Here is a 115343-nt window from a genome sequence, read left to right as displayed (position 1 = left end):
GCGGCGCGAGCTCGACGCCGATGACGAAGAAGGCGAGACCGATCGCGGCGAGCGAGAAGGCGACCGGATAGCCGAGCAGCAGCACCACCACCAGGGTGGCGAACATGATCGGCGCGAGATTGTGGGCGATGAACTGGATCACCGGTGTGCCTCCCCGTTACCGCGGGAAGCGGTCTTGCCGGTCGGGACCTCGCTGCCGCCCTGCGGCGCGTCCGGCGCCAGCGCCGCGAGTTCGGAGGCTTCGGCCGCGTGGGCGACGCCCGCCGGCGTCTCGTCCGGATAGCCGGCAAACAGCACGGCGGCGCGCTTGATCAGCTCCGAGATCCCCTGGAACAGGAGGAGCAGGAAGCCGGCAAGCAGCAGCGCCTTGGCCGGCCAGATGATCAGCCCGCCGGCATTCGGCGAATATTCGCCGATCTCGAAGGAGTGCAGGACATAGGGGGCGAGCAGCCAGACCATGACGACCGTGAAGGGCAGGAGGATGACCAGGTGGCCGATCAGGTCGATCCAGTCGCGGGTGCGTTTCGACAGCATGTTGGAGACGATGTCGACGCGGATGTGCTCGTTGCGCTGCAGGGTCCAGGCGGCGGCGAGCATGAAGATCGCGCCGAACAGATACCACTGCAGTTCCAGCCAGGCGTTGGACGAGATGTCGAAGACCTTGCGGATCACCGCATTGCCGGCGCTGACCAGCACCACCACGAGGACCAGCCAGGCGACGCCGCGCCCGACGAAGGCGGTGACCCTGTCGATGCCGCGCGCAAAAGACATGAGTGCCGACATGCGGCGTTTTCCCCCAATCGCCGGGGATCGACGCTCGGCTGTGCTCGCACGCGCCCGCCGTCCTCCGATTCATCTTTGTCGAACCGGCCCGGGAAGGCTGGCTGTCAGGAGGGCGCTCGCGGCCTGCGCGTCGCGCCCGAAAGTCCGGTTGCGTTAAGCAAATTCACGAGGTTGTGCAAGTGCTCGGGCGGCCCGGCAAAGGTCAGGCGAGATGATCGTTGATGCTTGACAGCCGTTGCAGCTGACGTCGTGGCCGCGGCGCTTGCAGCGAGGGCGTCACTGCCAATTCTGTCCCGCGGTCGGATGCGCCGGCATGGATGTCCTGCCGCGTCCGCGTCGAATGGCGCGAAGACAGCTGCAAAAGTCTTTGACGATTGCCTTTGGAAGGCAGACAACCATCTGAAATCAGGAGCGAACCGGCAAACCGGTCGCGGCGCGGGGAGGCGCCGAGAGCTCCGAGGAGGAGAATGATGACCATTCGCCGCGTCGCGCTCGGCGACAGGTTCGACCTTTCCGTCGAAGACGTGCTTTTGTCCGGGCCCCAGGCGGTCGTCCGGCTGATGCTGATGCAGGCCGCCCGCGACCGGGCGGCGGGGCTTTCGACCGCAGGCTACGTCACCGGCTATCGCGGCTCGCCGCTCGGCGGCATCGATCAGCAGTTCATTCGCGCAGGTCGCGAGCTTTCGGCATGCCGCGTCGTCTTCGAGCCGGCGATCAACGAGGATCTGGCTGCGACCGCCCTCTGGGGCGCGCAGCAGGCAGAGATCCGCGGCGAGGGGCGCTACGACGGCGTCTTCGGCCTCTGGTACGCCAAGGGCCCGGGCGTCGATCGCTCGGGGGATGCCTTTCGCCACGCCAATCTCGCCGGCACGTCCCGCCATGGCGGGGTCATCGCGCTGCTCGGCGACGACCATACCTGCGAATCCTCGACCTCCGCCCATCAGTCGGAATTTGCCGCGATCGACGCGATGATGCCGGTCTTCCACCCGGCCGGCGTCCAGGAAATCCTCGATTTCGGCCTTGCTGCCTACGCGTTGTCGCGCTTTTCCGGGCTGTGGACGACGATGAAGCTGATCAAGGACACGGTGGAATCGACCGCGACGGTGAACGCCGCCTGCGATCGCCTCGGCTTCGTCCTTCCCGAGGATGAGGCTCCGCCCGCCTTCCGCAACATCCGCCGGACCGCCCACCCGCTCGAGCAGGAGGCGATGCTGCACGAGCACCGCCTGCCGGCGGCGCGCGCCTTCGTCGCGGCGAACGGTCTCGACCGGATCGTCCATTCCGGTGGCCGGTCGCCGCGGATCGGCATCCTGTCGCTCGGCAAGTCCTGGCTCGATGTCGAGCAGGCGCTGGCCGCCCTCGATATCGACGAGGTGGCGGCGGCCGGCTTCGGCCTCAGGCTCGGCAAGCTGGCGGTACCCTGGCCGCTGGAGCCCTCCTTCGTGCGCCGGTTTGCCGAGGGTCTCGAACTTCTGATCGTCGTCGAGGAAAAGCGCGGCGTCGTCGAGCCGCAGCTGAAGGACATCCTCTACGGCACAGCCGGTGCGCCCGCGATTGTGGGCAAGACCGACCTTGCCGGCGAGACGCTGTTCAAGGCGAAGGGGGCGCTCGATGCCAACGAGATCGCCCTCGTCATCGGCCGGGCGATCGCCGAGCGGCGGCCGAACGAGGCGCTCGGCGCCCGCATCGGCCGGATCGAGACCCTGCAGAAGCATCTTTCAGGTTCCCAAGAGATCGCCGCCCGCACGCCGTATTTCTGCGCCGGCTGTCCGCACAACTCGTCGACCCGGGTGCCGGAGGGCTCGCGGGCCTATGCCGGCATCGGCTGCCACTACATGGCCCAGTGGATGGACCGGGAGACCGAGGGCCACACCCAGATGGGCGGCGAGGGCGCCAACTGGCTCGGCGAGCGGCACTTCTCCACCCGCTCCCATGTCTTCCAGAATATCGGCGACGGCACCTACAACCATTCCGGCCTCCTGGCGCTGAGGGCGGCTGCCGCGTCCGGCGCCAACGTCACCTACAAGATCCTCTACAACGATGCGGTGGCGATGACCGGCGGCCAGGCTCACGAAGGCGGGCTGAGCGTGCCGATGATCGCTGCGCAGGTGGCGGCCGAGGGAGCCAGGCGGATCGTCGTCGTCTCGGACGAGCCGGACAAGCATCGCGGCGCTCCGCTGATGCCGGCCGGCACGCGCTTTCACCATCGCCGCGACCTCGACAGCGTGCAGCGCGAGCTGGCGGAAACGCCGGGGCTCACCGTCCTCATCTACGACCAGACCTGCGCCGCCGAGAAGCGCCGGCGCCGGAAGCGCGGGCAGTTTCCCGATCCCGATCGCCGCGTCGTCATCAACGAGCGGGTCTGCGAGGGCTGCGGCGACTGCGGGGTCCAGTCGAACTGCGTCGCCATCGCCGCGGTCGAGACGGAGTTCGGGCGCAAGCGGCAGATCGACCAGTCGGCCTGCAACAAGGACTTCTCCTGCCTCGACGGCTTCTGCCCGGCATTGGTGACCGTCCACGGCGCGGCGTTGAAGATGCCGCAGACCGGAAGGCTCGACGCGCCCGAGACGTCGGAACCCGAATTTCGCGGGCCGTCGGGCTCGGTCGGCATCGTCATCACCGGCGTCGGCGGCACCGGCGTCGTCACCATCGGTGCGCTGATCGCCATGGCGGCCCATGTCGACGGCCATGGTGCCGGCGTCATCGACATGGCAGGCCTTGCCCAGAAGGGCGGGCCGGTGACCAGCCATGTGCGCATCGCCCCCCGCCGGGAGGACGTCAAGGCGATCCGAGTCGCCGCCGGCGAGGCGCGGCTGGTGATCGGCTGCGACCTCGTCACCGCCGGCTCGGCGAAGGTGCGCGCCGCAATCCGCCGGGGCGAGACCGCGGTGGTGCTCGACTGCCACGAGACGTTGTCCGGCGAGTTCACCCGCAATGTCGACTTCTCCTTCCCCAACCGTCGGCTGGTCGAGGCGATCGAGGCCGCGGCCGGCCGCGACAGGGTGACGAGGATCGACGCCGAGGCTGCCGCCACTCGGCTCTTCGGCAACACCATCTTCGCCAATACGCTGATGCTCGGCATGGCCTTCCAGACCGGCGAGTTGCCGGTGTCGGGAACGGCGCTGCGCGAGGCGATCCGGCTGAACGGCGTCGACGTCGAGACCAATCTTATAGCCTTCGAGTGGGGGCGGGCGCTCCATGCCGATCCGGCCGCGCTGCCTGCGGAGAGGGAGCCGGCGCGGGCCCGGCTGGACCACCGCCGACGCTCGGAAACTCTCGACGAGGCGGTCGCCCGGCGCATCGACGACCTGACGGCCTATCAGAACGCCGCCTATGCGAGCGCCTACGAGGCGACGGTCGCGAAGGTCCGCGAAGCCGAGGGCCACGTGGCGCCGGGCCGTCAGGAGATCGCCTGGGTCGTCGCCCGCGAGCTCTACCGGCTGATGACGATCAAGGACGAATACGAGGTGGCCCGGCTCTATGCCGACGGCGGCTTCGAGGCGCAGCTCGCCGAAAGCTTCGACCGCCATCAGCGGCTGACCTTTCATCTCGCGCCGCCGGTCTTCGGCGAAGACGGCCCGGCGGGGCGGCCGAGGAAGCGAGCCTTCGGCGGCTGGATGATGACCGGCTTCCGGCTGCTCGGCGCGATGCGGCGGCTGCGGGGCACGGCGATCGATCCGTTCCGCTTCTCGTCCGAGCGCCGGGAGCAGCGGGCGCAGCTCGAAGCCTATCGGCAAAGCATCGAGACGATCGTCTCTCGCCTGACGGCGGACAATCATGCCGCCGCCCTGGATCTGGCGAAATGGCCGGAGGGGATCAACGGCTTCGGCCCGGTGCGGCGCCGGAAGGCCGAAGCGGCAGAGCGGCGCCGCCAGGCGGCTGAGGCTGCGTTGACCGCGTCAAGACCGATGGCCGAGGCGGCCGAATAGCACCTCCCATCCGCCGGGATGGACAATCGCCAGCGGCGCGGGCATGTCTTCGGCGATGTCCGAGGAAACCACCCCGCACTGGCCGCGCTTCATGTCCGACAAGGAGCTGCGCGCCTTTTTCGGCCTCTCCGAGCGGGCCCTTCGCCGCTACCGGGCGCTGAAGGAGTTTCCGCAGAAGGACATCGTCGCCAACAAGACGGATTCGGTCGCCGTCGCCCGGTTCTTCGACTGGGTGGCCGGCATTGCGGAGCATCCGCCGCGCGCCAACAGCCGCTATGTGCCGGCAGCGGAGAAGGATCGCCGCTGAGGTCGGTGTTTAGGGTGAGTGCAAGCGTCACGGCGGGTGGGTGCCGCGAGGAACACCTGGTCGGAGCGCCAGGTGAGCAGTCTGCACCCCGCCTGCCGTCCCAAAAGCAGATGCGCTCCGCCGTAAAGGCGAAGCGCATCGGGCATGCTGGCGATCGCCCGGCCGGGCCGGACGATCGGTCTGGGGAGGCGGCCGTTACTGGCTGAAGTCGGCACCCGAGCCCGGCACCAGGATCGACGGGCGCTGGTGAACGGTCGAATCCGACTCGGCCTTCTGCTGCTGGGCGGAGACCGGCAGCCGGCGCGTCGCGCCATAGGTGCGTGTCGAGCTGGTGGTCATGTTGTCGTCGGACCGCGCCTTGGTCACGGTTTCGACCTTCGGGGCGGGGGTGAAGTCGGCGCCGGATCCCGGGACGAGGCCGGCGGCGTTCGATGCGACCGGGGCGGCGGCAAGGCCGCCAAGGGCGACCGCGAGCGTCAAAAGCGTCTTCATTTCGATATTCCCACTCTTCCTACCAAATCGGGACCCGCGCCGACGTCACGATTCGACGCCGGCTGTCCTACCCTTGGTCTATGATTGGGACACGAACCGCTGTAGACATGCGTTTGGGACATCTCGTCCCATGAGTGGAACGCAAGATGCACGACCTCAATGATTTCCGCTATTTCGAAGCCGTCGTCAGAAATGGCGGTTTCAACGCTGCCGCGCGGGACATCGGCGTCGCGAAATCGACCCTGTCGCGGCGGATTCTGGCATTGGAACAAGATCTTGGCGTCAGGCTGATCGAGCGCACGACACACAGCTTCACGGTCACGGCCATCGGCCAGGATTTCTACGAAAAGTGTCGTACGGCTGTCATGGAATTGCAGTCCGCCGAGATGATGGCGACGTCGCTCAGCGCCGAGCCGCGCGGCATGGTGACGGTGAGTTCACTGCCTGGCGCCTGTGCCGCGACGCTCGGTGCCAACCTGCCGAGCTTCCTCGCCCAGTATCCGAAGGTGCAGGTGAGGCTGCTCATCGGCATGCGCCGGTTCGATCTCGCCGAGGAACATGTCGACGTGGCGATCCGCGGCGGCCGCCTCGATCAGCCGGGCGATTCCGATCTGGTGGTGAAGCGGATTGCCGAGATCGAATCCGGCCTCGTTGCCAGCCCCGGCTATCTCGCCTCGGCCGGCAAGCCGGTGACGCCCGACGATCTCACCCGGCTTCAGACCATCGGCCGTCTCGGCCAGGACGGCGAACAGTGGCGGCTGCTGCATCGCACCGGCGAAATGCGGACGGTGGAGATCGCCCCGCGAATCGTCTCGCCGTCCCTGTCCGTGCATGCCCAGGCGGCGAAGAACGACGGCGGCATCGCGCTGTTGCCGCAGCAGTTCACCGCGAGCATGATCCGCAGCGGCGATCTCGTCCGGGTGCTCCCCGACTGGGCGGGCGAGGAGGAGACGCTGCACATCGCCTTCACCTCGCGGCGGGCGATGCTCCCGGCCGTGCGGGTCTTCATCGACTTCGCCCATGCCCAGCTGCGACAGCTGTTGCGGGGCACCTGCGTCAGCCTCGCCGACTTCGTCGATGCTGCCTAGAAAGCTGCACTCGAAACAGAGATCGACCTGGTGGTCCTTTGATTCCGACATTTGCCGCGAGCCCGATCCAAGACGGACGTAAATGTCGGAATCGAACCACTCTGACAGCTCTTGGCCGGCGGGCGGCCGCGGCTTGCGCGGCCAAGGCGACCACAGGCCGCATTGCATGGCGCGTCGCGCAGGGCCTATGAGACGGGGATGACCAAGCGATCCGACCAGCCGAAACCGGTCACCGCCGAATGGCTGATGCGGGCCGCCGCGCACTATGTCGAGCGCTATGCCACCTCGACCGAGAACCTTCGCAAGGTCCTGAAGCGCAAGGTCTACCGGCGGGCGCAGGCGGCCGGCGACGAGCCGGAGCGCCACGCGGCGCTGGTCGAGGAGACGCTTGCCCGCTTCATCGAGCTCGGCCTCGTCGACGACCGGGCCTATGCCGAGGCGCGGCTGGCGAGCTTCAGGAGGCGCGGCGCCTCCCGGGCGGTCGCGACGGCCAAGCTGATCGAGAAGGGCGTTCCGCGCGACCTCGTCGAGGCGACGCTGGCGGCCGACGAAACCAGCGAGACGGAGGCCGCCGCGGCCTATGCCAGGCGGCGCCGCTTCGGGCCGCATCGCGGGCCGGGCCGGGAGCATCGCCGCGACAAGGAGATCGCCGCGATGGTGCGCGCCGGGTTTCCGCTGCGCCTCGCCGTGGCGGCGGTGGACGACGACAGCTGACATCTGCCGCCGGGCCGGCCGGAACGGCCGCCATCCTCCGCCGCGACGGAGCTAGCCTGCTCTAATTGAAAGCGGATTCGGCTCGGAACTTCGCCGCACCGCGGCCGTTGTCCGGTCAACAACACCAACAGAGATGAACGACGCGCCGACGGTTCTTCGCCGTCGGAAGGGTCGTCGCATCCGCAAGACAGGGACATCGATCATGCCGAATATCAAGGACGCCAAGATCGCCATTCTCGCCACCGACGGCTTCGAGGAATCCGAGCTGACCGAACCGCTGGCGAAGCTGCGCGAGGCGGGCGCCACCGTCCACGTCGTGTCGCCGAATAGCGGCGAGATCACCAGCTGGGACAAGGACCACTGGGGCAAGAAGGTCCCGGTCGACAAGCAGCTTTCCGAGGTCCGCACCGCCGACTATGACGGCCTCGTGCTGCCGGGCGGCCAGATCAACCCGGACAAGCTGCGCGCCGATCCGAAGGTGGTCAGCTTCGTGCGCGAGTTCTTCAATTCCAAGAAGCCGCTGGCGGCGATCTGCCACGCCCCCTGGCTGCTCATCGAGGCCGACGTCGTGCGCGGCCGGGACGTTACCTCCTACAAGTCGATCAGGACCGATGTCGTCAATGCCGGCGGCAACTGGCGCGACGAAGAGGTGGTCTGCCACGAGGCGCTGATTACTTCGCGCAATCCGGACGATCTTCCGGCCTTCATCTCGAAGATCATCGAGGAGGTCGAGGAGGGCCGTCACCCGGACCGCAAGGTCGCCTGACGGATGTAGGCTCCTTGTCGAAGGAGAGTGAGAGTGTGAGGAGATGAGCCCGGCTCATCATCCCGCGCTCCCCCCAGACCTCGCATGATCTCGGGATCATGCTTCAGGCCGGCGCAACCCCCGTGTTGCGCCGGCTTCTTGCGTCGGCAAGGTTCCGCTTCACCGCGAGGATGTCGTTCTGCAGCCGGGCGATGTCCTCGTTGTAGATGGCGTAGGCGGCCTCGTCCCCGTCCTGCTCGTCGAGGTGGGCTTCTTCGGCGATGGTCCGCAATTTCTCCCGCAGTGCCTCGCGTTCGGACTTCGAGCGCGGCGGCAGCGACGTGATTGCTTCGCGCCTGGTGAGGTCGGGCGCGGCGATGACCGCAGCCGGCGCTGGCGGCAGATGCGCGGCAAAGGCGGCCTCCGCCTCGGCGACGCGGCCGGCCATCGGATCGCGCGCACCTCTGGCCGACTCGCGGCGGGTCACCCGCTCCGGTGGCACATGCACCGTCGGGCGGACCTCGGCGGCGAGATCGTCGGCCCGGCTCGCCGCACGGGGCCGCAGCTCCCGCGCCTCGATGGCCGGGACGATCTCGGCTTCTGGCTCCCAGCGGACCGGGCTGCGGGTCTGGCGGAGCGAGCGCCGCAGCACCTTGATCAGCGCGATGGCGCCGGCAAGGCCGATGCCCGCGACGAAGCCGGCGATTGCGCTGGCGATGACGATCAGCTTGCGGCTGGTGCTCGAGGGATCGAGCGGCGGCGTCGCCGACGAGATCACATGGACGTTGGCGGTGCTCATCTGCTCCTGCTCGCCGGTTTCGCGGGCGCGCAGGAGGAAGGCCTCGTAGACGGCGCGCGAGGCGTCGACCTCGCGTTCGAGCTCGCGCAGCCGCACGAAGGAGGCGCTCGTGGTCAGCTGCTTGTCCTTGAGGTCGTTAACCTGGGCGGTCAGCTCCCGGTCGGTCTGTTCGGCGCGGGCAAGCTCGGTCTGGGCGCTCGAAACGATCCGCTCGAGTTCCCGGCGGATACCGTCGCGCACCGAATCCAGCGCGTCCCTGGCGGCGATCAGCCGCGGATGGCGGGGGCCGAGGGTGGCGGCGAGGGTGGCGACGCGCTGCGAAAGGTCGGAATAGCTGTCGCGCAGCCTAGCCAGCGAGTCGGAGGTCAGTTCTTCGGGGAGCGTTCCCTTGACGACGTCGTCGACGCTCGCCTTGCGCATCTGTTCGGCGCGGACGCGGAGTGCCGTTGTCTCGCCGCGAGCCTTGGCGAGCTGGTCGTTGATGCGCACGATGTAGTCGTCGTCGACCAGTCGGCCGCCGACGCCGACGAGCCGATTCTCGCGCTTGTAGGTCTCCACTGCGCGCTCCGCCTCGACCACGCGCTGGCGCAGCTCGGTGAGACGCGACGAGAGCGCATCGCTTGCCCGCTTGGCCGTGTCGGACTGGACCTTGGCGAGCTGATCGATGAAGGAATCGGCGACGAGATTGGCGATCTCTGCGGATTTGTCGGCATCGCGGGTGGTCACCGCGAGATTGATGACGAAGCTCTTGGCGTCGCGATTGACGTTGAGGGCCTCGCGCAGTGCCGCAAGGGTCATCAGCTGTCGGCGCCTCACGGTCGCCGGGTCTTCCTTGCCGGCGAAGGGCGCGAGAAGCTTTGAAAGCAGCCCGTCGGATTTGCCGCTGAAGTCCGGATCGTTGGCGAGATCGGCCTTGTCGATGACCCGCTGCAGGACGGTGTTGGAATAGATGACGGAGATCTGGCTCTGGATCAGCGCCAGCGTCGCGTCGCTCGGCAGGCCGTTCGGCGTCACCTCGTTCTGGACGAGCTTGATGTCGCGGGGATCGAGCAGGATCTCGGTGACGGCGGTGTATTTGTGCGGCGAGGCGAGCGCGATGAGCACGCCGGCGGCAATGCCGAGCAGCGTCAGGCCGATCACCAGCCAACGCAGCGACCACATCGCCAAGAGAACCTGCATCGGGTCGAACAGCGGCCCCGAGCCGGCCGTGACCGGGGCGGCGCGCATCGGCGCGCCCGGCGCCGACTGCCTACCGCTCTCCTGCAGGCCGGGTTTTGCAAACATGGACATCACCGATTGAAGACGCATCGCGATCGATCGCCGATAAAATCGGCAATTATGCTGAACAAAGTCTTAAACTTGCTCCTCCGCGACCGAAATTCCCCTTTGGCATGAGCGTGATCGCAGTCCGCGAAGGCGCCGCTCACACGGTCGCAAGGCGGTTTTCGATGAGCTCGAACCACGGCTTCGGCCTGAGCTTGCGGTCGAAGGGGAGCGGCCGGCTCGGAGCGCCGTCCGGCCGCGGCATGACATCGTTCACCCAGCTGTAGCGATCGGTCAGGCCCCAGGAGATGACGAGCTCCGGCGGCTTGAAGGAAAACAGCGCGTCGAGGAAGCGGGTGACCAGGGCCGCGGCCGTCCTGTCCTGGGAATGCGGCCCGGCGGGCGATTTCCAGTCGATGACGTCGAGCTCGGTGACCAGCAGCTTCACGCCGAGAGCGTCGAGGTCGCGGTGGAACCGGTCGAGCGCGTCGACGTCGATCTCCTTGTCGGCGTAGAGGTGCCCCTGCAGGCCGACGGCGTCGATCTTCACATTGGCGTCCTGCAGCTGGCGCACGATCGACAGGACGATCGTTCGGCGCTCGTCGTAATGCGGCCCCTTGAATTCGAGATCGTAGTCGTTGAGTGCCAGCTGCGCTGACGGATCGGCGCTCGCCGCCGCCTTGAAGGCGATCGGGATGTGGCGCGGCCCGAGCGTGCGCAGCCAGTAGGTGTCGCGCAGCGAGCGGTTCTCGTAGATCGGATCGTTGGCGACCACCTCGTTGACGACGTCCCAGCCGAGCAGCTTGCCCTTGTAGCGGTCGCCGACCCGCTCGATGTGCTCGACCAGCACCCGCTCGGCCTCCGAGGGGCTTTCGATCGCCTTCACCCATTGCGGCGTCGCCCCCCACCAGACATGGCAGGTGCCGCGGCTGGTCTTGCCATGTTCCAGCGCGAATGCGACGACCTTGTCGGCGGGGTCGAAGTCCCAGATCTCCCGGGTCGGCCGCAAGAGATCGAATTTCAGCGCGTTCATCGGCATCACCAGGTCGCAATGCTCGACGAAGAGCTGGCGATAGGCCGGATCGCCGTTCATCAGGTCGGACTGGATGGCCGCGCCGAACGGCACCTTCCGCGGCGCCGCGCGGGACGGCAGCGCCGGCAGGAGGCCTGCCGCAGCGGCGCCGGCAATGACGGAACGGCGTGTTAAGCTGGTCATGCTATTGCCGGAAGCGGTGCCCGACGCGGCCATGCCCGGCCGCAACGCCGGCAGGAACGGCGCTTTCGCGAGGTCATCGAAATCGTCGGCTTTCGGCATGGAAGGTCGTCTCTTCGCAGGAATTGGCGCATGTTCTCCCGAACATACCTCATCGGCAGGCTGAAGGATAACGTCGCTCTCTTGCGCGACTACGCGTCACTGCTCTCCGGCTCTGCCGGCCGGCTGGTTCTCTCGCTCGCCTATTTCGTCTCGGTGGCCAACGGCCTGACGGTCGGCGACTTCGGCCTCTTCGCCACCGCTTCGGCGACCGGCATCGTGCTGTCGCGGATCGCCGGCTTCGGCTTCGTCTCGCCGCTCTACCGTACGGCGACGCGGCGACCGCAGCTGATCGGCGCCTATACGGCCGGTTTCCTCGCGGCACTTCTCGCGTCGCTGCCGCTGATCGCCCTTGCCGGTGCCGGCTTCTTCCTCGTCTTCTTCAAGGGCGAGATGACGGCCGCCGCCTTCGTCGCGATCGTCGCCGCCGAGGTCCTCTGCTGGCGGCTCCTCGAAGTGGTGGTGATCGTCGCCAACGGCATGGGCCGCTTCTTCACCGGCGCCGTGATCGTCATCGCCGGCTCGGCGGTGCGGGCGGCCGCGGCGCTCGCCTTCGTCGGTCTCGGCGACGGCACGCTCGCCAGCTGGTCGCTGTTCTATCTCGCCGCCAACGCCGTCTCGGCCCTCGGCGCGATCGCCCTCTGCTATCCGCGCCGGCGGCTGAGATGGACGCCGCATCTCTATCGCGCCCGGCTGCGCGACAGCCTGTCGGTCGCCGGCGCCGAGATCGTCTTCTACCTGCAGTCAGAACTGGACAAGCTGCTGGTCCTGTCCTTCGGCGGGCCGCACACGGCCGGCATCTATGCAATCCTGATGCGGCTCGTCGATCTGACGGCGCTGCCTGTGCGCTCCTTCAACACGATGATCGTCCAGAAGCTGATGCGGACGCCGGATCTCTTGGCCAGCTGGCGGGTCCGCTGGGGCGTCGAGGCGGGCATAGCGGCGGTGTCGATCGCCGGCCTCGGCTTTCTCGGCGGGGTGCTGCACTTCTTCCCCCGCGCCCTCGGCAACAATGTCGCCGATGCCGCGCCGCTGGTGCTGATCCCGCTTCTCGTGCCGGCCTTCCGCAATCTCGTCGAATATCAGAGCGAACTGCTCTATGCCCGCGGCAAGACGGCGATCCGCGCCGTCATCATGGCGATGGTCGGGGCGATCAAGGCCACCCTCCTGATCGGCCTTCTCGGCATGTTCCTCGACGATCGCGCCTGGATCTTCGGCCTCAACGGGCTGTTCTTCGCGCTGTGGATCGTCTCGGCGCTGGCAAGCTATGCCGCGCTCGACCGCGAGGTGGCGCCACAGAGACGCTCGCCGCTCAGCCCAGCCCCGCAGCCTGGCGAATGAAGCCGGGATCGGTCGCGGTGAAGGACTGGATGCCGGCGGCGACCTGGCCCGGCGCGAGGCTGCCGACGAAGCGGGCGAGGGTGTCGCGGTCCATCGGCGCGCCGGACCAGTACATCTGGCAGAGCGAGGCGTCGGTCGGCTCATAGAGCTCCGGCCGACCCTCGACCTCGTCGACGAAGCGGCCGTAGATCGTGCATTCCGACAGCGCCCTCGTGGCGGCAAGGGCAGCCTCCCAGCTGCGGCCGGAGACGTCCGCGATGCGCTTCGTCATGGCGCGCACCGCCGCCGTCCTCCAGGGGATCAGCGTTGCCACATAGCCGGTGTCGGTGGTTTTCGGCGTCTCGATCCCGAGCAGGTCTCCGGCCTTCTTCGACCAGACGAGATGCTCGTCCCGGTGTTCGTCGAGGACGTCGCCCATGGCGTCCGGGCGGCGGAAGAACAGCGTCCGCCCCGCTGGCGAAAAGGTCGAGACGTCGAAGTCGCGCAGGAACACGACGTCGGAGTCGATCGACACCATCACTGCCTCGTCGAGCGTCGCGGCGAGCGCGATCCGCCGCAGCTGCTGCACGTGCCAGCCGCGCAGCGGCAGGCCGAAGGGCGACAGCCAGACGCGCCGGCGGCCGAAATTCGTCGGGTCCGGGAAGGCGCGCAGCCAGAACGGCAGGAGTTCGCGCTCGTCGACGATCTCGCGCTTCGGGCCGGCTAGCTGCCGGAACAGCGGGACGTCGGCCGACTCGACGAGGATGAGGTGGCGGGTTTGGCCCGTAACGCGCGCATCCATGCTCTCGCAGAGCAGCCGGCATCGTTCGAAGTCGCCGCGATAGCTGGCTGTGGCAATGGCCGTGGGCACCGTGGGCGCTCTCCCGCTGTTTTGCCCTGCAGCATAGCCCGAGCCGGCGCTCCCGTGTGTATCGAAGTGTCGCAGCATCAGGTCGCGCGACGCCCGCGCCGCAGCCTGTCGAGCATCACATCCTTCAGGAACAGCGGGTTGCCGAGGACATAGCGGCGAAACAGCCGCTTCGGCTCGAGCCCCAGCCGCCACACCCATTCGAGCCGCAGCCTGCGGACCGCCCGTGGCGCCCTTAAGACGTTGCCGGCGAGAAAGTCGAACAGCGCGCCGACGCCGATGAAGACGGTGCCGTGGCTGTCGGTCAGATGGCGGCGGATGAAGATCTCCTGGGCCGGGACGCCCATGGCGACGAGCACGATGTCGGGCCGTGAAGCGGCCAGCCGGTCGAGCACTTCCTGCCGGCCCTGGGCGCCGAAATAGCCGTCGGCGACGGCGAAGACCTCGTGCTGCGGCGCTACCGCAGAGAGCCCTGCCGCGGCGCGTTCGGCAATGCCCGGTGCCGCGCCGACGAGGGCGATGCGGCGCTGCCCGGGGAGCCCGGCGAGGAGCCGGGGGACGAAGTCGGTGCCGTTGAGATTCTCGGTGAAGTGCCGGCCGTAGAGAACGCTCGCCGCGATATCGACGCCGACGCCGTCCGGCAGCAGCAGAAACTCCGCCAGCGCGGCACGATAGGCGGCGTTGCGGCGGGCGACATTGACGCAGTGGGCGTTGACGAAACCGACATCGAGCCGGCGTCTGCGGGCAAGCGCCGCCTCGACGCGGCTGATCGCATCCGCGCCGGCAATGTCGGCGACGGCAACGCCGCCGATCGCCATCAGCATCGTGTCGGGCATCGCGCCATGCGTTCTCGAGAAGCCTGTCTCGGCCGTTTCCACCAGCATCAGATACGCTCCGGCCCGCTGTGCAGCGCGGATTTCGGCAAAGAACTTGCCGGTTTGGTTACCGCGCTCATGCGGCGCTGCTGCTCGAGGAGGGCAAGGCCCTGGCCGATGCCCGCGTCAAGCGCTGCCTTCTGCGCGGCGGCAAAGCGCGAGCCGTCGAGGCGCATCGGCTCGCCGGCCTTGTCCTTTTTGACGAGTTCGACGAGGGCCGCGGCGAAGGCGGCTGCTTCGTCCGCGACGCGGACATTTTCGGGCAGGGCGTCGATGCCACGCAGCGCGGCGGGGGTCGCCACCGCCGGCAGGCCTTCCTCAAAGGTCTCGATCGTCTTCAGCTGCACGCCGGTGCCGCCGCGGGTCGCCAGGGCGAGGACGCGAGACGAGCGCACGAAATCCTGTGCGTCGGCGACCCTGCCGACAAAGCGGATGTTTGCGGGCGCTGCCGGCGTCGGGCCGTCGATCCTCCCGGCGATCGCCACCGAGAGACCGTCCGGCAGGAGCGGCACGACGTGATCGAGAAACCAGTCGAGGCCGACGCGGTTCGGCGCCCAGCTCCAGGTGCCGATCAGCCCGACGTCGTGGCTTCGCCTGCCGTCGTCCGCAGCCTCGCAGGGCCGGCCGATCGATAGTGCCAGCGGCACCGCCCGCCGGTCGCCGGCAAGGCCGAGGCCGGTCCGGTCGTCCTCGCTCAGGGTGTGGATGACCGCCGCCTCGCGGCAGATCCGCGCTTCGCTGCGCCTGAGAATGCCGGCCTCGCGCCGATAGAGCAGCCGGGCGAGCCGCGTTCCGGCATTGTGGGCGTTCTCCTCGGCCGAGCGATGCTCGACATTGTGGGCGATGAAGATCGACGGCCTGTCGCCGGAAAGAAACGGATAGGCGATCGGCATCTGCACCGAATTCAAGACATAGCCGTCGACCGGGCCGGCCTCTGCCAGCCGCTCGCGCAGCGCCTTGCGGGAATGGCGTGCGAGCTTTTCCGCCGCCACCGGCCGGCCGGACAGGAACGCGCCCGCGAGCCAGAGCGCCTTCTGGCGGGGCGAGGCGGCGGCGTTTTCAAGGACGATCGTGCCGAGGTCGATCTCGCCGTCGCCTGCAGGCCGGGCACCCTCGCGGCGGAAACCGGCGATCGTCAGGCGCACGCCCTGGCGGCGATAGGCGGCCGCGATCGCCGCATTGGCGATCTCGAAACCGGTCGTCGCGAGGCCGTCGGGAAGCAGCGATGACAGGAACAACAGGTGCATTCGCCATGGGTCCGGTTGCGGCAATCGAACCGAACCATAGCCGCGACAGGTTTCGATCAGGCTAACTTCCTTACCGGCAATTTCGATATCGAGACATCGCGTCAACGTCTGGGCAACATTGTCGCAGACCCGAAGCCGGCGGGTTTTCGCGTCGGGGGCGAGACTTTCTTCACCAAGTACGTCTTATCGTCTTTGCCGATGCGAGCCGCGGGCGGAAAAGACATGATGTCGCAGACGATCACCGTTGAATGCGTTTCGCCCGGCCTCGACCCTTCCACCGTCGAAGCCGTGGTGACGCTGCCGACCTTCCGTCGGCCGGCGCATCTGCTTGCGACCCTTGCCAGCCTGAGAGCCCAGCGCGGCGCGCCGAACTTCGCCGTCGTGGTGATGGAAAACGACGCCGAGGGCCGCGCCGGCCTCAATGCGGCAAGGCCGCTCTTCGAAGGCGGCACGATCGCCGGGCTGGTTCTCGTCGCCCATGAGCGCGGCAACTGCTCGGCCTACAATGCCGGCTGGCAGACGGCGCTCGAACGCTTCCCCGCCATGCGTCACCTCCTCGTCATCGACGACGACGAGATCGCGGCGGAGGACTGGATCGCCCAGATGGTGGCGACTGCCGAGACCCTCGGCGTCGACATCGTCGGCGGCCCGCAGCTGCCGCGCTTCGAGGAGGGGGCGCGGACCTTCACCGAGCGCCATCCGGTGTTCCTGCCTCCCTATGTGACCACCGGGCGGGTGCCGATCCTCTATTCCTCCGGCAATGTCGTCATCGCCCGGCGCGTCCTCGACGCGATGGAGGCGCCGTTTCTCGACACCGCCTTCAACTTCATCGGCGGCGGCGATTCCGATTTCTACTCGCGCTGCCGCGAGCGCGGCTTCACCTTCGGCTGGTGCGCCGAGGCCCCGGTCTACGAGACCGTGCCGGCGCGCCGCACGGAATTTTCCTGGCTGAACGCGCGGGGGCTGCGCAACGGCGCGATTTCCGCGATCATCGAGCGCCGCCGCAGCGGCGGCCGGGGCGCCGCCCGGCGGACCGCCAAGAGTTTCGCGCTGCTCGCCGCCTCGCCCTTCCGGTCGCTGAAGCTCGGCCTCGGCACCGGCTCCGCGACGATCGGCCTTTATCACTGCCAGGTCGCAGTCGGGCGGCTTCTCGCCGAATTCGGACGGGTCAATGAGCAATACCGCCAGCCTGAACACAACTGACGCGGTCGCCGCGCCGGACTGGATCGGCTTTCTGCGGTTCCTGGTCGCGGCGGCGGTGCTGTCGGCCGTGCTCGTCACCTTCACGCCGTTCGTCGTCACCTTCGACGGCAACCAGAATTCCGGCGATCTCGCCAACCAGCTCGGCTATTCCGGCCTCGCGGCGGTGGTGCTCGCCGGCCATCTGGTGTTTTCCGACCGGCATGTCCTCCTGTCGCTGCTGCGGCCGACATGGTTGGCAATGGCGGCCTGGCTCTTTGCCAGCGCGCTCTGGGCACCGAGCCCGGAAAACGCCGTTCGCTCGGCGCTGTTCACGCTGCTGGCCATGGTCGCGGTCACCGGCGTCTTCACCTTCCCGAAGGATGCGACGTCGTTCCGCTGGGTGCTGGCGATCGGCGCCCTGGCGGTGCTCGGCCTCTCCTATTTCGGCATCGCCTTTCTACCGCATCTCGCCATTCACGACGCCTCGGGCTCAGAGCCCGAACATGCCGGGCTCTGGCGCGGCATCTATTCGCACAAGAACGTCGCCGGCGCGGTGATCGGCGCGCTGTTCTTCTTCGGCGTCTATCTGCTGCGCTCGCGGATGCTCTGGACGGGGCTGCTCGTCTGCGGCCTTGCCGGCAACTTCGTCCTCCACACCGGATCGAAGACGGCGACGGGGTTGCTGCCGATGGTGACGCTGATCGTCATCTTCGGCCGGCTGATCGGCGGTCGCAAACTCCTCGCCTTCGGCGTCTTCCTGGTGGTCGCCGCGATGGCGCTGCTGACCCTCGGCACAGTGCTGTCGCCGATGCTCGATTCCATCGTCCAGTGGGTTGCGCCCGGCACCACCTATACCGGCCGCATGGATCTCTGGCGCTTCGCCCTCGAGGTCTGGCACGGGCACGAATGGACCGGCTTCGGCCTCAACGCCTTCTGGCAGACCGAGGTCGTCGCGGGCACCGAGAAGAACTTTGAACTGTCCTGGGATCCGCGTGGCAGCCCCAATGCCCATAACGGCTATCTCGACATCGCCATTTCCATGGGTCTGCCGGGGCTTTTCATCGCCGTCCTGATGCTGGTGATCCTGCCGCTCTTCGACTATGCGCGGATCGGCCGCGATGCCGAGAGCACGCGGCTCGGCGATACGCTGCTGATGATCCTCACCTATCTCCTCTTGAACTCGTTCCTCGAGAGCTTTCTCTTCGAGCGCGCCAATCCGGTCTGGATGACGGTGTGGTTCGCCGTCGTCGGTCTGCGGCTTCTCGGCCGGCACCGGGTGGAGACCGCCGCGCCCTGAAACGGAGGAGGGACATACGTCCCGCCTCGAAGTCTCACCGCCCTTCCGGCAAATGACGGCGACCGCCGTCAGGCAGCGGCCCGCGCGCTGCCCGGCCTTGCCGCGGTGCCGCCCCTGGCGAGCAGCCGGCGGCCGAGCGCCATGCCCGGCTTTTCGACGAGCCGGTAGGTGATCCAGCTGAAGACGATCGTTCCTGCGACGATGACGACGAGGACGAGCGAGCCTTCCCAGCCCTGCGGGCCGATCAGTTCGCCGCGCCCTTGCGTCGATTCGACGAAGAGGTCGATGCCGGTGACCTTGCCGACCACGGTCGCGGCATTGTGGACGCGGTCGATGACGAAGGCGTGGGTCATGTAGAGCGAATAGGAGATCAGCCCGAGAAAGGCGACCGGCCGCGACTTCAGGAGCCGGCTGACGATGCCGCCCTCATGGGTGAAGACATAGAGGGCGAGGCCGAAGACCAGCGGGGCGGCGACGGAGAGGATGGTGCCGCCGAGCCGCACCACGAAGACGACGACGAGAAGCACCGCCGCGATCTCCGCAAGGCTCCAGGCGATCGGCTGGCCTTTGGCCTCGTCGGCCGCCTCCGGCCGCCAGACGGCCCGGCGCAGGATGACGCCGAAGGAAAAGCCGGCGAGGCATCGCAGCCAGCCGAGATGCGAGGCGGCGTCCATGTCGCCTCTCACCAGCGCGATGACGACGATGCCGGTGACGACCGCCACGGCAGAGAGCGGCAGGATCAGCCGCGGCACCGTCACCACCACGGCGGCGAAGGCGGCATAGGCGACGAGTTCCGCCGAGATCGACCAGCTCGGATAGTTCCAGGTCAAAGTGTCGAGAAAGCCGAAGGATTGCGCCATCAAGAGGCTGATTGCGAGCCCTTCGAGCGACGTGCCGCCGCGAAAGGCATCGCCCGGGCCGGCGACCGCCAGCCGGGCGGCCTCGAACGCCACGTAAAGCGCCAGCATGGCGAGATGCAGCGGATAGACCCGGAACAGTCGAAGCAGGAAGAACCGGCCGAATTCGCACTTTTCCCGCAACGGCTCGAAAAAGGCGTGGGTGATCACGTAGCCGGAAAGGACGAAGAAGAAGTCGACGAAGAGAAAGGCGTTGCGGATGAGGCCATTGGTCTCGGCAAAGCCGGTGACCGGCGCGTGAAAGCAGACGACGAGCAGCGCGCAGACGCCCCGCCAGCCGTCCAGGGCCAGAAAACGCCCGCCCTCGTCGCGGACCGCAGCGCGGCCTTCGATCATCGCAACAGCCTCCCATCCGGCCGAAGCCGGGAATTCGTCCTGCCGAGCAGCTCTGTCCCAAGCTGAGCCGAGCCAGGCCGGCCCGCGATCACGATCCGCCGCCGGGAACATCGTACGGCATCCTGCGCTGTTGCCGGTAAGGAAGCGTTAAAGCCGACGTTCAAAGCGGATGGGTCGGAAGGCCATGCCGGTTCCTTGCCGCGGGACCGTGGGCCGCGCGGTGCGCCGGCGGGGTTCCTTGCAGCTTTCGCGCTTGCACCTAATTGGGGCCCGAGGGGAGACCGCGCTCAGCCAAGGGAAACCAGTTTGTCCGTCAGTATGGATCAGTTGCGTCTGCTTGCCGTCGATGCGGAAGACCTTGCGATCGTCTCGGCGCATTGCCAGGACGCCGTGATCCGCGTCGAGGAACTCCATTACGCTCCGGGCGAGAAGAAGTTCGTCGTGGAGATGAACCGCTTCGTCTGGGAAAAGCTCGTCGCGCCCAAGCGCTTTTCGCTGTTCCGCCGGCCGGACTACGAGCGCCGCCGGGCGATCCTGCATTTCGACAGGGTGACCGCCGCGGCCCGCCTCGGCTTCGACAGGCTGGCCGAGGACGATGTGCTCGTTCTCCTCGCCATCCGTTTCGAAGAAGGCGAGGCACCCTCCGGCGCGGTCGAACTTGTGTTTGCCGGCGGCTCCGCGATAAGGCTGGAGGTCGAGGTCATCGAGGCGCAGCTCGCCGATGTCGGCGGCGCCTGGGGAACGCTCGCAAGGCCCGACCACCGCGCCTGAGGCGGCTGCCGGCGGGGTTCGCCGTGCCGCCCCGCGCCTCGAGACGCTGATCGGCCCGCCAAAGGGCAGGAAAGAGGACTCTGAGATTGCCCTGGCGCCTCAATTCGACGGATGTTGGTTTCGAGCCGGACTTTGCGGCGCTCCTCGGCGCAAAGCGCGAACAGTCTGCCGATGTCGACGCGGCGGTGCGGACGATCGTCGCGAGGGTTCGCAGCGAGGGCGATGCGGCGCTGATCGAGCTGACCCGCCAGTTCGACCAGCTGGATCTGACGCCGTCGACCATGCGGGTCGGCGAGGCTGAGATCGACGCCGCCTACGAGGCAACCCCGATCGAGACGCTGCGAGCGCTCGAATTTGCCCATGAGCGGATCGCTTCCCATCACCGCCGCCAGCTGCCGAAGGACGACCGCTATACCGACCAGATCGGCGTCGAGCTCGGCAGCCGCTGGACGGCGATCGAATCCGTCGGCCTCTATGTTCCGGGCGGCATGGCGAGCTACCCTTCCTCGGTGCTGATGAACGCCGTCCCGGCGAAGGTCGCTGGCGTCGGGCGCATCGCCATGGTGGTGCCGGCGATGCGCGGCGCGCTCAATCCGCTGGTGCTGGCTGCGGCGAAGATCGTCGGCGTCCGCGAAATCTACCGGATCGGCGGGGCACAGGCTGTGGCCGCGCTCGCCTACGGCACCGAGACGATCGCCCCCGTCGCCAAGATCGTTGGCCCCGGCAACGCCTTCGTCGCCGCCGCCAAGCGGCATGTCTTCGGCCATGTCGGCATCGACATGATCGCCGGACCGTCGGAGATCCTGGTGATCGCCGACGCCGGCAATGATCCCGACTGGATCGCCGCCGACCTCCTCAGCCAGGCCGAGCACGACACCGCCGCCCAGTCGATCCTGATCACCGACGATGCCGGTTTCGCCGATGCCGTCGAGGCGGCCGTCGAGCGCCAGCTCAAGAGCCTGTCGCGGGCCGAGACGGCGGCGAAGAGCTGGGCCGAGCACGGCGCGATCATCCTCGTGCCGACCCTGGATGATGCTGCGCCCCTGTCCGACCGTATCGCGCCGGAGCATCTGGAGCTCGCCGTCGAAGATCCCGAGGCGCTGTTTGCCAAGCTCCGCAATGCCGGCGCCGTCTTCCTCGGCCGCCACACGCCGGAAGTGATCGGCGACTATGTCGGCGGCTCCAACCACGTGCTGCCGACCGCCCGCTCGGCGCGCTTCTCCTCCGGGCTCTCGGTGCTCGACTTCGTCAAGCGCACCTCGATCCTGAAGCTTTCCGCTGAGCAGCTGCGTGAACTCGGCCCCGCGGCGATCGAGCTCGCGCGGGTCGAGGGGCTCGACGCCCACGGCCGCTCGGTCGCCATCAGGCTCAATCTCTGAGGGGCCCGGATGGCTGAGGCGCAAACGACCGGGAGCGGCCGCCTGATCGACGTCGAGCTCGACGAGACGATCGGCCGTGCCACGCCCGACGTCGAGCACGAGCGCAACGTCGCGATCTTCGATCTCGTCGAGGAGAACCTCTTCAATCCCGTCGGGGCACCGGAGGGCGCGAAGTTTCGGCTGAAGCTGTCGCTGGTCGACAAGCGCCTCGTCTTCGACATCCGCGACGAGGCCGGCGGGACGCTGGTCACCCACATCCTGTCGCTCACCCCCTTCCGAAAGGTCATCCGCGACTATTTCATGATCTGCGACAGCTATTACGAGGCGATCCGCTCGGCGACGCCGCAGCAGATCGAGGCGATCGACATGGGCCGGCGCGGCATCCACAATGACGGATCGCAGACGCTGATGGAGCGCCTGGAAGGCAAGATCGAGGTTGATCTCGATACCGCGCGCCGGCTGTTCACGCTGATCTGCGTTCTCAATTGGCGGAGCTGAGGCGGCGATGGCGGCCCGTCAGCCCACCGTCAGGCCGCTGAGCCGCAGGCTCGGGCCGCTGGCTCGGGGCATGGCAGGCCGCGTCTCGTCCGCTTTCCGTCGTCGCCTCAACCGGCCGGCCGGCTGTTCTCCAAGCCGCGGGGCCATCCGGTGAGCGGCGGGCAGGGGAGCGAAGCTGCGGCCGGTGCAGCCGGGCAGGGCGCTGCCGGCGACAAGATCTCTTCCGTCCTGTTTCTCTGCGGCATGAATGCCATCCGCTCGCCCATGGCCGAGGCGCTTGCCCGCACGATGCTGCCGGCGACGGTCTATATCGCCTCTGCGGGCGTCAGGCAGGGACGGCGCGATCCCTTCGTCGATGCGGTTCTCGCCGAGCGCGGGCTTACCCTCGGCGAGCGCCAGCCGCAGCGCTACGAGGACCTTGAAGACGGCTATTTCGACCTCATCGTCACCATGGCGCCCGAGGCCCACCACGTCGCCCTCGACGCGGCGGGGACATCATCCGTCGAGGTGGAGTTCTGGCCGATGCCCGACCCCTCCGTCGTCACCGGCTCGCGCGAGCAGATCCTCGACGCCTATCGCGACGTGCTGAAGCGGATCGAGACGCGAATCAGCGGCCGCTTCGGCAGGTAGGGCTCAAACGACTTCGAGCGCGCCTCTCGCTGGGCTCCGGCGTCAGGCCTCAGCCGCAGCGCACGGTGGTGATGCGGTTCTCTTCGTCGGTAATGAGGTTGAGCCGGTCGCCGACATATTCCTGGGTCACCGGCTGGTTCGGATAGAGGATGCGCACGCTGGCGGCGCCGGTCGCTTCCTTGGCCTGCTCCGAGGCGACGCTGGTGCCGAGTTGCCCGACGACGATGCTTGCGGCCGAAGCGTTGCAAATGCCGCCGCCGGCAGCGACAGTCCCCGACTGGCCGAAGCCTCCGGCGACCGGCCCCGGCTGTGCCGCCGGCGCGCTGGCGGCCGGCAGGGTCGAGGCGGGCAGCGGCGTCGGCCGCTGGCTGGTGCTGGAACAGGCACCCGCTGCAAGGCTCAGCGTGATGATGGCGGCGGTGGCAAGTCTCTGGGGCATCGTGTGCCTGTCTCCTGTCGTCGCGTCTGGTCGTTCGGTGTCTGCGGTCGCTTGGCAGCGCTTCTCAAGGGGCGTATCGGGTGAGTCAGTTTCGTCGCGCGTCCGGCGACAGCAGTATCTGCGGCGGCCGCGGCGCATCGCTCAGGCCCTCGGCGTCGTCCTCCTGCAGGGCGGGCGGGCGGCGGCGGAAGGCCGCCTGGCCGTTGACCATCCGCACCTCGCCGGTCAGCACCATCCGCAGCGCATGCGGATAGAGCCGGTGTTCGGCCCTCAGCAGCCGGTCGGCGAGGCTGTCGGCATTGTCCTCGGGCTCGATGGCGATCGCCGCCTGAGCGATGATCGGCCCCTCATCCATGCGCTCCGTGACGTAGTGCACCGTGCAGCCATGAACGCGCATGCCGGCGGCGAGCGCCCGGGCATGGGTGTCGAGGCCGGGAAACAGTGGCAGCAGCGACGGGTGGATGTTGATCATCCGGCCGTCGAAACGACGCACGAAGTCCGTCGTCAGGAGCCGCATGTAGCCGGCGAGGCAGATGACGTCCGGATTGACAGCCTCGAGGACGTCGAGCACCGCCCGCTCGTGCTCCTCGCGGCTCTGATAGGCCTTCTGGTCGACGGCATGGGCGGCGATGTCGTAGCGCCGCGCCGTCTCGAGGCCCGCAGCGTCCGGCCGGTTGGCGATCACCGCGCTCACCTCGCCGGGAAAGGCCGGATCCATGCAGGCGGCGATGATCGCTTTCATGTTGGTGCCGCGACCTGAAATCAGCACCGCGATGCGCTTGCGCTGCGCCGCCGTCATGAGAGCGCCAGCTCGCCGTTGAATGTTACGCCGGCGCCCTCACGCGGAGAGAGCCGGCCGAGCGGCACCACGGTTTCGCCTGCCTCGGCCAGCATCGCCGAAGCATTTGCCGCGTCTGCCGCGGAGGTCACGACGATCATGCCGATGCCGCAGTTGAAGGTGCGCAGCATCTCGGGCGCGGGGACGCCGCCGATCTTCGCCAGCCATGAAAACACCGGCGGGACGGGGACCGCGAAGAGGTCGATCTCGGCCGCGAGGTGATCGGGCAGGACGCGCGGAATGTTTTCCGTAAAGCCGCCGCCGGTGATGTGGGCGAGCGCCTTGATGCCGGCGCCGCCGCGGATCGCCTCGATCAGCGGCTTCACATAGATCCGCGTCGGCTCGAGCAGCGCGTCGCCGAGGCTGCGGCCGGCCTCGAAGGGCGCCGGCGCGTCGTAGGAAAGGCCGCTGCGCTCGACGATCCGGCGCACCAGCGAATAGCCGTTGGAATGCACCCCCGACGAGGCGAGGCCGAGGATCACGTCGCCGGCAACGAGCCTTTCCGTCTGCGGCAGCAACGTTCCGCGCTCGGCAGCTCCGACGGCGAAGCCTGCGAGGTCGTAGTCGCCCTTCGCGTAGAGCCCCGGCATTTCGGCGGTCTCGCCGCCGAGCAGCGCGCAGCCGGCCATGCGGCAGCCGGCGGCGATCCCCTCGACGATCGCGGCGCCTTCCTCCGGGTCGAGATGGCCGGTGGCGTAGTAATCGAGGAAGAGCAGCGGCTCGGCGCCCTGCACCACGAGATCGTTGACGCACATCGCGACGAGATCGATGCCGATCGTCGCGTGGCGGCCGGTCTCGATGGCGATCTTGACCTTGGTGCCGACGCCGTCATTGGCGGCGACGAGGATCGGATCGGCAAAGCCCGCGGCCTTGAGGTCGAACAGCCCGCCGAAACCGCCGATCTCGCCGTCGGCGCCCTTGCGCGTCGTCGAGCGCACATGCGGCTTGATCCGCCGGACCATCTCGTTGCCGGCATCGATGTCGACCCCGGCATCGCGGTAGGTCAATGAATCGCGTTGGTCTGCCATCGGCCCTTTGCCCCGTTTCTGCCGGAGTTGACATGATCGGGGGCCGCGAGCAAGACCCGCGGCATGGGTGTGTGTCTTCGAAGCGACGTCCGCATGGCCGCGAAACCGATGTCCGCGGCTTTCAATGCCGGCCCTTCGACACCACTTGGTCATGGGCCCGCGAACCGGCGTCAGTGGGTGGTCCGGAGGCCTTCATGACGATCCCCAACCTGATCTCCATCGCCAGGCTGCTCGCCGTTCCGCTGATGATCTGGGCGCTGATCGGCGGCAACTGGCCGCTCGCCTTCGCCACCTTCGTCGTCGCCGGGATCTCGGATGCCGTCGACGGCGCCATCGCCCGCCATTTCGACCAGCAGTCGACCCTTGGCCTCTATCTCGATCCGATCGCCGACAAGGCGCTTCTGTCCACCGTGTTCATCGGTCTCGGCCTGCTCGGCCGGCTGCCGGACTGGCTGGTGATCGCCGTGGTCAGCCGCGACGTCCTGATCGTCGCCGCCTTTCTCCTCGCCTATGTGATGGGGCTGCCGATGACGGTGCAGCCGCTCTTCGTCTCGAAGGCGACGACGGCGGCGCAGATCGTGCTCGCGGCGAGCGTCCTCGGCGAATCGGCCTTCGGTCTGAGCCTTGGCCCCGTCATCGATCTTCTCGTCGTCCTTACGGCGATCTTGACCGTCGCCTCGGCCGCCGCCTATCTCATCGACTGGCTACGGCATATGGCGTCGCCCCACGGAGCCGAACCGAAGGACGACGAGGGCCCATGACCGACCGCAGTGCGCTGATCAGGCGGCAGGTTCTGTTCTGGAGCATCACCGCATCCGTGGCGGTGCTGCTTTTGTGGTTGTTCTCCGGCATCCTCCTGCCCTTCGTCCTCGGCATGATGATCGCCTATTTCCTTGACCCGGTCGCCGACTGGCTCGAGCGGAACGGCGTCTCGCGGCTGTGGGCGACGATCCTGATCCTCGTCCTGTTTCTGATGATCTTCATCGGCGTCATCGTGCTGCTGGTACCGGTCATCGTCGAGCAGACCGCCGGCATCGCCGGCCGCATCCCAGACTATGTCGACAGGGTGCAGGCGATCATGAGCGACATCCGGTCGAGCTCGATCGGCTGGCTGCTGCCCCAGGGCGAGGCCAATCTGAAGCAGGACCTCGGCAAGCTGGTCAGCGAAGGCGCCGGCATCATCACCGCCTTCGTCGCCTCGCTGTGGTCCTCCTCGCTGGCGGTGGTCAATTTCGTCTCGCTCTTCGTCGTCACCCCCGTCGTCGCCTTCTACATGCTGCTCGACTGGGACCGCATGGTCGCGCGGATCGACGACTGCGTGCCGCGCCAGCACGTGACGACCATCAGGCGGCTTGCCCGCGACATCGACCGCTCCGTCGCCGGCTTCCTGCGCGGGCAGGGCAGCCTCTGCCTCATCCTCGGCACCTTCTACGGCGTCGCCCTGTCGGCGGTGGGGCTGAATTTCGGCCTGCTGATCGGGCTGTTCGCCGGCCTCGTCTCCTTCATCCCCTATATCGGCTCGATCAGCGGGCTGGTGCTGTCGGTGGGCGTCGCTCTGGTGCAGTTCTGGCCGGACTGGCCGTGGATCGTCGCGGTGGGCGCGATCTTCTTCGTCGGCCAGTTCCTCGAGGGCAACATCCTGCAGCCGAAGCTCGTCGGCGCCTCCGTCGGGCTGCATCCGGTCTGGCTGATGTTCGCGCTCCTCGCCTTCGGCGCGATGTTCGGCTTCGTCGGGCTCCTGATCGCGGTGCCCTCGGCGGCGGCCGTCGGCGTGCTGGTGCGCTTTGCCCTCTCGCAATATCTCCAGAGCGAGATGTATTTCGGCCGCGAGCCGACGCGCCAGGAAACCGAGATGATCGAGAACGACGTCGTTCCGCCGGCGCTGCCGCCGCGCCCCAAGGCCGGCGCCGATCCGGCGGTCTGAGGCGGCGATGGCAAGGCAGCTGCCGCTCGACCTTCCGCACCGCCCGTCCCATGCGCGCGACGATCTCGTCGTCTCGGCGGCGAACCGCCTTGCCGTCGAGGCGGTCGACGCCTTTCCGGACTGGCCGCATCCGGTGCTCCTCGTCACCGGGCCTGCCGGCTCCGGCAAGAGCCATCTTGCCGAGGTCTGGGCCGGCGAGGCGGGGGCCGTCGTCGCCGGTGGTCACGATCTCGGTGCGATCCTGCGGGCAGACGATTTCCGCGTCGTCGTCGACGACGTCGACCGCGCCGGGGTGGACGAGGCGGCGCTGTTCGCCCTCGTCAATGCGGCCCGGCTCGGCGGCGGCTCGCTGCTCCTGACCAGCCGTGTTCCCCCCGCGGCGCTCGACATCGCCATGCCGGACCTGCGCTCGCGGCTCGCCGCCGCCACCATCGCCGCGCTCGGTGCGCCGGACGACGCGCTTCTGACCGGCGTCCTCGCCAAGCTCTTCGCCGACCGGCAGATCGAGGTGGAGCCGGGGGCCCTGCGCTATCTGGTCGAGCGGATGGAACGCTCCCTCGACGACGCCCGCAGGATCGTCGCCGCGGTCGACCGGGAAGCGCTGGCGGAGAAGAAGAAGGTGACGCGCCCGCTGCTTCGCCGGGTTCTCGGCGAGGAGGGATGGCATTCAGCCTGAGCCGGGCCTGGTCATGTCATGTCATGAAAGCGTCGTTAGCAATGGCTAGTGGTCCGCTTCCGACATCGAGACCTGTTCGGTGGCAATCGCCGAGCCGATGTCGAAATCGCAAGGCCGCTGGTCAAGTCTATGTTTTTAGGGGATTTTTCAATTTGGCATAGGTTCCAGTGCTTGACCTCGACCGGGACCCGATTGTCAAATCCGATCCATCACGGCATCGGCCCGAAATTCGGGGCCGGTTTTCGCGAGGCGCGATGCGGTGATTGAATGAGTGAGAGCGTCCCGGCGCGTCGCATCAGACGCGCGGCGGTCTGGGTAAAGTGACAAGCAAGGGGATGGCACGATGAGCGACAGGGACGGCACCGAGACGCCGGCAGGCGAGACCGGAGCGAACTCCGCCGGAGGCGAGACGAGCCGGCCGCGCGCTCCCCGGCGCCCGCGCGCCGCTCCCGCCGCCGGCCGGGCCGCGCCGCGCAAGGCCCCCGGCGAAACCGCCAAGCCGCGCCAGGCGCCGCGCCGGCGCGCCGCTGCCGCGACGGCTGCCCGGGCGGCCTCCGCCAGCGAGACGGCCGATGCCGCCGAGGCGCTGGTGTCGGAAGCCGCGATGATCCTTGCCGACGTTCCCGAGCCGGAGCCGCAGCCGGCCCGGATCACCGCCGAGGCGGTGGAACTGCCGGCCGATCGCTACATCAACCGGGAACTCTCCTGGCTGCAGTTCAATCGCCGGGTGCTTGAGGAATCCCAGAACGAGAACCATCCGCTGCTCGAGCGGGTCCGTTTCCTGTCGATCTCGGCCGACAATCTCGACGAGTTCTTCATGGTCCGCGTTGCGGGCCTTGCCGGCCAGGTGCGCGAGAAGCTGCCTGTCCGCTCGATCGACGGCATGACACCGCAGGAGCAGCTCGACCGGATCCTTGCGGAGGTCAGCCAGCTGCAGAGCGAGCAGCAGGCCTCCCTCGCCGACCTGATGAAGGCGCTGCGGGCCGAAAAGATCATGATCGTCGGCGCCGGCGAATTGAAGGGCGAGGACCGGGCCTGGCTGCAGAGGGTCTTCGAGGAGCGGATCTTCCCGATCCTGACGCCGCTGTCGATCGATCCGGCTCATCCGTTTCCGTTCATTCCCAATCTCGGCTTCTCGATCGCCCTCTCCCTCGTCAGGGAACGCGATTCCAACGGCATGAACGCCCTTCTGCGCCTGCCGGTGGCGCTGCAGCGCTTCATCGAGATGCCGCTGACGGCCGACGGCGCGGCGCGGTTCGTGCCGCTCGAAAGCGTCGTCGCGCTGTTCATCGGCAAGCTCTTCCCCGGCTACCGCGTGAAGGGCTCGGGCACCTTCCGGATCATTCGCGACTCCGACATCGAGGTGGAGGAAGAGGCCGAGGACCTGGTGCGGCTGTTCGAAAGCGCGCTGAAGCGCCGGCGTCGCGGCTCGGTGATCCGCATCGAGTTCGATTCGGTGATGCCGGAAGGCCTGCGCAACTTCGTCGCCGCCGAGCTCGAAGTGCCGGAAGCGCGGATCTCGGTAATGGACGGCATGCTGGCGCTCGATTCCATGTCGCAGCTCTGCAAGCTCGATCGCGACGATCTGAAGTTTCAGCCCTACATCCCGCGCTTTCCCGAGCGGATTCGCGAGCATAACGGCGACTGCTTCGCGGCGATCCGCGAGAAGGACATCGTCGTCCACCACCCCTACGAATCCTTCGACGTGGTGGTCCAGTTCGTCCGCCAGGCGGCGATGGATCCCAACGTCATCGCCATCAAGCAGACGCTCTATCGCACCTCGAACGACTCGCCGATCGTCCGCGCGCTGATCGACGCGGCCGAGGCCGGCAAGTCGGTGACGGCGCTGATCGAACTGAAGGCGCGCTTCGACGAGGAGGCGAACATCCGCTGGGCCCGCGACATGGAGCGGGCCGGCGTGCAGGTGGTGTTCGGCTTCATCGAGAAGAAGACCCACGCCAAGCTGTCGCTGGTGATCCGGCGCGAGGAAGGCCGTTTTGTCAGCTTCTGCCACATCGGCACCGGCAACTATCACCCGATCACCGCGAAGATTTATACCGACCTCTCCTACTTCACTGCCGACCCCGACATCGCCCATGACGTCGGCCTCGTCTTCAACTACATCACCGGCTATGCCGAGCCCTCCGAGGTGAAGAAGCTCGCCGTCTCGCCGGTGACGATGCGCTCGAAGATCATCGGCCATATCGAGGACGAGATCGCCCATGTCAGGGCCGGACGGCCAGGGCAGATCTGGATGAAGATGAACTCGCTGGTCGACGGCGCGGTGATCGACGCGCTCTACCGGGCGAGCCAGGCCGGCGTCGAGATCGACCTGGTGGTGCGCGGCATCTGCTGCCTGAAGCCGCGGGTGTCGGGCCTGTCCGACAACATTCGCGTGAAGTCGATCGTCGGCCGCTTCCTCGAGCACAGCCGCATCTTCTGCTACGGCAACGGCCATGGCCTGCCCTCGGACCAGGCGATCGTCTATCTTGGCTCGGCCGACATGATGCCGCGCAATCTCGATCGGCGCGTCGAGGTGCTGGTGCCGGTCACCAACCCCACTGTTCACAGCCAGATTCTGTCCCAGATCATGCTGGGCAACATTCTTGACAACCAGCAGAGCTGGTCGGTAGCTGCGGACGGCTCGTCGCGTCGTATCGTGCCCTCGCCGGGCGAACAGCCGTTCAACGCCCAACGCTACTTCATGACCAACCCGAGCTTGTCGGGTCGCGGTAAAGCGCTGAAGACGGATGCTCCAAGACTCATCGCAAGACAAAAGGCCGAACACGGCCGCTTCGACTGACACACCCGCCCTCGGCCGCCTGCCGGGCATGCGGCCCGTCGGCGTCATCGACATCGGATCGAACTCGGTCCGCCTGGTCATCTACGAGGGCCTGGCGCGCTCGCTGACGGTGCTGTTCAACGAAAAGGTCCTGAGCGGGCTCGGCAAGGGGCTCGCCCAGACCAACCGGCTCGACGGCCAGGCGGTCGAGAGCGCCCTTGCGGCGCTCCGCCGCTTCGCGCTGATCGCAAGCCAGGCAGGCGTCGAGCAGCTCTATCCGATCGCCACCGCCGCCGCCCGCGAGGCGCAGAACGGCGCCGAGTTCATCGCCGCCGCCGAGGCGGTGCTCGGGCGACAGATCATCATCCTTTCCGGCGCCGACGAGGCGCGCGGCGCGGCAAACGGCGTCCTTGCCGGTTTCTACCGGCCGGACGGCATCGTCGGCGATCTCGGCGGCGGCAGCCTCGAACTCATCGACGTGACCCCTGACGGGCTCGGCGAGGGCATCACCACCCCGCTCGGCGGGCTGCGCCTGCGCGATCTTTCCGGCGGCGACCTTAACAAGGCGCAGAGCATCGCCGACAGCCACGTTTCGGCCTCGGCGCTGGCCGGCAAGGGTGAGGGCCGGGCGTTCTTCGCCGTCGGCGGTACCTGGCGCAACCTCGCCAAGCTGCACATGGAACAGCAGAACTATCCGCTGCATGTGATGCATGCCTATGAGCTTCCGGCGGCCGGGCTCGACGGCTTCCTCGATGCGGTGATCAAGTCGGATCCGGAAAAGCTCCCCGGCATCGCCGCGGTCTCGAAGTCGCGGCGGGCGCTTCTCGCCTATGGCGCCGTGGCGCTGAGAAGCGTCCTGCGCTTCGTCAAGCCGCAGAAGATCGTCATGTCGGCCCTCGGCGTCCGCGAGGGTTTCCTCTATGACCAGCTGCCGCAGGACGAGCAGGCCAAGGACCCGCTGCTCGAAAGCTCCTGGGAACTGGCGATGCTGCGCTCGCGCTCGCCGGACCATGCCCGTGAGCTGATCGACTGGTCGCGCCGCAGCTTCGAGGCGCTCGGCATCGACGAGACGCCGGAGGAGGAGCGCCTGCGTGTCGCCGCCTGCCTCCTCGCCGACATCGGCTGGCGCGCCCATCCCGACTATCGCGGCAAACAGGCGCTGTCGATCATCGCCCATGCGGCGATGCCGGCGGTCGACCACCGCGGCCGCGCCTTTCTCGGCCTCACCAATTTCTACCGGCACGAAGGCAGCCTCGAACAGCAGCACATTCCCGAGCTCGAGCGCCTGGTCGACGAGAGGCTGCTGAAGCGGGCGCAGATCCTCGCCTCGCTGTTCCGCGTCACCTACCTTCTCACCGCGTCGATGCCGGGCATCCTCGACCAGTTCAAATGGGCGCAGGACCCGCGCGGCGGCTTCACCCTGGCAATGCCGGCGCATCTCGCCGATCTCATCGGCGAGCGCCCGGAGGGACGGCTCCAGCAATTTGCCAGGATCGTCGACAAGACCCTGCGCATGGAAGCGCGCTGAGCCTGGTCGGGCTCTTGCGCAATTCCGGAGAGGAGATGGCGCTGGAAAATTTCGTCTTCGAACCCGACGAGACGATGCCCAACAGTCCTTTGCCGCTGATCGTCCTGCCCGGCGCCGTCCCGGCCGGCGAGGCGACGCCCGAGGCCGTGCAGATTCGTTTCGAGGAGAACGGCTGGCAGGGCACCTGGCTCTACACCGTCTTCGACTATTGGCATTATCACGTCGAAGGCCACGAGGTGCTCGGCTGCGTTTCGGGCGAGGCGACGATCGGCTTCGGCGGTGACGGCGGCGGGAAAGTCGCGATGACGCCCGGCGACGTGGTGGTCATTCCCGCCGGCGTCGGCCACAGGCGGCTCGCCGGCAGCTCCGGATTCCAGGTGGTTGGCGCCTATCCGCCCGGCCAGAACGGCGCGATCACCCGCGCCGGCAGCCTTCCGGTCGCGGCTGCGGCCGAACGGATCGCCGCACTCTGCCTGCCACGGACGGATCCCGTCAGCGGCCAGTTGCCCGGCGCGCTCGCGGTCTGGGGCGCGTGAGCTGCGCCGGCCCACCGAATCCGGCGAAAAATATGTCCATCGGCGTGCTTTTTTGCCGCACTGCCCTTCCGCTGGCCGGCGAAGGATGAAATAGAGAGGACCTCCCGCCAACCTGCCAGCCAAAGTCAGCCCGTACCCATGTCCGTCGTCAATCCGCCTGCATCTTCCGCTGCGACCGCCGCATCGGAGACGGAGGCGCCGCCGGAACGGGAAGTGACGCTGAAGATCATGCTGGTGCTGTCGCTGATCGTCGGCATCGTCGCCGGCATCGGCGCGATCTTCTTCAAATATCTGATCGCCTTCATCTATAATCTCGCCTTCTACGGCATCTTTTCCCTGCATCTCGATCCGAACGCCTATGGGCCCGCGAGCCCCTGGGGCGCGGGAATCATCCTCGTTCCGGTGATCGGCGGGCTGATCGTCGTCTGGCTGGTCAGGAGCTTTGCGCCGGAGGCCAAGGGGCACGGCGTGCCCGAGGTGATGTTCGCGATCTATCACCAGAACGGCAATGTCCGCGGCATCGTCGCCGCGGTGAAGTCGCTCGCCTCGGCGATCTCGATCGGCACCGGCGCTTCGGTCGGCCGCGAAGGGCCGATCATCCAGATCGGCTCGTCCTTCGGCTCGACCTTCGCCCGGGCGCTGAATCTCGTTCAGCACCAGAAGATCACGCTGCTTTCGGCGGGTGCCGGCGCCGGCATCGCCGCGACATTCAACACCCCGCTTGGCGGCGTGCTGTTCGCCTCGGAAGTGCTTCTGCCGGAGGTCTCGACCCGCACCTTCCTGCCGGTCGTCGTGGCGACGGCGACCTCCACCTATGTCTATCGCGCCGTGATGGGCGTCGAATCCGCCTTCGTCGTCCCCTTCGACGGTCTCGTCCAGGGTCATCTCGTCAATGGCGCCGAGCTTCTTCTCGCCGCCGCCCTCGGCGTCCTGATGGGGCTGGCCGCCTATGCCTTCGTCAAGGTGCTCGCCTGGTCGGAGGATCTCTTCGACGATTCCGGCATCAACCCCTATCTCCAGAACGTCATCGGCATGGTCTCCGTCGGCCTTCTCGGCTACGGATTCATGCTCGCCACCGGCCATTACCACGTCTACAGCGTCGGCTATTCGACGATCCAGGACGTGCTCAACGGCGGCATGACGACGGCCTGGCTGCTGCTCCTGCTGTTTGCCGGCAAGCTCGTCGCCACCTGCCTCAGTCTCGGCTCGGGCGCCTCCGGCGGCATCTTCTCGCCGAGCCTCTTCATGGGCGCGACGCTCGGCGGCGCGGTCGGCGTCATCGGCGAGGCGGTGCTTCCCGGCGCCGGCATCTCGCCGGAGACCTTCGCCATCATCGGCATGGGCGCGATGGTCGGCGGCGCCACCTCGGCCGCGATGACCGCCATCGTGATGATCTTCGAGATGACCCGCGACTACGAGATCATCCTGCCGCTGGTGCTCTCCGTGGCGCTGGCGATCGGCGTCAGACGGGCGCTGACGACCGCCGACATCTATACGATCAAGCTGCGCAACCGCGGCAAGCCGATCCCGACCGACCGCACCACCAACATGTTCCTGGTGCGCCAGGCGAGCGAGGTGATGTATCGCGATTTCGTGGTGCTGCCGGGCTCGATGACGGTGACCGAGGCGCTGAAGCAGGTCGAGGTCCACAAGACCCGCGTCATCACGACCGACGGAACGCGCATCACCGGCTATGTCCGGTTCGGCACGATCCCCTATCAGGCCGACCGCTTCGCAAGGCAGACCCTCGGCGACATCGCCTCGTCGGAATTCATCATCGCTTCAATCGGGAACAACCTGAATACGGTGGTCACCCGAATGAACCGGCGCAACCGCACCTATGCGATCGTCGTGCGCAACACCCGCGGCCTGCCGCGGCCGGAGGACATCGCCGGCATCATCGGCCGCGAGGAAATCGCCAACGCCCTGGTGCGCAACCACTACGGCTGAGGCGTCGGCCCCCGAGCGCTGCACGTTCCGAGCAACGCGAGACGGACGCTCCAGCATATCCGATCAAGACATCGGCCCGGAATCGCTGGTGATTCCGGGCCGATGTCGTTTGGACGTCGCCGCTTGAGCGAAGGTGAGCGCTGACGCGTCTCTCCTCGTTGGCCTATTTGCGGCGGAGCGTGCCGTAGACGATGTTGCGGTTGGTTCCGTACCAGACGTCGCAGTCGAAGGCGTTGCGGTCGACGCTGGCATTGATGATGTCCCACATGTCGTCGGCCGAGCGCAGGATCAGCGGCCAGTCCATGAAGGTTTCCATGTAGCCGTCGGAGGTGATCTCGTCGCTGAAATTGGCAAAGAGCAGCATGCCGCCGGGGCGAACGAACTCCACCATCCGCTGCATCAGCTTGATCGCCACTTTCCGCTGCAGATAGTCGTACAGGCCCGAGGCGTAGACGAGATCGAAATCGCCGAGGTGGCCGTAGGAGCGCTTCAGCAGCCCCATCACCGAACCTGTCATCGGCTGGACGACGGCGCCGCCGATGTCGCGGGTCATCACGCCGACGCTGACCGGATCCTGGTCGAGCGCCACCCAGCGTTTGATCTTGCCGGCCGGAAGGCTCTTGCAGATCTCGGCCTCGCGCAGATGGCCGGCGGCCACCGCGAAGATTTCCACGTCGCCGCCGGCGCGCTCCGCCGCTTCGTCGACGGTGCGGGCGAGAATCTGGCAACGCTCGCGGCCCGCCGCGCAGGCCGGCACGTTCACCGTATAGTCGTAGATCTCGCGGCCGCGCGGGGTCGCTTCGGCGACTTCCGACGCCATGCTCGGATGCTGGTAGTAGAGGTCGAGAAGGCTGGCATCGCCGGAATAGCCGCGTGGTTTGGTGAACGACCAGTTCGACAGCGGATCCTCCGCGAGGAACTCGGCAACCGGGTGATCCTGGGCGATGGCGACGAGCTTCTCCCAGACTGCCGTAGAGGAGGTTGCCCGCATTTGATGCAAATCGCCGGCAAGCCGCGCTACAATTTCCGCTGCCGGTCGCGCATTTTCGAAGCCTTGCTTCGCCAGTTCGAGAATGATCGACAGTTTTCCACTGTATTCGAGAATTTCTCCATCTGTATTGTCATCCGTCTGGACTACGGATTTGCCGCGGAAAAGCTCACTGGTGATAAGGCTTTGCTCATCGATGCTGATCGAAGGCTTGACTGTGGACATCGCATTTCTCCGTGGCAATGGCACTTTCTCGATTAAAGCTTAAACGGGCAAATTAAGGAAGCATTAATATTAACAGTGGTTAACGTTTGCGCCGGCCGCTGTCGCGCTGCCAGGTCGTTCAATGGCCGGTAAGGTTCTCTTGATAGTCTGGCGACCGTATTGAACGTCGTCGTGGGCGCAGTCGTGCTGCAGCAGGAGCTGACTTGCGGCGCTTACCCCGTCGTATGTCGGAGGCGAGCAGATGGCTGAGGCTGAGGACGAACTCCGCGATCGCGTCGAGCGCGCCCTCTCCGGTGAGCGCTGGCGGCCGGCCGATCCCGATCTCTACCGGATGTTCGAGGCGAGCACGGACCAGGTCGACAGGGCGTCGACCCGGGTCGGGGTGAGGGCGGCCGTCGCCTGCTTCGTGCTGTTCGGCAGCTTCGATCTCTGGCTGTTTCCCGATGTCGGCTGGATGTCGGTGGCGGTGCGTTTTGCCATCGGCGTCTTGTTCCTCGGCATCGTCGAATGGCAGGTGTCCCGCGGCCGCAGCATGGCCTCGATCAATGCCACCTGCGCCTTCGGGCTTGCGGTCGCGGCGCTCGGCTGGCTGCTCGTCGCCGCACGCACCGGCGCCCAGATGAGCTTTGCCGAGTTCATCATCTTCGGCACTGTGTTCGTCGTCAGTTCGAGCCTGTTCTTCCGGATTCGCTTCTGGGTCGGCGCCCTCAGTTCGACCAGCATCACGGTGCTGTTCGCCTGCGCGGCGATCGGCGCGGATGTCGATCTCGGCTTCAAGATCATCCTGGTGACGTTCTTCGTCTTCTTCCTCGGCCTTGCCCTCTATCTCTCCTGGCAGCTGGCGGCCGAGCGCTACGTGACCTTCCTCAATGCGACGCGGGCGCAGCTGAACGAGATGGATGTGCGCGAGAAGGGGGAGCAGCTCGCCCGCATCGCCAACACCGATCACCTGACCGGGCTGAAGAACCGCCGGGCGGTGGTCCAGGAATACGACGTGTTCCGCGAGCTCTGGCTGCGCGATGGCCGGCCGATCGGTGTCATCCTCATCGACGTCGACCACTTCAAGGCGTTCAACGACTATTACGGCCACCAGTCGGGCGACTATTGCCTCGTCGATGTCGGGCGAGCGTTGCAGGGTGCCGCGGCCGCGGCGGGCGGCGTCCTCGGCCGTTATGGCGGCGAGGAGTTCATCGCTTTTGCCCATGTCGCCGATCGCGACGCGCTCTACCAGTTCGCCGAGTCGGTCCGCCGCGCCGTCGAAGCGCTGGCGCTGCCCCATTCGCGTCGCCGGGACGGCACCTCGGTGGTCACCGTCAGCATCGGGGCGAGCATCACCCGGCCGGACGAGAGCTCCGACCTGGAACGCATGTGCAGCGAGGCCGACAACGCGCTCTATTCGGCCAAGGCGAACGGGCGCAACGGCACCCATCTCTTCGATCCGAAGGCGCCGCAGACCGACAACGAGGATCGCAACCTGGCGATCATCGTCGCCCAGGCGGTCGAGCGCGACCTTCTCTCGCTGGTCTACCAGCCGATCATCGATGTCAGTACCAACGAGGTCCATGCGGTCGAGGCGCTGATGCGGCTGCGCGACATCGACGGCATGACGATCGCGCCATCGGCCTTCATCCCCGTCGCCGAGCGCACCGGCGCCATCGTCCAGCTCGGGCGATGGGCGGTGCGCCGGGCGTGTTCGGAAATCCTCGCCAGGGGCCTGGCGCCGAAGGTGTCGGTCAACGTTTCGGCGTTCCAGCTGCGCGAGGCGAGTTTCCCGCTGTTCGTCGCCGGCGTCCTCGCCGAATTCGGGCTGGAGCCCTCGACGCTCGCCCTGGAGATCACCGAAGGCTTCGACATCGCCTCGGATTCGACCGTCATCCAAGCGGTGGTGGCGCTGCGCCGCGCCGGCGTCGAGGTCTGGCTGGACGATTTCGGAACCGGCTATGCCGGCCTCTCCTGGCTGCAGGCCGTCGACTTCACCCTGGTGAAGATCGATCAGCGCTTCTTGCAAGCCTGCGAGACCGAGGACGGCGCACGCTTCCTGCAGGACATTCTGACGCTGGTGAACAATCGCGGCCTGACGGTGGTTCTGGAAGGCGTCGAGACCGCGGCGCAGCTGGCGTTCCTGAAGAAGTTCGGCGTCCGCTTGGCCCAAGGCTATCACCTCGGCCGGCCCTGCGCGTCCGACATGCTGAGCGCAGTCAAAGCGCCCGCAAAGGCGGCACGGGCGCGCTGAGCGACGGCCGCCGGACGGCGGAACGGCCGGTTTCGCTGGCCGCTCTCGCTGCCTTTCTCGGCCAAAACCCTAGCCAGGCGCGGCAACAGACGATACCGATCCGTCCATCTGCAACGCAACGGACAGGATCATGGCAGAATACGACGTTCTCACCATCGGCAATGCCATCGTCGACGTCATTTCACGCGAGGATGACGGCTTTCTCGAACGCGAAACGATCCAGAAGGGCGGCATGACGCTCATCGACGCCGAGCGCGCCGAGCAGCTCTATGCCGCGATGGGGCCGGGCGTCGAGACCTCCGGCGGCAGCGCCGGCAACACGGTCGCCGGCTTCGTCAGCCTCGGCGGCACCGGCGCCTATATCGGCAAGGTCGCGAACGATCAGCTGGGCGGCATCTTCACCCACGACATCCGCTCGCTCGGCGTCAAGTACGAGACGAGGCCGCTCGAGGGCCATCCGCCGACGGCGCGCTGCATGGTCGTGGTGACGCCCGACGGCGAGCGCTCGATGAGCACCTATCTCGGCGCCTGCGTCGAACTCGGGCCGGAGGACATCGACGAGGCGATCGTGGCGAGCGCCAAGGTCACCTATTTCGAAGGCTATCTGTGGGATCCGCCGCGGGCCAAGGAGGCCATCGTCAAGGCCGCCAAGATCGCCAAGGCAAACGGCCGCTCGGTCGCCATGACGCTGTCGGATTCCTTCTGCGTCCACCGCTACCGCGCCGAATTCCTCGATCTTTTGCGCTCCGGCACCGTCGGCATCGTCTTTGCCAACGAGGCCGAGGCGCTGGCGCTCTACGAGACCGAGAATTTCGACGAGGCCTGCGCCGGGCTCGCCAGGGACGCCTCGCAGATCGCCGTGGTGACCCGCTCGGAAAAGGGCTGCGTGGTCCTGGAGGGCGACAAGCGCATCGACGTGCCGACCGAGACAGTCGACAAGCTGGTCGACACCACCGGTGCCGGCGATCTCTTTGCTGCCGGCTTCCTGCGCGGCTACACCGCCGGCCTCGACCGCGAGACCTCCGCCCGTCTCGGCAATCTGGCGGCGAGCCACATCATCCAGCAGATTGGCCCGCGGCCGCAGACGCCGCTCGCCGATCTGCCGAAGGTGAAGGCGCTCGTCTCCGCCGCCTGACCGGCAAAGGAGCGAAGAATGCCAAGGCCCTGCATCGAAAGGTGCGGGGCCTTTTGTTTGGCGTGATGGGAGCGGGTCGGTCGAATCGGCGGATACCGGAGCATTGGCCCGGCCCGACCTTTTCGCCCACTTCGCGCAGCACCCGTTTGCGGCGATCGGCAGCGATGTTGGACGGACCGGCGACGCGGCGAGTGCCGCGGCACTGTGATCGTGCCGATGGCCGGATATCTGGCCTGAATAGCGGTTTTGCCTGGGGGCAGGCGGCCTATTCGGCCGGGACCAGCCCCTCATGGGCGAAGATCTCGGCGTTGTCTTCGACCTGCATGCCGACGGGGGCACGCTTTTCGACGAGGCTCGGCGTCGTCAGTTCGAGAATGCGCTGGGACATGGCCGGGATCAGGATGGCCCGGGCCTCGCGCGTGTGAAAGCCGCCGTTCAGCTGGCAGGTCATCAGGAGGAAGTTGCGATAGGCGCGGATCATCGCGGGATCCGGCTTCTCGGCGCTCGACCAGAATTCCTCGAGCCCACCCTGGAAGGTCAGGCCGGCGACGTCGTAGACGGCCTTGCCGAGGCACTTCACCGGAACGCCGCTCATTACGCCCTGCAGGCCACCGGTGGAATTGATGGTCACCATGCAGTCGGTGCGCTCCATCAGGCCGGCAATGCCCGCCTTGCGCATGTAGACGGCGCGGCCCTTGAGGTCGAGCTTCTCGGCCAGCGCCTCGAAGGTCTTCTGCAGGCGCTCGATGCCGTAGTCGAGCGGGTGCTGCTTGACGACCAGGAAGGCGTCGTCGGGGGCGTGTCTGGCGAAGGAGGTCAGGACCTCCTCGAGAAACCGCCGGTTGGTTCCGAAGGGTGAGTGATAGCGGATCTGTCCGTCGCCGGGCTTCTGCATCAGGACGAGATAGATGCGCGAGCCGGGCTTCTGCTTGTGGGCGTCGACGGCCGCCAGTGCGGCGCTTTCGTCGTGCCACAGGCGCCAGGAATATTCGCCGAAATAGCCGATGCCCTGCCGCTCGACGGAATCGCCGTAGTAGCGGGAATTATAGGGCAGGATCGGCTTGAGCAGCATGCTCCAGAAGAAGTGCCGCATGGTGTTGACCACATGCGGGCGCATGTAGACCGGGAATTCGCGGCACTCGGACTGGGGCTTCGGCGCTTCGCTGATCACCGCCGGGTCGCAGCTGAGTTCGCTGTTGCCGTTCACGCCGTTCTGCGCGAGCGTCACGTGATGCGGGCGCAGATAGCCGTTCTCGAGCACCAGCCGGGTGAGACCCAGCCGCTTGGCGATGGCGAGAGCAATGCGGTTGCGCGGCAGGGTATCGTTATAGGTGACGACGGTCTGGATGCCGCGGCTGCGGATGACTTCCCGCAGGAAGCGCGCCCAGCTCATCGAGCGCTTGAGCATGATCCGATTGCGAGCGGGCGTTTCCGCCCAGTCCCCGCCCTCGAGGACGATCCGATAGACTTCGGCACCCTGGTTCTCGAGCGATTCAGCCAGTTCCCGAAAGAACTGTCCGAACGGCGCACCGATGAACAGGATGCGTTTCGTCGCCATTCTCTGCAACGCCCCCTAGCCCCCTGCCAGTGCCGGCTGCCAATCGTCTGCAACCGGTTTGATCATCGCAACAGCCGCAGTGGATACGCGGCCCATCCCCCGATGTAAACGATCGTGAAACTCTGCTGCTGATTTCTTGGCACTGGTGCGAGATCGCCACATACGTTGCGTCACCTGCGATCTCCGTGCTGATCGGCTGCAGTCTCTCCCCGAAACGCCTTACCCCGTACAAGCCTTCATTTGCGGCGATTTTGGGGTGGGCGCCCGATTGGCGGAAGGCTGCCGACGGGCCTGCAGTTAAGTCAGACTCGATATTTTCTAACATGATTTTCAGCTTATGCAACGGTAACGTTTTGCGATGCAGCAAAGCATTCCGTGAAGCGCATGTCATGCGTGCAGGAACGTTTGGAGTCGCCCTCAGCGAGAGTCGGGCAGGTGGACGCGAAGACCGCGGGAGATTGCCCTGAAGTCAGCGGATGACGGCATTTGCGCCGATCGCAGCCTGGTAGCGCGACACGGAACCTTCCGTTGCATGCATCTGGGGAGAAGCTCTTGCAGCTTGAAGATCGGACGCCGCGCGGAGCGAGTGTTCCGGGCGCTGCGCCGTGGTAAAGGACGGCGGGTCCGCCACGAAATTACAGCGATAATACTAATAATATTATCTGTAACGTCTTTGCCGGCGGTCAGATATCAAAGGCGAGAGAAGGGCTCTCCGGCCGTGCGATGACCGCATCGACGACGCGATTGCGGCCACGGCGCTTGGCCGCGTAGAGCGCCTTGTCGGCCGCCGCGACGAGCTCCGTCCCGTATTGCGACGGCCTCGCCGGGTCCGGCTCGATAGTGGCGCTGCCGATGCTGGTGGTCACTCTCTCCCAGCCGGTATTGCCGGGATGGGAGATCTTCAGCGCGGCGATTTCGCCGCGGATATCCTCGGCGACGGCGGCAGCCTGCGCCTGGTCCGCGGCAGGCAGGAGCACCGCGAATTCCTCCCCGCCATAGCGGCAGACGAGACTGTCCGGCCGGGGCTGCAGGGCGAGTTCGATGGCCTTGGCGATCACCCGCAGGCACAGATCGCCGATCTGGTGACCAAAGGTGTCGTTGAAGGCCTTGAAGTGGTCGATGTCGAGGATGAGGAGCGAGATCGGCTCCATCCGCGCGGCATAGTCGTTCGTCATCGTCGTGAGCGCGAGATCGAAGCCGCGGCGGTTGGAAACGCCGGTCAAGGGATCGAGGAGCGCAAGACGTTCGGATTCGGCGTTGCGCTGCCAGCGGTCGGTGATGTCGGTGGCGATCTTCATGACCGCGGTCGGGCGCCCCGATGCGTCGAGGATGGGGTTGTAGCTCGCCTGCAGCCAGATCGTCTTGCCGCAGCGGGCAATCCGCGGAAATTCGTCCTCGACATATTCGCCCGCCCGCAGCCGGTTCCAGAAGATCCGGTAGGCTTCGCTCTCGGCGACCTCGGGCGGCACGAATTCCCGGTGATTGCGTCCGAGGATTTCCTGCACCTCGTAGCCCATGATCGCCGCCAGCTTGGCGTTGGCCGCAAGAATCGTGCCGTTCATGGCGAATTCGATCATCGCCGTCGATCGCGAGATGGCGTTGAGCGTGCTCTCGTGATTGGCCGCGCGCTGTTTTTCGGCGGTGATGTCCGTCGCCAGCATCAGGATGCTGCGGATCTCGCCCTGTCTGCCGAGAATCGGATTATAGCTCGACTGCAGCCAGATCTCGCGGCCGCCATTGGCGACCATGCGCATTTCCCGCTGGACGAACTCACCGGCCTTCAGAAGCTCCCAGAAGGCGCGGTAGTGGGGCGTCTCGCGATCGTCGGCGCGGACGAACATGCAATGGTGCCGGCCGATCACCTCTTCGGGCCGATAGTGCATCAGCTGCAGGAAATTCTGGTTGGCCGAACGAACCTGGCCGTCGATGGAAAAATCCACGACCAGGTTCGAACGCGAAATCGCGTCGAGCAGATCGTCCGATTGCGGACCGGCCCCCTCCACCAGTGTCGTCGCGGTCATCATGCAATCGCACTTTCGGCATGGATCATATGAGCGATTTATAGAACGTCGAAATTGTATGTCTCGGCGCATCGTGCGCCGGACGGATGAAAGAGTTCTGAATGGCCGGGAAGGATTGACTGCAATTCCAGGTATTACAGAATGGCGCGGCAACGATATATCTGTCCGTCGACGCGGAAAGCGGCCGGAGAAAGCGAGGATCAGCTGGAATTGACAGTCAACTGGCAGATGTCATCAAAATCTGGTCTTGCGACCTGATATTCTGCGAAGAAAAGGATTGCCCGGCAGGACGGGCATCCTATTCGCCGACGGCAACGCCTTCGCGGCGCGGATCGGCCCCGCCTTCGAGCCCCCGCGGGGTGATGGCGATGGCGTGGATGCCGGAATTGAGGTCGCCCTCCTTCACCGCGAAGCCAAGGCCTTTCAGAGGTTCCGCAAGCTTCACGGCGTCGGTGCCGGCTTCGACGTCGAAGGTGCCGAACCGGTTGACGAGGTGGGGCAGGGCGGCGGCCTGCTGAACGTTCATGTTCCAGTCGAGAACGGCGATCAGCGCCTCGGCGACATAGCCGATGATCCGGCTGCCGCCGGGCGATCCGACCGCCAGCACCGGCTTGCCGTCGCGCATGACGATGGTCGGGGCCATCGACGAGCGCGGCCGTTTGCCCGGCGCGACGGCATTGGCGATCACCCGGCCGTCCGCGTCATGGGTCTCGAAGGAGAAGTCGGTGAGCTCGTTGTTGAGCAGAAAACCGCCGGTCATCAGCCGCGAACCGAAGCCGTTCTCGATCGTGGTGGTGATCGAGACGACGTTGCCGGCGCCGTCGACGATGGAAAAATGGCTGGTCGAGGGAAACTCGATGGCGGTGTCGTCGCCGAGAAGCATGGCATGGTCGAAGGGTGGCATGCCGGGCGCGACGTCGGCTTCGGCAAGCGCGCGCTCGCCCTCGAGAAGTTTCGAGCGGGAGGCGAGATAGGCCTCGTCGAGAAGTCCCTTCAGCGGCATCGGCACATAGTCGATGTCGGCCATGTAGCGACCACGATCGGCAAAGGCGAGACGCGAGGCATCGCCGATCAGCCGCCACGCCTTGACGCTTTCGGGGCCGAGGCCGGCAATGTCGAAGGGCGCGAGAAGGCCGAGGATCTGGCCGACGGTGAGTGCGCCTGACGACGGCGGCCCCATGCCGCAGACGTCGTAAACGCGATAGGTGAGGCAGACGGGCTCGCGCTCGACGACGCGGTAATTGGCAAGGTCGGAAAGCGCCAGGCGGCCGGGATTGCCCTCGGCGTTCTGGACGGTGGCGACGATCGCCTCGGCGACCGGCCCCTCGTAGAAACCCTCGGCGCCCTTTTCCGCGATGGTCGTGAGGGTCTCGGCGAAGGCCTCGTTTTTCAGGCGCATGCCGGCCTTCAGCGGCTCGCCCTCGCGATCGAAGAAGTAGTCCCTGGCGACGGAAAAGCGCTTCAGCCTGTCGCCGTCCTCGACGATGAGATCGTGGAGACGCGGCGAGACGTCGAAGCCGCCGCGGGCCAGATCGATCGCCGGCTGGACGACGGTCTTCCAGTCGAGCGCGCCGAAGCGCTCATGGGTCTCGAAGAGCAGGCGCAGCGTGCCGGGCGTGCCGACCGAACGCCCGCCGACGACGGCATCGTAGAATTCGAGCGGATCGCCCGCCTCGTCGAGGAAGAGTTTCGGATCCGCTCCGGCAGGTGCCGTTTCGCGGCCGTCGAAGGTGGTGAGCCGGCCGGCCTTGGCGTCGAAGAAGACCAGGAAGGCACCGCCGCCGATGCCGGAGGACTGCGGCTCGACGAGATTGAGGACGAGCTGGGTCGTCACCATCGCGTCGATGGCGTTGCCGCCTTTCTTGAGGATCGCCACGCCGGCCTCGGCTGCCAGCGGATTGGCCGCCGCGACCATGAATTTCTTCGCCCGCGCCGGCTCGGCCGAGGAGGCGCGCATGCTGCTCGCAGCTTCCGGCGCGACGCTGTCGGCCGCCTGCTGGCCGATCGCCGGTCCGGCAAAGAGAAAGCCGACAAGCACGGCGGCGATGATCGGGCGGAAGAACGTCACGGGCGTGGCTCCTTCAGGTTGTCTGGAAGGAAGCTAGGGCCGGAGAGCCGATGCGGAAGCGCTCAGCCGAGACAGTAGCGCCGGCGTCGTCATGGTGACCTTCGGATCTGCGGTGAACGCGATCGCAAGAGGAACCTTCGCAGAAGTGGCGATCGCAGTGGCCCACGAAAAAAAGGGCCATCTAGCTACCGGTGGTTTCGAGGCGGCCTTGCAACCCGGTCATTTAAATCTGGCGCCGCGACGATAAGTGGTATTGATCTTAGACTGCCGATGAGGCGATCGTGACGCTGGGGGGCATGGATGGCAGCCGCATACGGCCCTTTTTACCGCCGAGCGAGCCCGTCCCAGTCTCCAGCTGTCGCCAGAAAGCAGATGGCATCCAACGAAATCTGGGGCCGTGAGCCACGGAACGTTGCCCAATCCAACTTCCTTGTCGTCAAGGCCTATGTTGGAAGTCTACCCGATGCGCAGGACGGGATCGAGTTTTATACGGATGTGCAGCCACTTCCCGGTCATTCGACGGCAACTCTGGCTCATTGGTATCTTGGATACACGCCGGGCGTTCTTGCGAGACATAGCGATGGCGTCGACTATGCGGCCATCCCAGTGCAGATTACGAAGGTTCGGCCACTTCCTTGAAAGGCAGAAAGCCATGCAGATCGAGCTTGCGGATGCCGACCTGTTGTACGAAGCAACGTTTCCGCAGCTGCAGTTCATCGTTTCGAGCCAAAGCAAGACATGGCAGGAACTGCAACAGCTCAGCGGCGCCGATGATTTCGACAGCTTCAACGGTGCAGTCTACTGTGTCGACGGCACGACCAGAGTCGCCATAAAGCGGTATCGTGGTGAACCGCTCAATTATTACACGCTCTATACCCGAGAGGACATCGATTCAGCATTGAGCCTGGCGATCATGGAGATTCTTGGCGTGCCTCAAAGTGCTGTGATCTGGTCTCGCACAGAGGCGACAGAGGGGTCCGCAACACGACAGCTCCGTACGCATCCGTAGATCTGCCACAGGGTCCGCCGGAAATCACTCCGCCGGGGTCGCCGCCGCTTCGATCGCCGCAGGCCGCGGCTCGTCCTTCGGCAGGAGCTTGCCGAGCCAGCGGCCGAGCACCCGCTCGAGATCGTCGATGATCGTATAGACCACCGGCACATAGACGAGCGACAGAAGCGTCGAGGAGACCAGGCCGCCGATCACCGCGATCGCCATCGGGGCCCGCGTTTCGGCGTCGGCACCGAGGCTGAGGGCGAGCGGCGCCATGCCGGCGCCCATGGCGATCGACGTCATGACGATCGGCCGGGCGCGCTTCCTCGCCGCGTCCATCAGCGCACCGAACCGGTCCTGTCCCTCTCGCCGCGCGACGATGGCGTATTCGACCAGCAGGATCGAGTTCTTCGCGGCGATGCCCATCAAAAGCAGGACGCCGATCAGCACCGAGATCGCCACCGCCGAATCGGTCAGCCAGAGGAAGCCGAAGGCGCCACCGATCGACAGCGGCAGGGCGGTGAGGATGGTGATCGGCTGTAGGAAGGAGTTGAAGAGCAGCGCCAGCGTCGCGAACATCAACAGGACGCCGGTCGCCATCGCCATGGTGAAGCCCGAGAACATCTCGTTCATCCGCTTGGCGTCGCCTTGCGCCTTCTCACGGATGCCCTCCGGCAGGTTCTTCATCGCCGGCAGATTGGCGATCGCCTCGCGCGCCTCGCCGAGCGTCAGCCCCGAAAGCTCCGCCTCGACGCTCGCGGTCCGGTCGCCGTCATAATGGGTGATGGTCGTCGGGCCGGCGCCGAAGGAGAACGTCGCGATCGAGCCGAGCGGCACGGTCTGCGAGGTGCCGGCGATCTTCAGCGACTTGATCCGGGCGAGATCGCCCCTCGCGTCGTCGGTCAGCGTCGGCACGATATAGACCTGCCGGTCGCCGAGGCTGTATTTCGCCAGCGCCGACTGGTTGGCACCGATGGTGGCGACGGAGAGCAGCGTCGCGACGTCGCTGGCGGTGATGCCGAGGCGGGCCATGCGCTGCTTGTCCGGCGCAATCACGAGTTCGGGCTTGGCCGCCGCGGCATCCGAGATCGGATTGAGCAGGCCCGGCACGTCGCGCATCTCGGCGGCGAGTTCGTTGGCGGTTTCGGAGAGCTTGTCACTGTCCGGGCCGGCAAGCGTGATCTTCACCTTCGAGCCGGACTGGTTGTCGGCGCCGAACTGCACACGGGCACCGGCAATGTCGTCGAAGGCGCCGGCGAGGCGCTTTTCGAATTCCTGCTGGCTTACCGCGCGCTGGTCGCGGGGCAGGAGATTGGCGGTCACGGTGGCGGAATTGACGGCGGCGGTGGTGTGGCGCTGCGGACCGCCGCCGCCCTCCGAGGCCGTGCCGATCGAGGCGAAGACCGAGGCGACCTCCGGCTGCTTCTTCAGGATCGCGCTCACCGTCTTCACCACGGCGTCGGTCTCCTCCAGCGTCGAACCGGGAACGAGCTCGACGGAGGCGAGCGCGCGGCCGCGGTCCGAGGCGGGCATGAACTCGGTCGGAAGACCCAAGGCGACGATCACGGAGGCCGCGAAGAAGGCGATGCCGACGAGTGCCGTCAGCCAGCGGAATCGCAGCGCCTGGCGCAGCACCGCGAGATAACCCGGCACCCAGAAGGGCGTGTCCTCTTCCGAGCCGCCATGGCCCGCCTTGACGAGATAGGCGCCGAGGAGCGGCGTCAAAAGCCGCGCGACGATCAGCGAGAAGCTCACCGAAACGCAGACGGCGATGGCGAAGCTGACGAAAAGCTTGCCCGGGATGCCCGGCATGAAGGCGACGGGCAGGAAGACGGCGATGATCGTCGCGGTGGTCGCAACCACCGCGAGGCCGATCTCGTCGGCGGCCTCGATGGCGGCGTCGAAGGCGCTCTTGCCGCTTTCGCGCATGTGCCGGACGATGTTCTCGATCTCGACGATGGCGTCGTCGACGAGGATGCCGACCACCAGCGACAGCGCCAGGAGGGTAATGTTGTTGAGCGACAGGTCGAGCCAGGCCATCACCGCGAAGGTCGGGATCAGCGACAAAGGCAGCGCGGTTGCTGCGACGATCGTCGCGCGGATGTCGCGCAGGAACAGGAAGACCACGACGACGGCGAGCAGCGCGCCGATCCACAGGGCTTCCAGCGCGGCGTCGTAGCTCTCCTCGACGAAGTCCGAAGACGAGGTGACCTCGGTGAAGCTGACATCCTTGTTCTTCGCGTCGATCGCCTTGATCGCGGCGCGTGCGGCCTTGGTAACGCCGACCTGGCTGGAGCCCTTGGCGCTGTAGACGGAGAAGGCGACGACCTCCTTGCCGTCGAGGCGGGCGCGGCTGCGCGGCTCTTCCCAGCCGTCGACGATCTGGCCGAGATCGGACAGCCGCACCGACTTGCCGGGCGCGATGGTGATCGGCGTGTTGGCGAGTTCGGCGACCGAACCGGCGCTGCCGAGGGTGCGCACCGACTGCTCGGTGCCGCCGATGACGGTGCGCCCCCCCGCCTGGTTGATGTTCTGGGCGGCGAGCGTGCTGGTCACCGCACCGACGGTGGTGCCGAAGGCGTCGAGCCGCGCCGGGTCGAGCTTGACGAGGATGGCGCGATCGACGCCGCCCGAGCGCTCGATCTTCGAGACGCCGTCGACGGCGAGCAGCGCCTTGGAGACGTCCTCGTCGACATACCAGGAGAGCTCGTCCGGCTGCATGCCGGGCGCCTCGACCACATAGGTGAGGATGGAATTGTCGCCGGCCTCGACGCGGGCGACGATCGGCGTCTCGGCCGCGTCCGGCAGCTGGCTCTGGATGCCGTCGATGGCGTTTTGGACGTCGTCGGTCGCCTCGATGAGGTTGGTGTCGAGCTCGAACTGGATGGCGGTGACGGAGGAGCCCTCGCTGATCGTCGAGGTGACGTCCTCGACGCCGGCGATCGTCGCGACCGCGTTCTCGACGAGATCGGTCACCTGCGTCTCGATCTCGGTCGGCGAGGCGCCGGTCTGGGTCACGGTCACCCGCACCATCGGAAAATCGATGTCGGGCATGTTGTTGACGCGCAGCTGCATGAAGCCCCATGCGCCGGCGATCGCCAGAGCGAGGAACAGGACGATCGTCGGCAGCGGGTGGCGGATCGCCCAGGCGGAGATGTTCTTCACTGGGCGTCTCCGCCGGCCGAGGCCTGTTCGGTGACCAGCCGCACCTTGTTGCCGTCCTGCAGGAAGCCGGCGCCGCTCGTCACCACTCGGTCGCCGATGGCAAGGTCGCCGGAGACGGCGACGCGGCCGTCGCTGCGCTTGCCAACGGTGACCGGCACGGCCGCGACGATATCGTCGGCGGCCACCTTGAAGACGGCGGTCTTGCCATCCTGCCAGGTCAGCGCCTTGTCGGCGACCGTCAGGCTCTCGGCGCCGCCGGTCTCGATCCTGGCGGTGACGAACATGCCGGCCTTGAGGCCGGAATCCTGCGGCAGCGCGACCACTGCGAGGGCGAGATGGGTGTCGGTGTCGACCACCTCGTCGAGGGAGGTGAGCGTCGCGTCGATGGTGCGCCCGTCCGGCGCGGTGACGGCCGCCACGGCGCCCGCCACGAGCGCGGAGACCGACTGCTCGGGCACGTCCACCCGGGCCTCCAGCGCGCCATCCTCCTGGATGCGGGCGATCTCCGTCGAGGTCTGGACGATGATGCCGGGAACTGCCGGCCGGGCCGAGACGATGCCGGCAAAGGGAGCGCGGATCTCGGTGCGGGCGAGTTGCACCTCCAGCGTCTTCCTGCCGGCCTCGGCCTGGGCGAGGGCGGCCTTCGCCGTCGCGACGGCGGTCGCGTTCGTCTCGGCGGTCTCCTTCGACACGGTACCGGATTTCATCAGCCGCTGGCTGCGCTCGCTGGTCGAGACCGCATTGGCAAGCGTCGCCTTGGCGCTGTCGATCGCGGCATCCTGTTCGGCGATCTGCGCCTTGAGCAGCGAATCGTCGAGCCGCGCCAGGATCTGGCCTGCCGTGACGTGGTCGCCCTGCGCAACCTCGACCTCGGCGAGCCGCAGGCCGCTCGCCTCCGATCCGATGATGACCTCGCGTCTGGCGGCGACGACGCCGTTGGCGACGATCGTCTCGCCGATCTTCGTGCGCCGCACCGTGTCGGTGGTGACGGTGAGGCTCGCAGGCTCGGCGGGTACGGCCGAGGGCGCGGCAGGCGTGCCGACGCTTGCCGCCGCATCGCTGTCGCGCTTGCCGGAAAATCCGAGCTGGCAGCCGATCACCACGACGGCCGCGGCGGCGACGAGGAGGGCGATCCGCCTGGTTTTCGCGAAGAACTTCATCGGGTCCCACATTCTGGAAGCGTCATTTCGGCAGCTTCGAAGATAAACGCTGCCGGCAAGCGCTTCCATGCGCGGGCCGTATCGATGTGTAACGATTGGTGTCAGCCGGGGAGGCCAGTTCGCGAACGTCAGGCTTCGTCGAGCCCGCCTTCCCTGGCGACGACCGCGAGGTGATGGTCCGCGTCGCCGAGGAAGAGGTCGATCATCGCCTGGCGCTTGAAGTGATGGGCGATCTCGTACTCCATCGTCACGCCGACGCCGCCATGGAGCTGCACGGCGCTCTGGCCGACGAAGCGGCCGGAGCGACCGATCTGCACCTTGGCGGCGGAGATCGCCGCGCGCCGCGCCGCGGCGTCGTCCTCGCCGGCGTTCATCGCCGCGAAGAACATCATCGAGCGGGCCTGTTCGAGCGCGATATACATTTCCGCAGCCCGGTGCTGCAGCGCCTGGAAGGCGGCGATCGGCACGCCGAACTGCTTGCGCTCCTTGATGTAGGCGGTGGTCAGCTCGACCATCCTCTCCATCGAGCCGACCGCCTCGGCGCAGAGCGCCGCAATGGTCTCGGCCTCGATCCGCATCAGCGTCTCGAGAGCGCCTTCGGGATCGCCGAGCACCGACCCGGCAGGGACGAGGACCTTGGCGAAGTTGAGCTCGGCCGCGCGCATGCCGTCCTGGGTCGGGTAGCCGCGGCGGGACAGGCCCTCGGCATCTGCCGGGACATGGAACAGGCCGAGTCCGGCCGTCTCGCCGGGCGCGCCCGCCGTGCGGGCAGCGACGATGAAGCCGGTGGCGCTGTCGCCATGAAGGACCAGCGTCTTCTCGCCGGAAAGACGGTACCCTTCGCCATCGCGCGTCGCGGCCATGGCAATCCGGGAGAGGTCGTAGCGGGTGTCCCGCTCGGCGAAGGCGAGGGCAAGGCGGCTCGACCCGTCGACAAGGCCGGGAACGAGGTCGGCGCGCTGCTCGGGCGAGGCCGCGTGGCGCAGCGCCGCGCCGGCCATGACGACGGAAGCGAGATAGGGCTCGACGACGAGGGCGCGGCCGAAGGCCTCCATGACGATCATGGTCTCGACGGGCCCGGCGCCCAGCCCGCCATCCTCCTCGGCGAAGGGAATGGCGAGCAGCCCGAGCTCGGCGAAGGACTGCCAGATCGTTTCGGAAAAGCCGATCGGCTCCGCCCGGTGCTTCTCACGCTGCTCGAAGCCGTATTCGGCGCGCAGCAGCCGGGTCACCGAGTCCTTGATGAGGCTCTGTTCCTCGGACAGTTCGAAATCCATGGGTTTCCTCCCGAAATTCTACAAACGATCGACTGCACCGTCGTCAGTGCTCGGCGCCGTTCACGCTTATCGTTTTGACATGACGGCGCGAGGCGCCCCCCTCCGTCCTGCCGGACATCTCCCCCGCCAGGGGGGAGATCATTCGCTTCGTTGTTGTCGTCTCGTTTCCAGCGCCTATGCGGCTTTCAGGCGTCTCAGATTGGCGTAGCGCCTCTGGCGCAAGACCGATCTCCCCCCTTGAGGGGGAGATGTCCGGCAGGACAGAGGGGGGTATGCATGCGCCGACGCCGTTCAACCAGCCAAGTCAGCCGCTCACAGCCCGAGGATCGCCTTGGCGATGATGTTCTTCTGGATCTCGTTGGAGCCGCCGTAGATCGACACCTTGCGGTAGTTGAAATAATTCGGCGCGATGGGCGCGGCGTAGTCCGGGCCGACCGGCGGCTCGTTGCGGCCCTCGATCTCCTCCGCCTCGTAGGGCAGGGCGAAGGGGCCGATCGCCTCCATCAGGAGTTCGGTCGTCGCCTGCTGCAGCTCGGTGCCCTTGATCTTCAGGATCGAGGAGGCCGGGTCCGGCTTGCCGTGGCCCTGTCGCGCTTCCGCCGAGACGACCCTCAGCTGGGTCATTTCCAGCGCCTTCAGCTCGACCTCGACGGCCGCGACCTTCTCGCGGAAGCGCGCATCGTCCCAGACGACACCGCCTGCAGCCGGCTCGGCCTTGGCGATTTCCTTCAGCCGCCGGATGCGCTGCTTGGTGGCGCCGACGCCGGCAATCCCGGTGCGCTCGTTGCCGAGCAGGAATTTCGCATAGTCCCAGCCGCGGTTCTCCTCGCCGACGAGGTTTTCCACCGGCACCTTCACGTCGTCGAAGAAGACCTCGTTGACCTCGTGGCCGCCCTCGATGGTGCGGATCGGCCGGACGGTGATGCCGGGTGTCGTCATGTCGATCAGAAGGAAGGAAATGCCCATCTGCTTCTTCGGCGCGGCGGGGTCGGTGCGCACCAGGCAGAAGATCCAGTCGGCATACTGGCCGAGCGTCGTCCAGGTCTTCTGGCCGTTGACCACGTAATGGTCGCCGTCGCGAACCGCCCTGGTCGACAGCCCGGCAAGGTCGGAGCCGGCGCCCGGCTCGGAAAAGCCCTGGCACCACCAGTCGTCGAGATTGGCGATGCGCGGCAGGAACTTCGCCTTCTGCTCCTTCGAGCCGAAGGTGTAGATCACCGGGCCGACCATCGAATGGCCGAAGGGCAGCATCTGCGGCGCCGGCGCCCGCTGCATCTCGTCGAGAAAGATGTACTGCCGGATCGCGTCCCAGCCGGTGCCGCCATGTTCGACCGGCCAGTGCGGGACCGACCAGCCCTTGTCGTTGAGGATGCGGGTCCAGCGCACCAGCTGGTCCTTCGAAACATGCCGTCCTGCCCGCAGTGTCTCGGTGACGTCGCCGGGAACGTTGTCGCGGATAAAGCTTCGGACCTCCTGGCGGAACGCGGCCTCTTCGGGCGTGAATTTCAGGTCCATGGATCGTCCTCCCGATCGTCTGGTGGCGCCTCGTCTCGGCGCGGATGCCGCAGCGTCGAAGCCGGCAATTGTGCCGGCACTGCGGCGTCTTTGCGTATCATTGCTTGCACTGCCCGCCGCCATCCTCCACGGCGAGAGCTCGTGACCGAAATATAATTGACGCGAACGTAAGAGTAAATCGTGGTCGATCGCTGGAGGGCTTCGAGACGAGGTCTTTCCCTTCGTCGGCGATCTGACTAGGGTCCGCGCTGGCCGTGGTTCGGGTGGGCACCGAATCGGAAGAGGAGACTGGCCGCTTGTTCGAGAAATCGGTGTTCACGAAACTCGCCGCCTTTGCCGTGGCGCTGATGATCCTGCCCGGCATCGCCGCGGCGCATGGTCCGACGCGCCAGAAGGCGAGCGAATCCATCACCATCGACGCCGCGCCGGACAAGGTCTGGGCCGTCATTCAGAATTTCGGCGACATGTCCTGGCACCCGCGCATTGCCATGACCGACGCGACCAAGGGCAACGAGAAGGGCTCCGTCCGCACGCTCGGGTTCACGTCGGGCGGCATGATGGAGGAGGAACTCTCCAAATACGACGCCGACAAGATGAGCTATTCGACCTTCATCGGCCATGTGAACGTCGATCTCCTGCCGGCGACGAACTATTCCTCGACGATCACCGTGAAGCCGGCGGATGGTGGCGCGAAGTCCGACGTCACCTGGCGCGCGGCCTTTTATCGCGGCTATCCGAACAACGAGCCGCCGGCCAATCTCAACGACGAGGCCTCGGTGAAGGGCGTCACCGAGTTCATCACCGAAGGGCTCGAAAGCCTGAAGAACAAGGTCGAATCCGGCTCGTGAGCGGGCGCCTCCTGCGGCTTGCCGGCGCCGCACCGCGGCGGGCGGCGGCGCTCAGCCTTTCGGCTCTTCTGCTCGGCGCAGGGGTGTCGGGCGCGGCGGCAGGCGACGTCGCCTATGTGACGAGCCAGGAGGCCGGAAGCCTCTCCTTCGTCGATCTCGACACGATGACTGTCGAAAAGACCATCGCTGTTCCGGGCAAGCCTGCCGGCATTGCGGTGAGCCGCGACGGCACGCGCGCCTATGTGTCGCAGCCGGATTCCCAGCAGATCGCCATCGTCGATACGGCGAAGCGCGAGGTGGTCGGAGAGGTCAAGGTCGGCGGCGGGCCGCTCGGCATCGCGGTGCATCCGTCGGGCTCGCCGGTCTATGTCGCCGACTGGTATTCGCACCGGCTGCTCCTCGTCGATCCGGAAAGCCGCAAGGTCGTCGGCGATTTCGAGACCGGCCAGTCCCCCTCGGGCGTTGCCGTCTCCGCGGATGGGAACGTCGTCGTCACCGCCGACCGGGATTCCAACCAGATTTCGTTCTTCGCGGCGAAGACCGGCGAGGTGATCGCCCGGGTCGTGGCCGGCGAGCGGCCCTTCGGCGTCGCCTTCTCGCCGGACGGAACGCGGGTCTATGCCGCCAATGTCGGCTCGGATTCCGTCAGCGTCGTCGATGCGCGGGGCCATTTCGTCCTTCGCACGGTGCCGGTCGGCTCGCATCCCTACGATGCCGTCGAAACGACGGGGAAGGTCTTCGTCACCGACCAGTATGGCGGCACGCTGACGGTGTTCGACGCCGAGAGCGGCGAGCGGATCGGGCAGCTCGACTGCTGCGACTATCCGGAGGGGATCGCCTCAGGCAGCGACGGCCGCTTCGTCTATGTGGCGAACTGGTTCGCCAACACGCTGCTCAAGCTCGATGCGGGCAGTCTCGAGGTCGTCGGCAGCGTCGACGTGCCGGACGGTCCGCGGGCCTTCGGCGCTTTCGTCCGGGCGGCCCCGACCGCCGCAGCGAAATGACGGCCGGCGAAATCGGGAACCTTTCCCGGCCAAATCTTTGGGAAAACCGGGCAAGCCGGTGATGCCGCGACATATCTGACGGGAAACCACCCGAAAGGGCGGCTTCGGGAGGAAGCTGACGATGACCATTTCCAACGCAAGCGCCGGGCTGGCTGCGGCACTTCTCGCCGCTCCGATGCTTATGGCGGCGCCACTGGCCGGCCATGCCCAGACGGCAGGAAATCCCGGCACCGAGGCCCCTGCCGCCACCTCGTCCGGGACCATGATGCCGGGGTCGGTCGCGCCGGGAGCGGTGCCACAGGGTGCGACGGCGCAGGGTGCGATGGCGCCAGGCACGATGCCACAGGGGACCCGGCCGGATGGTGAGGCCGGCACGGCTGCGGGCGGCGACGGCGAAGCCGGCTCGCTTACCGGCGAGGGCGCCGGCATCGTTCACTTCCCGACGGCGTCAGGCGCCTCGACCACCCGCGCCGACTATCCGACGACGGCGATCGCCGACTACGTCTTTGCCTGCATGGCCACCAACGGCAACACCAGCACGGCGCTGAAGCAGTGCTCCTGCTCCTTCGACGTCGTTGCCTCGATCATCCCCTATGATCGCTATGTCGAGGCCTCGACATGGCTGTCGATGGGCCAGGTGACCGGCGAGAAGGGCAGCATTTTCCGCGATTCGGCCGAGTCGAAGGCGGCGATCGGCGACCTCCGCCGCGCCCAGGCCGAGGCAGAGATCCGCTGCTTCGAGTGACGGTTCAGCGCCGGCGATCCCGCTGTGACGCCGGCGATCCCGTTCATACTGATGTGAAGTGCCGAAGATCCCCTCGCCCTTCGAGGCTCGCTTCGCTCGCACCTCAGGATGAGGGGATCTCTGTTCCGGTCGAGCCGGCCACGTTTTGCCGCCGCCTTTTCTTGTCAACGCGCTCGTCATCCCGGCCGCTGACCCGGGATCCTTGCCAAATCGTTGCAGTCTCATCGTAAAGGATGGCCCACCTTTTTCCCGTTCCATGGGGCTGTCCTGGCGCAGAGCAGTGGATCCCGGCCGAAGCCGGGATGACGACAGTTCCCAAGCGATCGCGGCCTTGGGGTGGCGCGAGTCGAGCAGGCGGGCATCGAAGATCCCCTCATCCTGAGGTGCGAGCGAAGCGAGCCTCGAAGGGCGAGGGGATCGTCAACGCCCATGATAGGAGCTCAATGCACCAAGCTGCACCGACGCTTTTTCCTGCCTCAGTCCCGCCCAGCGCCGCTACCGCCTGACCTGCCCCCAGCCGAACCTGCCTTGAGGCGCCGCCAGGCCGTTCAGGACTGGCCGCTGTCGAAGGTCTTCTCGAACACCTGGCCCTCGGTGTCGGACGCCTTGGCGTGGAACGGGCCGGCGTCGTCGGCACGATATTTGAACCTGAAGCTCGGATCCTCGGAGATCGAGATGCCGCCGGTCATGGTGAACAGCGCCTTGCCGCCCTTTTCCACCGAGAGATCGGTGATGAAATGCGCAGGGATGTAGAGCAGCGTCACCTGGTCCTTCTGCAGGCCGGAATTGTTGGGATGGCGGATCATCAGCTGCGCCTCGTGCAGCGAGGGATCGTCGCTGGAAAACTCGCGCATCTTCATCTTGCCCATCTCGCGGGCGGCGACTTCCGGGTCCTTCGCGGCCGGCGCCGCGCAGCCGCCGGCCGCCTTCACGAAGGTCTTGGTGACATAGAGCTTGCCGTCCGCCGTCTCGGCGACGGCATGGATGTCGGTATAGGCGTTGACCCGCACCCGGGTCGAAAGCTCGGCGACCCCGGCGCCCTCGGCAAAGTCGAAGGTGGCCGCGACGGGCGAGGGGTTCTCGTCAATGACGAGGGTGACCTTCCGCACCTCCATCTTCGGATCAAAGCTCAGCTTCACCGGCACCACGGCCGGGTCGGTGGCGCGCTTCGGCGCCTCGATCGACACGGTGTCCGTGCCGTCGATCAGCGGCCGGTCGCCGAAAAGGTCGGGCTTCAGCTCAGGCCAGGCCGAATCCGCCTCGGCGGCCTTCTGTTCGGGCGACATCGCAGTCTCGGCGCGGGCGAGGCCGGCTCCGCCGATCGCCAGCGCCGAAAGCAGCGCGATCGCGGTTCTGCGGCCTGCGGCGCTGCGGCCAACCATCGGATTTCCGGCCATGTGTCTTCCTCCCTTGGGGCTGCATCGGCTTGCTGCCGCGAACTCCCGTTTCGCGGCGGCAGGCGCCCACCGCCACCCATTTTGACCGCAATTGCAGCACCGGCAAGGGCCGCCACCTTCAAAAGACCGGCATGGCGACGCGGAATTTTCCCGGGTCGTGACGTTGATTTGGTGCGGCGGGGCCGTCACTCCCATTCGAGTTCGGCGAAGGCCGCCGTCGCATTGCGCGGGTTGTAGTCGTCGAAGAGCTGCCATTTGTCGCTCTCGCTGGCAGCGGCTTCCGGCACCGCATCGGCGAGCGGGACGCCGTCCCTGATCGCCTGGCGGATGTCGCTCGCGAGCGTCTCGAGATAGCGGGTTTCGGCGTCGATCGCCTGCGGCCATGGCGCGCTCACCGGTCCGTGGCCGGGAACGACGCGTGCCGCCGGAACGTCCTTCAGCGCCGGGATCTGATCGAGCCAGCCCTTCAGGCTGCCGTCGAGCACCGGGCAATGCTGCATGAACAGAAGGTCGCCGGCAAACAGCGTCCGGGTCTTCTCGTCATAGACCGTCAGGTCGTTGTCGGTATGGGCGGTTTCCCAGGCTTTGAGGACGATGGTCCGGCCGCCGAGGTCGATCCGCCGCTCCTTTGCCACGGTGTCGTCCGGCCCGGTGATCGTCACCTGATCGTCAAGTTCGGGCCCCAGCTGCTCGCGCATCGACTGCTTGTAGAAATCCGCCCGAGCACCGAGCGCCGCCGGCAGCCGCCGATGGCCGAGGATCGTCGCACCGGCCGCCTTGAACACCTGATTGCCGAAGGTGTGGTCGGGATGCATGTGGGTGTTGATCAGGTATTTCACCGGCTTGTCGGTGACCGCCCGGATCGCGGCGAGCGCCGCCTCGCCGACCGGCACGCTGCCGCCGCTGTCGATCATCGCCACCGCATCATCGCCGACGATGAAACCGATATTGGCGATGTCGCCCTGATTCTGTGGTGTCGTCTCGGCGACCTCGCCATGATGGACATAGACGCCCGGTGCGATTTCGGTGACGGCGAGAGGCTCGGTCGCCTTCGCCGGCATCGGCACGGCGAGAATCAGGGCCGCCAGCGTGGCGAACAGGATCGTCCGCGTCATGAATTGTCCTCCCTTTCCTTCAAGGCGCGGCTTTCCCGCCGAGCTCTGCGGGTGAGCCTCTCCCGGGCGCCCCGCGCGCTCATGATGGACGATCGGTCCGGCAATGCGAAAGACGAAGAGCCTTCGCGCCCTCGTCCTGCGTCAAACTGCCCTGACTTTTGTTGCATTGCACCATGGACACCTTCCGGAAAATCCGCTGCGAGGGCGCAAACATCGGTAAAAGTCGCCGTCCAACAACCGGCTTCGGATCGGGTAGCGCGGCAGCGGGAGAAATCTCGGCGTTGTCTAGATAAGGTCTTGGCGGGGTGATCTTACCCGACGATCCCCCAGCTAGACTTGGAAGATGGAGAGTGATCCGGCCGGACGGCGAATTGATCCGACCGCAGTCTGGTAATACGCTTGGATATCCTAGAGGGAGATAAATATCGCGGCATGACGAACCAGTGATTTTGTGCAGTGCACCTAGAAAAAGCCGATAACAGTGCTTGCACAGGAAAAATTCCCGCACTAGGGTGCCTCATGGTTTCCGGCTTCAAGATCGGGGTGTTGGGAGCGCCCCGAATCTCGAAGGCCACTGGTAGGGTAATGATCAACGGTGCCCACCAAGACCCCTATTGGAGGTCGTGACACGCTGCCGGAAGCCTTCCCCATTCATCGCTGGCACCATGTTGGCTGCACTCACGCGGTCGACATGTGAACTCAGTTCCTTGGGAGGACCGTTTATGCTGAAATCGATTACGAAGGCCGCGCTCGCTTCGAGCCTGCTGATTGGCCTCGGGAGTGTCGCCACGGCGGCCGAAGGCCTGCAGGACATGGCCAAGAACGGCAGCCAGTGGGTGATGCCCACCGGCGATTACGCGAACAACCGCTACTCCTCGCTCGACAAGATCAACAAGGACAACGTCGCCAACATGGTCCCCGCCTGGTCGTTCTCGACCGGCGTGCTGCGCGGCCATGAAGGCAACCCTCTGGTGATCGGCGACACGATGTTCGTGCACACGCCGTTCCCGAACATCGTCTATGCGCTCGACCTCAAGGACGAGGGCACCATCAAGTGGAAATACGAGCCCAAGCAGGATCCGAACGTCATCCCGGTCATGTGCTGCGACACGGTCAACCGCGGCGTTGCCTATGCTCCGGCCGATGGCGACCGTCCGGCTCTGATCATCCTCGACCAGGCCGACACCACGCTGGTGGCGCTCAATGCCGATAGCGGCGAAGTCGTCTGGTCGGTGAAGAACGGCGATCCCTCCAAGGGCGAGACCGGCACCGCCGCGCCGCAGGTCGTCAAGGACAAGGTGCTCGTCGGCATCTCCGGCGGCGAGTTCGGTGTACGCGGCCGTATGACCGCCTACAGCCTCGCCGACGGCAAGGAAGTCTGGAAGGCCTATTCGACCGGTCCGGACGAGGAAATGCTGATCGATCCGGAGAAGACCACCGAACTCGGCAAGCCGGTCGGCAAGGACTCCTCGGTGAAGACCTGGGAAGGCGACCAGTGGCAGATCGGTGGCGGCGCCACCTGGGGCTGGACGGCCTATGATCCGGACCTGAACCTCGTCTATTACGGCACCGGCAACCCCTCGACCTGGAACCCGGCGCAGCGCCCGGGCGACAACAAGTGGTCGATGACGATCAATGCTCGCGACGCCGACACCGGCGAGGCGAAGTGGGTCTACCAGATGACCCCGCATGACGAGTGGGACTATGACGGCGTCAACGAGATGATCCTCGCCGACGTCTCCGTCGACGGCAAGGACCACAAGGCGCTCGTCCACTTCGACCGCAACGGCTTCGCCTACACCCTCGATCGCGAGAGCGGCGAACTGCTGGTCGCCCAGAAGTACGATCCGGCGGTGAACTGGGCCACCGAAGTCGACATGGACAAGAGCTCCGAGACCTACGGTCGTCCGAAGGTCGTCGCCGAGTACTCGACCGAGCACAACGGCGAAGACGTGAACTCGACGGGCATCTGCCCGGCCGCGCTCGGCACCAAGGACCAGCAGCCGGCGGCCTATTCGCCGGACACCAAGCTGTTCTACGTGCCGACCAACCACGTCTGCATGGACTACGAGCCGTTCCGCGTCGCCTACACGGCCGGCCAGCCTTACGTCGGCGCGACGCTGTCGATGTATCCTGCGCCGAACAGCCATGGCGGCATGGGCAACTTCATCGCCTGGGATGCCGGCAAGGGCAAGATCGTCTGGTCGCTGCCCGAGCAGTTCTCGGTGTGGTCGGGCGCCCTCGCCACCAAGGGCGGCATCGTCTTCTACGGTACCCTCGAGGGTTATCTGAAGGCGGTCGATGCCGAGACGGGCAAGGAACTCTACAAGTACAAGACCCCGTCGGGCATCATCGGCAACGTGATGACCTACGAGAATGACGGCAAGCAGTATGTCGGCATCCTGTCCGGCATCGGCGGCTGGGCCGGCATCGGCCTCGCGGCCGGCCTCACCGACCCGAATGCCGGCCTTGGCGCGGTCGGCGGCTACGCGGCGCTGTCGAAGTACACCGCCCTCGGTGGTCAGCTGACGGTCTTCACCGTTCCCGACCAGACCGCCTCGAAGTAGTCGGTCAGACGGCATGACAAGGAACGGGCCCCGCGAAGCGATCGCGGGGCCCGTTCGCTGCCGGGGTGGTGGAACTGGGACTTGTTCCCGAATTGCGGAGATCCGGTCGCGACGTGGCGCGTATCAGGGCATCGCCGCGGCAAGGTCCGGCCGTTCTCACCTCCCGAAGGCAGTGGCGGATGCCCCGAACGGCCGCCTGCACCGGCTGCCTCCGGCAACCGGCATGACCCGCCCCGAAGCGACGGGCGCAAGGCCAGCCGACATGCGATGCGCGTTCCGCGCCAGTAGTTGAGGAAATGATGACGACGAAGATGATTGCTCTTGCCGGCGCCCTGGTTCTTTCGGTGTCCGGTCTTGCCTTCGCCCAGACTTCCGGCACCACCATCGTGCCGCAGGGCCAGACTGCCCCGGATCAGGGGAGCGGCGGCGCGGCCGCGGCGGCAGCGACGTCCGGCCAGGCAGCGGGCGGAAACGGGGCTGCTGCGGCCGGCGGCGGGAAGAGCGCTGCGGCAGATGGCGCAAGCGCCCCCGCAGGCACCAAGGAAGCGCCGACGACGCCGGTCAGCGATGACGCCAAGATGGCCGATGCCGACCACATGAAGCCGGACGCCCATCCTTCCAAGGACACCGCGACCGAGGGCAACGAGCCCACCGAAGGCGATCTCGGCAAATATGCCGATCCGTCGGGCAATCCGACCTACAAGATCGAGGCCGACGGCAAGGCGGACTGGTACACCTGGCGCGGCTACAAGAAATACATGGCCAACTGCATGCAGTGCCATGGTCCCGACGGCCTCGGCTCGTCCTTCGCGCCGAACCTGACCAGCCAGCTGCAGGATCTCTCCTATTACGACTTCGCCGGCATCGTCGTCTCCGGCCAGAAGAACAAGTGGAACCCGTCCGGCAACTCGGTGATGCCGGCCTGGGGCGAAGATCCGAACGTCATGTGCTCGATGGATGCGATCTACATCTATCTGCGCGCCCGCGCCGATGGTGTCGTCGGTCGCGGCGAGCCGAAGCGGGCCGGGAACAACAAGCCGGCGCAGGAAGAAGAGTACAGCTGCCTGGGATTTTGATCGATGACGGTTCACCTCGACAACGCCCGCCGGCAGGCTAGCCCGGCGGGCCGACCCGAACGGCGGCTCTGCCGTGCAATCCTGCGCATCTCGGCTGCGGTCCTGTCGCTGGCGGCGCTTTCGAGCGTCGCCGTGGCACAGGCCGACCGCGAGTTCGGCAGCGAGGTGGAACTCGTCGATCCGGATATCCTGAGGGTCTGCGCCGACCCCAACAACATGCCCTTCTCGAACCAGGCGGGCGAGGGTTTCGAGCAGGCCGTCGCCAAGTTCCTCGCCGGCAAGCTCGGCCGCAGCGACGTCGCCTACACCTATTTCCCGCAGGCGACGGGTTTCGTGCGGATGACGCTCGGCTCCAATCTCTGCGACGTCATCATGAGCTATCCGCAGGGCGACGAGCTGGTCCAGAATACCAACGCGTATTATCGCACGGCCTATGCTCTGGTGACGCCGAAGGGCGGCGATCTCGAGGGTGTCACGACGCTCGAGGACGAAAAGCTCAAGGGCAAGCGCATCGGCGTCATCGCCGGCACGCCGCCCGGGACCTACATCGCCCGGGCCGGGCTGATGGCCAGGGCGAAGTCCTATCCGCTGGTCATCGACACACGGATCGACAATTCCGCCAAGGCGATGATCGACGACCTTGCCAGCGGCAAGATCGACGCCGGGGTTCTGTGGGGGCCGATGGCGGGATACTATGCCAAGCAGGCGAAGGGGGCTTATTCCGTCGTGCCGCTGACCCACGAGACCAAGGGTCCGGCGATGGCCTTCCGCATCACCATGGGCGTCAGGCCGTCCGACCAGGAATGGAAGCGGACGCTGAACCGCACCATCGCCGAGAACCAGGACGCCATCAACGACATCCTCCTCTCCTATGGCGTGCCGCTGCTCGACGAGCAGGACAACCCCATCAAGCCTTCCGGCAAGGCGGGAGCAGCGATGCCTGAGACGAAGGCGGACGCGCCGGCGGCCGGCCCGAAAGGCTGAGATGGGCATTGCGGGAACCGGCCGGCAGGTGCGGCGGACATCTGCGGTCTTCAGGCTGTCGCTGATCGTCGCGGCGGTGGCGGCGATCCCCGCTTTTGCCGAAAGTCCTGCGGCCGGTGAGGCCGTGCCGGAGCCGGACGGCTACCGCATGGAGGACTATCGCGCGCCGGTGCCCTCGACGCTGACGGGCGGGACGGTGGTCGATACGGAGGAGGCGGTTCGGCTGCATGCCGGCGGTGTGCCGTTCATCGACGTCCTGCCGCGGGTGCCGCGGCCGAAGAACCTGCCAGAAGGCACGATCTGGCGGCCGGAGCCGCGCAAGGACATTCCCGGCTCGATCTGGCTGGTCGACACCGGCTATGGCGAACTTGCCCCGGTGATGGAGCGCTATTTCTTCGACGGCATCGAGAGTGCGACGAAGGGCGAGAAATCTGCGCCGGTGCTGTTCTACTGCAAGCGCGACTGCTGGATGAGCTACAATGCCGCCAGGCGCGCCATCGCCTCGGGCTACAAGGCGGTCTACTGGTACCCCGACGGGACCGAAGGCTGGGCGGAAGCCGGCCGGCCGCTGGAAAAGCGCGAGCCCGAACCGCGTCCTGACGAATAGGCTTGGCTCTCACTTTGCCAAATTGGATCAAAGATCTGACCGGATAGAGCCAGTCTGAGGCTACTCCCGCGCTGCTATCGCAATCGCTTGTATTCAATTCAAAGGTGCACCGATGTGCATCTCATGCTACAGATCGTTTGTCACAACTTTGGATTGATGATGGTCCCGATGACAACGATCTATTTTGCAAGCAATCGCGACGTGTTACATGAGACCTCTACAACGAGCCATCTTTTCGGCGAGCGGTTCAATCAGCTCGGCCCGCAATGTTTCCGAGTTGGCGAAGCGAATGTCGATTACGCTGGGGATGATCCAAAGATTGATGGGAACTGGACCGTCGGGGCGGGTAAGCTCTATCCAGAAAATCTTCAAGATCGGAACAATAAGCCGGCTACCTACGGCTCAGCACGCCTGTTTGAAGGATTGCGAAAATTACTGAAGGGCGGAGATTGTGACGTCATCGCCTATATACCTGGCTTTGCCAACACGTTCGAAAATTCCCTACAACGCGCGGCGGCTCTCCAAGAGCTTTATAATTCGGAAAAGCAACGAGTAATTGTTGTTCTTTTTTCTTGGCCGTCGAATGGCGAAGTTGCGCCGGCGTGGAATTACTTCTCTGACAGAGAGGATGCGGAGGCTTCCGGCCTTGCGATGGGGCGAGCCTTGTTGCGGTTGGTGGAGTTTCTCACAGAAATGCGCGCGGTGGATCGCGAGACGGTGGTTCAGGCCCGCCGTATTGGCCAAGTCCCGAAGCCCGAAGACCTCCGGCAGTGCACGCAGCGTCTTCACCTCCTGGCTCATTCCATGGGCAATTGGGCATTTCGCCACGCGCTGCGTAAGTTCTCCGATCTCAACGGCGGTCACATTCCTCGTGTTATCGATTGCGCCTTCCTGATGGCCGCGGACGAGGACAATGATGCACTGCAGGAAAGGTTGAAGCTCCGACGCCTCGAGGAACTCGCCAACCGCACTTTCGTCTACCACGCAGCCAACGACATCGCGTTGACCATTTCAGATACCACCAAAGGGCTGCCCGATCGGCTCGGGTCCGATGGGCCGAAGAATCTCGATCTCGTCAGCGAAAGAGTGTTTGCTATTGATTGCCGAAAGGTCAGTGAAACGGCTCTGCTCGACGGCCGCCACCAGTACTACCGCCTGAGGGACGAGGTGATCGAGGACATTCGGCTGACGCTCGATGATCAGCCCCAAGAGGATCGCAGCGGCCGGATCGTTGTCCGTCCCGGGCGAAGCTGGAGACTACAGCCCAGATGACTAAGCACCACCTCGGTCCGGCCGATCAGTAGATAGTGCCAGATCAGGGCAAATGGCTGGCGCCTATATTGCTGCAATCGAATGCGGCCTCGATCTGAGATGGCCGCTGGCCAATTAGCCCATGATCACCCCTTTGCTGGCAGCGAAGGGCAGGCGAACAGCTTGCCGGTCCAGGCGCCCTCCAAGGTCTTGCTGCCGACGACCAGCCACATCGTCGCGAGGACGATGGTCAGCAGCGTTCCGGCCAGCCAGAAGAAGGGCGCGTCGAACACCGCGGCGAGCTTGAAGGTCGAGGCCGTATAGACGCCGATCGGGAAGGTATAGCCCCACCAGCCGAGATTGAACGACACGCCGGCGCGCCAGTAGCGCAGCGTGATGAGCGCGGCGAGGGCGACCCACCACAGGCCGAAGCCCCAGAGCGTGAGCCCGGCGATGGCGCCGATCCCTGCCGCCGCCCCGCCGATCTCGCCGAGGCCGCGGGCGTCGAGCACCGCCGGCGCTTCGCCGCCGAGAACCAGCATTCCGAGCGCGCCTGTGCCGATCGGGCCAAGCGCCAGCCAGGCGGAGGCCGCCATGCTCTCATGGGGCAGCTTGTGGAGTGCCATGCGCAGCACGAGAATGGAGAGGATCGCGAAGGCGACCGGCACCGAATAGGCCCAGAGGATATAAGACGTCGCGAGAACGACGAACTGCCCGTCGGCAAGATGCGGCGCCAGCAACCCGCCGGAGGCGCCCGTGACCTCGGCTGCGACAACCGGCAGCAGCCAGACCGCCGTCATCTGGTCGAGGCTGTGCTCCTGGCGGGTGAACATCAGATAGGGAATGACGACACCGCAGGCGAGCGACATGGCGACGTCGACCCACCAGAGGGCATGGGCGACGGGAATGATCGCCTCGCCGAACCGCGCGATGCCGAAGGCAAGGCAGCCATTGATGATCGTCGCGAGCCCCATCGGAATGGTGCCGAAGAACATCGAGACGGTGTTGTGGCCGAAGACCCGGCCCGCCTCGTGCCGGAACATCACCCAGCGGGCGGCGTAGAGCAGCGAGAACAGCGAAAACAGGCCGATGTTGAAGAACCACAGGGCCTCGCCGATCGGCGTGAGCAGCGGCCCGGCCAGGGGAAGCTGAGGCAGGAGCAGCGACAGGATGCCCGTCCCCATCGTCGCGGCGAACCAGTTCGGCGTGAACTGCCGGATGACCTCGCGGGGATGGTCGAGGCGTGCGAAGGGGCGCAGCCCCCCGGGAAGGGGCTTCAGCGTGTGACTCATCGTCATTGGTCGTCTTCCGTGAGCAGCGTCACGAACGCGTCTGCCGCGTGCGTGCGAAAGCGCTCCTTGTGGCGGAGCGCGAAGAAAGGCCGTGCCGGCAGGTCGAATGGCAGTACCTGCAGCCGTCCGGTGGCGATGGCCGCGCGGACGACCAGCTCCGAGAGGACGGCGACGCCGGCCCCGGCTTCGACGGCGGTGCGGACCGCCTCGTTGGAGGGAAGCGTCATGCCGATCTCGAAGGCGTCCGGATCGAGGCCGAGCCGCCGGGCGGCATCCTCGAAGGAGGACCGCGTTCCCGATCCGCGTTCGCGGACGATCCATCGGGCGGCGCGCAGCCAGCCGGCATCGATGGCGCCCGCAGGTGTCGCCGATACCAGCAGCATCCGGTCCTCGCCGACCCGCCAGTTGGCCAGCGCCGGCGCCTCGACGATGCCCTCGATGAAGCCGAGTTCGGCAGCGCCATCCACCACCTTGGCGGCGGCGCCCTCGCTGTTGTCGAGGGAGAGGCGGATCTCGATCTGCGGATATCGCTGCTGAAACCGGGCGAGCCGGGCGGGCAGCCAATAGCTGGCAATCGTCTGGCTGGCGACGAGGCGGAGGGCGCCGCGGCGAAGATCGCCGAATTCCTCGAGAAGCCGTTCCGCCGTCTCGGCACTGGCGAGCACCGCACGGGCTTCGGTGAGGAACAGCTTGCCGGCCTCGGTGAGTTCGATGCCGCGGCCCACACGGTGGAACAGCTGGGTGCCGTGGCGAAGCTCCAGCGCCGCGATGGCGCTGCTCGCCGCCGACTGGGTGACATGCGCGGCGTCGGCGCCGCGGGTCATGTGTTGGCGTTCGGCGACGGCGATGAAGATGCGGAGCTGTTCGAGTGTCATGCAGCCAAGGTAGTGGCCGGCAACCGTTCAATCCAACGATTTAATCATGTCGTTTCAATCGAAAAAGCAGATCGGTTGATCGTTCGATTTTTGACCAAACGATAAAAAATTTGACGGCCGCGAAAAATGGAATCATTCTCATTCATCCCGGTCGCTGAGCCGCCTTGGCGCGAGGGGACGAGGGCCAGCCAGAGGGAACGATCGCCATGTCCGATCCGCTGCCACGCCGACCCGACATCAGGGCCGGACGCCTGCCGGCCGAAGAACTCGCCACGGGTTTTGCCGACCTGCATCCGGCGCTCGAGCGGCACGAGGCGCTGGTCGAGGCGGATCGCTGCTACTTCTGCTACGACGCCCCTTGCATGAACGCCTGCCCGACGGCGATCGACATCCCGCTGTTCATCCGCGAGATCCAGGCGGGCAATCCGATCGGCGCGGCGAAGACCATCCTGTCGCAGAACATTCTCGGTGGTATGTGCGCGCGGGTCTGTCCGACCGAAACGCTGTGCGAAGAGGTCTGCGTGCGCGAGGTGGCCGAGGGCAAGCCGGTGCAGATCGGCATGCTTCAGCGCCATGCCACCGACACCCTGATGGCGACGGGCGAGCATCCCTTTAAGCGGGCTGCGGCCACGGGGAGGAGAATCGCGGTCGTCGGCGCCGGCCCAGCCGGGCTTTCGGCCGCCCACCGCCTCGCCATGCTGGGCCATGACGTGACGATCTACGACGCCCGGGAAAAGCCGGGCGGTCTCAACGAATATGGCATCGCCGCCTACAAGGCGACGGAGGATTTCGCCCAGAAAGAGGTGGCGTTCCTCCTGAAGATCGGCGGGATCACCTTCGAGACCGGCAAGGCGCTCGGCCAGGGCATCCACCTTGCCGACCTTCGGCGCGACTTCGACGCGGTGTTCCTTGGCCTCGGGCTTGCAGGCGTCAACGCGCTCGGCGCCGACGGGGAGGCTTCGAGCGGCTCCCACGACGCCGTCGCCTGGATCGCCGATCTGCGCCAGACCGCCGATCTCTCGGGGCTGCCGGTCGGCCGGCGCGTCGTCGTCATCGGCGGCGGCATGACGGCGATCGATGCGGCCGTCCAGGCCAAGGCGCTCGGCGCGGAAGAGGTGACCATCGCCTATCGCCGCGGCCGCGAGGCGATGAATGCCAGCCCTTACGAGCAAGAGGTGGCGGCGACCCGCGGCGTCCACCTGCGCTTCCATCTCCAGCCGAAGCGGATTCATGCCGAGGACGGCCACGTCGCGGCGATCGAACTCGAACGGACGATGATCGAGAACGGCAAGCTAGTGCTGACAGGGGAGACGGTGACGATCGAGGCTGACCAGGTCTTCAAGGCGATCGGCCAGACGTTCCTGCCGCACGGGACCGAAGCGGAAGGCGAGGGGATCGCGCTGGAGCGCGGCCGGATCAGGGTCGACGCCGCGCGGCGCACTTCGCTGGAGGGTGTCTGGGCCGGCGGCGACTGCATCGCCGAAGGCGAGGACTTGACCGTCGTCGCGGTGGAGGACGGCAAGGTCGCGGCGATGGACATCCACGCCGCTCTGACTGCGGCGGACAGGGTCGCGGCGGAGTGAGACCCCGGATGCATCGCGCGAGCACATCCCGTTGACCGGCGTGACGAGATCGTCCCCGAAAGCAACATCAGCGACAGGCGTTTGCCTGGGCACCCTCCGTCTGGACGCAATTTTGCGAGACATCAAAGACCTGCGAGGTTTTCTTCCGCAAAGTCATTCAGGTTGCATCTTGCACTCACTTGACAATCAACTAGCCCACGGAGCTCACTTGCTGCCGTCGCCAACCTGTCGGCTTTTGGCTTGAGGGAGCTGCAAACCATGTCGTTCTCGGAAGACGGTGTGACACGTCACTATGCGGCCTATGACGTTCTGCCTCGCATTCTCGAAGGCCTCAAGACAGCGGCCGTCGACCCCGAACATCTGACGCCGGACCAGTTGAAAGCCGTCGACGAGTTCCACATCGGAGGTGCCGAAGCGACGGCGCGACTCCTCGATCAGCTCGGGATTACCGCCGAGACCCGTCTTCTCGACATTGGGTCTGGCATCGGCGGGCCGGCGCGCTCGATCGCCAGCCGTTATGGCTGCAAGGTAACGGGCATCGATCTGACGCCGGCCTATGTCGAGGCCGCCACCCATCTGACGAAACTCTGCGGCCTTTCCGACAAGGTCCGCTTTGAGGTTGCCAGTGCGACGGCGCTCCCTTTTGACGCCGCCCGCTTCGACATCGCGACGATGCTGCATGTCGGAATGAATATCCCGGACAAGGCGGCGCTGTTTTCCGAGGCTGCCCGCGTCCTGAAGCCTGGCGGTGCCTTCGCAGTCTACGAGGTGATGAAGGTCGGCGCGGGCGAACTTGTCTATCCGGTGCCCTGGGCGGAGACTGCGACGTTGTCAGCGCTCGCCGAACCCGACGTCTATCGCAACGCCGCGGCGGCTGCCGGATTGAAATCTCTCGCCGAGACCGATCGGCGCGAGGTCGCGATCACCTTCTTCGAACAGGTTCAATCGGCGGCAAACTCTGCCGCGCCGGCGCCGCTCGGCCTGCATCTCCTGATGGGGCCGACCGTCGGCGAAAAGGTCAAGAACATGGTCTCCGCCATCAAGGCCGGCGTCATCGCTCCGGTCGAAATGATCTTCACCGTGCCCGCAGACTAGCAAACGGGAAACACAGCTCATGGCCGACCTGACGACAAGCTTCCTCGGCATTGCCTCGCCGAACCCGTTCTGGCTCGCCTCGGCGCCGCCGACGGACAAGGAATACAACGTCCAGCGGGCCTTTGAGGCCGGGTGGGGCGGGGTGGTCTGGAAGACGCTCGGCGAGGACCCGCCGGTCGTCAATGTCAACGGCCCGCGCTACGGGGCGCTGTGGGGGCCGGACCGGCGGTTGCTGGCGCTCAACAACATCGAGCTGATCACCGACCGGGCGCTCGACACCAATCTCGAGGAAATCGCCCGGGTCAAGCGCAACTGGCCGGACCGGGCGGTGGTCGTCTCGCTGATGGTGCCCTGCGAGGAGGCGCCCTGGCAGAAGATTCTCGCCCTCGTCGAACAGACGGGCGCCGACGGGGTGGAGCTGAATTTCGGCTGCCCGCACGGCATGAGCGAGCGCGGCATGGGCTCGGCGGTCGGCCAGGTGCCGGAATATATCGAGATGGTCGCCCGCTGGTGCAAGCAGCATTCGCGGCTGCCGGTGATCGTCAAGCTGACGCCGAACATCACCGACATCCGCTATCCCGCCCGCGCGGCGAAAAAGGGCGGCGCCGACGCGGTGTCCCTGATCAACACCGTCTCTGCGATCATGTCGATCGACCTCGACAATTTCGCTCCCACCCCGACCATCGACGGCAAGGGCTCCCATGGCGGCATGTGCGGCCCGGCGGTCAGGCCGATGGCGCTCAACATGGTCGCCGAGATCGCCCGCGACGCCGAGACCGTCGGCATGCCGATCTCCGGCATCGGCGGCATCACCACCTGGCGCGATGCGGCGGAGTTCATCGCGCTCGGCTGCGGCAACGTCCAGGTCTGCACCGCGGCGATGACCTACGGCTTCAAGGTGGTCAAGGAGATGATCTCGGGCCTGTCTGACTGGATGGACGAGAAGGGCTATCGCACCATTGACGATTTCCGCGGGCTGGCGGCGCCGAACGTCACCGACTGGCAGTATCTCAACCTCAACTACGTCACCAAGGCGCGGATCGACCAGGACAAGTGCATCTCCTGCGGGCGCTGCCACATCGTCTGCGAGGACACCTCCCACCAGGCGATCACCAGCATGGTCGACGGCGCGCGCCGCTTCGAGGTGATCGACGAGGAATGCGTCGGCTGCAATCTCTGCGTCAATGTCTGTCCGGTCGAGGACTGCATCACCATGGAGCGGATCGCCGGATACGACCCGCGTACGAAGAAGCCGATCCCCGACGAATACGGCAACTGGACGGCGCATCCCAACAATCCGATGGCGACTGAGAAGCTCCAGCATGCGCCCGAGCCGGTCACCCTGCCCGACGCTGCCGAGTAAGGCATGCAGCTGGGCAGGGGCGCAGGATATATCTGACGCCAGGTGATGTCAGCGGCGGCGGTCGGGTGTAGGATCGCTGCAATCCCTGGTGGCCAGGACGGCCGGCATGAGCGATTTTGCTGCATCGATGACGCGTTTCGAGGCCTGGCTGGCGAGCCGGCTGGCGGGCGAACTCGTTGTCGAGGATCTCGGCGAGAAGCATTGCAAGATGCGGTGCTCCTCCTTCGCCTTCCTGCGCGCCACCTACTGGCGCTGGGCAGAGACGATCGCCGAAATCTGCCCCGATCTTTCCGCCGCTCCCGAACTGCTCGCCATCGGCGACACCCATCTGGAAAACTTCGGCACCTGGCGTGACGCCGAGGGACGGCTGATCTGGGGCGTCAACGATTTCGACGAGGCGGCGCGAATGCCTTACGCTCTCGACATCGTCCGGCTTGCCGCAAGCGCGCTGCTTGCGAAAGCCGCCAAGGGAGGGCCCGGAACCGGCGCCATCTGCAGGGCGATCCTCAGGGGCTATGAAAAGGGCATCGACGAGCCTCAGCCGACGGTGCTCGAGCGCGATCACAAGTGGCTGCGCAAGGCCGTCATGCTGCCGGAGGGCGAGCGCAAGAAGTTCTGGGGCAAGCTGCATGACCTCAAACCCGCCACAGAGCCGATCGGGCAACGGTTCGATGACGCGTTGCGGCAGGCGATGCCCGACCCGTCCGTGGAGATGACATTCGCACGGCGCACGGCCGGCCTCGGCAGCCTCGGCCGGCCGCGCTTCGTCGCCATGGCGGACTGGCGCGGCGGTCCTGTGGTGCGGGAGGCGAAGGCGCTGCTGCCATCGGCATGGTCGCTCGCCCGTGATGGCGGAGCGGCGCCGATCCTCGCGGGCGCGATCGCCGCGGGCCGCTGCCGCGCGCCGGATCCGCACTACCGCGTGCTTGACGGCGTGGTGGTCCGCCGGTTGTCGCCGAACAGCCGCAAGCTCGACAGCGAGGACGATCTCGACGACCTTTTGTCGGAGGCCATGCTCGAGCGGATGGGGCGGGAGATCGCCGCCTGCCACGCCGACGATCCGGCCATTCTGCCTGCGGTGCGCGCTGATCTCGCAAGCCGCGGCCGCGGCTGGCTGCGTCATGCCGCCGAGGCCGCCGCGACATTTGTCGCCGGCGAGCATGCCGGCTTCGCCTGACCTCACTGCCGCTGCCGACCAAGCGTGATCGACCCGCCGGTCGGGACACATCGGACAGGCGGGCTGGACTTTCCGTGACACCCCGCTTGGCGCCGCCCTCCCTTGCCCGCCGGGCCGGAGCGATTGCTGCCGCCCGTCCCGCCATGGCAGTTTGCCGGCGGGAGGAAATGCAATGCCGGAGAGAACGGACGCCCTCGTCATCGGCGCGGGGTTGGCGGGGCTCGTTGCTGCCTGCGAGATCGCCGATCGCGGCACGCCTGTGGTGCTCATCGATCAGGAGGGCGAGCAGTCGCTCGGCGGCCAGGCCTTCTGGTCGCTCGGCGGGCTGTTCATGGTCGATACGCCCGAACAGCGCCGGCTCGGCATCAGGGACAGCCACGATCTCGCGCTGTCGGACTGGCTCGGCTCGGCCGGTTTTGATCGTCCGGAAGACCTTTGGCCGCGGCGGGTGGCCGAGGCCTATCTCGATTTTGCCTGCGGCGAGATGCGGGCCTGGCTCCATGGTCTCGGCATGCGCTGGTTTCCCGTCGTCGGGTGGGCGGAGCGCGGCGGTGGCCTTGCCAGCGGCCACGGCAATTCGGTGCCGCGCTTCCACATCACCTGGGGCACCGGCCCCGGCGTCGTCGAACCCTTCGAGAAGCGGTTGCGAGAGCATCTCGCCGCGGGCCGGGTCGACTACCGGCCGCGGCACCGCGTCTCCTCGCTGAAGGTCGGGGACGGCCGGGCCCATGCGGTCGCGGGCGAGGTCCTCGCGGTCTCCGGCGAGCCGCGCGGCCGCTCGACCTCGCGCGACGTCGTCGGCGATTTCGCCATCGAGGCCGGAGCCGTCGTCATCGCTTCCGGCGGCATCGGCGGCAATCATGCGCTGGTGCGCAGGAACTGGCCGGTCGAACGGCTGGGCCCTGCGCCGAACTCCATGATTTCCGGTGTTCCGGCCCATGTCGACGGACGGATGATCGAGATCGCCGAGGCGGCCGGCTGTGCGGTGATCAACCGCGACCGGATGTGGCACTACACCGAAGGGCTGCGAAATCACGATCCGATCTGGCCGATGCATGGCATCCGCATCCTGCCGGGCCCTTCGTCGCTGTGGTTCGACGCCTTCGGCAAGCGGATGGAAGCGCCGGCGATGCCGGGCTTCGACACGATGGCGACGCTGAAGCGGATTCTTGCGACAGGCCGGGACCATTCCTGGTTCGTGCTCACCCAGTCGATCATCGAGCGCGAATTCGCCTTGTCCGGCTCCGAGCAGAACCCGGACATGACCGGCAAGAGCTGGCGAGACGTGATCTGCAGCCGGCGCGGCAGGGGAGCACCGCCGCCGGTCGAGGCCTTCAAGGCGAGAGGCGCAGATTTCGTCGTCGCCGACAGGCTGGAGGATCTGGTCGCCGGGATGAACGCTCTCGTCGGCGAGGATCTCCTGTCGTTCGATTGCCTGCGCGCCGAAATCGTCGCCCGCGACCTGCAGATCGCCAATCCCTTCGCCAAGGACGCGCAGGTGACCGCCATTCGCGGGGCACGGCGCTATCTCGGCGACCGGCTGGTCCGCACGGCAAAGCCGCATCGCATTCTCGATCCCGCCCACGGGCCGCTGATCGCCGTGCGGCTCAACATCCTGACGCGCAAGACCCTCGGCGGCATCCACACCGACCTCGACGCTCGGGTGCTGGACGCGTCCGGCAGGCCGATCGAAGGGCTCTATGCGGTGGGCGAGGCGGCCGGCTTCGGCGGTGGCGGCTATCACGGCTACAATGCGCTGGAGGGGACGTTTCTCGGCGGCTGCCTGTTTTCAGGCCGGGCCGCCGGCCGCCATGCCGCAAGGGCGCGATAGCTTTGCGTAGCGTCCCCGAAGCAATGATCGGCGATTGCCTTTTGCGATGATCCCGGCCGTCGTGGCTCGCGAAGCGAAAATTGCACGCCGCCGCCGCCGACTTCCCAGCAGGGTGGCTTTGTAACGGCAGAGTAACTTTGGGTCGGCATAGTGCGCCCCTGGCGAGGGCTGCGTGTGGGTCTTCGCTCTTCTGATCTGGTTTCTACTGCCGAGAAAGACGCGTCATGTCGATCAAGGTGAGGCTCATCCTCGGCTGTCTGATTTTTGCAGGCCTGACGGGTGCCTTCGGCTATCTCTCCTACAGCAGCCAGCGCGAGTCGATCGAGCGGCTGACCGCTTTCGTCGACGTCGGCGTCGATCCGATCACCCGCCTGCAGTCGAGCCTCGCCAATATAGGCGACGTTCGCAGCAACCTTGAAAGCCAGGTCCAGATCGAGGGCGAGGCCGCCAGGCGTTCGGCCCTCAGCGGCCGTGACCTCGAAGATGTGCTCGCCGCGGTGGGTGAGATCCGCCAGAACGTCACCGGCGTTCTCGAGACCGACATTCCCGAAGAGGCGAAGTCAGCGCTGCGCGGCATGGTCTATTCGCTCGGCCTGATCGAGACCGGCTATGCCTCGATTTCCAAGCCGACGGTGCTTCGCGAGATCGAGAAGATCACGCTCGGGCTGCAGTCTGCCGTGCGGATCGTCCGCAACGATCTGAAGGCCCGCGAGGAAGCCGCCGACCATGCCTTCAAGAGCACCACCACCGACGCGACCATCGCGCTCGGCGCGGTGATCTTCTCCATGCTGGCGCTGCTCGTCTATCTCATGCGGTCGGTCGCAACGCCGCTGAAACGCTTCAGCGACACGGCAAAGGCGCTGGTGGCCGAGGAAGACGACATCAAGGTCACGCCGGCCGGCCCCAAGGAGATCCGCAACGCGTTCTCCGCCCTCGGCGAGATGCAGGACCGCTGCCAGTTCCTGAAGACCGACCTCGACGCCAAGACCAACATGCTGTCCGACCAGATCGCCGACAAGCAGAACCAGCTGCAGGGCGCCCTCGACAACATGACCCAGGCGCTGTGCATGCTCGACGGCCAGCGCCGGCTGCTGCTGTCGAACGGCGTCTTCGACGAGCGCTTCGGCGCCTTCGAGATCCTCACGCCCGCCAAGAAGTTCTTCTCCGACTCCAAGCTCACCAGCAATCTGCGCGAGAACGACACCGACTCCCAGCAGATGACCATGCCCGACGGCACCATCCTCGAGGTCAAGCGCCGCGGCATGTCCGGCAAGGGACTGCTGATCACCTTCGAGGACATCACCGAGCGCGAGCAGATCTCCCAGCGCCTGCATTATCTCGCCGGCCACGACCAGCTGACCGATCTGCCGAACCGACGGCAGTTCGGCGAGGAGCTGGATCAGCTTTTGAAGACCGCCAAGAAGCCGTTCTCCGTCGTCGTCGTCGATATCCGCAATTTCAAGTCGATCAACGACACCTATGGCCATCCGATCGGCGACGCGCTGCTGAAATGCTGCGGCGAGCGGCTCGCCGGCATCGTCGATGCGAAGGCCAGCGTCGCGCGGCTCGGCGGCGACGAATTCGCCGTCATCGCGCCACAGACCAAGTCCGGGCTCAGCGGCGAGGCGCTCGGCGCGGCGATCGTCACCGCCTTCGAGGAGCCCTTCGACGTCGACGGGCGGCGGATCTTCGCCACCGCAAGCGTCGGCATCGTCGCCCATGATCCGGGTATCGTCGATGCCGAGGGCATCGACGCCGACATGATGCTGCAGAACTGCGACCTCGCCCTCTACAAGGCCAAGGAAGACCGTTCCGGCAAGGGCGCCTACCGGATGTTCGAGCCGGCGATGCGCTCCAAGCTGAAGCAGCGCCGGGAGATGGAGCTCGATCTGAAGGCGGCGCTCGATGCCGAACAGTTCGAGCTCTATTATCAGCCCTTCGTCGATATGGCGGAAAAGCGGGTCAGCGGCTTCGAGGCGCTGCTGCGCTGGAACCATCCGGAAAAGGGCATGATCTCGCCGGCGGATTTCATTCCGCTGGCGGAAGAGGCGGGGCTGATCGAACGCCTCGGGGTCTGGTGCCTAGAGACGGCCTGCAGCGAGGCCGCCAGCTGGCCCGGATCGATGACCATCTCGGTCAACCTCTCGGCCATGCAGTTCAAAAGCGCGACTTTGCTCGCCGATATCGACCGGGTGCTCGCCAAGACCAAGCTCGCGGCGGAGCGCCTGCAGATCGAGGTGACGGAATCGCTGTTCCTCGACGAAAGCGACCGGGTGCTCGACATCCTGAAGGAGATGCGCCGGCGCGGCCTCACCGTTTCGATGGACGATTTCGGCACCGGCTATTCCTCCCTCGGCTATCTCAGCAAGTTCTCCTTCAACAAGATCAAGATCGACCAGTCCTTCGTGCGCGACATGGGCCGGGCCGAGAACATCGCCATCGTGCGCTCGGTCATCGGTCTGTCGAAGTCCCTGAAGATGCAGGTGATCGCCGAGGGCATCGAGACCGGCGAGCAGATGCGGGCGCTGCTGGCGGAAGGCTGTCTCGAGATGCAGGGCTATTTCTTCTCGACGCCGCAGCCGAAGGAGGAACTGCCGCGGGTGATCGCCGAGATCACCAAGCGCTGGACCGGCGATCTCGCCGTGGCGGCGGGCGCCACCGCTGCGGCCTGACCGTCGGGGCCGAGGCGACAGCCGCCGCAGGTGCCGTCAGTCGCGCGGGCGGATGCCGTTCAGAACGATGGTGAGAACCGCCTGGGCGGTCTGTTCGTGGAAGCCCGGCTTGTCGACCTGCGAGCCCAGCACCGCGCGCACCTGGACGTCGAAATCGGCATAGTGCTGGGTCACCGCCCAGATCATGAAGATCAGATGGGTGGGATCGACGGGGGCGAGGCGGCCTTCGCCGACCCAGGCGCGGACGACGCCGGCCTTTTCGTGGACGAGTTCGCGCAGCCGCGTCTTCAGGAAGTCCCCGATGACGGGCGCCCCGGCGAGCACCTCATTGGCGAAGAGGCGCGAGGCGGCCGGGTTTTCCGCCGACATCTGCAGCTTCAGCGTGATGTAGCGCCGCAACTCTTCGATCGGGTCGCCGTCCCGGTCGATGGCGGCGAGCGGCGCCAGCCAGTCGTCGAGGGTATGTTCGAGGACGGCCCGGTAGATGTCCTGCTTGCGGCGGAAATAGTAGAGCAGGTTGGGCTTCGACATTTCGGCGCGGGCGGCGATCTGGTCGACCGTCGCGCCGCGAAAGCCGTGCGTGGCAAAGACTTCGAGCGCTGCCGAAAGGATGATCTCGCGGTTGACGAGCTGGATCCGGGTGCGCTGCTGCGCCACCCTGCCAGCTCCGGGACGATCCTCGACCTTGGCGTCCAAACCCGCCCCCATCCTCGCCGCATCGCCACCCGCCAAGGCCTGCGGCAATTGCGCTTGACCGGTTTCCGGCAAGCTTCTAGCCTCGGTTTTGACCAAATAGTCAAGAATCCGGAACGAGAGCGCAAGGCTTGCCGGATCGAGCGAGGCGGCAGTCGATGAACGAGCAATCGCGGATCGTTCCCAACAATCTCGAAGCCTTCTGGATGCCGTTCTCGGCCAACCGGCAGTTCAAGCAGGCGCCGCGCATGTTCGTCGCGGCGAAGGACATGCACTATACGACGGCGGACGGCCGCCAGGTGTTGGACGGGACGGCGGGGTTGTGGTGCGTCAATGCCGGCCACTGCCGGCCGAAGATCACCGAGGCGATCCAGAGCCAGGCCGCCGAACTCGACTATGCCCCGGCCTTCCAGATGGGCCACCCCAAGGCCTTCGAACTCGCCTCGCGGCTGACGACCATCGCGCCGCAGGGCCTCGACCACGTGTTCTTCACCAATTCCGGCTCGGAATCGGTGGAGACGGCGCTGAAGATCGCGCTCGCCTACCACCGGGCGAAGGGCGACGGCGCCAGGTTCCGGCTGATCGGCCGCGAGCGCGGCTATCACGGGGTCAATTTCGGCGGGATCTCGGTCGGCGGCATCGTCGGCAATCGCAAGATGTTCGGCACGCTGCTGACCGGCGTCGACCACATGCGCCACACCCACGACCCGGAGCGGAACGGCTATTCGAAGGGTGAGACCGAGCACGGCGCCGAGCTTGCCGACGACCTCCTGCGCATCGCGACGCTGCACGATCCCTCGACGATCGCCGCTGTCATCGTCGAACCGGTCGCCGGATCGACCGGCGTGCTGCCGCCGCCGAAAGGCTACCTCAAGCGCCTGCGCGAGATCTGCGACCAGCACGGCATCCTCCTCATCTTCGACGAGGTGATCACCGGCTACGGACGCATGGGCACGGCTTTTGCGAGCGACTATTTCGGCGTGACGCCGGACATCATGATCACCGCCAAGGGCCTGACCAACGGCGTCATCCCGATGGGCGCTGTGTTCGTGAAGGACACGATCCACGACGCCTTCATGACCGGGCCGGAGCATCTGATCGAGTTCGCCCACGGCTACACCTATTCCGGCAATCCGATCGCCGCGGCGGCGGGCCTCGCCACCCTCGAGACCTATCAGGAGGAGGGGTTGTTCGAGCGGGCGAAGGCGCTGGAGCCGGTCTGGGCCGATGCGATCCACTCGCTCAAGGGCACACGCCACGTCATCGACATCCGCACCATCGGCCTGATCGGCGCGATCGAGCTCGAACCGATGAAGGGCGAGCCCACCAAGCGCGCCTTCTCGGCCTTCGTGAAGGCCTTCGAGGAGGGGCTGCTGATCCGCACCACCGGCGACATCATCGCTTTGTCGCCACCGCTGATGGTGAGCGAGGAGCAGATCGGGGAGATCGTCGACACGCTGAAGGGGATTTTAGCCGGGCTGGAGTGACTGCCTGCCTATTCGGTCGTCCTGCGGGCTGGGGCACCCACCGGCAGAGGTTCCGCCGAACATCGACGAAGAAGGCGGGGATACTGAAACGTCGTCATTCTCGGGCCCCGTCCCGAGAATCCAGGGGCGGTTGCCGCGACGCCGGCGGTTGCGGCCTTGCGTCGTTGCTACGAATGGCACCCGACGATCTCTGGATTCTCGGGACGGGGCCCGAGAATGACGACGCGGAGAGGTGCGGCGCCCGCTGGGCCATGTCGCCGCGAGCGCGAGCGTGAACCAAGATGCCAGAAGAGAGCGCTCGGCCTCTTTATCCAGCCCTCGTAAAGGACACCCCATGAGCCAGCTTTCCAATCTCCAGATCAACAGTGATCGCCTGTGGGATTCGCTGATGGAAATGGCGAAGATCGGCCCGGGCGTCGCCGGCGGCAACAACCGCCAGACGCTCACCGACGAGGACGGCGAGGGGCGAAAGCTTTTCCAGTCTTGGGCCGAGGGTGCCGGCATGACCATGGGCGTGGACACATTGGGCAACATGTTCTTCACCCGCGAGGGCACCGACCCGGACGCCCTGCCGGTCTATGTCGGCAGTCATCTCGACACCCAGCCGACCGGCGGCAAGTATGACGGCGTTCTCGGCGTTCTCGGTGCGCTGGAGATCGTCCGCACACTCAACGATCTTAACATCAAGACCAAGCATCCGATCGTGGTCACCAACTGGACCAACGAGGAAGGCACGCGCTTCGCCCCGGCGATGCTGGCTTCCGGCGTCTTTGCCGGCGTCCACGAAGAGGACTGGGCGAAGGCCCGCACTGACGCGAAGGGTAAGACATTCGGCGACGAGCTCGCCCGCATCGGCTGGGAGGGCGCGGAGCCAGTCGGCGCCCGCAAGATGAAGGCCTTTTTCGAACTCCACATCGAGCAGGGACCGATCCTCGAGGACGAAGGGATCGATATCGGCGTCGTCACCCACGGCCAGGGGCTTTACTGGCTGCAGGTGACGCTGACCGGCAAGGAGAGCCACACCGGCTCGACCCCGATGCCGAAGCGCCGCAATGCCGGACTCGGCATGGCGCGGGTGACCGAACTCGTCCACGAGACGGCGATGGACTTTCAGCCGAACGCCGTCGGCGCGATCGGCCATGTCGAGGTCTATCCGAACTCGCGCAACATCATTCCGGGCAAGGCCGTCTTCACCGTCGACATCCGCTCGCCCTCGAAGGAGACGCTGGAGGCAATGCGCGAGCGGATCGAGGACGGCATAGACACGATCATTGATGCCATGGACATTGCCGCCGAGGTGGAGGTCGTCGGCCATTTCGATCCGGTCACCTTCGACTCCACCTGCGTCAAGGCGGTGCGCGACGCCGCCGAACGGCTCGGCCTGTCGCACACCGACATCGTCTCCGGCGCCGGCCACGACGCCTGCTGGATCAACCGCATCGCCCCGACGGCGATGGTCATGTGCCCCTGCGTCGACGGACTGTCGCACAACGAGGCCGAGGAGATCTCGAAGGAGTGGGCACAGAACGGCGCCAACGTCTTGTTGCATGCGGTGGTGGAGACGGCGGGGGTGGCGGAGTGATTTGATTGGCGCGTGCACCGTCTGGTTCTTGGAAAGTCCCACCATGTGGAGTTTGGCATCTGACATTCAGCGTCTGTGTCGCCATCGCGCTCCTATTCGGGCTTCTGGTGACTGCGGCCTCGGATGCGATCGCTCGCGACGATCAGCCCATCTTCAGCCTCTGGCCAAGCTTGGAAATCGAACATGGCGAGCCGATCAAGCTCTCATTCGGGTTTCGCGACAAGGAGTGCGAGCCGCAAAGTCCGAATTGCACGGCCCTAGTAGTTTCGTGTGCTGCACAAAATCCACCTGCCCTCGTCCTCGAATATCGCGGCCTGAACATCGGGTCATTATTGTTCGCGGCGATCATCCGGAGAACTGCCACGTCAGGGCAGTTCATCAGGTCTGGTCGAAGCGTCGTTCACCTCGGCCTTGTTTCTGGAGAGCGGATGAAAGACGAGGTAATTGGAAGTTGGCTGGTGACCTGGGAAACGGATAGTCCGGAAAAAATGCGGAGTCTGCTGCGCCTATTTCGCGGTGAAGAGCCGGTGCAAATGCCCTTCCCTTTGTATGTGTCAGCCGCGCCGCCTGCGATGCTGGAGAGACATGCGGAACCAAGTGGTGAAGACCTGATGAAAAAGTTTGCTGAAGCCTGCTCGGCTTACCTGGGCGTCGGAGGAATTGATCGCAGAATGGGTCGATGAGCGTATAGCGCTGGAGGTGAGTGCGATCGCCGACGTGGATGCGAGAGAGTCGAAATCAATGGGTATGCTGCTGACCCCAAGGCGAACCTTGAAGAGATATCGGATTGCGGGTGCCGTTGAGGCAGCTGTCATTGGAAATGGGGGTCAATGACTGAGCATCTCGGCCGGCTGTTCGATCACGTCCACATCCGCGTCCGCGACCTCGCGGCGAGCCGGCGATTCTACGAGGCCGTGCTCGGCGCCCTCGGCCACAGCATCGAGAGCCACGGCGAGGATTTCTGGTGCGACGAGTTCTACGTCTCGGCAACCGAAGACTCTGTCTCGCAGCTGCATTTCGCGTTCAAGGCAAGCGACCGTGAGGCCGTCGCGGCCTTTCACGCGGCGGGCCTGGCAGTCGGCGGTCGCGACAATGGCGGGCCCGGAGTTCGCAACTATCACGCCGGCTATTTTGCGGCATTCCTGCTCGACCCGGACGGCAACAATGTCGAGGCCGTCCATCACGGGCCGACGGAACGCTCCGCCGCGTCGGTTGTCATCGAACGAATCGAGCCAGCGGACCATTCGTGACTGCGCTGCTTGGGGCAGGTCACGTTCGCCATCGTGGATTTCCGGAGACGAAACGATGCGGTTGCATGGATCGCGGCTTACCTCGGTGAGACAGCCGGTGGCCGCATTCCCGCCAGCGTCGCCCGCTGCGCTGGAGAGTGCCAGCATGGTGGGGTAGGATCGGTTCTGCGGCATCATCGAGGAGGCGCGCATGGGACGCCCGAAGGAATTGTCGGAAGAAGAACGTCAGAAGCTTTTGGCGGAAGGCTGGAAGCCGATCCAGGCCGAGGTCTGGGTGCCGGACTGGGATAATCCGGTGTTCCGGGCGCGTTTGAAAGAGAACTGCGACGCGATCAACGAGGCCGACCGCCGGTCCGGGGAACTCGATCGATTGTCGGATGAAGTCGCGGCCCTTTGGGACGATCTGCCCGGATGAAGCGCGGAGATGTTGTGCTAGTGTCGGGTCAGGGCGACTACGGAAAGGCGAGGCCGGCGATCGTTGTGCAGGCCGATCATTTCGCCGAATACCTGGGAAGCATCACCGTCGTCCCACTGACGTCGGATCTCGCCAAAACCATCGACCTTCGCGTTCGTATCAAGCCTCGAGGTTCGAACGGCTTGCGCGCGCCATCGGACGCGATGGTGGACAAGATCCAGACATATCCCCGCAAGAAGGTCTTCGACGTCATTGGCGCCTTGGAAGTGGACGAGATGATCGCGTTAAATCGCAGCCTCGTCGTTTTTCTCCAACTGGCGGGAACGATCCTCGGTACTCCGGCAATATCCTATCCTCAAAGCCAAGAAGGTTTGCCATGACCACAGTCATCAAGGGCGGCACCATCGTCACCGCCGATCTCACCTACAGGGCCGACATTCTGATCGACGGCGAGACGATCGCCGCGATCGGGCCGGACCTTTCGGGGGACGAGGTGATCGACGCGTCCGGCGCCTATGTCATGCCCGGCGGCATCGATCCGCACACCCATATGGAAATGCCCTTCATGGGCACCTTCTCAGCCGACGACTTCGACACCGGAACCGCGGCGGCGCTGGCCGGGGGGACGACGATGACCGTCGATTTCTGCCTGCCGGACCCTGATCAGGGGCCGCTCGACGCGCTGCAGGTCTGGTTCCAGAAGGCCGGGCCGGCGCGCACGGACTATTCCTTCCACATGGGCGTCACCTGGTGGGGCCAGAAGTTCTTCGACGAGATGCCGAAGGTCGTCGAGGCCGGCATCAACACCTTCAAGCACTTCATGGCCTATAAGGGCGCGCTGATGGTGAACGACGACGAGATGTTCGCCTCCTTCACCCGCTGCGCCGAGATCGGCGCGATGCCGCTGGTCCATGCCGAAAACGGCGACGTCGTCGCGTTCCTGCAGCAGAAACTCATGGCCGAAGGCAACAACGGCCCCGAGGCGCATGCCTTCTCACGGCCTCCGGAAGTCGAGGGCGAGGCGGTCAACCGGGCGATCATGATCGCCGATCAGGCCGGCGTGCCGCTCTATGTCGTCCACACGTCGTGCGAGCAGGCCCACGAGGCGATCCGCCGGGCACGGCAGAAGGGCATGCGCGTCTATGGCGAGCCGCTGATCCAGCATCTGGTGCTCGACGACGGCGAATATTCCCACCCCGACTGGGACCATGCGGCGCGCCGCGTGATGAGCCCGCCGTTTCGGGACAAGAGCCATCAGGATTCGCTCTGGGCGGGCCTCGCGAGCGGTTCGCTGCAGGTCGTCGCCACCGACCACTGCGCCTTCACCACCGAGCAGAAGCGCATGGGGCTCGGCGATTTCACCAAGATCCCGAACGGCACCGGCGGTCTGGAGGACCGGCTGTCGGTGCTCTGGACCAAGGGCGTTACCACCGGCCGGCTGACGATGAACGAATTCGTCGCCGTCACCTCGACGAACATCGCCAAAATCCTCAACGTCTATCCGAAGAAGGGCGCGATCCTCGTCGGCGCCGATGCCGACCTGATCGTCTTCGACCCGAAGGCGACCAAGACGATCTCCGCCAGGACCCAGAAATCGGCGATCGACTACAACGTCTTCGAGGGCGTCGAGGTGACCGGCCTTCCCGTCATGACCTTCTCGCGCGGCAAGCTGGTCTTCAGGGAGGGCGACGTCAGGGCCGAAAAGGGCGACGGCCGCTTCGTCGAGCGGCCGGCCAATGCGCCGGTCAACAAGGCGCTCTCGACCTGGAAGGAACTGACGGCGCCGCGCAAAGTCGAGCGGACGGGCATCCCGATGAGCGGGGTGTGAGGCCTGCTGCCATCCCCACCCCCTTGTGGGCTGGGGATCGGGTGGGGGGGTGATGGCGGCCTGGGAGAAGCAGCATCATGCCGACCCGCACCGACCGCAGATCCGTCGAAAAGGCCCGCCAGTTGCGCAAATCGATGACGGAGGGCGAGAAACGCCTCTGGCACGAGTTGAAGACCTTTCGACGGCATTTCGGCGTGCACTTTCGAAAACAGGTACCGATCGGCCCCTACGTCGCCGACTTCGCCGCCCATTACGAGCGTCTGATCGTCGAGGTCGACGGCGAGTTTCATCATTATCCGGATCGCATGGCGCGGGACGCGGTTCGGGACGCGTGGCTGAACCGACAGGGTTATCGGGTCCTGCGGTTCTCGACAGGCGACATCGAAGCCGCCTTCGACGGGTGCGTCGAGGAGATCATGGATGCGCCCGGGTTGAAACGGTGAGAGCCGACGTTCGTACCCCCACCCCTGCCCCTCCCCACAAGGGGGAGGGGAGCGCCCCCGAACGACCGCCCCCAAACCGGCGAAGGCTCTTGGCGGCTTCGCCGCCTCGTGTGGCAGGCACAGCATCCTGGATTTTGAAGTTGGATAAGTTCGAATGCTGCGGCGATGCTGGGGGTACCGCAAGGTCGCGCGAACGGGGGGCAATGGCCGCGCCGTTCCAGAAGTCCCCCTCCCCCTTGTGGGGAGGGGTTAGGGGTGGGGGTGTCAGCGCCGACCCAAACAGGCCCCCATCAGGCCCAATGTCGCCGCTCGTTCCGAGTGCAAACGGATGGGACGGGCTTGATCGAGCGGTCCGGCTCCGGGCGGCGGCCGCGAATGGAAAAGGGATATCGAAATGACCGAAAAGGTTGCCATCGTCACCGCCGGCGGCTCTGGCATGGGCGCCGGCGCGGCGAAGAAGCTCGCCGAGAGGGGCTTTCGCGTCGCGATCCTCTCCTCTTCCGGCAAGGGCGAGGCGCTGGCGAAGGAGCTTGGCGGCATCGGCGTCACCGGCTCCAACCAGTCGAATGACGACGTCCGCCGGCTGGTCGAGACCGTCCATGATCGGTGGGGGCGGATCGACGTTCTCGTCAACAGCGCCGGCCACGGCCCTCGCGCCCCGATCCTCGACATCACCGACGAGGACTGGCATCGGGGGATGGAGGTCTACTTCCTCTCGGCCGTCCGCCCGGCGCGCCTCGTCGCGCCAATCATGGCGGAGAACGGTGGCGGCGCGATCGTCAACATCTCGACCTTCGCCGCCTTCGAGCCGAGCGAGGTGTTCCCGACCTCGGCCGTCTTCCGGGCAGGCCTTGCCGCCTTCACCAAGCTGTTTTCCGATCAGTATGCGGCCAAGAACGTGCGGATGAACAATGTCCTGCCCGGCTTCATCGACAGCCTGCCGGAAAAGGAGGCCTTCCTCGAGAAGATCCCGCTCGGCCGCTACGGCCATGTCGAGGAGATCGCCGAGACCATCGCCTTTCTCGCTTCCGACGGCGCGGCCTATATCACCGGCCAGAACATCCGGGTCGACGGCGGCATCACGCGGTCGGTTTGAATCGAGACCCGAAGTGGCATGCCCAACAGCGCCTCCTCTCGCGCCGCTCGAAGAACGGGTTGAGACTTTCGCATTTGCGCCGCTTGCGGCGGGGCCGTCCCGCGGCTGAGCGTCGTGTGTCCAAATGGATGCGCGACGCTCGAACTGTTTGATTCTCCGCATCGCGCGTTCCGAAAATCGATTCCGATTTTCCTGCCGATGCTGTAGAGGGACGTTCGGCCTTTGCGATGGGCAGAATGTTTCCGACGAGGGTCTGACGATGAATGCTGCGGCGATCCTGTGGCTGGCTGGCGCGGTGCCGGTGTTTCTGGCCGCCGCCTCGGCGACGCGATCCTACCTCAACAACGGCCTGCCCTGGGTCCTCGGCGGATCGCTGCTGCTCTACTGCATCGGCAATCTCATGATGGTCCGGCTGATGCGCGAATCGGGTCTCGGCGTCGCGATCTCCGCCTCCTCCGTCGCCCAGCTGATCCTCATCAACGTCATCGCCTTCGCGATCTTCCACGAGCGCCCGCCGGTGACGCAGCTGATCGGCATGGGCCTCGGCCTGGTCGGCTTCCTCTTGATGGTCTGGCCGCAGGCGAAAGCCTGAAGCCCGTCGGTCTCCTGCCGGGCAGGCCGCTGCATCTGTCGAAAGGTCGGATCGCTTCCGGGCGAGCACGACGCTGAGGGTCGGAACGTCAGAGCGCCAGTCGTTCACCTCCAGGGCCCGCGGCCCACCGAGAGGCGCGCGTCATCCGGAATGCGCCCTGACGAAGCCGATCACCTCCTCGCGGATGCGGCGATTGCCGAGCGGCAGGACCGTCGAAAATGACGCGATCGTGCCGATATGGCCGATGCCCGGATAAAGGCTTGCCTTGACCGGCACGCCTGATTTCTCGAGCCTTCCGGCGAGCGAGCGGGTGTTCTGCGGGTCGACGGTCGTGTCGGCATCCCCGGCGATCAGCAGCGTCGGCGGCTCGTCGCCGGAAACGAAATTGACCGGCTGGCTCGCCGGCCGCAGCTTTTCGGGGAAGATCCGCTTGTAGCGCTCTTCCGTGAGCGGCAGGAAATCGTAGGGGCCGGAAAGCCCGATGAAACCTTTCAGCCCGCCGATCGACGAGCCGGCAGCGGCGAGATAGCGCCCGTCGGTGGCGATGAGCCCGGCGATCTCCGCCCCGGCCGAATGACCCATGATGAACAGCGGGTGGCGGCCTTTCGGGATACCGTCCTTGCCGGTCTTCGCCAGCCGCTCGACCGCTGCCACGGCACTTGCCCCATCCTCGACGAAGCCTGGAAACTCAGTCTGCGGGTAGAGCCGATAGTTCGGGATCGCCGTGATGATGCCGGCGCTCGCCAGTGACTGGCCGACGAAGGGATAGATGTCCTTGGAGCCCGAATCCCAGCTGCCGCCGTGGATGAACACCACCACCGGCGTCGCCGCGTCCATGGCCTTCGGAAGGTAGAGGTCGAGCTTGCGCCGCTCGCCCGGCCCATAGGCGAGGTCCGGGACGAGGCGGTAGTCGCTTGCGGGTGTCACGGCGTTGAGTGCTGCGGCGCAGCCGGACAGAGCGAGGGCGGCGAGGCTGCAGAGGAGCAGTAGTCCCAGCCTCAAAAGCTTTCCGGGCATGCCTTCCATCAGACCGTTGCGATCGATATCGCGGGCCTCGATGGGTGAGGCTCGCGGGCGATCGCGCAGCAGCGGCCGCTCCGCATCCGGTTCAAGTCTTTTCACGCGCCGGCCGTCAGCTTGGCGGTGATCCGCTCCAGCGCGGCTGCGGTTTCGTCGAGGCTTTCGGCAAATTCCCGGCGCCGCGTCTCGCTGCCGGCTTCGCTCGCCGTTCGGGTCTCGGCATCGGCATCGATCTGTGCCTGCAGTTCCTGCAGCTTGCGGCGCGCCTCGTAGAGCTGGTCGGTCGCCATGATCGCCGCCATGACAGTCAGCCTGAGATCGCCGATCTGGCCGAAGGAGCCGCGCAGCTCGGAAATCTTGCCGTCGACGTCGGCGGCGAGGGTTTCGAGGTGCTTTTCCTCGCCCTCGGCGCAGGCCATCCGGTAGGTCTTTTCGTCGATGGTGACGACAATCTGCGGCATCGGGCTTCCCGTTCGGATCGCGGATGAATTTCGGCTATTTGTGCTGGTCGAGCACCTTGCGCACCTTCTCCATGGCGTCGACGAGCCGCTTGGAGACCTCGCGATTGGCCTGTTCGAGGCGTTCGCCCCGCGCCAGTGCGGAATCGAGCTCGCGGGCGAGACGGCCGCGGTCGGCGGTCTGGCGCTGCACCTCGGCGTCGACGCTGCGCAGGCTCGCCTCACGGTCGATCCGGTCGTCCACGGCAGTCTCCAGCCGCTCGAGCGCCGTTCGAAGTCGCGTCCTGGCAGCGTCGAACGGATCGTCATGCGGCATCGGCGGCAACTCCAACCACGGTGGCTCGTTCGGCGGGGCGACCCGCGCAAAAGATGGGGCGCGGCGCAGGTTCTGCCGCCCCCTCCTGGTCTTAGCGGCTCTCGGCGGCCAAGAAAAGCGCGCGGTGCGCCGGCCTGGCGCGTGAGCCCCAGGGTTTTGTTGACAGCGACGGGGGCCTATGATGGGTGCCGCGCGTCTCGGCGGCGCCGTCTCTCGGCGGCCAAACCTGGCCAGGGGCGATGCGGGGAGTCCTTGCGATGACGACGGAAATGCGCCGGCAGATGGCCAATGCCATCCGCTTCCTCTCTGCCGACGCGGTGGAAGCCGCCGGTTCCGGCCATCCGGGTCTGCCGATGGGCGCTGCCGACATCGCCACCGTGCTGTTCACCCGCTTTCTCACCTTCGATCCGAAGCGGCCGGACTGGCCGAATCGCGACCGCTTCGTGTTTTCCGCCGGCCACGGCTCGATGCTGCTCTACAGCCTGCTCTATCTTCTCGGCTACGGCGATATCGGCCTCGACGACATCCGGCGCTTCCGCCAGCTCGGCTCGAAGGCCGCCGGTCATCCCGAACACGGCCTTGCGGCCGGCATCGAGGCGACCACCGGGCCGCTCGGCCAGGGCACCGGCAATGCCGTGGGCATGGCGCTCGCCGAGCGAATCCTCAATGCCCGCTTCGGCGACGACATCGTTGACCACTATACCTACGTCCTTCTCGGCGACGGCTGCCTGATGGAGGGCATCAGCCAGGAGGCAATCGCCCTTGCCGGCCATCTGAAGCTCTCCAGGCTGATATTCATCTGGGACGACAACGGCATCACCATCGACGGAAAGGTCTCGCTCGCCGATTCGACCAACCAGCTGGCCCGTTTCGAAGCCTGCGGCTGGCAGGCGCTGTCCTGCGACGGCCACGATCACGACGCCATCGCCGCGGCCCTCGAGGCCGCGAAGGCCAGCGACCAGCCGACGCTGATCGCCGCCAAGACCACGATCGGCTTCGGCGCCCCCGGCAAGGCCGGCACCGAAAAGGCGCACGGCGCGCCGCTCGGCAAGGCCGAGATCGCCGCCGCCCGCGAGGCGCTCGGCTGGCCGCATCCGCCCTTCGAGGTGCCCTCCGGAGTTCTCGACCAGTGGCGCATCGCCGGGCTTCGATCCGGCACCCGGCGCAAGGAGTGGGAAACCCGCTTCGCCGAGGTCGACGCCGAGACCCGCGGCGAGTTCGAGCGGCGTATGCGCGGCGACCTGCCGAGCGGCTTCACCCAGGCGATGCACCGCTTCAAGCGCCGGATGAACGAAGAGCGGCCGCAGATTGCCACCCGCAAGGCGTCAGAGGCGGCGCTCGAGGAGATCAACGCCGTGGTGCCGGAGATGATCGGCGGTTCGGCCGACCTTTCCGGCTCCAACAACACCCGCACCAGCCAGACCGCGGCGATCACGCCGGGCGACTATTCCGGCCGCTTCGTCCATTACGGCATCCGCGAACACGCCATGGCCGCCGCGATGAACGGCATGGCGCTGCATGGCGGGCTGATCCCCTATTCGGGGACCTTCCTGACCTTTTCCGACTATTGCCGCGGCGCGCTGCGGCTTTCGGCGCTGATGGGCATCCGGGTGATCCATGTGATGACCCATGATTCGATCGGCCTTGGCGAGGACGGGCCGACCCACCAGCCGGTGGAACATCTCGCCGCGCTTCGGGCGATCCCGAACATGCTGGTGTTCCGCCCGGCCGACGCGGTCGAGACCGCCGAGTGCTGGCAACTGGCGCTGGAGAACCGCGCGGCGCCGTCGATCCTCGCCTTGTCGCGGCAGACATTGCCGACGGTGCGCCTCGACGAGCATGACGAGAACAAGAGCGCCCGCGGCGCCTACGAGATCGATCCGGCGTCGGGCGAGGCGAAGGTGACGATCTACGCCACCGGGTCGGAGGTGGCGATCGCCGTCGACGCACGGCGCCAGCTGGAAGCTTCCGGCATTCCGACCCGCGTCGTCTCGGTGCCGTCCTTCGAGCTCTTCCGCCGCCAGACCGCGGAATACCGCCGGGCGCTGGTCGACGATGACAGTCTCAAGCTCGCCATCGAGGCTGGCGTTCGCCAGGGCTGGGACGAGATGATCGGCCGCGAGGGCCTGTTCATCGGCATGACCGGCTTCGGCGCCTCCGGCCCGGCGGAGGAGCTCTACGCCCATTTCGGCATCACCGCCGAAGCCGCCGTCGCGGCGGTGACGGAGCGGCTCGGCGAGACGGGCGAGAGCGAAGAGGCCGAGGCGGAATGAGCGGCGGTCCGCCGCTGGTTCTTTCCCGGCGGCGCCATGCCGGAAAAATTCCGGCCGCCCTTGAGAAACCCTCGGCCGGCGGCCAACTTGATTCGACCGGCCGCGAGGGCTAAGCCCGGCCAGACCTTTCGCCACGGGCATCCTTCCAGGGAGACACACACAATGGCAGTTCGCGTTGCAATCAACGGCTTCGGCCGCATCGGCCGAAACGTCCTGCGCGCCATCGTCGAGTCGGGCCGCACCGACATCGAGGTCGTGGCGATCAACGACCTCGGCCCGGTCGAGACCAACGCCCACCTGATCCGCTACGATTCCGTGCATGGCCGCTTTCCCGGCACGGTGACCGTCGAGGGCGACACCATCGATGTCGGTCGCGGGCCGATCAAGGTGACCGCCGAGCGCGATCCGAAGGCGTTGCCCTGGGGCGAGATGGGCGTCGACGTCGCGCTCGAATGCACCGGCATCTTCACCGATCCGGCAAAGGCCTCGGCGCATCTCGAGGCGGGCGCCAGGAAGGTGCTGATTTCCGGCCCGCTTTCGAATGCCTCGGGCGCCGAGAAGACCATCGTCTTCGGCGTCAATCATCAGACGCTGACGGCAGACGACAGGATCGCCTCCAACGCCTCCTGCACCACCAACTGCCTCGCCCCGGTCGCCAAGGTGCTCAACGACGCCATCGGCATCGACAAGGGCTTCATGACGACGATCCATTCCTACACCGGCGACCAGCCGACGCTGGACACGATGCACAAGGATCTCTACCGCGCCCGCGCCGCTGCCCTGTCGATGATCCCGACCTCGACCGGCGCCGCCAAGGCCGTCGGCCTCGTGCTTCCGGAGCTGAACGGTCGCCTCGATGGCGTCGCCATCCGCGTGCCGACCCCCAACGTCTCGGTCGTCGACTTCAAGTTCGTCGCCAAGCGCGAGACCAGCGTCAAAGAAGTCCAGGACGCCATCCGAGCGGCTGCCGACGGCCCGCTGAAGGGCATTCTCGGCTATACCGACGACAAGAACGTCTCCACCGACTTCAACCATGACCCGCATTCCTCGATCTTCCACATGGATCAGGCGAAGGTCATGGACGGCGTGCTGGTGCGGATCCTCTCCTGGTACGACAACGAGTGGGGCTTCTCCAACCGCATGAACGATACCGCGATCGCCATGCACAACGCCTGAGGCCGCTCGCCTCGGCAGAGTTCGCGAAAAGGCCGTCCTTCGGGGCGGCCTTTCTTGTTGTGCTCGATGATTGCCCTGCGAGAGGGGAGGGGTCTCGAAGGGTGGACGAGGATTCCGGGCGATACTGCCAATGATTGCGGCTTTGGCACAACACACCCCGAAAAGCCGCGACCGAAAGCTGCGATCGGCAAATTGACGCTTGCGTAAAAGCCGAGGAAGGAGATTTTTGTTTTCAGTATCATAATGGGAGGAACATGATGCTGCAGACATTCTTCAGGGGGGCTCTCGTCGGCTCGTCGCTGCTGGCTCTCGGAACAGGGATTGCGACGGCACGGGACATCGACGCAGTCATCTCGTTCGGCGACAGCCTGACCGACAACGGCAATCTCTACGCGCTGACGGGCACGCCGCCGGCACCCTACTATGACGGCCGCTACTCGAACGGCCCGACCTTCGCCGAGCTTTTGAACGGGCCGATGCAGCGGGCAGGCGCTGCGGCCCTCGGCGGCATCCAGATCGACCCGACGGCCAACCAGAACTATGCCTTCGGCGGCGCCCGCACCGACACGTTGACGGCGCTGCCGCCCGGCATTCCGGACCAGATCGGGCTGTTTCTCGGCGAAGACGGGGCGTTTGCCGCCAACGATGTTGTCACGCTCTATGGCGGCGCCAACGACATCTTCCAGAACCCGGTCCTGACGCCGGCGGGCATCGTCTCGGCGGCCACCCAGGCGGCCCAGAACGTCGGCGCGGCGACCAACGCGATCTCGCAGCTCGGCGCGCCGACGCTCGTCGTCCTCAACCTGCCGGATCTCGGCCTGACCCCCGCCTATAATAGCGATCCGACGACGCGGTTTGCCGGGACGCTGGCCGCCGACACCTTCAATGCCGCGCTCGAGGATGAAGTCTTCGCGGCCGCCGCGGCAAATCCCGGCACCGATACCTTCCTCGTCGATGTCGAGCGGGTCTTCACCGCCGCCATCGCCGATCCAGGGCGATTCGGCTTCACCAATGCGGTGGACGCCTGCACCGCCGTCGTCGCCTGCGTGACGGCGACGCAGGACGTCCAGAACCAGTATCTCTTCTGGGACACCGTCCACCCGACCGCGGCCGGCCACCAGCTGCTCGCATCGCTGGTCTTCGACTATCTCACCGCCGGCGAGCAGGCGGTGAATGTCGGCTCGATGTCCGAGACGGCGATCCTAGATCGATACGAGGGCGCTTCGTCTTCCTTCGAGCGCAGCCGCAGGCTGCTGTCCGGCGGTGGCGAGGCCGCGGGCCTCTATGCCAGCTTCGGCGGCAACTGGTCCGATCGCGGCGACGGCGCCCGAATGCATGGCTACGACTATGCCGTCGGCACCCTGCGTATCGGCTACGACGCGACGCTCGGAGCGGGCACGCTGGTCGGCGGCTCGTTCAGCTACTCGAATGGTTCGGTCGACAATTCGCCGATCACCTACGACACCCAGGCCTTCGCCGCCGATCTCTATGCGGCGACGGAGTTTCGCGGTTTCGTGGCGAGCGCGACGGCCGGTGTCGCCCATGCCGATTTCAACGACATCGACCGCGTCACCCTTGTTCCGAATGTGGTCAACGGCAATGCGGACACCAATGCCGCGCTCTACGACATCGGTGCCGAGATCGCCTATCCGATGGCCTTTGGCGAACTGATCGCGACGCCGAGCCTGTCGCTCACCTATCTTCACTTCGACGTCGACGGCTTTACCGAGTCCGGCCTTGCCGCCCGCATCCAGTATGATGGCTACGATCGCGACGCCCTCTTCGGTGCCGCCAATCTCGACCTCGCCTATGCCACGGAGGCCTTCGGCCGCCCGGCAAAGATCACCGGCCGGATCGGCTATGAGGACAATCTCACCAGCGACGACACCGGCATCGTCTCGCGGATATCGGGTAGCCCCTCGCAGGATTCCTTCGCCGAATTCGACGACCTTTCCGGCCGCGGCTTCGTTCTCGGCGCCGGTGCGGAGGCGAGTTTCACCGATACCGTCGCCGGCTCGCTCAGCTATTCGGTCGGCTTCGGCGACACGATCGACGTCAGCCACGCGGCCAAGGCGATGGTCGCCGTGAAGTTCTGACGCTTCAAGTCGCCGGCTGCGGCGATCATCCACCCCGCGCATGCGAAGGGCTGCCGAAAGGCGGCCCTTTTTCCTGGGCTCGACGAAGAAGGGGCGATCCACCCGCTCAGTGAACTGGTTTCTTGGCATGATCAGCATCGACCTGATCGATCCGCAGCCACGCCAGCCACCGAGACCAGGCCTCTCCAACGCCGTCATCCTCGGCCTCGTGCCGAGGATCTACCGGCGTTTCCGCTCCAGAAGCGTACAAAGGAACGGCCCCTTCCTCGCCCGGTCGATCGCTTCATCGGCAGGAGATCCTCGGCACGAGGCCGAGGATGACGGTGTGGTAGCGGGCGTCGCGGGTTTTCGGAAAGCTTGGGCGTGGCTTGTCCCCCCCCTGGCTGCCGGGATGCGTGGCGAGCCATATGTCTCGCCCGTCCTTTGGATCGCCCTCGAGAGGGAGATCAGGCCAATCGCGAGCTTTGAGCAGAGGTTTGAGGCAATCGCTTTGCGTCGTCCCGGCGGCGACGCAAGGCACGTGCGCCTGTGCGAACCGCACAAAACGCAAGACGCCGGCCCTTGCGGCCGGCGTCGGGGTGCATGTCTCGTTCTGTCTGCGGCGCGCCCGCCGGCCTTTGCCCTATTCGAACAGGCCGAAGATCGAGCCGCCCTTCGGGCCGATCCGCTTGCCTTCCCGGTCATAGCCTTCGCGGCGATGCTGTTCCTGGGCGTAGGCATCGGCGGTGATCGGCTGGCCGGTGCGATAGGTGAAGGTCGACGTGGTGGCGAACTCGCTCGGGGCCATGCGGGCCGCGATCTCCTGCGTCTTCGCCTCGTCGGCCTGGTATTTTGCGGCAACGACCTGCGGCACCGCCACCGAAGGGCAGGGCCCGGCCGGCGAGAGGCCGGCGACCGTCTCGGCGCTCTGGTCGAAGATGTAGCTGCGTTCGCACACGCCGACATTCGGCGCCAGACGCGTCGTCTCGAAATAGTCCGAGCCCCGCTTCAGCATCTGCCAGAAGGCGTAGTGATCGGAGTTCTTGTGGCGGGCCATGTTCTTCGGCGTCATGCGGAAGGGATAGGCCTGGATCTGAAAGGCGCGCTGGCCGCCGTCGAAGGAATAGCGGGCGAGGCTGTAGATCTCCTGCACCTGCTCGTCGTCCATGGCGTAGCAGCCCGACGAGTTGCAGGAGCCGTGGATCATCAGATGCTGGCCGGTGCGGCCGTTCGCCCGGTCGAAGGCGTTCGGATAGCCCATGTTGATGGCGAGGTGATAGTTCGACTTCGGATTCAGCTGGGCCGGAGTGACCGTGTAGAAGCCCTCGGGCGCCTGGCGGTCTCCCTCCTTGGTCTTCGGTCCGAGTTTGCCGGACCAGGCGCAGATCTTGTAGGTCTTCAGGAGGGCATAGGTGCCGTCGGTCTTCTGCTTCCAGACCTCCATGTCCGACTCTTCCTTGAAGAGGCGGACGAGGATCGGCGAGTTGACGCCCATGCCGTTGGCATTGATCGCCCGCACCAGATCCGGCGGCAGCGGCGCGTTCTCCGGAACGATGTCATCGACCTTGCAGGCGGAAACGGTCATCAGCGTCACAGCCAAGGCTGCGGCCGTCACGATCTTTCGGACGAACATCCCCAAGTCCCCAATCGCCTGCGGCTGGCGCATCATGGCCGGCCGCTCCCTCTCGAACGGCAACCGGCGGCCCGGCTGCCCCTCATCGCGCCCTGGGCTGCCCCGAGGCAGTCGCGACGCATGCTTGGCTGAAGTGTCTCACGATTTTCTTAAGCAGGCGTAAACCGTGATTCCCCGCCACCCCTTGGAGCGCGTCGTGTCGCGGAAGCGGTCGTCGCGCCCTCATGCCATCTGCGACATGACCGATACCGGACCCGGCTTGCCTCGATCATGCTCCTGGTGGCGCACCCCTTTGCGCCACGTCGTCGCAGCCTGCAGCCCGACGATGGCAACATTCTGGCAAATGACGGTGGGGAATGGAAGTTGAGTCCTGTGGCAGGTCTGCAACGTACGCCGCGAATCCGACTCCGTTGCCGCCATGCGCCGGAACCAGGCCGGGGAAGAGCGCGAACCCGGCCCCTGTCCGGTGGTCAGAGATCGCGGCCGATCGCCAGGAACTTCTCGCGCCGCTGGCGCTTCAGATCGCCGCCCGCCATGCCGGCAAGCTCGCCGAGCGCCGCGCGGATGTGCCTCGCCGCCGCATCGACCGCATCGTCGGGCGCGCGGTGGGCGCCGCCGAGCGGCTCCTCGACGATGGTGTCGATGATGCCGAAGCCCATCAGGTCCTGCGCCGTCATCTTCATCGCCTGGGCGACGTCGCGCGCCCGCGCCGCATCGCGGTAGAGAATCGAGGCGCCGGCCTCGGGCGCGATGACGTTGTAGATGGCGTGTTCCATCATCAGGACACGGTTGGCCGCCGCGATCGCCATCGCACCGCCGGAGCCGCCTTCGCCGATCACCAGCGAGACCAGCGGCACCTCGAGATTGAGGCAGGCTTCGATGGAGCGCGCGATCGCCTCGGCCTGGCCGCGCTCCTCGGCGCCGATGCCGGGATAGGCACCGGCGGTGTCGACGAGGGTGACGACCGGGATCTGGAAGCGCTCGGCGAGCGACATGATCCGCACCGCCTTGCGATAGCCCTCCGGCCGCGCCATGCCGAAATTGTGCTTCAGCCGGGTCTGGGTGTCGGTGCCCTTCTCCTGGCCGATCACCGCGACGGACTGGCCGTCGAAGCGGCCGAAGCCGGCGATCACCGCATGGTCCTCGGCATAATAGCGGTCGCCGGCGAGGGGCACGAAATCGGTGATCAGCCGACCGATGTAGTCGAGGCAGTGCGGCCGGTCGGGGTGCCGGGCGACCTGCGTCTTCTGCCAGGGCGTGAGCTTCTTGTAGAGATCCTCGAGGGCGTCCCGCGAGCGCTTTTCGAGCCGCCCGATCTCCTCGGTGACGTCGACGGCGTCCTCGCCCGTCTCGATCTTCTTCAGCTCGATGATCTGGCCTTCCAGATCGGCGACCGGTTTCTCGAAATCCAGATAATTGTGCATTCGTCCTGCGGCTGGGGCCGTCCTGAGGGATATGGCGTGCGCCGACTGGCAGGGCGACCGCTCTGGCGGCTCCGGCGACGCGGCGGCGTCGCCCCGCCTGCGGCGGGAACTGATCGCGGCGGAAACTGGCGACGGGCCGTTTGATTGTCAAGCAAGGAAGGGGAGCGCCGCGGCGATCGGACGGCCGCTTGACAACCCGGCTAGTTCGTAACATTGAAAGTTACATGAGACGGGACGGCAAATTGTCGGGCGTGCTGCACGTCCTCCTCCATATGGCGGAGGTCGACGGGCCGGTGACCTCGGAGACGCTCGCGCGGATGATGCAGACCAATCCGGTGGTGATCCGGCGGGTGATGGCCGGCCTGAAGGCTGCGGGCACCGTGCGATCGGACAAGGGACATGGGGGCGGATGGACGCTGGCCCGCGACCTCGCGAGCCTCACCCTGCTCGACATCTATCACGGCATCGGCTCGCCGCCGCTCTTTGCCATCGGCAACCGCCGGGAGGCGCCGGAATGCGCCGTCGAGCAGGCGGTCAACGAGGCGCTCGATGCGAGCCTCGACGAGGCCGAGGCGCTGCTGCTCGCATCCTTCGGCACGGTCACCCTCGCGACCCTCAGCCAGAATTTTCACCGCCGCCTGGCCGAGCGCCGCGCAGCGACATCTTCCGGAGATCGCCATGACCACTGATGCCGACAAGGGTCAGGAAGCCTTCCTCGCCAGTTTCGAGGATCCCGCCGCGGTCGCGCGCTATGCCGAGGGGCCGCGCCGCTTCGTCCCCGGCCTCGAAGCACTTCATCGCATGACCGGGCTGCTGCTTGCCGAAGCCGCGCCAAGCGACGCGACGGTGCTGGTGCTCGGCGCCGGCGGCGGCAGCGAACTGAAGGCCATGGCCGAGGCTCAGCCCGGCTGGCGCTTCGTCGGCGTCGACCCGGCCGGCGAGATGCTGAAGCTGGCCGAGCGCGTGCTCGGGCCGCTGATGGAACGGGTGACACTCGTCCAGGGCACCATCGACGACGCGCCGGAGGGGCCGTTCGATGCCGCGACCTGCCTTTTGACCCTGCATTTCCTCGCGGCGGCGGAGCGCACCCGCACGGTCCGCGAGATCCGCCGCAGGCTGCGCCCCGGCGCGGCCTTCGTCGCCGCCCATGCGAGCTTTCCCCAGGATGCCACCGAGCGCGACGTCTGGCTCGACCGCTACGCCGCCTATCCTGCCGCGATGGGCGCCGACCGGAATGACGTGCAGAAGGCGCGGGCGGCAGTCGCCGCCAGCCTGAACAGCTTTTCGCCGGAGTTGGACGAGGCGATCCTCCGCGATGGCGGCTTTGCCGACGCAGCCCTCTTCTACGCCGCCTTCACCTGGCGCGGGTGGGTCGGCCACGCCTGAGGGTCTGATGCAGGACTGTCAGTCCCGGCTCGCCGGTGAGAGCGGGTGGTGGTCGGTGACGAGGCGAATCAGCCGTTCCTCGAGGACGTGGGTATAGATCTGCGTCGTCGAGATGTCCGAGTGGCCGAGGAGTTCCTGCACCGCGCGAAGATCGGCGCCGTGCTTCAGGAGGTGGCTGGCAAAGGCGTGGCGCAGGACATGCGGCGAGATCTTCGCCGCCGGAATGCCGGCCCGGGCAGCCAGCGCCTTGAGGTCGCGGGCGAAGGCCTGGCGGGTGAGGTGCCCGGTCTCCGACTCGGCGGGAAACAGGAAGCGTTCGTCGCCGGCGGGCTTGCGGCCGGTCGTCTTCGCCACTTCGGCGAAACGGCGGATGGCGTCGCCCGCCGCCTCGCCGATCGGCACCATGCGCTCCTTGCCGCCCTTGCCCCTGACGATGATCGCCTCGCCGGTCCGCCGCAGCACCGAGCGGGGCAGAGCGACGAGTTCGGAGACCCGCAGGCCGGTGGCATAGAGCATCTCGACCAGCGCATGCAGCCGTGCCGCGCGCAGTCTTGCGGGGGCAGAAAGCGCCTCGTTCGCGGCCTCCGCCGCGGCGAGGTCGAGCAGACGGTCGACCTCCGCCTCGCTCATCACCTTCGGCAGCGGCCGTTTCTTCTTCGCTCCCTCGATCGGCCCGGTCGGGTCGTCGCCGCGATGACCTTCGGTGTAGAGAAACCGGTAGAACTGCCGTAGCGCCGAAAGCCGCCTCGCCCGGCTCGATTCGGCGAGGCCCTCGGCCGCCAGCGCCGCGACATAGCCGCGGATCGCCTCGGTATCGGCGCTCTTCAGGGAAAGGCCGCGGCCTGCGAAGTGGCCGCTCGCATCGTCGAGATCGCGGCGATAGGCGTCGAGGGTGTTCTGCGAGGCGCCGCGCTCGACCGCCATCATCTCCAGAAACGCTTCCGCCTCGAAGCCGGAGGCCGGCCGCGCGCCGCTGGCCCCGTTGGCCTTTGGCTTGCCTGCCGCGCTCAAGGCCGCAGCTCCGACAGTCCGTCCCCGGGGGCCGGCGTCTGGGGGTCGCGCGCCGCCTCCGCTTCGGGCAGCGTCACCGGTACGGTCACCTCGGTGCGGGTGGGTTGGACGAAGTAGACGAGCGCGGCCATGATGCCGTAGACGATGCCAATCAGGATGGCGAGGACGGTCAAGAGGCGTACGAGTGTCGGCATCGGCGTCTGGCGAACTCAATCTCGAGCAAGGCTCGCGTCCCTCGCCCGCTTCTAGTGGGAATGAAGAAAGACGCAAGTCGATAAGCACATGGCCGGCTGTCTTGGGCCATGTCGCGAAAGCGAGATCGAAGCGGATCAGGGCGGCGGCTTTGCCGAATGGAGGAACGAAGAGGCGGATGGACGGCGAGACTGCGGCACACAACGAGACGCCGATCCGGCAGCGGCTCGGCGACAGGCCGATCGTGCTCGTCGGGCTGATGGGCGCCGGCAAGACCACCGTCGGCCGCCGTGTCGCGACGCTCCTGTCGCTGCCCTTCGTCGACAGCGACGCCGAGATCGAGACCGTCTCGACGATGACCATTGCCGAGCTGTTCGAGGCCTATGGCGAGCCGGAGTTCCGCGCCCTCGAGGCGCGGGTCATCGCCAGGCTCGTGCAGGAGGGGCCGCGGGTGATCGCCACCGGCGGCGGCGCCTATATGAACGCCAACACCCGCGCGCTGCTTTCGGACCATGCGGTGACGATCTGGCTGAAGGCCGATATCGAGACGCTGATGGAGCGCGTCGCCCGGCGGGCGGACCGGCCGCTGCTCAGATCCGCCGATCCGAGGCAGGTGATGCGGGAGCTGATGGACAAGCGCTATCCGGTCTATGCAGAGGCCGACCTGACGGTCACCAGCCGGCCGGTCAAGCGCGAGATCATCGCCGCCGAACTCGTCGAGGCGCTGGAACGCCATCTGAGGGAAAGACCGACGTCATGAGTTTCGACGCAACGCCGCCTGCCGCCGGTCCTGCCTGGCATGCCGAAGCGCGGGTCGACAAGGAGCGCCGCGTCGAGGTTTCGCTTGGCGAGCGGTCCTACGACATCCTGATCGGCGAGGGCCTGATCGACCGGGCGGGCGAGGAGATCGCCGCGCGGCTTTCGGGCGCCAGAGCCGTCGTCGTCACCGACGAGACGGTCGGCGGGCTCTATCTGACGCGGCTCGAGATCGCCCTTGCCGGCGCCGGCATCGAGGCGGCCTCGCTCACTTTGCCGGCCGGCGAGACGACCAAATCCTTCGTCCGGCTCGAAGAGACGGTGGATGCGATACTCGGGGCGAGGCTCGAACGCGGCGACGCGGTGATCGCGCTCGGCGGCGGCGTCATCGGCGATCTCGCCGGCTTTGCCAGCGCCATCGTCAAGCGCGGCACGCATTTCGTCCAGATCCCGACGTCGCTGCTCGCCCAGGTGGACTCCTCCGTCGGCGGCAAGACCGGCATCAACACCCCGCGCGGCAAGAACCTCGTCGGCGCCTTCCATCAGCCCGTGCTGGTGCTGTCGGACATCGGCGTCCTCGATACGCTTTCACCGCGGGAATTTGCCGCCGGCTACGCCGAGACCGTCAAATACGGCCTGATCGACCGGCCGGACTTCTTCGAGTTCCTCGAAAAGAGCCGTGGCGCGATCTTTGCCGGCGGGAGCGAGCGCTCCGAGGCGATCGCGGTCGCCTGCCAGGCGAAGGCCGACGTCGTCGCCAGCGACGAGCGCGAGAGCGGCGCAAGGGCGCTGCTCAATCTTGGCCACACCTTCGGCCACGCGCTGGAAAAGGCGGTCGGCTATGATCCTCAGCGTCTTGTCCATGGCGAGGGGGTGGCGATCGGCATGGCGCTCGCCCACCGCTTCTCGGTCAAGCTCGGCCTCTGTTCGGGGCAGGATGCCGGGCGGGTCGCGGCGCATCTCAGGGCCGCCGGCCTGCCGACCGAAATCAGCGCCATCCCCGGCCCGGCCATCAACCGCGACACGCTGATGGAGGCGATCGCCCAGGACAAGAAGGTCTCCCGCGGCCGGCTGACCTTCATTCTCACCCGCGGCATCGGCAGGGCCTTCGTGGCGCCGGACGTTGCCGGGGACGAGGTCGCAACCTTTCTCGATGAAGAACTCGCCCGATGAGCACCGCCCTGTGGATCTATTGCGGCATCGTCCTGCTGCTCGTCATGATCTCGGCCTTCTTCTCGGGATCGGAGACGGCGCTGACCGCCGTCTCCCGCGCCCGGCTGATGAGCTACGAGAAGAACGGCGACGGGCGGGCCGGTGTCGTCCAGCGGCTGATCGAGAAGAAGGACCGGCTGATCGGCGCGCTTCTCATCGGCAACAACCTCGTCAACATCCTCGCCTCGTCGCTGGCGACGACAGCCTTTCTCGAACTCTTCGGCCAGACCGGTGTCGTCTATGCGACGATCGCCATGACGGTCATCGTCGTCATCTTCGCCGAGGTGCTGCCGAAATCGGCGGCGATCGCCAAGCCGGACGGCTTCGCGCTGACCGTTGCAAGACCAGTCGCCTTCGTGGTGACGGCCTTTGCCCCGGTGACCGCGACGGTGAACTTCGTCGTCCGGCGCATTCTCTCGCTGTTCGGCTTCGGGCTGGAATCCGGCGCCTCGCTGCTTACCGCCCATGAGGAGTTGCGCGGCGCGGTCGAGGTGCTCCACCGCGAGGGCTCGCTGGTCAATGCCGACCGCAACCGGCTCGGCGGGCTGCTCGACCTGCACGAGCTGGAAGTCTCCGACGTCATGGTCCACCGCACCTCGATGCGGCAGATCAATGCCGACGACCCGCCGGCGGACATCGTCCGGCAGGTGCTCGAAAGCCCCTATACCCGCATGCCGGTCTGGCGCTCGCACTACGACAACATCGTCGGCGTCATCCATGCCAAGGATATCCTGCGGGCGCTCCACGAGGTCGACAACGACCCCTCGAAGATCAACATCCCGAAGATCTGCACGAAACCCTGGTTCGTGCCGGAGACGACGACGCTGCAGGATCAGCTCAACGCCTTTCTGCGGCGCAAGACGCATTTCGCCGTCGTCGTCGACGAATATGGCGAGGTGGAAGGGCTGATCACGCTCGAGGACATCCTCGAGGAGATCGTCGGCAACATCGCCGACGAGCACGACGTCGACATGCAGGGCGTCAAGACCGAGGCCGACGGCTCGGTGGTGGTGGACGGCCAGGTGCCGATCCGTGACCTCAACCGGGCGCTCGACTGGAACCTGCCCGACGACGAGGCGGTGACGATCGCCGGCCTGGTCATCCACGAGACCCAGACGATCCCTGAGGAGCGCCAGGCCTTCACCTTCTTCAACAAGCGCTTCACCGTCCTGAAGCGGGAGAAGAACCGCATCTCCAAGCTCAGGATCCGCCCGGCGACGGTGCTGGTGCCGCCGAAGAAGCCGGCCCATCCGGCCGCCGAACTGGCAGGCCCGCTCGCCGAGGTGCACGAGACCGATCCCGAGGTGCTCGACGCCGCGCTGGAGGAGATGGACGAGGTCGAGACCGGCGGCCACGACGTGGGTGAAGAGCCAAGCGCCGCCAACGGCATCGAGGACGGCACCAACGACGACGGCTGGCCGTCCGGAGCGGAGGAGGACTATCGCCACTCTCGCTGGGGATCCCTTACCGAAGACGAGATCGCCCGTCATGTCGAGGAACATGGCGATGCCTCGCCCGTCGCCGGCGAGGATTCGAGCCCCGAGCGGCCCGAGACTGGGGACAAGCGACGGTGATCGTCCCGCAGCCGGGAAAGAGCCGGCTTTCCCGATCCAAGCATCGAAACGATTAGATCACGCCTAAACTGACCTAAATCGATTAAATACATGATATCGTTAAGTTTTCCAACTCGAACTGCTTGCTCTTAATTCGGCCGTCCTCTATCTGTCATGCAATTCCTGGCCGAGGGCCGAGTTTTCAGGAGGCGAGTGGTGGATCAGATCGGGACGCGCAATCCGCAGAGCGGCATCGAAACGACGGGGCTCGAGGGGCTGGCTTCGGTTCGCTGGAACCTCTCCGAGGCTGAACTCGTCGAAATCGCCGTCCGGCGCGGCGAAGCCCGGCTGACGGCCCATGGCGCACTCGTCGCCACCACCGGCAAGCACACCGGCCGCTCGCCGAAGGACAAGTTCATCGTCCGCGACGAGGCGACCGGTCCGGTCGTCTGGTGGGACAACAATGCCGCGATGGATCCCGAGACCTTCGAGCGCCTCTATGCGGACTTCAAGGCCACCGCCGAGGGGCGGGACCTCTTCGTCCAGGACCTGATCGGCGGCGCCGATCCCGAGAATGCCATCAAGGTGCGGGTCGTCACCGAATATGCCTGGCACTCGCTGTTCATCCGCAATCTTCTGATCCGTCCGCCGCTCGATACGCTGGAAAGCTTCGTGCCGGACATGACGATCATCGACCTGCCGTCCTTCAAGGCGGATCCGGAGCGGCATGGCAGCCGGTCCGAGACGGTGATCGGCGTCGATCTGACCCGCAACATCGTCCTCATCGGCGGCACCTCCTATGCCGGCGAGATGAAGAAGTCGGTGTTCACCGCGCTCAACTACCGCCTTCCTGCCAAGGGTGTGATGCCGATGCACTGCTCGGCGAATGTCGGGTCGAAAGGCGACGTCGCGGTCTTCTTCGGCCTGTCCGGCACCGGCAAGACGACGCTCTCCGCCGAGCCGACCCGCACGCTGATCGGCGACGACGAGCATGGCTGGGGCGAGAACGGCATCTTCAATTTCGAGGGCGGCTGCTACGCCAAGACCATCCGGCTGTCGGCCGAGGCCGAGCCGGAGATCTTCGCGACCACCCGCCGCTTCGGCACGGTCTTGGAGAACGTCGTTCTCGACGATCGGCGCATGCCCGACTTCGACGACGGCTCGCTCACCGAAAATACCCGCGCGGCCTATCCGCTGCACTTCATCGCCAATGCCTCCGAGACCGGCCGCGACGGCCATCCGCAGAACGTCATCATGCTGACGGCGGATGCCTTCGGCGTGCTGCCGCCGATTGCGCGGCTCACTCCGGCCGAGGCGATGTACCACTTCCTGTCCGGCTACACCGCCAAGGTCGCCGGCACCGAGAAGGGCGTCAACGAGCCCGAGGCGACCTTCTCCACCTGCTTCGGCGCGCCCTTCATGCCGCGTCATCCGACCGAATACGGCAACCTCCTGCGCGATCTCATCGCCCGCCACGGCACCCATTGCTGGCTGGTCAACACCGGCTGGACCGGCGGCGCCTACGGCACCGGCAAGCGGATGCCGATCAAGGCGACCCGCACGCTGCTCAATGCCGCCCTCGACGGCAGCCTGAACGGGGCGGAATTCCGCACCGATCCGAATTTCGGCTTCCAGGTTCCGGTCGCGGTGGAAGGCGTCGACGCCTCGATCCTCGATCCGCGCTCGACCTGGAGCGACAAGGCGGCCTACGATCGCCAGGCCGCCAAGCTGGTCTCGATGTTCGCCAAGAACTTCGAGAAGTTCGCCGGCCATGTCGACGACGAGGTCACGCAGGCGGCCCCCGTCCTGCCGATGGCAGCCGAGTAGCAAGAGCCTTTCCTGGGAGGGAAGCACGGCACCGGCCGGCGCTGCACCTTGTGCGGCAGCCGCCGGTGCCGAAGCATTTTGGCGGCAGGGCCGGTGAGGCGGGTGCGATCGGTTCGTTTCGCGGCCGGGACTGTGCGGGGCTGCGGCATTGCGCTACGGTACGCTCGCAAACGCCACCTTTGCGATCGGTCCGGAAATCCTTGTCGGTTTCCGGTCGACGCGATGCCTTGATCCATCGCCTTGAGGCCCCTTGTCCGTTCCTTCGGATGCAGGCCGCTGCCGGCGCTGGCGCGACACTCTTCGGACGGAAACCATGGCCGAAACGCGGGACTTGCGGGTTAGCGGATCGGTCGTCCTGCCGGAAGCCGAACTCGAGGAGCAGTTCATCCGCGCTGGCGGTCCTGGCGGCCAGAACGTCAACAAAGTCTCTTCCGCGGTTCAGCTGCGCTATCTGGCCGGCAATTCCGTCGCCATCTCGCCGGACGCCAAGCGGCGGCTCTATCGCCTCGCCGGCCAGCGCGCGACCAAGGAAGGCGACGTGCTGATCGAGGCATCCCGATTTCGCAGCCAGGATCGCAACCGCGAGGACGCCCGCGAGCGGCTCGCCGAGTTGGTGCGCGAGGCGCTGCGGCCGCCGCCTCCGCCGCGCAAGAAGACCCGGCCTTCCAAGGGCGCCGTAGAGCGGCGGATCAAGGAGAAGAAGGGGCGCTCGAAGATCAAGGCGATGCGCGGCCGGGTCAGCGACTGAGGCGGGCCCCGCCGTCTGCCGCGCGGGCTTGCGGTGCCGGTCTGTCAGGCAGGCATGCTGCACGGATTGTCGCAGGCCGAAACCATCCGTCTCGCCGCCGCGTAGCTTTCGCCGACCAGCGATCGTGAGCCATCTGATGTCGGTGCAGCCGTGCCGCCGAGCCACGTGTGGCGTTTTGGGACGCATTCGACGATGGAAGTCGATGTTGCTCGGTTCTCCGTATATTTCAATTCCATGAATGTAGAAATCCTGCCCGCCGTGGCCAGCGGCCGGTATCATCATGCTCCGGCCATCCATCATGACAGGAGTGTGTCTGGATTCTATTCGCGCATTATTTTGATGCACGCGTGAAATAAACAATCTGTGACGGAATTATTTTGAAGCTGCGAATGTCCCGCTGACGTAACTCCCGCATCCTCCTCATGACGGAGGGGACGACAATTGATCGACAACGGGAGACATTCGATGCTGAAGACCCTTATCCGTACCGCCGCCATGACGACCATCGTCGCCGGCGCCTTCGCCTTTTCGCAGGCCGCCTACGCCCAGGACACGATGAAGTCCGGTTCCGACACGATGATGAAGTCGGGCGACGCGATGCAGTCGGGCGACGCGATGAAATCCGGCGACATGCCGATGGTCGGCGGTGCGCCGATGGATCCGATGAAGAAAATTCCGGAAAATGCCTCGCAGGCGAAGAACCTGACGACGCTGGTCGCGGCGGTGAAGGCCGCCGGCCTGGTCGATACGCTGAACGGCGACGGCCCCTTCACCGTCTTTGCGCCGACCAATGCCGCCTTCGAGAAGCTGCCGGCAGGCACCGTCGACGAGCTGCTCAAGCCGGAAAACAAGGACAAGCTCACCAAGATCCTGACCTATCACGTGGTCCCGGCCAAGGCGACGTCGGATGCCGCGATGAAGATGATCGAGGACGACGGCGGCGCCCACACCGTCGCGACCGTCGAAGGCGCTCCGATCACGCTGCGGATGAACGGCGACAAGCTCGTCATCATCGACGAGAGCGGCCATGGCGCCACGGTGACCCAGGCCGACGTGATGCAGGCCAACGGCGTCGTCCATGTCATCGACACGGTGCTGATGCCGAAGCTCTGAGGCGCCTGGTCCCGGCCGGGGCCTACGGCATCGGCCCGAAAATCGGAATCGATTTTCGAAAAAGCACGATGCGGTGATTAATGGCTTGGAGCGCCTCCGTGCGTCCAGTCGGACGCATGGCGCTCTGAGGTTCCGGCCGGGACCGATCAATCATATGCTGTGGGAGGGCGAGGGCGCGTAACATCGCCGTCGCCCTTTCGAACAGGATCGTGAAGGCTCGGCAGCCGCCCCGGCGTTGGCGGCCGGCTGGCGATGCCCCATCTCACTGTCTCGCCGTTCGATCGGATCCTGCGGCGGGACGACAACGGAGCGACTGGCGATGATGAGACGGAATTTTCTGAAGGCGGGTCTTGCCGCCGGCGTTGCCGCCATCGGCGGCGCCGCCTTCTTTCGGCAGGGGGCGAATGCTGCCGAGGGATCGTTCCCGGTGTCCCACACCGAGGCCGAATGGAAGAAGCTGCTGACCCCGGACCAGTTTGCCGTGCTGCGCAACGAGGCGACGGAGCGGCCGTTTTCCAGCCAGCTGAACGCCAACAAGAAGGCCGGCCTCTACGCCTGCGCCGGCTGCGACACGCCGGTCTATTCCTCCAAGGCGAAGTTCGATTCCGGCACCGGCTGGCCGAGCTTCTGGGAGCCGGTATCGGCCGAGGCGGTTGGAACGACCACCGACTACAAGCTGATCTATCCGCGCACCGAGGTGCATTGCGCCACCTGCGGCGGCCATCTCGGCCATGTCTTCAACGACGGTCCGAAGCCGACCGGCAAGCGCCACTGCATCAACGGCGTCGCGCTGAACTTCAAGCCGGGCGCGACCGAAGCATCCTGACCGAAGCGCGCCGCCGGGGACACGCCCGGCGCGGCGCATCTTCAGCTCTTGGGAAGACTTTCGGCGCAGGATGCTCGAGAGCTGCCTTGATGGCGAGCATTGAAGCGGCCCTGCGCCATCGCCATATCATCGGTTGTGCGGGGGCGCCTGTTCGGGCCTTCGCCAAAGAAGTCGCTTGATCAAGGGCTTTCAACCGATGAGTCGCATGACGCCATTTTCCAGCCCGCTGCTGCTCGGTTTCGATAGCGTCGAGAAGACCCTCGAACGCATCGCCAAAGGCGGCGATGGCTACCCGCCTTACAACATCGAGCGTGTGCGCGCCCGCGAGGGCGACACTTCGGCCGCGGGGCAGGGCGATCTCATCCGCATAACACTCGCCGTCGCCGGCTTCCTGCCGGAGGATCTCGAGGTGACCGTCGAGGAGAACCAGCTTCTCATCCGCGGCCGCCAGAGTGAGGACGACGAGCGCGAATACCTGCATCGCGGCATCGCCGCGCGGCAGTTCCAGAAATGTTTTCTGCTTGCCGATGGCATGCGGGTGATCGGGGCGCAGCTGAAGAACGGGCTGCTTCTGATCGATCTGGCGAAACCGGAGCCCGAACGCATCGTCAGGAAAATCGAGATCGCGGTCAACGATTGACCGGGTTTCGCGTTTGCCTTGGAAAGGAGACGATCATGGGCGACCATGTTGCCGAAAATTCTGCCACTTTCGATCTCGCTTCGCTCGGCGAAGGCCAGATCGCCTATATGCGCCAGATGAGCTCCGACGAGATGCGGGCCCGCTTTCCGGCCGCCAAGTCGATCCAGCCGGGGCTGAAGCTCTGGGCGCTGTTCGGCGCCGACGGCACGCCGCTCGCCGTCTCCGACGATCGCTCGAGCATCCTGGCGAGCGCCTCGCAGAACGAGCTCGACACCGTCAGCCTGCATTGAGCGGCGGCACATCGCGCCCCGTTGAGACGAAACGCGACCGGCCTTCGTGACGGAAGGCCGGCCGAATATTTTTTTCAGCCGGTCGAGCGTGCCTCCCGGTTGACCGCGATCCGGTCGTGACACCTGGCGACAATTCCGCCGATGACGCGGCCGTATTCACGCCGAGGACACCGTTTCAGGCGTTCGGCAGCCGCAGCCTCAAGCCGCCATCATCGACGTCTCGGGCTTCTTCGCCCCGGTCATCAGCGCCACCGCATCGTTCATCGTCGCGAGCTTCGGGTCGATGACGCAGAGCCGCTTGCCGAGCCGATGGACGTGGATCCGGTCGGCGACCTCGAAGACATGCGGCATGTTGTGCGAGATCAGCACGATCGGCATGCCGCGCGATCGGACGTCCTGGATCAGCTCCAGGACCTTGCGGGATTCCTTCACGCCGAGCGCCGCGGTCGGCTCGTCGAGGATGATGACCTTCGAGCCGAATGCGGCGGCCCGCGCCACCGCGACGCCCTGGCGCTGACCGCCGGAGAGCGTCTCCACCGCCTGGCCGATGTTCTGGATGGTCATCAGGCCGAGTTCGGACAGCTTGTCCCGGGCGATCCGCTCCATCGCCTTGCGATCGAGCATCCGCAGATATTTCCCGGCAAAGCCGCTCTTGCGGATCTCGCGGCCGAGAAACATGTTGTCGGCGATCGACAGGGCCGGCGACAAGGCAAGGTTCTGATAGACCGTCTCGATGCCGGCCTCGCGCGCCTCGATCGGCGAGGTGAAATGCACCACCTCGCCATTCAGCCGGATCTCCCCCTCGTCCGGAACCACCGCCCCGGACAGCGTCTTGATCATCGACGACTTGCCGGCGCCGTTGTCGCCGATCACGGCGAGGATCTCGCCGGGATAGAGGTCGAAGTCGGCGTGGTCGATCGCGGTGACGCGGCCGTAGTGCTTGACGATGTTGCGGCCCGACAGGACCGGTTGTCTCTCACTCATGACGAAATCTTCCGGATCCATTGGTCGATCGCGACTGCGAAGATGATCAGCCAGCCGGTGGCAAAGAGTTGCCAGAGGACGTCGACGCCGGCGAGCCTCAGTCCCGAATTGAAGACGCCGACGATCAGCGCGCCGATCATCGGCCCCATGATCGATCCGCGCCCGCCGAACAGCGAGATGCCGCCGATCACCACGGCGGTGATCGATTCCAGATTGGCCTCGAAGAAGGAGGTCGGGCTGACCGAGCCGACCCGGCCGATCGAGGCCCAGGCGGCGATGGCGCAGATGAGGCCGGCGAGCATGTAGACCGAGACGAGGGTTCGGTCGGTCCTGATGCCGGAGAGCTCGGCCGCCTCCTTGTCGTCGCCGATGGCGTAGACGTGGCGGCCCCAGGCCGTTCGGTTGAGGACGAACCACAGGATGACGAAGATCGCCACCATCAGGACGACGCCCCATGTCAGGACTGCGCCGCCGATGTTGAAGCGCTCGCCGAACAGCTTCAGGAGCGGCGCATCGGTATCGAGGGTCTGCGAGCGGATCGTCTCGCGATTGGAGAAATAGTAGTTCAGCGCCAGGAAGATGTTCCAGGTGCCGAGGGTGGTGATGAAGGGTGGCAGCCGGACCTTGGTGACGAGCAGACCGTTGAGGAGCCCGGTTCCCGATCCGCAGATGAGGCCGATCAGGATCGCGACCGGCACCGGGATGCCGAATTCGACGCTGAGCCGTCCCATGATCACCGAGATCATCACCATCACCGCGGCGACCGAGAGGTCGATGCCGGCGGTGAGGATGACCAGCGACTGGGCGGCGGCGAGAATGCCGACGATCGCCACCTGCTGCATGATCAGCGACAGGTTGAAGGCCGAGAAGAAGTTCGGCGCCGCAAAGCCGAAGGCGATCACCGACAACAGCAGAACGATGACCGGCACCATGGTCGGGCTGGCATGGAGGAAATGCTGCGCCGTACCGAGGAACCCGCGGTGGCGCGGCTGAAAGGCGGCGATCGCCGTGTCGCTGTCCTTCAGGGAGGATTCGTAACCGCTGTCTCGACTGGTCGTTTCGCTCATGGCGAAGCTCCTCGGGGGTTGAGGTGTCGGCCCGTCCGGCATCGGCCGCGATGGCCCGGATCACCTGGCGGCTGCCGTGCCGGGCGTGGCGCCACGCCCGGCGTCTCGATTGATCCGGAAGCCGCTGCGAAGCCGTCTCGTTGCCTCGGGGATCGCGATCCCTTCGGCGGTCAGGCTGTTTCGACTGCGTTCCGCGGGATCGATGTGCCGGGGCGCCCCTCGCAAGGCTCTGGCGAGAGAGAGGCGCCCGCAGAAGAGGCGGTCAGCCCCAGCAGCGGTCGAGACCTTCCTTGACCGGGATCGAATCGACGCCGTCGACCGGCTTGTCGGTGACGAGATTGACGCCGGTGTTGAAGAAGTCGAGGCCCTCGGTCGGCTTCGGCAGGGTGCCGTCCTTGGCATATTGGACGATCGCCTCGATGCCCTTCGACGCCATCAGCAGCGGATATTGCTGGGAGGTCGCGCCGATGACGCCTTCCTGGACGTTCTTGACGCCCGGGCAGCCGCCGTCGACCGAGACGATCAGCACGCCATCCGCCTTGCCGAAGGATTTCAGCGCCTCGTAGGCGCCGGCCGCTGCCGGCTCGTTGATCGTGTAGACGACGTTGATGTCGGGATCGCGCTGGAGAAGGTTCTCCATGGCGGTGCGTCCGCCTTCCTCGTTGCCGGAGGTGACGTCATGTCCGACGATGCGTCCGTCGTCCTCGTCGCCGATCTTCTTCTCGTCCTTGATGTCTATGCCGAAGCCCTTGAGGAAGCCCTGGTCGCGCAGGACGTCGACGGAGGGCGCCGAGGCCGAGAGGTCGAGCAGCGCGATCTTGGCGTCGCTCGACTTGTCGCCGAGGGTCGCCTTGGCCCATTCGCCGATCAGCTCGCCGGCCTTGAAATTGTCGGTGGCAAAGGTCGCATCCGCGGCGTCGATCGGCTCGAGCGGCGTGTCGAGGGCGATGACCAGCACGCCGTGGTCGCGGGCTTCCTTGACGACGTCGGTGATCGCCTTGGTGTCCGAAGCGGTGATCAGGATGCCCTTGGCGCCGGAGGCGATGCAGCTTTCGACGGCCTGCACCTGCGTCTCGTGGTCGCCATCGACCTTGCCGGCATAGGTGGAGAGCTTGACGCCGAGCTCTTTGGCCTTTTCGGTAGCGCCTTCCTTCATCTTGACGAAGAAGGGATTGATGTCCGTCTTGGTGATCAGGCACGCCGAAATGTCGGCGGCGAAGCTCGGCGCCGAAAAAACGCAGCCGGACGCCAGGATGGTGCCTGCAACGAGAATGCGGATGTTCACGTGAATTCCTCCCGAAACCGTTTGTCGCGCCGAATCTGGCCCGGCGACGCCCCGGTCGACCTCCCATCGGCCGGTTAGATCGAGGGAACACCAAGCCGGATTGCTTGTCAACAAATATAATTCAGATGGATTTATTTATTATGGCATGTCAGTCTCGCCATAAATGGTTGTATGTTCTGGCGAGAGTCGTCCCGCCGCTTTTGCCGCGGATGGCGATCGAGCCGTGGAGGGCGGCGAAGCGAGAGTGCAAGTGACGGTGGAGGAGCATCATGGATAAATCGGCCGCCGGCCATCCCGACAACAGCTTCGATGCGCTCGAAAGCCGGATGCGCGGCTCCAACCAATCCGGCCTGAGGGCGCACAACAAGCGCGCCGTGCTGTCGCTGATCCGTCGCAACGGCCGCCTCGCCAAGGCCGAGATCGCCCGCCGCACCGGGCTCTCGCCGCAGACCGCTTCGGTCATCATGCGCTCGCTGGAGGCCGAGGAGCTGGTGCTGCGCGACCAGCCGCAGCGCGGCCGCGTCGGCCAGCCGTCGATCCCGATGCGGCTCAATCCGGACGGTGCCTTCTCGCTCGGCCTGAAGATCGGCCGCCGGTCGGTGGATCTGGTGCTGATGGATTTCGTCGGCCGGATCAGGGGCCACGAGCGGCTCGCCTATCCGTTTCCGCAGGTGCGTGAGGTGCTCGATTTCGTCGCCGAAGCAGAGCCGAAGCTGCGGGCGCTGCTGCCCGCCCGGCTGGCCGGCCGGATCATGGGGCTCGGCGTGGCGCTGCCCTACGAGCTGTGGTCATGGGCCGACGAGATCGCCGCGCCGCGCGGCGCCATGGAGGAATGGCGCGATCTCGACGTTCCGCGGGTGCTCGCCGGTGTCACCGATCTCTCCGTCAATGTCGCCAACGACGCGACCGCTGCCTGCGCGGCGGAGAACGTCTTCGGCTCGGGACATTCGGCCGATTTCGTCTATTTCTTCGTCGGCGCCTTCATCGGCGGCGGCATCGTGATGAACGGCGATCTCGTTTCCGGCCGGCTCGGCAATGCCGGGGCGGTCGGCTCGATGCCGGTGCCGCGGGAGGAGGGCGGTTCGGCGCAACTGATCAACTTCGCCTCGCTGCATCTCCTCGAGAAAATGTACGGAGCCGAAGGGGGCGACGTGCTGGCGCTCTGGCGCGGCGACATTTCCTGGGAAAGCTTCGGGCCGCTGCGTGATCGCTGGCTCGACCGGGCGGCCTACGGTCTCGCCCATGCCATCGCCGCCTCTTGCTCGCTCTACGACTTCGAATCGGCCGTCATCGACGGCCGCTTCCCGGCGAGCGTGCGCGAGGACCTCGTCGCCCGAACGGCGGCCGCGCTGGAGCAGATCAACCGGCAGGGGCTGTCGCCGATTTCGGTACGCCCCGGCAGCATCGGCATCGACGCCCGCGAGATCGGCTCGGCAAGCCTGCCCTTCTTTGCGCATTATCTGCTCGACCATCAGGTCTTCCTGACCGACGCCGAATAGCCGTCGGACGCAACCTGCCTGCCTTTCCGTAAGAGCTTCCGGTCGCTGCAGATTTGCCGCGCCGATGCTTGCGCGCGCCCGGCGCTCTTCAGCCGATAGCCGGCGTCTGCCCGTTTCATCGGCAGAAATTTATTCTGCCCATTCTGGTTGCCATCAAAAAAATTGACGCTACCGTAAATTATATTGATGGTTTTTCAGCGGCTTCGGCTCCAATGTGACAGGTGGATGCATGGCAAGCGAAATCTTCATCGTCGCCTATGACGGCATAGACCGGGGCCCCGTGGATTACGCGGCGACCCGGGCCAGGGCGAACGGCGCAAGCCTCTGTCTCGTCCACGTTCTCTTGTGGTCACCCTATAGTTTCCTGACGCCCGAAGAGCTCGAGGAGCGCAAGATGCGCCGCCGCCAGGAGCTCGACAGGGCCAAGTCCGTCCTCGTCGATCCGATCGTCGCCGAGCTGAAGGCCACCGGCCTTGATGTGGAGGGCGAGATCCGTTTCGGCTCTCCCGCGCCGGTCGTTCTGGACGTCGCCAAGGAGAAGAACGCCTGCCAGATCTTCGTCGGTCGCTCCGGCAAGTCGGGGCTCGAAAACAAGATCTTCGGCAGCGTCACCATCGGGCTCGCCCAGGCAGCGCCGATCCCGACCGTGATCGTCCCATGACGAGACACGTTGCCCGCCTCATGCCTGCAGATTTTTCGTTTCGATCATCCTTGAGGAATCCTGCCATGCGCTTGCCCGGCCGCTCCCTCCTGCCTTCGGTCCTCATTCTTCTCTCCGCAGCGCCGGCGCTGGCGCAGGAGGCCGAAGATCAGAGCAACACGGCCTCGGTCGATGCGATGGTCAGCGGCGTCGTCGGGCCGGTGACGAAGCCCTTCGTCGACTTCATCTTCGCCGAGATCCCCGGGATCGATCTGCCCTGGATCGTGCTCTGGCTGATCACCGCCGCGGCGATCTTCACCGTCTATTTCGGTTTCGTGCAGTTTCGCATGGTGCCGCATGCGATCCAGCTGGTGCGCGGCCACTACACCTCGCCGGATGCGGCCGGGGAGGTCACCCATTTCCAGGCGCTGGCGACGGCGGTCTCGGGCACGGTCGGGCTCGGCAACATCGCCGGCGTCGCCGTGGCGGTGTCGGTCGGCGGGCCGGGTGCAACCTTCTGGATGATCCTTTCAGGCCTTCTCGGCATGGCCTCGAAATTCACCGAATGCACCCTCGGCGTGAAGTATCGCACCGAATATGAAGACGGCCGCGTCTCGGGCGGGCCGATGCACTATCTGAAGAAGGGCATGGCGGAAATCGGCCATTCGGCCTTCGGCAAGTTCCTCGCCGCCTGCTTCGCGATCTTCGCGGTGCTTGCCTCGTGGGGCGGCGGCAACATGTTCCAGGCCAATCAGGCCCATTCCCAGCTCGTCGTCATCACCGGCGGCGACGCCAGCTTCCTCGCCGATCGCGGCTGGATCACCGGGCTGGTGATGGCCGTCGTCGTCTTCCTCGTCATCGTCGGCGGCATCAAGTCGATCGCCCGGGTGACCGAGAAGCTGGTGCCCTTCATGGGCATTCTCTACCTCGTTGCCGCCCTCATCGTCATCATCGCCAATTTCGACCAGATCGGTGCGGCCTTCGCGGAAATCTTCGAGGGCGCCTTCACCGGCCTCGGCGTTGCCGGCGGCCTGATCGGCGCGCTGATCCAGGGCCTGAGGCGTGCCACCTTCTCCAACGAAGCCGGCATCGGCTCGGCCGCCATCGCCCATTCGGCGGTGCAGACCAAGCATCCGGTGACGGAAGGCTTCGTCTCGATGCTGGAGCCGTTCATCGACACGGTGATCATCTGCACCGCGACCGCCCTCGTGATCACCATCTCCGGCGTGCTGCAGCAGGATCCTGCGACCGGGCTCTATGTCTGGGACGAGGCGGCCGGGCAGATCGCCACGGCCAACAATCTCAGCGGTGTCGAGCTGACCTCGGCGGCCTTCGGCACGAGGATCACCTGGTTCCCCTATGTCCTCGCGCTCGCCGTGGTCCTCTTCGCCTTCTCGACGATGATCTCCTGGTCCTATTACGGCGTGAAGGCCTGGTGCTTCCTCTTCGGCGACAACTACACCTCGGAGCTGATCTACAAGCTGCTGTTCTGCTTGTTCGTCGTCCTCGGCGCGGCGGTCAGCCTCGGCGCGGTGCTCGACTTCTCCGACGCCTCGCTCTTCGCCATGGGCATCTTCAACATCATCGGCCTCTATTTCCTGATGCCGATCGTGAAGCGGGAGATGACCACCTACATGGCCAAGCTGAAGGGCGGCGAGATCCCGAAATACCCCAAGTCCGCGGCGGTTTCCGGTTCGGCGGCCTGACCGTCTGGCAGGAGATCCGGGGTCGCAAACAACGGAAGCGCCATGCCGGGCAGGCGTGGCGCTTCTTTCACGTCGTAGCTCAGGCAGCCGCCTGCCACGTCTTCACCGCCTCGATCGGCCAGAGCAGCATCAGCACATTGAGGGTGAGATTGTCGCGGATGACAGAGCCGACGAAGAGTTCGAGGGCGATCGCGACGATCACGGTCACCCAGACCGGCAGGCGGCTGGCGAGATAGAAGCCGAGCGCCATGAAGCCGACATCCGACAGCGAGTTGATGATGGAATCGCCGGCATAGTCGAGGGAGATCGTCGTCTCGCGATAGTGCTGGATAACCGCGGGGGTGTTTTCGACGATCTCCCAGGCGCATTCGACGAGGAGCGCGGCGACGAGGCGGGCTCCGAAGCTCCAGCGTCGGAACACCAGCCAGGCGATACCGAAGAACAGGAAGCCGTGGATGAGGTGCGAGGCGGAATACCAGTCCGACAGGTGCTGGGAATTCTCCGGGCTGTTGACCACGCCCCACCAGAGCTTGACCGTCCCGCAGGGACAGATCGGATTGCGCCCCATGGCGAAGA

Annotated in this window: 99 protein-coding genes and 1 pseudogene (2 of these 100 only partly in view); 63 read left to right on the top strand and 37 right to left on the bottom strand. The window is 66.2% G+C overall.

What is annotated here, in order from left to right:
- The 3 genes from E3C22_RS15150 to E3C22_RS15140 all read right to left on the bottom strand — a co-directional run.
- On the bottom strand, nt 1-142 hold the 5' end (the start) of the coding sequence (locus tag E3C22_RS15150) for a TRAP transporter large permease (RefSeq protein WP_134762869.1). 1937 nt of this gene lie to the left of the window's left edge; the window shows 142 of its 2079 coding nt (coding positions 1-142); the start codon lies at nt 140-142; the stop codon falls past the left edge of the window.
- Nucleotides 139-783 carry a TRAP transporter small permease subunit gene (locus E3C22_RS15145; protein ID WP_134762868.1) on the bottom strand — a complete coding sequence of 215 codons (645 nt, stop codon included), beginning with the start codon at nt 781-783 and terminating at the stop codon, nt 139-141. Before E3C22_RS15145 ends, E3C22_RS15150 begins: the two co-directional genes overlap by 4 nt.
- A gap of 202 nt (nt 784-985) precedes the next feature.
- A complete protein-coding gene (locus E3C22_RS15140) occupies nt 986-1261 on the bottom strand; it encodes a hypothetical protein (protein WP_134762867.1) in 276 nt (91 codons plus the stop codon).
- Here E3C22_RS15140 and E3C22_RS15135 point away from each other — a divergent pair.
- Both E3C22_RS15135 and E3C22_RS15130 read left to right on the top strand, forming a co-directional pair.
- Nucleotides 1254-4712 carry an indolepyruvate ferredoxin oxidoreductase family protein gene (locus E3C22_RS15135; RefSeq protein ID WP_245515011.1) on the top strand — a complete coding sequence of 1153 codons (3459 nt, stop codon included), beginning with the start codon at nt 1254-1256 and terminating at the stop codon, nt 4710-4712. The genes E3C22_RS15140 and E3C22_RS15135 overlap by 8 nt on opposite strands.
- A gap of 55 nt (nt 4713-4767) precedes the next feature.
- A complete protein-coding gene (locus E3C22_RS15130) occupies nt 4768-5019 on the top strand; it encodes a hypothetical protein (protein ID WP_134762865.1) in 252 nt (83 codons plus the stop codon).
- A gap of 195 nt (nt 5020-5214) precedes the next feature.
- Here E3C22_RS15130 and E3C22_RS15125 read toward each other — a convergent pair whose 3' ends face one another.
- Nucleotides 5215-5511 carry a hypothetical protein gene (locus E3C22_RS15125; protein ID WP_134762864.1) on the bottom strand — a complete coding sequence of 99 codons (297 nt, stop codon included), beginning with the start codon at nt 5509-5511 and terminating at the stop codon, nt 5215-5217.
- Between the two features lie 146 nt (nt 5512-5657).
- Here E3C22_RS15125 and E3C22_RS15120 point away from each other — a divergent pair, with 146 nt between their 5' ends.
- From E3C22_RS15120 to E3C22_RS15110, 3 genes are all read left to right on the top strand, one after another.
- Complete coding sequence (locus E3C22_RS15120) at nt 5658-6599, top strand: LysR substrate-binding domain-containing protein (protein ID WP_134762863.1); 942 nt, start codon at nt 5658-5660, stop codon at nt 6597-6599.
- A gap of 198 nt (nt 6600-6797) precedes the next feature.
- Nucleotides 6798-7313 carry a regulatory protein RecX gene (locus tag E3C22_RS15115; RefSeq protein ID WP_134762862.1) on the top strand — a complete coding sequence of 172 codons (516 nt, stop codon included), beginning with the start codon at nt 6798-6800 and terminating at the stop codon, nt 7311-7313.
- A 202-nt stretch (nt 7314-7515) separates the two neighbouring features.
- Nucleotides 7516-8079, top strand: a complete 564-nt coding sequence (locus E3C22_RS15110) for a type 1 glutamine amidotransferase domain-containing protein (RefSeq protein WP_134762861.1) — start codon at nt 7516-7518, stop codon at nt 8077-8079.
- Nucleotides 8080-8182: 103 nt separating this feature from the next.
- Here the strand turns inward: E3C22_RS15110 and E3C22_RS15105 are convergent, their stop codons facing one another.
- Together E3C22_RS15105 and E3C22_RS15100 are read right to left on the bottom strand one after the other, a co-directional pair.
- Nucleotides 8183-10141, bottom strand: a complete 1959-nt coding sequence (locus tag E3C22_RS15105) for a GumC family protein (RefSeq protein ID WP_167591786.1) — start codon at nt 10139-10141, stop codon at nt 8183-8185.
- A gap of 139 nt (nt 10142-10280) precedes the next feature.
- A complete protein-coding gene (locus tag E3C22_RS15100) occupies nt 10281-11336 on the bottom strand; it encodes an endo-1,4-beta-xylanase (protein ID WP_245515010.1) in 1056 nt (351 codons plus the stop codon).
- Nucleotides 11337-11465: 129 nt separating this feature from the next.
- On the opposite strand from E3C22_RS15100, the gene E3C22_RS15095 reads away from it, so the two are divergent.
- The gene (locus E3C22_RS15095) at nt 11466-12773 is read left to right on the top strand and encodes a lipopolysaccharide biosynthesis protein (RefSeq protein WP_134762858.1); all 1308 of its coding nucleotides are present in this window, start codon (nt 11466-11468) and stop codon (nt 12771-12773) included.
- Here E3C22_RS15095 and E3C22_RS15090 read toward each other — a convergent pair.
- From E3C22_RS15090 to E3C22_RS15080, 3 genes are all read right to left on the bottom strand, one after another.
- Entirely contained in the window at nt 12745-13623 is an 879-nt protein-coding gene (locus tag E3C22_RS15090; protein ID WP_134762857.1) for a DUF6492 family protein, read from the bottom strand. The genes E3C22_RS15095 and E3C22_RS15090 overlap by 29 nt on opposite strands.
- A 77-nt stretch (nt 13624-13700) precedes the next feature.
- On the bottom strand, nt 13701-14456 hold the full coding sequence (locus E3C22_RS15085; protein ID WP_134762856.1) for a WecB/TagA/CpsF family glycosyltransferase: 756 nt from the start codon (nt 14454-14456) through the stop codon (nt 13701-13703).
- Between the two features lie 47 nt (nt 14457-14503).
- Nucleotides 14504-15742 (bottom strand): glycosyltransferase family 4 protein, encoded by a 1239-nt coding sequence (locus tag E3C22_RS15080; protein ID WP_134762855.1) that lies wholly within the window; start codon nt 15740-15742, stop codon nt 14504-14506.
- Between the two features lie 225 nt (nt 15743-15967).
- Between E3C22_RS15080 and E3C22_RS15075 the strand changes: the two genes are divergently transcribed.
- Nucleotides 15968-16945, top strand: coding sequence for a glycosyltransferase family 2 protein (locus E3C22_RS15075; protein WP_425364988.1), 978 nt, complete (start codon nt 15968-15970; stop codon nt 16943-16945).
- Nucleotides 16914-18221 (top strand): O-antigen ligase family protein, encoded by a 1308-nt coding sequence (locus E3C22_RS15070; RefSeq protein ID WP_134762853.1) that lies wholly within the window; start codon nt 16914-16916, stop codon nt 18219-18221. The genes E3C22_RS15075 and E3C22_RS15070 overlap by 32 nt, the downstream gene beginning before the upstream one ends.
- 68 nt (nt 18222-18289) lie before the next feature.
- Here the strand turns inward: E3C22_RS15070 and E3C22_RS15065 are convergent, their stop codons facing one another.
- Nucleotides 18290-19474 carry an acyltransferase family protein gene (locus tag E3C22_RS15065; RefSeq protein ID WP_167591785.1) on the bottom strand — a complete coding sequence of 395 codons (1185 nt, stop codon included), beginning with the start codon at nt 19472-19474 and terminating at the stop codon, nt 18290-18292.
- Between the two features lie 306 nt (nt 19475-19780).
- Here E3C22_RS15065 and E3C22_RS15060 point away from each other — a divergent pair, with 306 nt between their 5' ends.
- From E3C22_RS15060 to E3C22_RS15045, 4 genes are all read left to right on the top strand, one after another.
- On the top strand, nt 19781-20245 hold the full coding sequence (locus E3C22_RS15060; RefSeq protein WP_342635627.1) for a DUF2948 family protein: 465 nt from the start codon (nt 19781-19783) through the stop codon (nt 20243-20245).
- An 86-nt stretch (nt 20246-20331) separates the two neighbouring features.
- Nucleotides 20332-21624, top strand: a complete 1293-nt coding sequence (gene hisD, locus E3C22_RS15055; protein ID WP_134762851.1) for a histidinol dehydrogenase — start codon at nt 20332-20334, stop codon at nt 21622-21624.
- Between the two features lie 9 nt (nt 21625-21633).
- Entirely contained in the window at nt 21634-22122 is a 489-nt protein-coding gene (locus tag E3C22_RS15050; RefSeq protein ID WP_134762850.1) for a UPF0262 family protein, read from the top strand.
- 150 nt (nt 22123-22272) lie between these two features.
- Nucleotides 22273-22752: an arsenate-mycothiol transferase ArsC gene (locus E3C22_RS15045; protein WP_425364986.1), complete on the top strand. Its 480-nt coding sequence runs from the start codon at nt 22273-22275 to the stop codon at nt 22750-22752.
- A 49-nt stretch (nt 22753-22801) separates the two neighbouring features.
- On the opposite strand, the gene E3C22_RS15040 is transcribed toward E3C22_RS15045, so the two are convergent.
- From E3C22_RS15040 to purM, 3 genes are all read right to left on the bottom strand, one after another.
- Nucleotides 22802-23191, bottom strand: a complete 390-nt coding sequence (locus tag E3C22_RS15040; protein WP_167591784.1) for an I78 family peptidase inhibitor — start codon at nt 23189-23191, stop codon at nt 22802-22804.
- Between the two features lie 85 nt (nt 23192-23276).
- A complete protein-coding gene (purN, locus tag E3C22_RS15035; protein ID WP_134762848.1) occupies nt 23277-23990 on the bottom strand; it encodes a phosphoribosylglycinamide formyltransferase in 714 nt (237 codons plus the stop codon).
- A complete protein-coding gene (gene purM, locus E3C22_RS15030; RefSeq protein ID WP_134762847.1) occupies nt 23987-25057 on the bottom strand; it encodes a phosphoribosylformylglycinamidine cyclo-ligase in 1071 nt (356 codons plus the stop codon). The genes purN and purM overlap by 4 nt, the downstream gene beginning before the upstream one ends.
- A 194-nt stretch (nt 25058-25251) precedes the next feature.
- On the opposite strand from purM, the gene E3C22_RS15025 reads away from it, so the two are divergent.
- The 7 genes from E3C22_RS15025 (at nt 25252) to E3C22_RS14995 (ending at nt 34453) form a co-directional block, all read left to right on the top strand.
- On the top strand, nt 25252-25818 hold the full coding sequence (locus E3C22_RS15025; RefSeq protein ID WP_134762846.1) for a CDP-alcohol phosphatidyltransferase family protein: 567 nt from the start codon (nt 25252-25254) through the stop codon (nt 25816-25818).
- Nucleotides 25815-26981, top strand: a complete 1167-nt coding sequence (locus E3C22_RS15020) for an AI-2E family transporter (protein WP_134762845.1) — start codon at nt 25815-25817, stop codon at nt 26979-26981. Before E3C22_RS15025 ends, E3C22_RS15020 begins: the two co-directional genes overlap by 4 nt.
- Before the next feature lie 7 nt (nt 26982-26988).
- The gene (locus E3C22_RS15015; protein WP_134762844.1) at nt 26989-27657 is read left to right on the top strand and encodes an HdaA/DnaA family protein; all 669 of its coding nucleotides are present in this window, start codon (nt 26989-26991) and stop codon (nt 27655-27657) included.
- A gap of 604 nt (nt 27658-28261) precedes the next feature.
- Nucleotides 28262-30460 (top strand): RNA degradosome polyphosphate kinase, encoded by a 2199-nt coding sequence (locus tag E3C22_RS15010; protein WP_134763032.1) that lies wholly within the window; start codon nt 28262-28264, stop codon nt 30458-30460.
- A gap of 28 nt (nt 30461-30488) precedes the next feature.
- Nucleotides 30489-31967 (top strand): Ppx/GppA family phosphatase, encoded by a 1479-nt coding sequence (locus tag E3C22_RS15005; RefSeq protein WP_245515008.1) that lies wholly within the window; start codon nt 30489-30491, stop codon nt 31965-31967.
- 35 nt (nt 31968-32002) lie between these two features.
- On the top strand, nt 32003-32503 hold the full coding sequence (locus E3C22_RS15000; protein ID WP_134762842.1) for a cupin domain-containing protein: 501 nt from the start codon (nt 32003-32005) through the stop codon (nt 32501-32503).
- Between the two features lie 213 nt (nt 32504-32716).
- A complete protein-coding gene (locus E3C22_RS14995; protein WP_245515007.1) occupies nt 32717-34453 on the top strand; it encodes a chloride channel protein in 1737 nt (578 codons plus the stop codon).
- A 163-nt stretch (nt 34454-34616) separates the two neighbouring features.
- Here the strand turns inward: E3C22_RS14995 and E3C22_RS14990 are convergent, their stop codons facing one another.
- Complete coding sequence (locus E3C22_RS14990; RefSeq protein WP_245515006.1) at nt 34617-35690, bottom strand: class I SAM-dependent methyltransferase; 1074 nt, start codon at nt 35688-35690, stop codon at nt 34617-34619.
- A 217-nt stretch (nt 35691-35907) separates the two neighbouring features.
- On the opposite strand from E3C22_RS14990, the gene E3C22_RS14985 reads away from it, so the two are divergent.
- Both E3C22_RS14985 and E3C22_RS14980 read left to right on the top strand, forming a co-directional pair.
- Nucleotides 35908-37899, top strand: a complete 1992-nt coding sequence (locus E3C22_RS14985; protein ID WP_134762839.1) for a putative bifunctional diguanylate cyclase/phosphodiesterase — start codon at nt 35908-35910, stop codon at nt 37897-37899.
- Nucleotides 37900-38029: 130 nt separating this feature from the next.
- Nucleotides 38030-39034, top strand: coding sequence for an adenosine kinase (locus E3C22_RS14980; RefSeq protein WP_134762838.1), 1005 nt, complete (start codon nt 38030-38032; stop codon nt 39032-39034).
- A 265-nt stretch (nt 39035-39299) separates the two neighbouring features.
- Here the strand turns inward: E3C22_RS14980 and E3C22_RS14975 are convergent, their stop codons facing one another.
- The 3 genes from E3C22_RS14975 to ggt all read right to left on the bottom strand — a co-directional run bounded on the left by E3C22_RS14975 (nt 39300) and on the right by ggt (nt 44681).
- Nucleotides 39300-40592 (bottom strand): capsular biosynthesis protein, encoded by a 1293-nt coding sequence (locus E3C22_RS14975; protein ID WP_134762837.1) that lies wholly within the window; start codon nt 40590-40592, stop codon nt 39300-39302.
- 683 nt (nt 40593-41275) lie between these two features.
- Nucleotides 41276-42616: a sensor domain-containing diguanylate cyclase gene (locus E3C22_RS14970; RefSeq protein ID WP_167591783.1), complete on the bottom strand. Its 1341-nt coding sequence runs from the start codon at nt 42614-42616 to the stop codon at nt 41276-41278.
- Between the two features lie 295 nt (nt 42617-42911).
- Nucleotides 42912-44681: a gamma-glutamyltransferase gene (ggt, locus tag E3C22_RS14965; RefSeq protein WP_425364985.1), complete on the bottom strand. Its 1770-nt coding sequence runs from the start codon at nt 44679-44681 to the stop codon at nt 42912-42914.
- Nucleotides 44682-45333: 652 nt separating this feature from the next.
- Here ggt and E3C22_RS14960 point away from each other — a divergent pair.
- Nucleotides 45334-45690, top strand: coding sequence for a hypothetical protein (locus E3C22_RS14960; protein ID WP_134762835.1), 357 nt, complete (start codon nt 45334-45336; stop codon nt 45688-45690).
- Nucleotides 45691-45714: 24 nt separating this feature from the next.
- Here E3C22_RS14960 and E3C22_RS14955 read toward each other — a convergent pair whose 3' ends face one another.
- The 4 genes from E3C22_RS14955 to pimC form a co-directional block, all read right to left on the bottom strand.
- Nucleotides 45715-48837 (bottom strand): efflux RND transporter permease subunit, encoded by a 3123-nt coding sequence (locus E3C22_RS14955; protein ID WP_134762834.1) that lies wholly within the window; start codon nt 48835-48837, stop codon nt 45715-45717.
- Complete coding sequence (locus E3C22_RS14950; RefSeq protein ID WP_167591782.1) at nt 48834-49997, bottom strand: efflux RND transporter periplasmic adaptor subunit; 1164 nt, start codon at nt 49995-49997, stop codon at nt 48834-48836. The genes E3C22_RS14955 and E3C22_RS14950 overlap by 4 nt, the downstream gene beginning before the upstream one ends.
- A gap of 128 nt (nt 49998-50125) precedes the next feature.
- On the bottom strand, nt 50126-51274 hold the full coding sequence (locus E3C22_RS14945) for an acyl-CoA dehydrogenase family protein (RefSeq protein ID WP_134762832.1): 1149 nt from the start codon (nt 51272-51274) through the stop codon (nt 50126-50128).
- A 312-nt stretch (nt 51275-51586) separates the two neighbouring features.
- Nucleotides 51587-52789: a pimeloyl-CoA dehydrogenase large subunit gene (gene pimC / locus E3C22_RS14935; RefSeq protein WP_134762831.1), complete on the bottom strand. Its 1203-nt coding sequence runs from the start codon at nt 52787-52789 to the stop codon at nt 51587-51589.
- A gap of 347 nt (nt 52790-53136) precedes the next feature.
- Between pimC and E3C22_RS14930 the strand changes: the two genes are divergently transcribed.
- The 3 genes from E3C22_RS14930 (at nt 53137) to E3C22_RS14920 (ending at nt 55386) form a co-directional block, all read left to right on the top strand.
- The gene (locus tag E3C22_RS14930) at nt 53137-53637 is read left to right on the top strand and encodes an SRPBCC family protein (RefSeq protein ID WP_134763030.1); all 501 of its coding nucleotides are present in this window, start codon (nt 53137-53139) and stop codon (nt 53635-53637) included.
- Nucleotides 53634-54641, top strand: coding sequence for a YVTN family beta-propeller repeat protein (locus E3C22_RS14925; RefSeq protein WP_245515005.1), 1008 nt, complete (start codon nt 53634-53636; stop codon nt 54639-54641). The genes E3C22_RS14930 and E3C22_RS14925 overlap by 4 nt, the downstream gene beginning before the upstream one ends.
- Before the next feature lie 427 nt (nt 54642-55068).
- Nucleotides 55069-55386 (top strand): hypothetical protein, encoded by a 318-nt coding sequence (locus tag E3C22_RS14920; RefSeq protein WP_134763028.1) that lies wholly within the window; start codon nt 55069-55071, stop codon nt 55384-55386.
- 548 nt (nt 55387-55934) lie between these two features.
- On the opposite strand, the gene E3C22_RS14915 is transcribed toward E3C22_RS14920, so the two are convergent.
- Complete coding sequence (locus tag E3C22_RS14915; protein ID WP_245515004.1) at nt 55935-56783, bottom strand: quinoprotein dehydrogenase-associated SoxYZ-like carrier; 849 nt, start codon at nt 56781-56783, stop codon at nt 55935-55937.
- A 185-nt stretch (nt 56784-56968) separates the two neighbouring features.
- The gene (locus E3C22_RS14910) at nt 56969-57898 is read right to left on the bottom strand and encodes a quinoprotein relay system zinc metallohydrolase 2 (RefSeq protein ID WP_134762830.1); all 930 of its coding nucleotides are present in this window, start codon (nt 57896-57898) and stop codon (nt 56969-56971) included.
- Between the two features lie 722 nt (nt 57899-58620).
- Between E3C22_RS14910 and E3C22_RS14905 the strand changes: the two genes are divergently transcribed.
- From E3C22_RS14905 to E3C22_RS14885, 5 genes are all read left to right on the top strand, one after another.
- Nucleotides 58621-60465, top strand: a complete 1845-nt coding sequence (locus E3C22_RS14905; RefSeq protein ID WP_134762829.1) for a methanol/ethanol family PQQ-dependent dehydrogenase — start codon at nt 58621-58623, stop codon at nt 60463-60465.
- A 299-nt stretch (nt 60466-60764) separates the two neighbouring features.
- Nucleotides 60765-61541 carry a c-type cytochrome gene (locus tag E3C22_RS24810; protein WP_245515003.1) on the top strand — a complete coding sequence of 259 codons (777 nt, stop codon included), beginning with the start codon at nt 60765-60767 and terminating at the stop codon, nt 61539-61541.
- Between the two features lie 3 nt (nt 61542-61544).
- Complete coding sequence (locus E3C22_RS14895; RefSeq protein ID WP_134762828.1) at nt 61545-62525, top strand: substrate-binding domain-containing protein; 981 nt, start codon at nt 61545-61547, stop codon at nt 62523-62525.
- A 1-nt stretch (nt 62526) separates the two neighbouring features.
- Nucleotides 62527-63132: a PQQ-dependent catabolism-associated CXXCW motif protein gene (locus tag E3C22_RS14890; RefSeq protein WP_134762827.1), complete on the top strand. Its 606-nt coding sequence runs from the start codon at nt 62527-62529 to the stop codon at nt 63130-63132.
- A 168-nt stretch (nt 63133-63300) separates the two neighbouring features.
- Entirely contained in the window at nt 63301-64404 is a 1104-nt protein-coding gene (locus tag E3C22_RS14885) for an alpha/beta hydrolase (RefSeq protein WP_134763025.1), read from the top strand.
- Between the two features lie 125 nt (nt 64405-64529).
- Here the strand turns inward: E3C22_RS14885 and E3C22_RS14880 are convergent, their stop codons facing one another.
- Nucleotides 64530-65681, bottom strand: coding sequence for a TDT family transporter (locus E3C22_RS14880; RefSeq protein ID WP_425364984.1), 1152 nt, complete (start codon nt 65679-65681; stop codon nt 64530-64532).
- Entirely contained in the window at nt 65678-66550 is an 873-nt protein-coding gene (locus E3C22_RS14875) for a LysR family transcriptional regulator (RefSeq protein WP_134762826.1), read from the bottom strand. The genes E3C22_RS14880 and E3C22_RS14875 overlap by 4 nt, the downstream gene beginning before the upstream one ends.
- Before the next feature lie 206 nt (nt 66551-66756).
- Between E3C22_RS14875 and E3C22_RS14870 the strand changes: the two genes are divergently transcribed.
- From E3C22_RS14870 to E3C22_RS14845, 6 genes are all read left to right on the top strand, one after another.
- Nucleotides 66757-68133, top strand: coding sequence for an NAD(P)-dependent oxidoreductase (locus E3C22_RS14870; RefSeq protein ID WP_134762825.1), 1377 nt, complete (start codon nt 66757-66759; stop codon nt 68131-68133).
- A gap of 279 nt (nt 68134-68412) precedes the next feature.
- Nucleotides 68413-69228 carry a methyltransferase domain-containing protein gene (locus E3C22_RS14865; protein ID WP_167591781.1) on the top strand — a complete coding sequence of 272 codons (816 nt, stop codon included), beginning with the start codon at nt 68413-68415 and terminating at the stop codon, nt 69226-69228.
- A gap of 19 nt (nt 69229-69247) precedes the next feature.
- Entirely contained in the window at nt 69248-70591 is a 1344-nt protein-coding gene (preA, locus tag E3C22_RS14860; RefSeq protein ID WP_134762823.1) for an NAD-dependent dihydropyrimidine dehydrogenase subunit PreA, read from the top strand.
- A gap of 106 nt (nt 70592-70697) precedes the next feature.
- Nucleotides 70698-71768: a DUF2252 family protein gene (locus tag E3C22_RS14855; RefSeq protein ID WP_134762822.1), complete on the top strand. Its 1071-nt coding sequence runs from the start codon at nt 70698-70700 to the stop codon at nt 71766-71768.
- Nucleotides 71769-71940: 172 nt separating this feature from the next.
- Nucleotides 71941-73599 carry an FAD-binding dehydrogenase gene (locus tag E3C22_RS14850; protein ID WP_134762821.1) on the top strand — a complete coding sequence of 553 codons (1659 nt, stop codon included), beginning with the start codon at nt 71941-71943 and terminating at the stop codon, nt 73597-73599.
- 224 nt (nt 73600-73823) lie between these two features.
- Complete coding sequence (locus E3C22_RS14845) at nt 73824-76271, top strand: putative bifunctional diguanylate cyclase/phosphodiesterase (protein ID WP_134762820.1); 2448 nt, start codon at nt 73824-73826, stop codon at nt 76269-76271.
- Between the two features lie 36 nt (nt 76272-76307).
- On the opposite strand, the gene E3C22_RS14840 is transcribed toward E3C22_RS14845, so the two are convergent.
- Nucleotides 76308-76979, bottom strand: a complete 672-nt coding sequence (locus E3C22_RS14840) for a TetR family transcriptional regulator C-terminal domain-containing protein (RefSeq protein WP_134762819.1) — start codon at nt 76977-76979, stop codon at nt 76308-76310.
- Nucleotides 76980-77122: 143 nt separating this feature from the next.
- On the opposite strand from E3C22_RS14840, the gene aptA reads away from it, so the two are divergent.
- From aptA to E3C22_RS14790, 10 genes are all read left to right on the top strand, one after another.
- On the top strand, nt 77123-78451 hold the full coding sequence (gene aptA, locus E3C22_RS14835; protein WP_134762818.1) for an omega-aminotransferase AptA: 1329 nt from the start codon (nt 77123-77125) through the stop codon (nt 78449-78451).
- Between the two features lie 334 nt (nt 78452-78785).
- Entirely contained in the window at nt 78786-80033 is a 1248-nt protein-coding gene (locus E3C22_RS14830) for a Zn-dependent hydrolase (RefSeq protein WP_134762817.1), read from the top strand.
- Between the two features lie 5 nt (nt 80034-80038).
- Complete coding sequence (locus tag E3C22_RS14825) at nt 80039-80716, top strand: hypothetical protein (protein WP_134762816.1); 678 nt, start codon at nt 80039-80041, stop codon at nt 80714-80716.
- 147 nt (nt 80717-80863) lie between these two features.
- A complete protein-coding gene (locus E3C22_RS14820; protein WP_134762815.1) occupies nt 80864-81283 on the top strand; it encodes a VOC family protein in 420 nt (139 codons plus the stop codon).
- Nucleotides 81284-81473: 190 nt separating this feature from the next.
- A complete protein-coding gene (locus E3C22_RS14815) occupies nt 81474-81698 on the top strand; it encodes an antitoxin MazE-like protein (protein WP_134762814.1) in 225 nt (74 codons plus the stop codon).
- Nucleotides 81695-82078, top strand: a complete 384-nt coding sequence (locus E3C22_RS14810) for a type II toxin-antitoxin system PemK/MazF family toxin (RefSeq protein WP_134762813.1) — start codon at nt 81695-81697, stop codon at nt 82076-82078. The genes E3C22_RS14815 and E3C22_RS14810 overlap by 4 nt, the downstream gene beginning before the upstream one ends.
- Nucleotides 82075-83526 (top strand): dihydropyrimidinase, encoded by a 1452-nt coding sequence (gene hydA / locus E3C22_RS14805; RefSeq protein WP_134762812.1) that lies wholly within the window; start codon nt 82075-82077, stop codon nt 83524-83526. Before E3C22_RS14810 ends, hydA begins: the two co-directional genes overlap by 4 nt.
- 77 nt (nt 83527-83603) lie before the next feature.
- Complete coding sequence (locus E3C22_RS14800) at nt 83604-83969, top strand: endonuclease domain-containing protein (protein WP_134762811.1); 366 nt, start codon at nt 83604-83606, stop codon at nt 83967-83969.
- A gap of 394 nt (nt 83970-84363) precedes the next feature.
- Nucleotides 84364-85065 (top strand): SDR family oxidoreductase, encoded by a 702-nt coding sequence (locus E3C22_RS14795; RefSeq protein ID WP_134762810.1) that lies wholly within the window; start codon nt 84364-84366, stop codon nt 85063-85065.
- 259 nt (nt 85066-85324) lie between these two features.
- The gene (locus E3C22_RS14790; RefSeq protein ID WP_134762809.1) at nt 85325-85657 is read left to right on the top strand and encodes a hypothetical protein; all 333 of its coding nucleotides are present in this window, start codon (nt 85325-85327) and stop codon (nt 85655-85657) included.
- A gap of 141 nt (nt 85658-85798) precedes the next feature.
- Here E3C22_RS14790 and E3C22_RS14785 read toward each other — a convergent pair whose 3' ends face one another.
- The 3 genes from E3C22_RS14785 to E3C22_RS14775 are packed head-to-tail and all read right to left on the bottom strand — an operon-like array spanning nt 85799 to nt 87451.
- Nucleotides 85799-86779 (bottom strand): alpha/beta hydrolase, encoded by a 981-nt coding sequence (locus tag E3C22_RS14785; protein ID WP_245515002.1) that lies wholly within the window; start codon nt 86777-86779, stop codon nt 85799-85801.
- Nucleotides 86776-87138, bottom strand: coding sequence for a cell division protein ZapA (locus E3C22_RS14780; protein ID WP_134762808.1), 363 nt, complete (start codon nt 87136-87138; stop codon nt 86776-86778). Before E3C22_RS14780 ends, E3C22_RS14785 begins: the two co-directional genes overlap by 4 nt.
- 34 nt (nt 87139-87172) lie before the next feature.
- Nucleotides 87173-87451 (bottom strand): DUF4164 domain-containing protein, encoded by a 279-nt coding sequence (locus E3C22_RS14775; RefSeq protein WP_134762807.1) that lies wholly within the window; start codon nt 87449-87451, stop codon nt 87173-87175.
- Between the two features lie 257 nt (nt 87452-87708).
- Between E3C22_RS14775 and tkt the strand changes: the two genes are divergently transcribed.
- The 3 genes from tkt (at nt 87709) to E3C22_RS14760 (ending at nt 92996) form a co-directional block, all read left to right on the top strand.
- Nucleotides 87709-89724, top strand: coding sequence for a transketolase (gene tkt / locus E3C22_RS14770; protein WP_134762806.1), 2016 nt, complete (start codon nt 87709-87711; stop codon nt 89722-89724).
- A gap of 162 nt (nt 89725-89886) precedes the next feature.
- Nucleotides 89887-90900: a type I glyceraldehyde-3-phosphate dehydrogenase gene (gap, locus tag E3C22_RS14765; RefSeq protein WP_134762805.1), complete on the top strand. Its 1014-nt coding sequence runs from the start codon at nt 89887-89889 to the stop codon at nt 90898-90900.
- Between the two features lie 257 nt (nt 90901-91157).
- Nucleotides 91158-92996 carry an autotransporter domain-containing protein gene (locus E3C22_RS14760; RefSeq protein ID WP_167591780.1) on the top strand — a complete coding sequence of 613 codons (1839 nt, stop codon included), beginning with the start codon at nt 91158-91160 and terminating at the stop codon, nt 92994-92996.
- A 622-nt stretch (nt 92997-93618) separates the two neighbouring features.
- Here the strand turns inward: E3C22_RS14760 and E3C22_RS14755 are convergent.
- Nucleotides 93619-94608 (bottom strand): L,D-transpeptidase family protein, encoded by a 990-nt coding sequence (locus E3C22_RS14755; RefSeq protein ID WP_134762803.1) that lies wholly within the window; start codon nt 94606-94608, stop codon nt 93619-93621.
- Between the two features lie 470 nt (nt 94609-95078).
- Entirely contained in the window at nt 95079-96032 is a 954-nt protein-coding gene (locus tag E3C22_RS14750) for an acetyl-CoA carboxylase carboxyltransferase subunit alpha (protein ID WP_134762802.1), read from the bottom strand.
- A gap of 224 nt (nt 96033-96256) precedes the next feature.
- On the opposite strand from E3C22_RS14750, the gene E3C22_RS14745 reads away from it, so the two are divergent.
- Complete coding sequence (locus E3C22_RS14745; protein WP_134762801.1) at nt 96257-96721, top strand: Rrf2 family transcriptional regulator; 465 nt, start codon at nt 96257-96259, stop codon at nt 96719-96721.
- On the top strand, nt 96711-97418 hold the full coding sequence (locus E3C22_RS14740) for a class I SAM-dependent methyltransferase (protein ID WP_134762800.1): 708 nt from the start codon (nt 96711-96713) through the stop codon (nt 97416-97418). The genes E3C22_RS14745 and E3C22_RS14740 overlap by 11 nt, the downstream gene beginning before the upstream one ends.
- An 18-nt stretch (nt 97419-97436) precedes the next feature.
- Here the strand turns inward: E3C22_RS14740 and E3C22_RS14735 are convergent, their stop codons facing one another.
- Nucleotides 97437-98429, bottom strand: coding sequence for a site-specific tyrosine recombinase XerD (locus tag E3C22_RS14735; protein WP_134762799.1), 993 nt, complete (start codon nt 98427-98429; stop codon nt 97437-97439).
- Nucleotides 98426-98623, bottom strand: a complete 198-nt coding sequence (locus E3C22_RS24805) for a hypothetical protein (protein WP_245515001.1) — start codon at nt 98621-98623, stop codon at nt 98426-98428. Before E3C22_RS24805 ends, E3C22_RS14735 begins: the two co-directional genes overlap by 4 nt.
- A gap of 176 nt (nt 98624-98799) precedes the next feature.
- Between E3C22_RS24805 and E3C22_RS14725 the strand changes: the two genes are divergently transcribed.
- From E3C22_RS14725 to E3C22_RS14685, 9 genes and pseudogenes are all read left to right on the top strand, one after another.
- Entirely contained in the window at nt 98800-99381 is a 582-nt protein-coding gene (locus E3C22_RS14725) for a shikimate kinase (protein WP_134762798.1), read from the top strand.
- On the top strand, nt 99378-100550 hold the full coding sequence (gene aroB / locus E3C22_RS14720) for a 3-dehydroquinate synthase (protein ID WP_134762797.1): 1173 nt from the start codon (nt 99378-99380) through the stop codon (nt 100548-100550). The genes E3C22_RS14725 and aroB overlap by 4 nt, the downstream gene beginning before the upstream one ends.
- Nucleotides 100547-101806 (top strand): annotated as a pseudogene (locus E3C22_RS14715) (HlyC/CorC family transporter); the annotation flags it as partial. The gene aroB and the pseudogene E3C22_RS14715, both read left to right, overlap by 4 nt.
- Nucleotides 101807-102316: 510 nt before the next feature.
- Nucleotides 102317-103969, top strand: a complete 1653-nt coding sequence (locus E3C22_RS14710; RefSeq protein WP_206026967.1) for a phosphoenolpyruvate carboxykinase — start codon at nt 102317-102319, stop codon at nt 103967-103969.
- Nucleotides 103970-104282: 313 nt separating this feature from the next.
- Complete coding sequence (arfB, locus tag E3C22_RS14705) at nt 104283-104717, top strand: alternative ribosome rescue aminoacyl-tRNA hydrolase ArfB (protein WP_134762795.1); 435 nt, start codon at nt 104283-104285, stop codon at nt 104715-104717.
- A 465-nt stretch (nt 104718-105182) separates the two neighbouring features.
- The gene (locus E3C22_RS14700) at nt 105183-105830 is read left to right on the top strand and encodes a fasciclin domain-containing protein (protein ID WP_425364983.1); all 648 of its coding nucleotides are present in this window, start codon (nt 105183-105185) and stop codon (nt 105828-105830) included.
- Between the two features lie 319 nt (nt 105831-106149).
- Nucleotides 106150-106656: a peptide-methionine (R)-S-oxide reductase MsrB gene (msrB, locus tag E3C22_RS14695; RefSeq protein ID WP_134762794.1), complete on the top strand. Its 507-nt coding sequence runs from the start codon at nt 106150-106152 to the stop codon at nt 106654-106656.
- A gap of 196 nt (nt 106657-106852) precedes the next feature.
- Nucleotides 106853-107296, top strand: coding sequence for an Hsp20 family protein (locus E3C22_RS14690; RefSeq protein ID WP_134762793.1), 444 nt, complete (start codon nt 106853-106855; stop codon nt 107294-107296).
- Between the two features lie 35 nt (nt 107297-107331).
- A complete protein-coding gene (locus E3C22_RS14685) occupies nt 107332-107586 on the top strand; it encodes a BQ00720 family protein (RefSeq protein WP_134762792.1) in 255 nt (84 codons plus the stop codon).
- A gap of 198 nt (nt 107587-107784) precedes the next feature.
- Here E3C22_RS14685 and E3C22_RS14680 read toward each other — a convergent pair whose 3' ends face one another.
- From E3C22_RS14680 to E3C22_RS14670, 3 genes are all read right to left on the bottom strand, one after another.
- Nucleotides 107785-108570: an ATP-binding cassette domain-containing protein gene (locus E3C22_RS14680; protein WP_425364982.1), complete on the bottom strand. Its 786-nt coding sequence runs from the start codon at nt 108568-108570 to the stop codon at nt 107785-107787.
- Nucleotides 108567-109637, bottom strand: coding sequence for an ABC transporter permease (locus E3C22_RS14675; protein ID WP_134762790.1), 1071 nt, complete (start codon nt 109635-109637; stop codon nt 108567-108569). The genes E3C22_RS14680 and E3C22_RS14675 overlap by 4 nt, the downstream gene beginning before the upstream one ends.
- A gap of 262 nt (nt 109638-109899) precedes the next feature.
- Complete coding sequence (locus E3C22_RS14670) at nt 109900-110916, bottom strand: sugar ABC transporter substrate-binding protein (RefSeq protein ID WP_134763021.1); 1017 nt, start codon at nt 110914-110916, stop codon at nt 109900-109902.
- 275 nt (nt 110917-111191) lie between these two features.
- On the opposite strand from E3C22_RS14670, the gene E3C22_RS14665 reads away from it, so the two are divergent.
- From E3C22_RS14665 to E3C22_RS14655, 3 genes are all read left to right on the top strand, one after another.
- Entirely contained in the window at nt 111192-112421 is a 1230-nt protein-coding gene (locus tag E3C22_RS14665) for an ROK family transcriptional regulator (protein ID WP_134762789.1), read from the top strand.
- A 229-nt stretch (nt 112422-112650) separates the two neighbouring features.
- Entirely contained in the window at nt 112651-113082 is a 432-nt protein-coding gene (locus E3C22_RS14660) for a universal stress protein (protein WP_134762788.1), read from the top strand.
- Between the two features lie 65 nt (nt 113083-113147).
- A complete protein-coding gene (locus tag E3C22_RS14655; RefSeq protein ID WP_134762787.1) occupies nt 113148-114767 on the top strand; it encodes an alanine/glycine:cation symporter family protein in 1620 nt (539 codons plus the stop codon).
- 79 nt (nt 114768-114846) lie between these two features.
- On the opposite strand, the gene E3C22_RS14650 is transcribed toward E3C22_RS14655, so the two are convergent.
- Nucleotides 114847-115343: the 3' portion of a DUF2585 domain-containing protein gene (locus tag E3C22_RS14650; RefSeq protein WP_425364981.1), read on the bottom strand. Its footprint extends 97 nt past the window's final position; only the last 497 of its 594 coding nucleotides appear in the window; the start codon falls outside the window, past its right edge; it ends in the stop codon at nt 114847-114849.

The sequence above is a fragment of the Jiella endophytica genome, assembly GCF_004519335.1.
GTDB classification, from domain to species: domain Bacteria; phylum Pseudomonadota; class Alphaproteobacteria; order Rhizobiales; family Rhizobiaceae; genus Jiella; species Jiella endophytica.
Note: the sequence above shows the minus strand (reverse complement) of the source record. Positions and strands in the feature narration are given on the sequence as shown.

Coding starts and splice junctions, on each gene's coding strand:
- E3C22_RS15145 (WP_134762868.1), bottom strand. CDS start 783: ATGTCGGCACTCATGTCTTTTGCGCGCGGCATCGACAGGGTCACCGCC.
- E3C22_RS15135 (WP_245515011.1), top strand. CDS start 1,254: ATGACCATTCGCCGCGTCGCGCTCGGCGACAGGTTCGACCTTTCCGTC.
- E3C22_RS15140 (WP_134762867.1), bottom strand. CDS start 1,261: ATGGTCATCATTCTCCTCCTCGGAGCTCTCGGCGCCTCCCCGCGCCGC.
- E3C22_RS15130 (WP_134762865.1), top strand. CDS start 4,768: ATGTCCGAGGAAACCACCCCGCACTGGCCGCGCTTCATGTCCGACAAG.
- E3C22_RS15125 (WP_134762864.1), bottom strand. CDS start 5,511: ATGAAGACGCTTTTGACGCTCGCGGTCGCCCTTGGCGGCCTTGCCGCC.
- E3C22_RS15120 (WP_134762863.1), top strand. CDS start 5,658: ATGCACGACCTCAATGATTTCCGCTATTTCGAAGCCGTCGTCAGAAAT.
- E3C22_RS15115 (WP_134762862.1), top strand. CDS start 6,798: ATGACCAAGCGATCCGACCAGCCGAAACCGGTCACCGCCGAATGGCTG.
- E3C22_RS15110 (WP_134762861.1), top strand. CDS start 7,516: ATGCCGAATATCAAGGACGCCAAGATCGCCATTCTCGCCACCGACGGC.
- E3C22_RS15105 (WP_167591786.1), bottom strand. CDS start 10,141: ATGTTTGCAAAACCCGGCCTGCAGGAGAGCGGTAGGCAGTCGGCGCCG.
- E3C22_RS15100 (WP_245515010.1), bottom strand. CDS start 11,336: ATGACCAGCTTAACACGCCGTTCCGTCATTGCCGGCGCCGCTGCGGCA.
- E3C22_RS15095 (WP_134762858.1), top strand. CDS start 11,466: ATGTTCTCCCGAACATACCTCATCGGCAGGCTGAAGGATAACGTCGCT.
- E3C22_RS15085 (WP_134762856.1), bottom strand. CDS start 14,456: ATGCCCGACACGATGCTGATGGCGATCGGCGGCGTTGCCGTCGCCGAC.
- E3C22_RS15080 (WP_134762855.1), bottom strand. CDS start 15,742: ATGCACCTGTTGTTCCTGTCATCGCTGCTTCCCGACGGCCTCGCGACG.
- E3C22_RS15075 (WP_425364988.1), top strand. CDS start 15,968: ATGTCGCAGACGATCACCGTTGAATGCGTTTCGCCCGGCCTCGACCCT.
- E3C22_RS15070 (WP_134762853.1), top strand. CDS start 16,914: ATGAGCAATACCGCCAGCCTGAACACAACTGACGCGGTCGCCGCGCCG.
- E3C22_RS15065 (WP_167591785.1), bottom strand. CDS start 19,474: ATGATCGAAGGCCGCGCTGCGGTCCGCGACGAGGGCGGGCGTTTTCTG.
- E3C22_RS15050 (WP_134762850.1), top strand. CDS start 21,634: ATGGCTGAGGCGCAAACGACCGGGAGCGGCCGCCTGATCGACGTCGAG.
- E3C22_RS15040 (WP_167591784.1), bottom strand. CDS start 23,191: ATGCCCCAGAGACTTGCCACCGCCGCCATCATCACGCTGAGCCTTGCA.
- purN (WP_134762848.1), bottom strand. CDS start 23,990: ATGACGGCGGCGCAGCGCAAGCGCATCGCGGTGCTGATTTCAGGTCGC.
- purM (WP_134762847.1), bottom strand. CDS start 25,057: ATGGCAGACCAACGCGATTCATTGACCTACCGCGATGCCGGGGTCGAC.
- E3C22_RS15025 (WP_134762846.1), top strand. CDS start 25,252: ATGACGATCCCCAACCTGATCTCCATCGCCAGGCTGCTCGCCGTTCCG.
- E3C22_RS15020 (WP_134762845.1), top strand. CDS start 25,815: ATGACCGACCGCAGTGCGCTGATCAGGCGGCAGGTTCTGTTCTGGAGC.
- E3C22_RS15015 (WP_134762844.1), top strand. CDS start 26,989: ATGGCAAGGCAGCTGCCGCTCGACCTTCCGCACCGCCCGTCCCATGCG.
- E3C22_RS15010 (WP_134763032.1), top strand. CDS start 28,262: ATGATCCTTGCCGACGTTCCCGAGCCGGAGCCGCAGCCGGCCCGGATC.
- E3C22_RS15005 (WP_245515008.1), top strand. CDS start 30,489: ATGCGGCCCGTCGGCGTCATCGACATCGGATCGAACTCGGTCCGCCTG.
- E3C22_RS15000 (WP_134762842.1), top strand. CDS start 32,003: ATGGCGCTGGAAAATTTCGTCTTCGAACCCGACGAGACGATGCCCAAC.
- E3C22_RS14985 (WP_134762839.1), top strand. CDS start 35,908: ATGGCTGAGGCTGAGGACGAACTCCGCGATCGCGTCGAGCGCGCCCTC.
- E3C22_RS14980 (WP_134762838.1), top strand. CDS start 38,030: ATGGCAGAATACGACGTTCTCACCATCGGCAATGCCATCGTCGACGTC.
- E3C22_RS14975 (WP_134762837.1), bottom strand. CDS start 40,592: ATGGCGACGAAACGCATCCTGTTCATCGGTGCGCCGTTCGGACAGTTC.
- E3C22_RS14970 (WP_167591783.1), bottom strand. CDS start 42,616: ATGATGACCGCGACGACACTGGTGGAGGGGGCCGGTCCGCAATCGGAC.
- E3C22_RS14960 (WP_134762835.1), top strand. CDS start 45,334: ATGCAGATCGAGCTTGCGGATGCCGACCTGTTGTACGAAGCAACGTTT.
- E3C22_RS14950 (WP_167591782.1), bottom strand. CDS start 49,997: ATGAAGTTCTTCGCGAAAACCAGGCGGATCGCCCTCCTCGTCGCCGCC.
- E3C22_RS14945 (WP_134762832.1), bottom strand. CDS start 51,274: ATGGATTTCGAACTGTCCGAGGAACAGAGCCTCATCAAGGACTCGGTG.
- pimC (WP_134762831.1), bottom strand. CDS start 52,789: ATGGACCTGAAATTCACGCCCGAAGAGGCCGCGTTCCGCCAGGAGGTC.
- E3C22_RS14930 (WP_134763030.1), top strand. CDS start 53,137: ATGATCCTGCCCGGCATCGCCGCGGCGCATGGTCCGACGCGCCAGAAG.
- E3C22_RS14915 (WP_245515004.1), bottom strand. CDS start 56,783: ATGGCCGGAAATCCGATGGTTGGCCGCAGCGCCGCAGGCCGCAGAACC.
- E3C22_RS14910 (WP_134762830.1), bottom strand. CDS start 57,898: ATGACGCGGACGATCCTGTTCGCCACGCTGGCGGCCCTGATTCTCGCC.
- E3C22_RS14905 (WP_134762829.1), top strand. CDS start 58,621: ATGCTGAAATCGATTACGAAGGCCGCGCTCGCTTCGAGCCTGCTGATT.
- E3C22_RS24810 (WP_245515003.1), top strand. CDS start 60,765: ATGACGACGAAGATGATTGCTCTTGCCGGCGCCCTGGTTCTTTCGGTG.
- E3C22_RS14895 (WP_134762828.1), top strand. CDS start 61,545: ATGACGGTTCACCTCGACAACGCCCGCCGGCAGGCTAGCCCGGCGGGC.
- E3C22_RS14890 (WP_134762827.1), top strand. CDS start 62,527: ATGGGCATTGCGGGAACCGGCCGGCAGGTGCGGCGGACATCTGCGGTC.
- E3C22_RS14885 (WP_134763025.1), top strand. CDS start 63,301: ATGACAACGATCTATTTTGCAAGCAATCGCGACGTGTTACATGAGACC.
- E3C22_RS14880 (WP_425364984.1), bottom strand. CDS start 65,681: ATGACGATGAGTCACACGCTGAAGCCCCTTCCCGGGGGGCTGCGCCCC.
- E3C22_RS14875 (WP_134762826.1), bottom strand. CDS start 66,550: ATGACACTCGAACAGCTCCGCATCTTCATCGCCGTCGCCGAACGCCAA.
- E3C22_RS14870 (WP_134762825.1), top strand. CDS start 66,757: ATGTCCGATCCGCTGCCACGCCGACCCGACATCAGGGCCGGACGCCTG.
- preA (WP_134762823.1), top strand. CDS start 69,248: ATGGCCGACCTGACGACAAGCTTCCTCGGCATTGCCTCGCCGAACCCG.
- E3C22_RS14855 (WP_134762822.1), top strand. CDS start 70,698: ATGAGCGATTTTGCTGCATCGATGACGCGTTTCGAGGCCTGGCTGGCG.
- E3C22_RS14850 (WP_134762821.1), top strand. CDS start 71,941: ATGCCGGAGAGAACGGACGCCCTCGTCATCGGCGCGGGGTTGGCGGGG.
- E3C22_RS14845 (WP_134762820.1), top strand. CDS start 73,824: ATGTCGATCAAGGTGAGGCTCATCCTCGGCTGTCTGATTTTTGCAGGC.
- E3C22_RS14840 (WP_134762819.1), bottom strand. CDS start 76,979: ATGGGGGCGGGTTTGGACGCCAAGGTCGAGGATCGTCCCGGAGCTGGC.
- aptA (WP_134762818.1), top strand. CDS start 77,123: ATGAACGAGCAATCGCGGATCGTTCCCAACAATCTCGAAGCCTTCTGG.
- E3C22_RS14830 (WP_134762817.1), top strand. CDS start 78,786: ATGAGCCAGCTTTCCAATCTCCAGATCAACAGTGATCGCCTGTGGGAT.
- E3C22_RS14820 (WP_134762815.1), top strand. CDS start 80,864: ATGACTGAGCATCTCGGCCGGCTGTTCGATCACGTCCACATCCGCGTC.
- E3C22_RS14815 (WP_134762814.1), top strand. CDS start 81,474: ATGGGACGCCCGAAGGAATTGTCGGAAGAAGAACGTCAGAAGCTTTTG.
- E3C22_RS14810 (WP_134762813.1), top strand. CDS start 81,695: ATGAAGCGCGGAGATGTTGTGCTAGTGTCGGGTCAGGGCGACTACGGA.
- hydA (WP_134762812.1), top strand. CDS start 82,075: ATGACCACAGTCATCAAGGGCGGCACCATCGTCACCGCCGATCTCACC.
- E3C22_RS14800 (WP_134762811.1), top strand. CDS start 83,604: ATGCCGACCCGCACCGACCGCAGATCCGTCGAAAAGGCCCGCCAGTTG.
- E3C22_RS14795 (WP_134762810.1), top strand. CDS start 84,364: ATGACCGAAAAGGTTGCCATCGTCACCGCCGGCGGCTCTGGCATGGGC.
- E3C22_RS14790 (WP_134762809.1), top strand. CDS start 85,325: ATGAATGCTGCGGCGATCCTGTGGCTGGCTGGCGCGGTGCCGGTGTTT.
- E3C22_RS14780 (WP_134762808.1), bottom strand. CDS start 87,138: ATGCCGCAGATTGTCGTCACCATCGACGAAAAGACCTACCGGATGGCC.
- E3C22_RS14775 (WP_134762807.1), bottom strand. CDS start 87,451: ATGCCGCATGACGATCCGTTCGACGCTGCCAGGACGCGACTTCGAACG.
- tkt (WP_134762806.1), top strand. CDS start 87,709: ATGACGACGGAAATGCGCCGGCAGATGGCCAATGCCATCCGCTTCCTC.
- gap (WP_134762805.1), top strand. CDS start 89,887: ATGGCAGTTCGCGTTGCAATCAACGGCTTCGGCCGCATCGGCCGAAAC.
- E3C22_RS14760 (WP_167591780.1), top strand. CDS start 91,158: ATGCTGCAGACATTCTTCAGGGGGGCTCTCGTCGGCTCGTCGCTGCTG.
- E3C22_RS14755 (WP_134762803.1), bottom strand. CDS start 94,608: ATGTTCGTCCGAAAGATCGTGACGGCCGCAGCCTTGGCTGTGACGCTG.
- E3C22_RS14750 (WP_134762802.1), bottom strand. CDS start 96,032: ATGCACAATTATCTGGATTTCGAGAAACCGGTCGCCGATCTGGAAGGC.
- E3C22_RS14745 (WP_134762801.1), top strand. CDS start 96,257: ATGAGACGGGACGGCAAATTGTCGGGCGTGCTGCACGTCCTCCTCCAT.
- E3C22_RS14740 (WP_134762800.1), top strand. CDS start 96,711: ATGACCACTGATGCCGACAAGGGTCAGGAAGCCTTCCTCGCCAGTTTC.
- E3C22_RS24805 (WP_245515001.1), bottom strand. CDS start 98,623: ATGCCGACACTCGTACGCCTCTTGACCGTCCTCGCCATCCTGATTGGC.
- E3C22_RS14725 (WP_134762798.1), top strand. CDS start 98,800: ATGGACGGCGAGACTGCGGCACACAACGAGACGCCGATCCGGCAGCGG.
- aroB (WP_134762797.1), top strand. CDS start 99,378: ATGAGTTTCGACGCAACGCCGCCTGCCGCCGGTCCTGCCTGGCATGCC.
- E3C22_RS14710 (WP_206026967.1), top strand. CDS start 102,317: ATGCAATTCCTGGCCGAGGGCCGAGTTTTCAGGAGGCGAGTGGTGGAT.
- arfB (WP_134762795.1), top strand. CDS start 104,283: ATGGCCGAAACGCGGGACTTGCGGGTTAGCGGATCGGTCGTCCTGCCG.
- E3C22_RS14700 (WP_425364983.1), top strand. CDS start 105,183: ATGCTGAAGACCCTTATCCGTACCGCCGCCATGACGACCATCGTCGCC.
- msrB (WP_134762794.1), top strand. CDS start 106,150: ATGATGAGACGGAATTTTCTGAAGGCGGGTCTTGCCGCCGGCGTTGCC.
- E3C22_RS14690 (WP_134762793.1), top strand. CDS start 106,853: ATGAGTCGCATGACGCCATTTTCCAGCCCGCTGCTGCTCGGTTTCGAT.
- E3C22_RS14685 (WP_134762792.1), top strand. CDS start 107,332: ATGGGCGACCATGTTGCCGAAAATTCTGCCACTTTCGATCTCGCTTCG.
- E3C22_RS14680 (WP_425364982.1), bottom strand. CDS start 108,570: ATGAGTGAGAGACAACCGGTCCTGTCGGGCCGCAACATCGTCAAGCAC.
- E3C22_RS14675 (WP_134762790.1), bottom strand. CDS start 109,637: ATGAGCGAAACGACCAGTCGAGACAGCGGTTACGAATCCTCCCTGAAG.
- E3C22_RS14665 (WP_134762789.1), top strand. CDS start 111,192: ATGGATAAATCGGCCGCCGGCCATCCCGACAACAGCTTCGATGCGCTC.
- E3C22_RS14660 (WP_134762788.1), top strand. CDS start 112,651: ATGGCAAGCGAAATCTTCATCGTCGCCTATGACGGCATAGACCGGGGC.
- E3C22_RS14655 (WP_134762787.1), top strand. CDS start 113,148: ATGCGCTTGCCCGGCCGCTCCCTCCTGCCTTCGGTCCTCATTCTTCTC.